Raw genomic sequence first — 112,586 nt, 5'->3', positions numbered from 1 at the left:
GATGGAGACTTTGACCGCTTCTTCGCAGGCCAGGTCAATGGCCTGGTCGGCGCATCCGACGCGGCTGGCGTGTATCTCAACCTCGCCCGCAGGTCAGGGGGCTCGTCGGTCCGCATCGTCCTGTCGGATGAGCCGCCCGCGGGTGAGGATGCCTCCTGGGAGGACGTCGTCGAGGTTTCCTTCTACCTTCCCGCAACCCGACATCATTGTGCGCACGGGGACCGAGGACGGCCGATACTGGCACAACGAGCTAGGTCGTCGTCGCTGAGGTCAGCCTTGACTGCCGGGCCGTAGTCCCGGCCGCAACGGCCACGGGCGCCAGCCGCCGGCCACTTCACGCAAACGGTTTTCCGCGTCCCGGAGGCGCACGGCGTCGACCGGACCGGGTTCACCGCTCCCGCTTTCAGATCCGGAGCCGTCCACCGCGGTCAGCGCGTATTCGCTCCATTTCCGGCTGCCAACCGGGTAGCGTTCGCGGTAGCCGCCCGCCGCCACGGCAAGCACCAGCATCTCCATCCGGTCAGCCGTGGTGCCGGCCGTTTCGTCGCAGGCATCGCAGCCGCAGACCGGAAACGGGAAGTCATGCAGCATACCGGCATGGATCAGAACCCCCGGATACCCCGTGAACACAAACGTCAGCGGCGCAGCTTCGGCGCTGCGCGGCGTGACCTTGACAGCCTGCAGCACCTCGCGGGCCTTCATGAGCACCTCCCCGGCATGGACCGGATCGCTGTCGACGTCGACGTCGTAGGCGGCAGCCAAGTGATCGATCAGGGCCGAGGCCATGGCGTGCAGTCCCGCGAAGCGCTCCGGATGGCTGTCGACGCTGTAGGACTCCGGTGCCGGACCGTCGGCGCCCCACTGCCGGCCGTAGGGAATCAGTACACCTTCCGGTGAGTAATACGCCGTCGTCGGCAGTAGCGGCCGGACATAGCGCGGCTGGCCTGCCAACGGCGCAACCGGCGGAATGTGCGCGGGCGGAACCGACGGTGATTCCACCTCTTCCTCAGCCCAGTCCGACAACGCCGTCACGAGGCCCGCTACGGACTCGACGTCGGCGCTGCGCAGCGCCACGAGCAGCCGACCGACGTCGAACTGCCTCTGCCGGTTTCCCACGAGGGGAGAGCTGCCTTGCGACGCAGTCCACCGGGCGTCCGGCCTGAGCCCCGCGATGGTGTTTCCGGCGAACACGGCTGCCGCGGCGCCCACGGCGCTGTCACGATCAATCTCGGCAGCCCATTGGTGCAGGCACCACAGGAGCCTCGCAGGGTCCACGGCAAGCTCCTCCGCCTTCACGCCATGGTCGGCACAGAACCCGATGAACGCGGAGTAACCTGCCAGATGCCGGACCTCGGCATCACGGCCCGGCCCCTGCGCATACAGTGCCCCGCTGCGTGAGACCGGTTCGGGCAAGCCGGTGGCCGCACCCTCGAACAAATCCTCTGTACGCCCCATATCGAGATCCTAGCCCCGGACCAGGCGACGAACGGAGGCGTGCCTGAGGAAGCCGGTCTACCATAGGCTCCTCGACGTCGTTCCGGCTCCGGGACAGCCACAGCCGGACGCGAGAACCTGAAGGGGAGGCGGCCATGCCGTACCGCATGGGCAGGCGTGTTTCGGCTTGCGCCGGCGTGGCTGCGGTCATTGTGTCCGCGTCGTTGTCTGCTTGTGGGGTTTCCCCGGGGAACGGAGAACCGCCCTGCCTTCCGCCCGCCTATTCGGTGGCCCCGCCCAGTGCCAGGGCGGGCGACCCGGTGACGGTCCAGGCGCCGGATGCTGACTGCAATCCCCGGTACGGCAAGGACGCCCGCATCCAGGTCACCCTCACGGATGCGGCCGGCATAAAGGTCATCAACACCACGGCCCCCATGACAGACGGAGGCGCCTTCACTTATACGTTTGTTGTCCCGGCGACTGCAGCTGCCGGACCTGCTGCGGTGGAGGCGGTGCCCTACGGCGTTGATTGGTGTGATGATACCGGCAGGAACAACCGCGCCGGCGGAACCGGGACTACCCTCGAACGAACGTCGTGTGCCGCACGAACAGAGCCCCTAACCATCGTCCGCTAACCACAACGGAAGGGCGCATCAATGACAGCCCGCAACACACGTTCCGCCGGTGCCCCGTGCCGGGTGGACACATTCCAGCCCGATCCCCGTGCTGCCATGGACTTTTACGGCCCGCTCTTCGGCTGGAGTTTCGACGATCCAGCGCCGATGCCGTCCGGGCTCGTCGGCGACTACTTCACTGCCCGTCTCGGCGGGCGGCCGGTGGCCGGAATCGGCCAGGCTCCGGCGTCGTCCCGGCCGTCGTGGAACACCCACATCCGCGTCGAAGACATCGGGCTGAGCCTCGTCCGCGCTGAGCAAGCCGGCGGCAGGCTCCTGGCCGGGCCGTTTGGCGCTGGCTCGGGAGCCGCCCTTGCCGTGGTGGCCGACTCCACCGGGGTTCCATTCATCCTTGAGGAAAGCGGCCGGGGCGACGAAGCCGTGCTGGCCGATGTCCCGGACTCCTGGGCGATGAGTTCGCTGCACACTACGGATATTGAAGCAGCAGCGTCGTTCTACGGCACCATGTTCGGCTGGGAACTCGATTCCGTGCCGGACGCCGGCTTCGCGCTCTGGCGCCTTTCAGGTGACGTCGTTGCCGCCGTGACGGCCACCGACGGCGTGACAGTCCCTCCGCACTGGAGCGTCAATTTCGCCGTCCGCGACGCGGACGCCCTGGCAGAGCACGCCGCCGCCCTGGGCGGCACCATCCTGCTGCCGCCGATGACCACGCCGGGGTTTCGCAACGCCGTGATCGGCGACCCGCAAGGCGCGTTCATTGCGGTCAGCGCACCGGCAGGCTGACGCTTCCTGTTTTCGATTGGAACAATCCCGGCCGCGAGAGTGGGCACAATGGAGGCGTGACTTCTCCGCTCCTCCCGCCAGCCGCCGGACCCAACCCGCCCTTCGCTGTGGACGCCATCGGCGCGGGCCTGGCCTTTGCCGCGTCGCTGGGGGAGCTGGCGGACGCCCTGCGTTCCGGAGGACCGGGCGGGACTGCCGTGGTCCAGGCACCTCCCGGAACGGGCAAGACCACCCTCGTTCCGCCATTGCTCGCCAACATCGCTTCCACCGGGTCCGTCCCCGCACCGGCCACCGCCGGACGGAATGCCCGGAGCCCGCGCGTGGTGGTGACCCAGCCGCGCCGTGTCGCAGCACGGTCGGCGGCACGACGGTTGGCGGCCCTGGATGGCAGCCGGCTCGGGGACCGCATCGGCTACACGGTACGCGGCGAACGGGTTTGCGGGGCGGGCACCCTGATCGAGTTCGTCACGCCCGGCATCCTGCTGCAGCGGTTGCTGTCAGACCCGGGACTGGAGACAGTGGACGCCGTGATCCTCGATGAGGTGCACGAGCGCGGGCTGGAGACCGACCTGCTCGTGGGCATGCTCGCCGAGGTCCGTGAGCTGCGCGGCGACCTCATGCTGGTGGCCATGTCCGCCACCCTGGATGCGCCGCGCTTCGCTGCCCTGCTCGGGGCGGGAAACGGCGGGAACGACGACGGCGGCCCGGCCCGCGTGGTCGACTGTCCTTCCGCGCTGTTTCCCCTGGAAACCAGCTGGGCCCCCGCTGCCGTCGCGCGGCTGGATACGCGTGGAGTGACCCGGGCGTTCCTGGACCACGTGGCGGACACCGCGGCGGCATCACATGCCGAGGCCCTCGCGGCGGACGCAGACGTGGACGCCCTGGTATTTGTGCCCGGCGCATGGGAAGTGTCGTATGTCGCGGCCCGCCTCCGCAGCCGGGCGGATGCCGAGGTGCTGGAGCTCCACGGCCAGGCAAGCCCGGCAGAACAGGACCGTGCAGTGTCGGGGCGGGAACCCGGCGGGCGGGCCAGGATCATCATCTCTACGGCGCTGGCCGAATCCTCCCTGACCGTCCCGGGAGTCCGGCTGGTCATTGATTCCGGACTGTCCCGCGAGCCCCGGCGCGACACGAACCGCGGCATGTCCGGGCTGGTAACCGTGTCCTGCTCCCGCGCCTCTGCCGTGCAGCGCGCCGGACGCGCAGCACGCCAGGGCCCCGGCCGGGTGGTCCGGTGCTATGACCAGAAGACGTTCGGAGCAGCCCCTGCCCACCAGGTCCCGGAGATCGCGGTGGCAGACCTGACCGGAGCAGCTCTGGTCCTGGCTTGCTGGGGATCACCCGGCGGGCGCGGCCTGGCCCTCCCTGACGCCCCGCCTGTGGCGGCCATGGAGGAGGCTGTCGAGGTCCTCCGCGAGCTGGGTGCCGTAGGTCCTGACGGTCTCGCGACGGAGCTGGGCAAGATTTTGGCGCGGGTTCCCGCCGACCCGCGCCTGGCCCGCGCCCTGTTCGAAGGCGCCGCAAGCGCCGGCCACCGTGCTGCGGCTGAGACCGTCGCCGTCGTGGCCGGAGACCAGCGCGCTCCGGGCGCTGACCTGACCCGGCTGCTGGCCATGCTGCGTTCGGGCAGCGATCCGGCGGCCCGGCGCTGGAAGGAGGACGTCCGGCGGATGGAAGCGATCGTCCGCACCGAAGGCGCCGCCGTCGGTAAATCCCAGGCCGTGCCTCAGGTGGCCGGCGCGGAGGCCGTCGGGTTCGTGGTCGGCCTCGCTTTCCCGGACCGCGTTGCGCGCCGCGTCCCGGGTGCGGGGGAGCGGTATCTGCTCTCGTCCGGAACCCGGGCCGGCCTTCCGGCAGGCAGCCCGCTGTCAGGACACGAGTGGCTGGCGGTCGCTGAGGTGTCACGTGCTGAAGGCCGCGATGCCGCGGGTACCGGCGCCGTCATCCGTTCCGCGGCTCCACTGTCGGCTGACACGGCGGAGGCTGCGGCCCGGCATCTGATGAGTGAAACCGTGGAGGCCGGATTCGACCAGGGCCGGGTCAAGGCCCGGCGCGAGCGCCGGTTGGGTGCGATCCCGCTTTCCTCGACGCCGGTTCGGCCGTCAGCCGCCGAGGGCCGCGCAGCCGTTGCCCGGGCGCTGGCGAAGGAAGGGCTGGGAACCATCGGATGGTCGACGGCGGCGGACGCCTTGCGCCGCCGCCTCGCGCTGCTGCACCGGGAATTGGGCGCACCCTGGCCGGACGTTTCCGAGCACGCGCTGCTGGCCCGCCTTGACGACTGGCTGGCGCCCGAACTCGAGGTGCTCGCCGGCGGGAAGGCCACAGCCGGCATCGACCTCACCGATCCGCTGCGGCGGCTCCTGCCGTGGCCCGATGCCGCCCGGCTGGGAGAACTGGCGCCGGAGACGCTGGAGGTGCCGAGCGGTTCGCGCGTGAGGATCGATTATCCGGACGCAGGGCACGACGACGGCAGGCCGGTGGTGGCGGTCAAGCTCCAGGAATGCTTCGGCTGGGCAGAAACACCGCGGTTGGCGGGCGGACGGGTCCCGGTCCTGTTTCACCTCCTGTCACCGGCGCGGAGGCCCCTTGCGGTGACGGATGACCTCGCGTCGTTCTGGTCCGGACCTTACGCGCAGGTGCGGGCTGAGATGCGCGGCCGCTACCCGAAGCATCCCTGGCCGGAGGACCCCTGGACGGCCCCGGCCACCGCCCGGACCAAGAACAGGATGTAGTGCTGACGCAGGCAGCCCGGCCTCAGTCGACCGTGATGCGTATCCCGGCCACAGCCCCGGTCCAGGGACCGCCGGGGTCCTGCCGCGTCAGATGGACTCCGACATATCCGGGCTGGAGTTCCACCACCTGGGACAGCACTCCTGAGCAGTCCAGAACGAGCGCCGGCAGCTCCGGACCGGTCCGCGGATCCTGGGAAAGTGAAATCTGGACGTCGTCGAGACCCACACAAGCCGCCGTGACCGTGTGCGCACCCGCAGCCTTGACCGTGGCGGTCTTGCTGAAGCCCACGCCTGGTCCGTCGGCCGGGCCGGACTCGTCAAGAAGCACAGACCCGGCCGCCAACGAGAGACGCTTCTTCAGCTCGGCGTAATTTCGCGTTTCGATGTCCAGAATCTCCGGGCCCTTCGCCGGGACGGACGGCGCAGGACGGCCGCTGAAAACGGAAGCGGCTGTTGGCGGGGGATTGGCGGCGTCCTCGTACGCACAGCCGGCCATCAACACACTCAGCACTGCCAGCCCCGCGGTACAGCGGCCCGGCCCCGTTCCCCCACGACGCGACATGGGCCGAGTCTACGGACAGTTCGCTCATCGGCAAGGCAGGCCGGTCCGGTTTCTTACGGATTCCTTAAGGGCAGGAGGCGAAGCTTGTCCTGGCGGCAACCGTCCGCCGTGCCCAGAAGGGAAGTGGCCCATTGACCGAAGTCCACCGAGTCCGAAACGAACCACGTCCGGTAAACACAACCGGCACAGGCCAGGCGGCAGCCCGTCGTGGTCTGCTGGAGCTTCCCCAGGTTCGGCATTGGATCATTTCAGCAGTCCTCCTGGCCGCCGCGGTTCTCGCGCTGGGTCTGACCGTGCAATCGCTTCCTGGGGAGAGCGCCGTTGAACTGGGCGTTGACCAGGACCTCAGCCGGCACCATGCCGCCGTCCTGACGGTTGCAGCGATGGTCCTGAACGTGGCCTTTGGTCCTGTTTTCGGTCTGGTTGCCATTGTTCTGATCGCCCTGGCGGTGCTCCTGGTCCGCAGGTCGTTGGTGGATGCGGCCACCTTCGGTGTGTTGGCGGCGTCGGGGTGGGTGGCGAGCGAATTCTTCAAGCTCCTTGTCCGGCGGGACCGGCCCAACCCCGGCATGTTGTTCGACCCACTGGCACCCGAAACCGGCTCCGACAGCCTCCCGAGCGGCCATGTCTCGTTCGCCATCACCCTTGCTTTCGCCCTGTATTCCCTGGCCCGCGGGACACGCTGGGCGCGTACGGTGGCCGCCCTGGGTGTGGCCCTGGCCCTGGTCGTTGCGTGGTCGCGGGTGTATATCGGGGTCCATTACCCGTCTGATGTGGCTGCATCGTTCCTCGCGGCCGGCGCCGTCCTGATACTGCTCACGGGGCTCTGGAACCGATTCGCTGGCCGGATGTTTCAGCTTTTGCGCATCAACACAGCAACCCCGCAGCAACTCTCCTGAGGAGGTCCCTGTGAATATTCTTCAGGCACTTACCGGCTCCCCGGCCTTCGACGCTTCAGCCGGCGTTCTTTCCCTTTTTGACCCGGCAAGCATGCTGCAAGGCATGGGACCGGCGGCCATTGGCGTGATCGCCGCGATGGTCTTCGTCGAATCCGGAGTCCTGTTCCCTTTCCTGCCCGGGGACTCGCTGCTGTTCACCGCCGGGCTGCTGCACCAACAGCTGCAACTCACCCTGCCGGTGCTGATCGGCGTCGTTACGGCGGCGGCAGTTGGCGGTGACCAAGTGGGCTACCTGCTGGGCCGCAGATTCGGCAGGCGGTGGTTCACAGATGATGCCAGGGTGCTGAAAACTGCACACCTGACCCGGACTGAGGAATTCTTCGACCGCCACGGTGGGCCGGCCATCGTGCTGGCCAGGTTCGTTCCGATCGTCCGCACGTACGCACCCCTGACCGCCGGCATCGCCCGCTACGGGTACAAGGCCTTCACTGCGTGGAACATCATAGGTGCGCTGGTCTGGGCCGCCTCCGTGACCCTGTTGGGCTCCTGGCTCGGCCACTTCGAAATCATTGCCCGGAACATCGATGTGATCGCCATTGCCATGGTGCTTCTGTCCGTGGTGCCGTGGGGAGTGGAACTTCTCAAACGGCGCCACAAGTCCCGGGCCACGGAAACGGACGCAGCCGGGGACGAAATGCCTGCGAGGGAACCGGCCACGGAAGAATAGCCATTATGAGTTCAACAGAGGATGTCCCTTCCCTGCTTCTGGTCGAAGACGACGCCGTCCTGGGACCGCTCGTGGCCGAGCTCCTTGGCATCGACTACCGGATCCGCCTTGTTGCCAATGGCAGGGACGGCCTTCACGCCGGTCTGACTGAAGTGTGGGATGTGATGATCATCGACCGCGGGCTGCCTGGCATGGACGGCGTCGAACTCATAAAGGCCCTGCGTTCGAAGGGCATCACCGTTCCGATCCTCATTTTGACGGCCCTCGGTTCCACGCAGGACAAAGTCGACGGGCTGGACGCCGGTGCCAACGACTACATGACCAAGCCGTTCGACGCCGCGGAACTGAACGCACGGCTCCGCGCATTGACCCGCAGCTTTACCCTGCCCCGGACATCACTCGGCATCGGGGATTGGGAGCTGGACACCGCTTCCAGGTCCATCCGCTCGGTGTACGGGCCACTGGTTTCGCTCACTGCGAAGGAGACCGAACTCCTGGCCGCGCTGGCCAGCGAGCCGGAACGGGTCTTTACCCGCGTCGAACTGATCACATCCCTGTTCCAGCCCACTGACCAGCCCGGCGTCATCGACACCTACGTCCATCACCTTCGCAGGAAGATCTCCAAAGCGGTGGTCCGCACCGTCCACGGTGTGGGCTACCAGATCGGCGACGCCCATGAATGAGGCGAACATGAATGAGACGACGCCCCCCGGCGACAGCCCCGACCATGCCACTCTCCGAACGGCCTCGCTCAAAGTGGCCCTCCGGATAAGCGCAGCATGTGCAGTGATGGTTCTGTGCCTGCTCTCCGGAGCCGCCCTGTACCTGATGAACCAGCTGGCCCACCCGGAACTGCCTGGTTCGGGAGCGCCCGCGGCGGACTATGCCTATCTCGACGCGAAGGACCTGCTCAAAGCCCTGATCATGGCGGGCGCCGCCGGGATAGTTCTTGCCGGGGGCATCGGCTGGGCAAGCGCACGCAGCGCCATCCGGCCATTGGCGGACGCGCTGGCATTGCAGCGGAGGTTTATCCAGGATGCCAGCCACGAACTGCGCACGCCCTTGGCAATCCTGGATGCCCGGATCCAGCTCGCCCAGCGCGACGCTGTCCCGGACTCGACGGAGGGCCGGGCACTGGACCGGATCCGTGGGGACACTGCCGCATTGACCAGCATTGTCAATGAACTCCTGCTGGCCGCGACCGGGGCTCCACCGGAACCATCGACCGAACCGGTTGACCTTACCGCCATCACTGCCTCCGTGGCCGAGAGCCTTCAGCAGCTGGCAGGACAGCGGGACATCAGCGTCGTGGTCCGCAGCGATGGCCGGCCCCTGGCCCGGATTGACGAGGGCAGCCTGCGCCGGGCCGTGCTTGCGCTCGGCGACAACGCCTTGGCCCATACGCCCGCCGGCGGCCGGATCACGCTCACGGCGTCAGCTGAGAAGCAACTCGCGGTAATAAAGGTGGCGGACACCGGCACCGGCGTAAGCGGGGTGGACCAGTCTCGGATCTTTGATCGATTTGTCAGGGCGCAGAGCCCGCAGGGCGCGCAGCGGAGCTTCGGCATCGGACTGGCTCTGGTCCGTGATATCGCTACCAGTGCCGGCGGCACCGTACAGATCGCACGGACCGGGCCGGACGGAACCACCATGCGTTTGGCGCTCCCATTGGCCGGAAAACCGAATTCGCCAATTCCGGGATCCTTCTGAAAACTCTTGACCGGCGATACTTACCGATATATCGTTAAGTATCGCCGATGGTCGGCGACCGTAATATACAAAGGGGGATGCCCTCATGAGAGGCATTCACGACAAATTTTCAGACAACGGCCCGGAACGTGGACGTTTCGAGCGCGGACGCAGCCGGCGCGGACCCCACGGGCACGGCGGTGGCGGCTTCGGGAAGGGATTCGGCGCGGGTTTCGGCGCCGGCTTTGGGCCGGGATTCGGGCCGGGTTTTGGACCGGGCGGCCCGCGCCGGGCGAACAGGGGCGATGTCCGCTCCGCGATTCTGTCGCTCCTGGCCGAGGCCCCGTCCAACGGGTACGGCCTCATCAAGACAATCACGGAGAAGACGTCCGGCGCGTGGCGTCCGAGTCCGGGTTCGGTGTACCCGACGCTGCAGCAGCTCGTCGACGAAGAGCTCATCACGCCCGTCGGTGAGGGCCGGCGCACCGAATTCACACTCACCGATGCCGGCACGGCGTACGTGGCCGAACATGCCGAGGAACTGGGGAACGCGTGGAACACCGATCCCGAGGGCACCGGACCCGCCTTTCACCAGAGCGTCGGCAAGCTCATGGGCGTCATCCACCAGTTCCGGGTCGCGGCCACCGACGAACAGCGTCTGGCCGCCGTCGAAAAGATTGATGAAGCCCGCCGGGCGCTGTACCTGATCCTTGCGGAGTGAACCCGGCAAGGACCCGGAGTGCCATGTGAGGTAACCGATACACACCGGAAACCTTGCGTCGTTGCCGCGAAACATTGCACCGTTAGGCTCATTCCTACTTGGACACAGCGGTCCACGCAGCGAACGGAAGGACACACCATGATGACTCTTTTGAGCACGTTGACACTCTCCCTTCATTCCGGCTGGAAGGACAAGGACCCGCATGCCGGCGGTGCGGGTTCCATGGGCGCTTTCCCGAGCGGGCAGCTCTCATCCACCCCCTGGGAAGGGTGGTGGCACGACGAACCCTAGCCCCGGAGGCCAGGCCCAGCATCTCCCTCTTGAAGTTCAGTCGCTTCAGGGTGTCGAATCGTCTTACAGAGGCCGCATGGCGGCTCACGACTAAGACGCCTGGAGTTGCTCATGTCGGTAAAAAGCTCAAATGGCCGGTCCAAGAGCCCGGCCCGCGGCACCTCTGATGCCCGGCGGGCGGACGCCTCCGCCGGGGCTCCCGCCGATTCGCCGGAGAAGGTCCGCAACGTTGTCCTCGTAGGCCACTCCGGTGCGGGCAAGACGATGCTGGTGGAAGCGCTGCTGGCAGCGACCGGCGTCATCTCCCGGATGGGATCGATCACGGACGGGAACACCATCAGCGACGCCGAACCCTCCGAGGTGCACCAACAGCGCTCCGTGGTGCTGTCCGTTGCCCCGCTGGTGGTGGACGGCATCAAGGTCAACCTGCTCGATACGCCGGGCTACGGTGATTTCACCGGCGAACTCCGCGCCGGGCTGCGCGGAGCGGACGCGGCTTTGTTCGTGGTCTCGGCCATCGACGGCATCGACGCTGCCACCACGGCGCTCTGGGCCGAGTGCGACCAGGTCGGGATGCCCCGGGCGGTGGTGATCAGCCGGCTGGACCACCCCCGGGCGAACTTCGAGGCCACGGTTGCCGCCTGCCAGCGCTCCTTCGGCGACTCGGTGGTGCCGGCCTACCTCCCAGTGCGCAGCGGCGACGCAACCACCGGGCTCCTGGGCCTCCTCACGCAGACAGTGTCAGACTATTCCGCCGGCTCCGCGGCTCCGCAGGTACGCGAAGCCACCGCGGAGGAGCTCACCGCGGCCGAAGGTGCCCGCGGCACGCTCATTGAGGGAATCATTTCGGAGAGCGAGGACGAGACCCTCATGGACCGCTATCTCGGCGGTGAGGAGATCGACGTCGGCGCGCTCGTCAGCGACCTGGAGACAGCCGTCGCCGGGGGAACTTTCTTTCCGGTGCTGGCAACGTCTGCCGAAACGGGCCTCGGTCTGACCGAACTGCTGGAAATGCTGACCCGTGCGTTCCCTTCCCCGCTGGAGCGCAGCGTGCCGCAGGTAACCGGCCTGGCCGGCGAACCGGCCGCGCCGCTGGAGTGCGATCCGGCGGGCCCCCTGGCCGGCGAGGTCGTTCGGACCACCATCGATCCGTTCCTTGGCCGCGTCTGCCTGGTGCGGGTCTTCTCCGGCACGCTGCGGGAGGATTCCGCGGTACACGTCAGCGGCCGGGGGCTGTCCGAGCGGGGCCATGAGGACCACGACAGCGACGAGCGGCTCACCCACCTTTACTCCCCGGTGGGGTCCAGCCTCCGGCCCGTGCCCTATTGCGTGGCGGGGGACATCTGCGCGATCGCCAAGCTGGCGAATGCAGAGACCGGCGACACCGTGTCCGCCAAGGAGGCCCCGCTGCTCGTTGTTTCGTGGGACATGCCGGAGCCGCTGATGCCCGTCGCGGTGGAAGCAGCAACCCGCAGCGACGAGGATGCCCTCGCCAAGAGCCTGGGGAAGGTGGCCGCCGGAGACCCCACGCTGCGGGTTGAGCGGAACCCCGAAACCCACCAGCTGATCCTCTGGTGCATGGGTGAAGCCCACGGCGAAGTGGTGCTGGACAGGCTGCGCGAGCAGGGGGTCAAGCTGCAGACCGTCGACGTGATTACGCCGCTGCGGGAAACGTTTGCGGCGCCGGCCATGGGCCATGGACGCCACGTCAAACAGTCCGGCGGCCACGGCCAGTACGCCATCTGCGACATCGACGTGGAGCCCCTCGACCGGGGCGCAGGCTTCGAGTTCGTCGACAAGACCGTGGGCGGGGTCATTCCGGGGCAATACATCGGTTCCGTGGAGAAGGGCGTCCGGGCCCAGATGCAGAAGGGCGTGTCAGCCGGGTTCCCGGTGGTGGACATCCGGGTGACGCTCACCGGCGGCAAGGCGCACAGCGTCGACTCCTCGGACGCGGCGTTCCAGGCAGCAGGTGCGCTGGCATTGCGGGAGGCGGCGGCTGCTGGGCGGATCCAGCTCCTCGAACCCGTCCTGGCCGTCACCATCAGCGTCGCTGACGACTATGTGGGGGCGGTGATGAGCGACCTCTCGTCCCGCCGCGGCCGGCTGACCGGAACCGCCGCGGCCGACGGCAGCGGTACCGAGATCAGCGCGGAGATCCCGGAGCAGGAACTGCTGCGCTACGCGGTGGAACTGCGGGCACTGACAGCCGGTACCGGCCGTTTCCGGCGCACGTATCTTCGCCACGAGCCCGTACCCCCGAACATGGTCCACACGGCCCCAAGGCAGTGAGTTTCCAGCTTCAGGAGCTGTGTGATCTCAGATAGGCCGCGACCGGGGCCGCCACGGAGGCGCCGATCTCCCCGGCGTCGCGCTTCTTGCCCGCAACCGCAAACGAATGGTCGCCGCCCTCGTACCAGTGGAGCGTGGCTGTGGGCCCGATCCGGGCCACCACCCCTTCCAGGAGTTCCGGGGTGGCAAAGGTGTCCCGCGTTCCCTGCATGAACAGCATCGGAAGGGTGAGCCCGTAGAGGTGCTCATCGCGCAGTTTCTCCGGTTTGCCCGGGGGATGCAGCGGATAGCCGAGGTAGACCAGGCCGGCCGCCGGCATTCCCTCGGCGACAGCCATGGACGCCATCCGTCCGCCGAACGACTTGCCGGCCGCCCATACCGGACCGGCGTCGGAGTGCGCAGCGGCCCTCGCGGCGGCATCCTCCATGACGGCCCGCCAGGTGGCTATTGCCAGGGGCGGGCGGTCCGGGAACTTCCGACCAGCCTCGCGGTAGGGGAAGTTGAAACGCAAGGTGGCGACGCCGTCGTCGTTCAACGCGTTGGTGAACCCGGCCATGAACGGGTGCTCCATCCCGGCGCCGGCCCCGTGCGCGAGGACCAGCGTGGCGAACGGGTTCTCGGGCCGGGCGTAGAGACCGGAGACCTGGAGATCGCCGACGCTGATGGTTACGGGGGACTCGGATACGGGCATGACTCCATCATGCCGGATCAGTGCCTCTCAACCACGGACCGGTGCCACCCGCAGCCAGCGGAATTCCTGAGGCCTGAGGCTGACGCCTCCATCGATCCGCACCGGATTGCCGGTCATTAGATCGACTGCGTTGCCCTCAAATCCGGACAGTGTCTGCGCCGTGATGCTCTGCGGTGAGTCGCTGAAGTTGGCGAGGGCCAGGACGAGGGATCCTTCGCCTGGCCGCTGGTAGCCCAGGACGCCCCGGTTGTTGGTATTGAAGGGAACCAGCCGGGTCCCGGCAAATTCGGGAGTGGAGCCCCGCACGGAGATCAGGGTGCGGAGTCCTTCGAACACGGCGCCTTCGGGCGTCGTCCGGTCGTGGCGCTTCGCGTACCTCCCGCCGGGGTAATGGGGACGGTGCACCCACCTGCTGTCCGTGCCGTGGCCTTCTTCGAGGGCGTAGCCGTAGTCATTGAGCTGCCCCACTTCATCGCCAAGGTACAGCAGGGGGATCCCGCCGGTGCTGAAGGCCACCGAGTGGGCGAGCAGGATCCGGTCAACCGCCTGGCCCGCGCCGTCTTCCAGGCCGCAGAGCGACGCCGTCGTGCCGGAGATGCGGCAGTCGCCTGTCCGCGGGTTGTCCTGGAAGGGAACGCCGCGGGCGAAGCTGCCCGGAAAGCGGTTGACGTAGAACGAGTTCAGGAAGCGCCGGTGGTCGAAACCGTTGATGCCCAGCTCCGCCGCGTCCTCGTCCGCGAACGTCCAGCCGATGTCATCGTGGCTCCGTACGTAGTTCACCCAGGACGTCCCGGCCGGGATGTTGTGGCGGCGCTCGAGCGCCTGCGCCAGCAGCGACACGTCGCGGGTGGCCATCGCTTCCCAGATCAGGGCCATCTGCAGGGGGTTGTAGGAAAGCTGGCACTCAGCGGGGTCGATGTACAGCGCCACTTCGTCGGGGTGGACGATCGCCTCGGACTTGAACAGCAGCGACGGCGCGGCGAGACGGCAGACGGCGTTGAAGGCCCGCAGCAGGGTGTGGGCCTCCGGCAGGTTTTCGCAGGGCGTGCCGAGCTGCTTCCAGATGAAGGCCACGGCGTCCATCCGCAGGATGTCCACCCCCTGGTTGGCCAGGAAGAGCATCTCGCCGGCCATGGCCCGGAAGACGTCCGGGTTGGAGTAGTTCAGGTCCCACTGGAAGGTGTGGAACGTGGCCCACACCCAGCGGCCGTCCGGCATCTCGATGAACGATCCGGGGTGGTCATCCGGGAAGATCTCGCGCACGTCCTGCTCGAAGGCGTCCGGCATGGTGCGGTCCGGGTAAATCCAGTAATAGTCGCTGAACTCCGGGTCGCCCGTGGCCGCGCGCCGCGCCCACTCGTGTTCGTCCGAGGTGTGGTTGAAAATGAAGTCAACCACCAGGCTGATGCCGTTGGACCGCAGTTCGGCGGCGAGGTCACGCAGCTGTTCCATGGTCCCGAGCTTCGGGTTGACGTCACGGTAACTGGAGACGGCGTAGCCGCCGTCGGAATGCGGTTCCGGCGCCTGGAACAGGGGCATCAGGTGCAGGTACGTGAGGCCGAGCTCTTTGAAGTAGGGGATCCGGGCGCGCACTCCGTCAAGGTCCCCGGCATAGCGGTCAACGTAGCAGACGCCGCCCAGCATGTTGTTCGAGAGGAACCACCCGCTGTCGTGCTCCCGTTCGGCATCAAGTGCCTTGAGTTCAGCCGGGCGGTCGTTCCAGGACCGGGCAGTCTGAAGCACGAGTGCCGTCAGCTGGTCCTGGAAGTCCGGCCGCGTCCCGTACAGGGCATGGAAGAGCCGGTACAGGTCAGGGAAATGGCGGTCGAAACGGCGGCGGAAATCGGAGCTGTCCTGCCCCTTCGGCAGAAGGTCCGCCTGCGCGCCCAGGGCGCTCAGTGCGTGCTGCCACAATGCCTGGTCCACACCTGCGGCTTCAACCATGGAACGGGTCTCCTTCGACGATTTCCCGGGCACCGGTGGCGGCAACCGGCCAGTTCACATCCTGACAGACCCGCAGGCGCGTGCCCAGTGAGCGGGCCCAACTTTCTTCCATTCGGACGCCAGCTACTGACGGAGCGGGGCGCGCGGGGTAGGTTGTCACCATGGCGAGCGAATCCACCACCCTCACCGTTGACGGGCCGAACGGTCCCCGCGAGATGCGGATCTCGAGTCCCGGCCGTGTCCTGTGGCCGGAGCTGGGCCTGACCAAGCTGGACCTTGCACGCTACCTGGCGGACGTGGGGGACGCCTTCATCGCGGCGAACGGCGGCCGGCCCGTCGCGCTGCAGCGTTTTTCGGACGGCGTGGAGGACGAGCAGTTCTTTTCCAAGAACCCGCCGAAGGGCACACCGGACTTCATCCGGTCGGTGAAGGTGGTGTTCCCGAGTGCGCGCTCGCATCCCATGCTGGTCCTGGACGAACCGGCCGCCGCCGTCTGGGCCGCCCAGATGAACACCGTGGTGTTCCACCCCTGGCCCTCACTCGCCGAAAACACGGACAACCCGGACCAGCTGCGGATCGACCTGGACCCCCAGCCGGGAACGGACTTCGACGACGCGATCCCGGCGGCGCTGGAGCTCAAGGACGTGCTCGCGGAAGCCGGACTCACCACATTCATCAAGACCTCGGGCAACCGCGGACTGCACGTCTACGCCCCGGTGGAGCCGACCCGTGAGTTCCTGGACGTCCGCCATGCCGTCATCGCCGCCGCCCGTGAACTGGAACGGCGGATGCCGGACAAGGTCACCACAGCATGGTGGAAGGAAGAACGCGGCGAACGGGTGTTCGTGGACTTCAATCAGGCCAACCGCGACCGCACCATAGCCGGCGCCTACAGCCCCCGTGCGCTGGGCCACGCCCCGGTGTCCTGCCCGATCAGCTGGGACGAACTGGAGAGCGCCGATCCGAAGAATTTCACCATCCTCACCGTCCCGGACCGGCTAAAGACCGTTGGAGACCCGTGGGCGGACATGAAGGATAAACCCGGGAAGATCGACGTGCTGCTCGAATGGTGGGAACGCGACGTCGGCTCCGGCCTCGGGGAGCTGCCGTTCCCGCCGGATTATCCGAAGATGCCGGGCGAACCTCCACGGGTTCAGCCCAGCAGGGCGCGCAAGAAGGACTGAGCCAGCCGGAGAGGGCGTCCGCGGCCGCCTGCCCAAAGAAGGCTGCCGCAGGCGCCCGCCCGGTTTTCAGGCGAGATGGCGGCTACTCGAACCGGGACGGGTCACCCATGCCCCGCCGCACCACTTCCGCCGATCCGCCGGAGAAGTCAATGACCGTCGTCGGCTCCGCCCCGCAGTCGCCGGAATCAACCACCGCGTCCACTACGTGGTCCAGCCGTTCCTTGATCTCCCAGCCCTGGGTGAGTGGTTCCTCCTCGTCGGGCAGCAGCAGCGTGCTGGAGAGCAGCGGCTCACCCAACTCGGCCAGCAGCGCCTGGACCACGGCGTTGTCCGGGATGCGGACACCAACGGTCTTCTTCTTCGGATGCAGCAGGCGCTTGGGCACTTCCTTGGTGGCCGGAAGGATGAACGTGTAGCTGCCCGGCGTGACAGCCTTGATGCTGCGGAACACGTCGTTGTCGATCTGGACGAACTGGCCCAGCTGGGCAAAATCCTTGCAGACCAAGGTGAAGTGGTGCTTGCTGTCGAGCTGCCGGATGGACCGGATGCGGTCCAGGGCGTCCCGGTTTCCCAGCTGTGCACCAAGGGCGTAACAGGAGTCGGTGGGGTAGGCGATCAGTCCGCCAGTCCTCACCAGCTCCACTATTTGTCCGATCGCACGGGGCTGGGGATCGTCGGGGTGCACGTCAAAGTATCTGGCCATGCCCTGAGCTTATGGCCCGGCGCTGATTTCTGCACGGAGGGCCGCGCCTCCGAGGTGTAGGCCGAACCGTCCCCTATGCAGTCACGCAGGACTCGGGCAACATATGAAGTGTTCCAAGCCCGGGCGGCCACCGGATCCACGGTTGGTCCGGGTATCGACCGGCACGAGAGGACACCCGACCATGACCACGACACTTAATCCTTACCTGGGCTTCAGGGACAACGCACGGGACGCCATGACCTTCTACCAGTCCGTATTTGGAGGCGAACTGGCACTGAGCACCTTTGGCGATTTCCATGCCAGCGAGGACGCGTCGGAGCAGGAGAAGATCATGCACGGCATGCTGACCACCGAATCCGGCCTGGTGCTCATGGGCGCCGATACGCCCAACGGCATGAGCTTCAACCCCGGCGACAACTTCTCCGTTTCCCTCAGCGGCGAGGACGACGCCGAACTGCGCGGGTACTGGGAGAAGTTGTCCGACGGCGGGACCGTGACGGTGCCCCTTGAGCAGGCGCCGTGGGGCGACACCTTTGGCATGTGCACGGACAAGTTCGGCGTCGCCTGGCTCGTGAACATCGCGGGTCCCAAGCAGTAGCCGGACCCAGGCAGCAGCGGGACCGGCTGCGGGAGGCGTTCGGCGCCTACTTCCTGGCGACGAAGTAGGCGTTGAACGGATCCTCGTCGAGCTCCTTCACCTCAACGGTGCCGAAGCCCGCAGCCCGCACCATGGACTCCGCCAGCTGCACGCCCCACACCGTGCCGAGCCCGTCCCCGTCCTGCGCCAGGGAGACGGACATGCAGTGGAACGTGGAGATCGCGTAGAGGAACGTTCCCCACGGCAGCCCAACATTGTCGGCAACGTTGCTGGAGGCCTTGATGTCCACCATGAGGAACGTGCCGTCCGGGCGCAGCGCCTGGTGGATGTTGTGTAGCACCTGCGCCGGCCGGGCCTGGTCGTGGACGGCATCGAAGACGGTGATGAGGTCGAAGCCTTCCACGACGTCCAGGGCGGCTGCGTCCAGGATCTCGAACCGGGCGTTTCCCAGTCCCAGCCGTCGGGCTTCCGCCCGTCCCGCCAGCACGGCATCCTCCGAGAAGTCGTAGCCCGTGAACCGGCTCGCGGGGAAGGCCCCGGCCATGAGGTTCACGGCGTGGCCCGCTCCGCAGCCGATATCTGCGACGTCGATGCCCGCCCGCAGCCGGTCAACGCAGCCGGCCAGCGGGAGGATGGCGGACACCAGGGAAGCGTCGTGGACTGAGCCGCTGTCACTGGCCTGGATGTGCATAAAATCCGGATAGTCCCCGTATCCCAGGCCGCCGCCCGTGCGGAACTTCTGCGCTATCCTGCCGGCCACCTCACCCATCAGCGTGACGTACTGCAGCATGCGGGCCAGGTTGTCGACTCCGGGCCCGGAGACGGACGGAACGAGCGCGGGGTCCAGCCGGTAGGTTCCGGCAGCGTGTGGGTACCGGGCTGGCCGGTACTCCACGAAGCGGGCCGTCACCATGCCGCCGAGCCATTCCCGGACGTAGCGTTCGTTGAGGCCCGCCGCATCCGCAATCTGCTCGCTCGTGGCCGCGGGCAGTCCGGCCATCACATCGAACAGCCCCGTCTGGTGGCCGACGCTGGCCAGGAGGGCTGCGGAGCTGTCGTTGAGGATGCCGAGCAACCGGGCTGCGCCGGCCTCAACGGCGTCCTCTGTCACTAACCCGTCGTCCCACGCGGTCTTCCCGGCGCCTGTGTGGAGGTTGGTATCGGTGGTGGTCATCGTTCTTTCCTTTCGGTCGGCGGACGTCCCTGTCCGGCTACTTCGAAAGTACTTTCGAGGCGGCAAGCCCCGCGTCGGGCGGATGATGCAACTTTCGCCGGGGGCATGGGGCGAATGATGCAGGGGTTCCCGCGCGCGGAGCGGTTAAGGCAACCAGCGCACGACGACGACGGCGCCCGCCCGCCGCCGTCGTCGTGCGTTGTCCAGTTGTTGTTGCCCTCAGTCAGGTGATGCCGTGCTCCCTGGCCCAGCCCGCCGCGGCGGTCCGGGTGGAGACTCCGATCTTGCCGAAGATGTTCGCGAGGTGCCGCCCCACTGTCTTTTCGCTGATGACCAGGGCTGCCGCCACCTGACGGTTGCTGGCCCCCGTGGTGATGAGGGCCAGCACCTCGCGTTCACGGGCGGTGAGGCCGTTCCTGTCCCTCCCGCCGGTGCCGGCTGCTGCGTCGCGCTCCAGCCGTTCGACGTCGGGGACAGCGCCGAGCTGCCGGTAGATGGCGAGTGCGGTGGCGACGTCGGCGTCGGCAGCACCGGCCTGGCCGAGGCTGCGGCGGGAGCTGGCGAGCAGCTCATGGATCCGGGCCGTGCGGTAGCGGGCCCGCTGCGCCCGGTACGTCCGGGCGGCGGCTTCCAGCAGGGGCAGTGCGTCGCTGCCACGGCCGGCCGCCAGCAGGACGTCGCCGCGGGCCTGGCATGCCCACGCACGGAGGCCCGCAGAGGCGAACCGGGCTGCCGTCCGCTCCAGCTCCGACGCGAACGCCTCGGCGAGCGCCGCCTCGCGCTGGTCCAGCGCCAGCTCCGTGGCGGGCAATAACAGCCTGGCCCGGTCCAGCAGCCGGCTCTCGCCCAGGGCGGCGCGCAACTGGTTGAGCGCCAGTGCGCTGTTGCCGGCAGCATAGTGGAGCAACGCCTCTCCCGGCTGCGGGTCGACTCCGACGCCGCGTGCCCGCCCGAAAGCGGCCAGGGCCCCGGCAGCGTTGCCGCGAAGCCGGCGCACCTCACCCAGCTCGTAGTAGCCGGCGCCGGCCATCCAGCCGTGCGCATCCACCAGGTTGTCGCTCGAAGCGCCTATTTCCCGTTCAACCTCATCCCAGCCGCCTTCGGCACTGACCAGCTGCAGCTCGTGGATGCGCGTCACGCCGGTGTACACAAAAGTGGCTGACTGGTCCGCGGTCCAATGCTCCAGTGCGCCGGTCCAGGCCCGCATCCTGGCCAGGTCCCCGAGCTGGTGGCACAGGTGGATGACCGTGCAATAGATGTCCCCGGCCCACACGGGGGCAACGTCCCCGGCAAGGACCGGCAACATGGCCTCGTCCAGTTCGTTGAACCCTTCCTCGGTCCGTCCGGCACGGACGCCAGCCAGGCCAGCCAGCACGCGGGCAAAGCATCCCAGGGTGGGATCCGACTGCCGGCCGGCCATGGCCTCGAGTTCGGTTGCAGCCGCCCTCGCCGGTCCGGGATCTTCTTCCAGGTCCAGTGACATTACGGATTGGAGATAAAGCAGGTAGCCCTGCTCGGGGCCTTCGGGCAGATCCTGGAGCAGGCGCCGCGCCCTGTTGAGCCAGCCGGAGGCAACCATCAGGTCCCCTCGGGTTCCCCACTGCAGTGACAGGATGATCGCCTTCATGGCCGCGGCCGGCCGGTCTCCTGCACCGGCAAGGCCCCTGTACAGTTCCTCGGCCACGGACAACGATTCGGGAACGCGGCCCAGCCACCACATGGCGTCGGCCAGGGCGTCCAGGTCCGGTAGCGCCAGGCCGGTGGTCGTCCTGGCGGCGAGCAGCCCGTTCCGTGCCGCGGGCCAGTCCCTGCGGGCGTACGCCGCGCGGGCGCTGGTTATTGGATCCTGTTCAGCCATACGACGTCTCCAAGGGGTGGGTCCAGCGTACTGCCGTGCCGGGACTGCCGGATAGGCGCGGGGAACACCGGGGCAGCTATGACTTTCGGCCCTACGTGGCCTCCGGGAAGAAGCGGAAGCTAGGAGATACTTCCCGGTTACGGGAACGCTGCCCGACGGGAACAGGGAGCACCATGAGAGACCGACACCCGCAACTCCGGTTCCTCGGAGCCACGGACAGCGTGACCGGTTCGAGATACCTGGTGGAAGCAGGCGGGAGGCGCATCCTGGTGGACTGCGGGCTCTTCCAGGGCTACAAGCTGCTCCGGGACCGGAACCGGGTTCCCTTCCCCGTCCAGCCGCGCTCCATAGACGCCGTGCTGCTGACCCATGCGCACCTTGACCACACCGGCTATGTCCCCGCCCTGGTCCGGGACGGCTTCGCGGGGCCGGTGTATGCCACCGAGGGCACCACTGAACTGTGCACGCTACTGCTGCCCGACAGCGGGTACCTGCAGGAAGAGGAAGCCAAATACGCCTACCAGCGGGGATCGTCCCGGCACAGCCCGCCGGTACCGCTCTACACCGCCGCGGACGCGGTCAAGTCGCTCGACAGTTTCCGCGAACAGGGATTCGATGCCCCGTTGGAACTGGGAGGGGGAATCTCGGCCACGTTCCTGCCGGCCGGCCATATTCTGGGTGCTGCCCAGATCCGGCTCGAGGCGGGCCAGCACTCCGTCCACTTCACCGGGGACCTCGGCCGCACCGATGACCCCCTGATGTTTCCTCCCCGCGGGCTGGGTGCCGCTGACATCCTGGTGACGGAGTCCACCTACGGAAACCGCAAGCACTCCAGCCTGGATCCGGAACTGCAACTGGGGGAGATCATCACCCGCGTGGCGAAGAAGAACGGCGTCATCATGATTGCCGCGTTCGCTGTGGGACGGGCGGAGACGCTGATGCTGCACCTGGCCCGGCTCCGCAGCAAGAACGCGATTCCGGACATCCCCGTGTACCTCAACAGTCCCATGGCCATCGACGCCTCCGGGATGTACCAGCGCCACCCGGATGAGCACCGGCTCAAGCAGCGGGAATACGAGGACATGTACAAAGTGGCCAAGATGACCCGCACCGTGGACGACTCGAAACTGCTCAATCTCCGCGGCGGCCCGATGGTGATCATCTCCGCCAGCGGCATGCTCACCGGTGGCAGGATCCTGCACCACATCGCCGAATACGGATCAGACCCGAAGAACGCCATCGTCCTCAGCGGCTACCAGGCGGGCGGAACCCGCGGTGCCGCGCTCGCCGCCGGTGAACGGCAGCTTCGGATCTACGGTGAGGACATCCGCATCCGGGCCGAGGTGATCCAGATGGAGAGCCTGTCAGCGCATGCGGATGCCGACGGGCTGATCGAGTGGATGAAGGCGGCCGAACGGGAACCACGGATGACCTACATCACCCACGGCGAGCCGGAGGCGTCCGACGCCCTCCGGGTCCGGATCAAGCGGGAACTCGGCTGGCGGGTACGCGTCCCGGAGTACCTCGAAGGCATCTCCCTCGAGGACCCGACGTGACCACCGGAAACCTGTCCGGCATGAGCATGCCGGACGAGATCCGGTCCCTTGCCCGTCCGCTTACCGGTCTCAGGGACCTCGACGGGCTGGTCCACAAAGCCGGCTCCGGCCGGTTTGTGGCCATCGGCGAAGCATCCCATGGCACCCATGAGTACTACACCGTCCGTGCCCGCCTGACCATGCGGCTGATCGAGGAGCAGGGGTACAGCTGGATCGGAGTCGAGGGTGACTGGCCGGACTGCTGGCGGATCAACCGCTGGGTTCGGGGACAAACCGGGCTGGACTCCGGGGTCCACGCGATGCTCGCCGGGTTCGAGCGCTGGCCCACCTGGATGTGGGCGAACGAGGAAGTGGCGGGTTTCCTTGACTGGCTGCGCGGCTGGAACCTGGAGCGCCCCCTGGCCGAACGCGTTGGCTTCTACGGCCTGGACGTCTACTCGCTGTGGGATTCCCTACGGGAAATCATCGGCTGGCTCCAGGGAAACGAGCCTGACGCCGTTCCTGCGGCCATGCGCGCATGGCAGTGCTTCCTTCCGCATCACGAAGACCCGCACCAGTACGCGTGGCGCACCAGGCTGGTCCCGGAATCCTGCGAGGCGGACGTCGTCGCCCTGCTCGCCGAGGTGCGGACCCGGGCCCTGTCGCTGCGGGACCATGAACCACGTGTCGAAAGTGACGAGGCCTTCGACGCCGTGCAGAACGCCGTGGTCGCCGCCAACGCCGAGCACTACTACCGCATCATGGTGCAGGGGAACCGCGAGTCCTGGAATGTCCGGGACCATCACATGGCGGACACTGTGGACCGGCTCAGTGCACATCTGGGCCCGGCATCCAAGGGCATCATCTGGGAGCACAACACCCACGTGGGGGATGCCCGGGCCACCGACATGGCGCGGGACGGGCTGGTGAACGTGGGCCAGCTGCTCCGCGAGCGCCATGGGACCGAAGGTGTGACCCTCGTGGGGCTGGCGTCGCATGCGGGAACAGTGATGGCTGCCGATGAATGGGGCTCCCCGGAACGGGTGCTGAAGGTACCGGAGGCGCGGGCAGGAAGCCACGAGGAACTGCTGCACAAGGCGCTGGGCGCACCGGCTTTGCTGGAATTCGGCAGGGACAGGTCCGGGCCATGGCTGTCGGCCTGGTTGGGGCACAGGGCCATCGGCGTTGTCTACCGGCCGGCCAGTGAACACGGGAATTACGTCCCCACCCGGATGGGAGGGCGCTACGACGCACTGATCTGGCTGGAGCAGACCTCGGCACTTCGGCCGCTCCATCACGAAGCTGCACCACACGAGCCGGAGTTCGAAACGGAACCCACCGGCTTCTGAAATTCCCGCACGCGGCGCATTGTTGGGCGGCGTCTTGCCGGGCAGCGTCTTGCCGGGCGGCGTCTTGCCGGGCGGCGTCTTGCCGGGCGGCGTCTTGCCGGGCGGCGTCTTGCCGGGCAGGACGTTGCGTCAAACAGGGCGCCGCATCAGCAGGACGGCCGCGGGAACGTACCAGAGCAGCGGCACCAGCCGGAGCAAGGTGGTCAGCCAGCCCATGGGGGCCAGCGGCCCGCTCTCCGGAATCAGAGACAGTGCGGACAGGAACGAGGCTGCCGCCGCACAGGCGGCGATCCAGCCCAGGACCACGGGGGATGCCTTCATCCGCAGCGACACCACAGCAATGGCGGTGAACATCACCCCGGCGGGCAGGTTCGCCAGCGCAAGCGTGACGAGGCACAGATCGGCGACGGCGGCTGCCACGCCCGGTGCCACCGCGGCCTGCGACGGCAGCGTCAGCGTGATCTGGGCAGCCTGGCCCAGGATGTTCAAGCCAGCGCCCAGCACGCCGGCGGTGAACGCGATGCCAGCCAGCGTCCCGGGGCCGCCTTCCTTGCGGTACAGGTACGAACGGACATAGCCCAGGAACCAGATGAGGGCCGCTGAACTGAACACAAAAAGCATGCTCTGGGCCAGCACCGGCGTCCGGTTGGCCAGCAGGAACGCCGCGTAGCCTGCGTCGGAGGCGGTTGGCCACGGCCCGGTGAGGAGGACTTCCATGGATCCGCCCGCTATGCCGAGCGCTGCCGACATCAATCCGGCCATGCCGCCCGAGATCCGCAAGCGCTCGCCGTCGGCAGCAAAAGCTGCCGGGTCCCGCCGGAGGCGGGTCATGTGTTTCCCCTGGCGGCCAGCAGCCGGTCCATTACCAGCCCGGTCACCAGCGCCATGCCGGCCGCCATCAGGATGGCGGCCGCGACACCAATGGCGATTACCGTCGTCGGCGGCTGTCCCTCCTGCCATAGCGGAGGTGCGACGGCGAAGAACAGTCCCAGCCCGACGCACCATGCGAGGGCGTTCCCGGCCACCCACCGTCCGCTGCGGGCGACGTGCCGGCGCAGTTCCGGCCACTGCGCCAGGCCGATCGAACAGAGGAGCAGCAAGGCTCCGGGCACGGCGACGGCGAGTTGCAGGACCGGCGGCCAGGCCTGCCATTGTGCTGCGAATGTACTGGGGGCAAGACCGATGAGCCAGGCCAGCGCCGCGCCGGCAGCGGTGCGGACGGTCCACGACCGCGTACGGAGCCCGGGCAGCTCCCGCTTCAGTACGTGTGCCTGGGCAAGTCCCAGGACTGTGCCTTCTGCGACGCCCGCCACGGCCAGCCACGCCAGGGCGCCGGCCGTGTCCGGAATGATCACAAAGACCGCGACGACGGCGGGAGCCAGGAAGCCTGCACTCTCACCGAGCGTGACCCACAGGAACCAGCGGCGAAGGAACGGCTTGGGCCGTGCGGGGGCGGCCGGGTCCGCCCGGGTGTCCTCCATGGGGCTGACGCTACGCGCGGGGCTCAGTGGCCGGTGAGGGGCTTAAGGCCCTAACCCGTGCCTCTGCCCCCGGAGCACACTGAAGGTGTCAGCGGCCATCGGCGTGCTGATCCGAAAACGCGATGGAGAAGAGCAGGATTCGAATGAGCAAACCAATCGTCGTCGGCATCAACGGCTCCGCGGGAAGTGAGGCCGCAATGTCGTGGTCGCTGCACCGGGCAGCGCAGCTGAAGCTCCCGGTCATTGCAGTCCATGCAGTGGACGACCGGTGGATGTCGCCGGACTTCCAGTATCACGAACTGATCCGGGAATCAGGCATGGAGCTGCTGAGGCAGGTCCAGGAGGATGCCGCCAAGAAGGAACCCGACGTCGCCGTCGACGTGCAGTTGCGGCATGGCAGCGCAGGCTCGGCCCTGAAGGACATGTCCAAAGAGGCCGCCATGGTGGTCATCGGCTCGCACCACCGCCACTGGGCCGACGGGGGTCCCATGACGGACCGGGCCCTTCAGGTTGTTACCGCGTCGGACAGCCCGGTGGCAGTCATACCGCAGGCCCAGGGGCCGCAGGGACGCGGCGTTGTTGTCGGCGTGGACGGTTCGGAGGAGTCCCTTCAGGCGGTGGCGTTTGCCGCGGCGGAGGCCGACCGTGAAGGGGATGAGCTGACGGCCCTGCTGGCATTCCGGCGCCCCGCCCGCTGGGTCCAGAGCGGGATGCCTGCGAGCGGCCTGGCTGAAGTCATTGAGGAAGAGGACAAAATCGTGCTCGCCGAATCAGTCGCCGGGCTGCGGGACAAGTACCCGGACCTCGTGGTGAACCAGGTGCTCGACAAGGACACCGATCCGGCCAAGGCCCTCGTGGAGGCCGCCGCGAACGCGCGGCTCCTGGTGATCGGCAGCCGCGGGCGCGGCGGGTTCAGCCGGCTGCTGCTCGGTTCCACCGCCCACGCGGTCCTGCTGCGGGTCCCGTGCCCCACGGTGGTCACCCGGGTGCACAAGATCAAGCACGAGGAATAGCAGGCACCCCCGGTACACAAAAGGTGGCCCCCTCCGCGGAGGGGGCCACCTTCATGTCCGGAACCGGCTGCCGGGGTACTAGATCCACTTGGGTGCTGGCGGTACCTCGGGCAGGCCAGTGCTTGTTGCTGTCACGCCGTGGGTGCCGCGGCCGGTGGCCCATTGGGTGATGGCAGCGAGCGGGCCGGAGACGACGAGCGGTGTTTCGGCGTTGGTGTCGCCGAAGGTCATGCCGCCGGGCTGGTCGGTGACTCTGATGAGCAGTCCGGTGTCGGTGCCGCGGGTGTGCCAGGCGCCGGTGATGTCCGCCAGTAGCCGGGCCAGGACCGGTGCGGGGATGTCGGTGAACGTGGCGCCGTTGTCCAGGTCCACGGCGTGGACCCAGACTTCGCGGGTGCGCATCCACACTGTCTCTTCGGCCGGGACGATCCGGCCCTGGGCTGTTTTGACTTTGTGGTGCCAGGCTTCTTCGGGGAGGTCCCGCCATTCGACGTTCAGGTGCACGGCGGAGTGGTCGAACAGGTGCCGCAGCGCGATCGGCGGCAGGGTCGCGCCGAAGTTGATTTCGTGGTCCCGCACGGACGTGGAGGCGTACATGGGCGTCTCCACGCCGGTGGCTGCCCACTCGATGAGCCGCGCGATGGCCCGCGCGTTGTAGCCGATGTGGGCTGTCACGTGCCGCCGGGTCCAGCCCGGCAGCAGCGAATCTCCGTCGAGTTCCGCGTCCGGGAGCTCGTTGAGCTTGCGGGCGAAGAACGCTGTGCCCCGGCGTGCCTGCAGCAAACCCTCGAGCAGGACCGGGTCCGTGGTCCGGTCGTGGCGGGCAACCATCAGGCTTCCTTGACCACGCGGTTGGTCAGCTGGCCCAGGCCCTCGATGGTGGTGACCAGGATCTGGCCTTCCTGCAGGTAGCGCTTGGGGTCCTGGGCGTGGCCCACACCTCCCGGGGTGCCGGTGGCGATCACGTCGCCGGGGTTCAGCGTGATGATCGTGGAGATGTAGGAGACCAGGAATTCCGGGGTGAACACGAGGTCACCGGTCGGGGTGGACTGCTGGATTTCGCCGTCCACGGCCGAGGTCATCAGCGGGCCGGCGGTGAATTCATCCTGCGTGACCAGGGCGGGCCCGAACGGGGTGGAGTTCTCCCAGGTCTTGCCTTGGAGCCACTGGATGGTGCGGAACTGGTAGTCGCGCATGGACACATCGTTCAGCACGGAGTACCCGGCGATGTGGTCCTTGGCGTCGGCTTCGCTGATTCGGCGGCCCTTCTTGCCGATGACGACGGCGAGTTCGGCTTCCCAGTCCACGGTGTCGGATTCCTGCGGCAGGGCCAGGTCGTCGTTGGGGCCGATCAGGGATTCCTGGTACTTGGCGAACAGGGTGGGGTACTCGGGGATTTCCCGCCCCATTTCCTTGATGTGGTTGCGGTAGTTGTGGCCCACGCAGATGATCTTGCCCGGGAACGGCACCACGGGGGCCAGGTCCGCGCCCTCGGCCGGGTGGGTCGCGCCGGTCGCGGCCTTCGCGGTCGCTTCCCAGCCTTGGGTGCGGAGCAGTGCCCCGACGTCGGCGAACCCGTCGATTTCGGTCAGGGTATCGCCGTCCTGGCGGACAGCTACGGTGTTTTGGCCGGTGCCGGTGCGGAGGGTGAGGAGTCTCATGCGTTCTTGCGTCCTTCGATGTAGGTGCGGTTGAAGTTCAGTCGTTCAAAGATGGGGGCGTCGCTGAAGCGGAACAGGTCAAAGGTTGCGTTCGAGTCAGCGCCGGCCTGCAGGGACCATTCGGCCCAGGACGGGACCACGAAGAGGTCGCCCTTCTCCAGGGTCCTGACCTCGCCGTTCAGGGTGGCGGTGCCGGAGCCCTCGAAGACCTGCCAGACGCTGGAGCCGACCTCGCGGACGACTTCGGTGGTGGCGCCGGCGCGGAGGCGGTGGAACTCGGCCCGGATGGTGGGCATCACGTCCCCGCCGGTGGTGGGGTTGGTGTAGCGGACCGCGGCGTGGCCCTGGGACACGGTGGCCGGGTGGCCCTCGTCCTCCAGCAGCAGCTGCTCGGTCAGCGCCCGGTCGGTGTATTCCCAGCGGTACGCGGCGATCGGGGAACTGGTGGTGTCATCCAGGCCCGAGAGCGGCCGCAGCCCGGGATGGGCCCAGAGCCGCTCGGAGCGGGAGATATCCGGGGTGGCCTCGTCGGTGACGCGTTCGGTGCCGAACTCGAAGAACCCGGCGTCGGCGTAGTGCACGAACGGGATGTCCAGGCCGTCGATCCACGCCATCGGCTCATCGGTGTCGTTGTGGTGGCCGTGGAAGTTCCAGCCCGGAGTCAGCAGGAAATCGCCACGCGACATCCGCACCGGATCCCCGTTCACCACCGTCCACACACCCTCGCCCTCAACGACGAAGCGGAAGGCATTCTGCGAGTGGCGGTGCTCCGGAGCGGTCTCGCGGGCACCGAGGTACTGGATCGCAGCCCACAGCGTCGGAGTCGCGTACGGCGTACCGGCCAGTCCCGGGTTCGCCAGCGCAATGGCCCTGCGTTCCCCGCCGCGGCCCACCGGCACCAGGTCACCGGCACGGGCCGCCAGCGGGTACAGGTCGCTCCAGCGCCAGACGTGGGGGACTGCCTTCGGGGAGGGGACCATCGGCATCAGGTCCGCGATCTCGGTCCACAACGGGATCAGGTTCTCCCGGTCGAAGTCCCGGTACAGCTGCTCAAGCTGCGCGGCCTCCTCCGGTGTCGGCTCCGGCAGGGCGTGGCTGGCGGCCACTGATTCATGAGTTGTGTTCTCGGCGCTGATGGACACAGGTGCCTCCTCGGTGAGTGCGGAACAGTTCGTTGGCGTGTCTCGACTCTACGGAGGGCTGCGCTGTGAGCTCCAACATATTCTGCTGGTCAGAATTACTAATCCGGGTCGGCCGGATTGGCCGCGATGTCTATCTCCAGCTGACGGCAGGTTTCCCGCATCGCGCGAACCAGCCCGGCGTCGAACACCCTGCGAAAACGAGTCGCCGGAGTGGCGACGCTGAGGGCGCCCACCACTTTTCCGTGACGGTTGTGCAGGGCGATCCCCAAAGCGCTCACGCCCTCCTCCGTGCCTTCGAAATTGGCGGCGAAGCCGTTGCTGCGGATGGACTCCAGCTCGCGCAGGAACCCCGGGTACTCGGCGTCCGGGATGGTATCGCCGCCGATCTCGGCGTTGTTGCTGCGGAAGAGCTGGTCGATCATGGCGGGTTCCAGTTCGGCGAGCATGGCCTTGCCCCCGGAGGTCTTGTTGGCGGGCATCACCGTCCCCTGCCGGTCGCCAACCCGCAACACATTGTTTCCTTCCACGGTGGCCAGGAAACGCACTTTCGTGCCCACCCGCACCATGAGGTTGACCGTCTCGTTCAGCTGCGCGGACAGCAGTTCCATGTGCGGCTGGGCCAGCGAGCGGAGCAGCCGGGTCCAGCTCAACCCGGCGGGGCCGACGCCCATGGCCGGGCCCGGCACGTACCGGCGGGTTTCATCCTGCACTGCGAACCCGCGGTAGACCAGCATCGCCAGGAGGCGGTGGGCGGTGGACGGAGCAACGGCCAGTTCCTCGGCTGCGTCCTTGAGCCGCAGCGCTCCTCCATCGCGGAGCAGTTGCAGGAGCTGCAGCGCATTGTCCACTGCCTCGATGGAATACGTGGGCCGCTTCTGCACGGGTTTCCGGACTGACCTGGAGGCTGGTTTGGCTGCTGGCTCTTTCTGCACATCAGAATTGTATTGTGGTTCACCTCCAACGGCCATGACAGTAGTGGCATGAATCACACACCCTCCGCTGCAGTGCCGCAACGGTCCTCGCAGGGGGCTTCCGCCCCCACAACCGCTGATGGGCCTGCATCACGGTTTTCGAAAGCTTCGGCCGCCGCCGTCCTCGTCTGCTGGCTACTGGTGGTCTTCGATGGCTATGACCTCATCGTCTACGGGACTGTCCAGTCCTCACTGATCACCGAGACGGGCTGGGGCCTGAACAAGGCCACCGCCGGGACCATCGGGTCCATGGCGTTCCTCGGCATGATGATCGGTGCGATCTTTGCCGGCCGGATGGCCGACTCGTGGGGCCGCCGCCGCACCATCCTGGGCTGCGCCGTCGTCTTCTCCATCTTCACCGTCCTCTGCGCCTTCGCTCCGAACGCCGCCGTTTTCGGCGCCCTGCGGCTCCTTGCCGGCATCGGGCTCGGCGGCCTGGTGCCGTCGGCGAACGCCCTGGTTGCCGAACTCGTTCCCACTAAATGGCGGTCCACCATCGCCACCTTGATGATGTCCGGTGTCCCGATCGGCGGATCAATCGCCGCGCTGGTCGGCATCCAGCTGATTCCGGCCTTCGGCTGGCAGTCGATGTTCCTCGCGGCAGTCCTGGCCCTGGTGATCGTGGTGCCGCTGGGACTGAAATACCTCCCGGAGACACTGACCCCGGTCAGTGCAGCAGAAAAGGCCGCACGGAAGAACGCGGGAAAGGGCTCCGCAGTCCGGGAACCGTCCGGTTTCTCTTCCCTGCTCCGGGCACCGTACCTGGGGGTCAGCCTGCTGTTCGCACTGGCGACGATCGCCACCCTGTTCGCCTGGTACGGACTCGGCACCTGGCTGCCCAACCTCATGCAGCTGGCCGGTTACAACCTGGGCTCCGCCCTGACTTTCGCCCTGGCCCTCAACCTGGGTGCGGTGGCCGGTTCGGTCATTACCGCCTGGGCCGGGACCCGGTTCGGTCCGATTCCGACGGCGATCGCTGCCGCCGCCGTCGCGGCGGGTGCGCTGGTGGTACTGGTTGCGGGACCGCCTGTCACCGTGGTCTACCTCATGCTGGTCCTGGCCGGCGTCGGCACCCACGGCACACAGTGCCTGATCATCGCCGCCGTCGCGAGCCACTATCCCGGACACCTGCGGGGCACCGCGCTGGGCTGGGCGCTCGGGACAGGCCGCATCGGCGCCGTCGTCGCACCCCAGGTGGGCGGCCTCCTGCTGGCCGCCGGAATGGGCGTCAATTCCAACTTCATCGCCTTCGCCGGGGCGGCCGCCATCGCAGCGGTACTGCTGGCCGCCGTCGGACTCAAACTCAAGTCAAAACTTTCCACCCCATCCTCACCTACAGGAGCTATCAATGTCTGAGCACGCCACGTCCACCGATGTCCTGTCCACTGACGTCCTGGTCATCGGAGGGGGAATGGCCGGACTGGCCGGAGCCCTCGCGCTGCGTGAAAACGGCGCCCACGTCACCCTCGTGGAACGTGCCCCCGAATTCGGCGAAGTGGGCGCGGGCCTGCAGATGGCCCCCAACGCTTCCCGTGTCCTCCGCCGCTGGGGCCTGCTGGAAAAGGCGCTGGAAATCGGTGTCCAGCCCAAGCACCTGGTGTTCCGCGACGCCGTGACCGGCGAGGAGCTGACCCGCCAGACGCTCGGCGCGGAGTTCGAGGAACGCTACGGCGCCCCGTACGTCGTCATCCACCGCAGCGACCTGCACCGCGTCCTTCTCGAAGGCTGTGAAGCCGCCGGCGTGACGCTGGTCAACGATGTCATGGTCGAGAGCGTCGAAACCGTCAACGGCCGCGGCGTGGCGCACACGGCCGCCGGCGTGGACTTCGAGGCCGACGTCGTGATCGGCGCCGACGGGCTCAAATCCACGCTGCGTCCCCTCGTGGCCAACGACGAGCCGGTCCCCTCCGCCTACGTGGCCTACCGCGGCACTGTGCCGATCACCGAAAACACCCCCAGGACCGACCTCGAGGACGTCATCGTCTACCTTGGCCCGGACTGCCACCTCGTGCAGTACCCGCTGCGCAAGGGCGAGCTGCTGAACACCGTAGCCGTCTTCAAATCCGCTTCCTTCGAACGCGGCGAAGAGCAGTACGGCGGCGTCGACGAGCTGGAGGCAGCCTACAAGGACTGCGTTCCGGCGGTTCAGGACGCACTCAAGAACCTGGCCACCGGCATCCGCTGGCCCATGTACGACCGCGACCCGATCGAAAACTGGGTCGCCGGCCGGATGGTGCTGATGGGCGATGCTGCGCACCCGATGCTCCAGTACCTCGCCCAGGGCGCCTGCCAGGCGCTTGAGGACGCTGCTGTGCTGCAGGACGCCACCGTAGGCACCGTCTTCACGGCCGACGGCGTCAATCCGGCAGCCTGGGACGGTGCGATCCAGGAGTTCAACACCATCCGCGCCGGCCGCACCGCCCGGGTCCAGCGCACCGCCCGCGTCTGGGGCGAATCCTGGCACGTCTCGGGGCTGGCCAGGACGCTGCGCAACCTGCTCTTCAAGAGCCGGAAGGACAACGACTACCAGTACAACGACTGGCTGTACGGCCAGTCCGGCGACGGAGTTCCCGCGGTCCGGGATGCGGCAGCGGCGGCGAAAGTCCCCGCCTAGTCTTATGCCCCGGCCCTAGCGCTGCACCCTGGGAAGTGCCGGACACGTGAGCGTGTCCGGCACTTTTCCGTTGGCACGGAAGCCGTTGCCCGCCCCGCCTGCCGTCGGTAACGTTTTTTGTGGAGCCCCCTTGGAGGACGTGGAGCTCCCGGAGGAAAGGACCCCGGCGTGAGGAATGTCTCCCTCTACCTGGACGTGGACGGCGTGATCTGCCCGTTCGGGGCGGCCGGCACCACGGACTGGGGGAGCCGGTGGCGAATTTCCGATGCCGGCCTGCTTGAAGTGGCATACGCCGGTGAGCTGGTGGAGTCCCTCAATGCCCTGTCCCGGACACCCGGCCTCCGATGCGTCTGGCTCACCAGCTGGGAGGAGATGGCACCGGACTATTTGTGCCCCGCGATCGGCCTTGCCGGGCAGGAATGGCCTGTACTGGCCAGTAATGGACTGGCCAGCGGCGAAGGATGGTGGAAATTGCGGGCACTGCAGCGGGACATCGAGGCGGTTGCTCCGGACCGCGCCGTCTGGATCGACGACCAGCTCGATTACGAGGCCGAGGCCCAGGCATGGGCTTCCGTCCTTGGCCGGCGGCTGCTGCTGGTTTCGCCGCAGCCCAGGCGCGGATTGTCCCGCGCTGAACTGGAGGCGGTGCGGGCATTCCTTTGACCGCCGGTTGTTTTGTCCTCACGGCGTTGACGCGTACGATCGATAGGGTTTCAAGCCCCTTCCGAACAACACCACCTGAACTTCCGGCAAACACCGGGGTAACGCTGCGTGCGGACGGGGCAAAGGGGAAGTGGAACTGCTGACCGTCGACTCTGCAGATTGGGCAACAGGTGGAAATCACCTTCATGGTGGCGCTGGTTATAGCGCTGGCACTTTTTTTCGACTTCACCAACGGGTTTCATGACACCGCAAACGCAATGGCCACGCCTATTGCCACCGGTGCCATCAAACCCAAGACGGCGGTTGCCCTCGCAGCGGTCCTGAACCTGGTCGGAGCCTTCCTTTCCACCGAAGTGGCCAAGACTGTTTCCGGCGGAATCATCAAGGAAGGGTCCGACGGTATCCAGATCACCCCGGACATCATCTTTGCCGGCTTGATGGGCGCCATCCTGTGGAACATGATCACGTGGCTTAAGGGACTCCCGTCGAGTTCGTCACACGCCCTTTTCGGCGGCCTCATTGGCGCGGCGATAGCCGGCATCGGCATTCATTCGGTGAACTTTGAATCCCTCATGCAAAAGGTCATCCTCCCCGCAATCTTCGCTCCGGTCATCGCCGGCGGCGTGGCGTACGTCTGCACCCGACTCGCGTACGCGCTGACGTCCCGGCATGACCCGGAGACCGGCAGCAAGCTCACCCAGAAGCGTGGTGGTTTCCGCACCGGCCAGATCTTCACCTCCAGCCTCGTAGCACTGGCGCATGGAACCAACGATGCGCAGAAGACCATGGGCATCATCACCCTGGTACTGATTGCCGCCGGAACGCAGCAGCCGGGCTCCGGTCCGCAGTTCTGGGTCATCGCAGCCTGTGCATTCGCCATTGCCATCGGTACGTACGCCGGCGGCTGGCGGATCATCCGCACCATGGGATCCGGGCTTACCGACGTCAAACCCGCCCAGGGTTTCGCCGCCGAAGCCAGCACGGCCTCGGCGATCCTCGCTTCCTCGCACCTGGGCTTCGCCCTGTCCACCACCCAGGTGGCGTCCGGATCCGTCATCGGCTCGGGGCTGGGCCGCAAGGGCACCTCGGTGCGCTGGGGCACCGCCGGCCGGATCGCCGTCGGCTGGCTCTTCACGCTGCCCGCCGCCGGGATCGTCGGCGCCCTGACCGCCCTGCTGGTGAAAACCGGCATCGTCGGTGTCATCATTGCCGCCGTCGCCGGAACCGGCGCAGTGCTGTTCATGTTCGTGCAGTCCCGGAAGTCCCATGTTGGCCACCACAATGCCGTGGAGGTCGAGGAAGCAGGGCAGGCCGTCCGCTTCCGCAAGAAGAAGGCACTGGCCGCCAGCCGCGCCCACAAGCTGAACGGTGGAGACAAATGAAATGGTTGGAACTGGTCCAAGTGGCGGGCGCCACGCTCCTGGCGGCCGTGACGGTGGTGGTCCTTTACTCCGTCGGAGTCCGGTTCACCGCGATCGCGGGTGACCCCGAGCAGGCCGCGCCGCGTTGGATGAAGTCGCTGGCGTACGTCTGCTTCGGACTGTGCGGGCTCGCGGTGCTGTTCGGCCTGTACCTGATCATCCCGTACTTCAGCAAGTAGCGGCGGCCCGGCCCCGCGGCTGGAACGCAAGGTGCTGCTCTGGCGGATATCGCCCATCGGGGGAATAGTTAACACTGTTTCAGCGTGTTTGGTCCGGCCCCGCAGCCGGCCGATGCCGGGAGTCATCCCGAAGGGTTCTATCCAGGCCGGTTCCCCCGCCGGGAACCGCGAGCAGGTGGGTCTGTCATGCACAGTCAAACCGTGGCAGCGGCCGGGCTGACAGCCGGTCAAGCCGGCCGGCTCCGAGGCCGACGACCACGCCGGCTTCAGGTCAGGCTGCCGGGAACAATGGCGGCCCTGGGCCTGCTCTTCCTTACCAGCGGATGTGTCATCCCGCCTTCCCCGCCTCCTGGCCCTGGAACAACAACGACGACGGCGCCGGCTTCCGCTGCCGCGTCCGGCACCACATCGACGGCCTCCAGCAACGCCCCGCCGACGGTTGCCCCGTTGCCCGGGCCCGGCGACGGGCCTCCGCCCGCTCCGGGCGCCGTCGTGATCCGCTGGGTGCCCATCGGACCGGCCGCGCCCTCCGACCCGCCGGAGGGGACTCTGTACGAACTCCTGCGGAACCGCGACTGCGCCGGCCTGCGCGAGTCGACCCTCAACACGGCATTTCCTGAAGTGTGGACAGCTGCGGAGGCCACCTGCCAGGCGCTGGCCACTGATCTGCCCGGGGACTGGGACCGGGCCAGGTCTGCGCTCTCCGGCGTGGCGGGCCTGCCGCCCGAAAGGTGCTGGGAAATCAAGGTCACGGAATCCCTGCGCCAGGCCGTGGACCTCCGGGCCGCCCACCCGGGAGTCCGGCTTCAAGTGGATTCAGCAGGAGTGGGCGATGACTGCCCCCGGCAGCTGACAGGATTGACTGTCCTTGACGGGCCATTCGCCGGCCAGCCCGTCCCCGCCGTTTCCGCCGCCGGCGGCACCCAGGTGCGGCTGGAAGGGTTCTTCGTGAACGTGGACAGAATCCTGGTGGACGGCACTCCGATCGACAACGGCGGCCAGCAGTTCGGCCCGCAGTTCGGTCCGTTCGTTTTTTCCGCCCCTCCGGCCACAGGAACGTCCGCTGTCCGAGTCACCGTAGAGGCCACTCCGCCGGTTTCCGGCGCGGCAGTGCTGGTGTATTCCGACCAGTCTCCGCCCGGTCCCGGCCCCACCCCGACTGCACCGCCCACGTCAGGCCCCGCCACGACCCCGCCGGCGTCCGCGCCGCAGTCCGCGCCGCAGTCCGGGTCGACAACACGGCTGACGGAACCGCAGCCATGAGCGGCGAACCGGAGGCGGACCCCCGCTGGAAGCGCGCCGTCGACATGCTGGCGGTCATCGGCCCGCCTCTAACCATTGCCACCGCCCTGCTGGTCTACTTCGGCTGGGCACGGACTGATGCCCAGGCGAAGGCGATGGGACTGGACGTCAGCCTCTTCGGCTACACGGTGCAGGATTTCGTGCTCCGCAGCATCCCGTCGTTGTTCATTCCGCTGGTCTGGCTGCTGCTTGTCGCTGTTGCGTGGTTATCCCTGGACCGGTTCCTGGCCGGACACCTCGCCGCCGGCAGGGTGGCGGGGATCCGGCGGCTCGCGGCGGTGATTCTGTTTGTCGGCCTGGCCTGTGCAGCTGCCATGTGGCTGGTGGTGATCGTCCAGCCGGAACGCACCGTGCTGTTCGTGCCCTACATCATGGCCGGCGGCGTGCTGCTCGCGGCCTGGGGCCTGAGTCTTTGGCGGCGGGCCGCGGAAGCGTCCGGACGCAGCCTGGCCGCACTGTCGCGGGGGTCCGAGAAGACGCTCGTGTTCTGCCTCGTGACCCTGCTGCTGTTCTGGGGCACCTCCGATTTTGCCCAGGCGCTGGGACGGGGGCTGGCGGTGAGCTATGAGGAACGGTCCGCGCTCCTGCCCACGGCCGTGGTGTACAGCAAGGACCGGCTGGGCATTAGCGCGCCCAACGTCCGCGAACAGTCCAGCGGAACAGCGGAACATCCCGTGTACCAGTACAGCGGCCTGCGGCTGTTGGTGGTCAGCGGCGGACGCATATTCCTGCTCAACGAGGGCTGGACGCTCCGCAGCGGCAAAGTGGTGGTGCTCCGCGATGATCCCGGCATGCGCGTGGAGTATGGGAACCCCGAGTCCAAATGACTAGGCTGGGCCCATGTCCAGTCTCCAATATTTTGTGGCCTCGTCACTCGACGGATTCATTGCCACGTCCGACGACGACCTGGCATGGCTCCTCCAGTTCGACGGGTTCGAGGGCGGCCGGGAAAGCTACGAAACGTTCATGGCCGACGTCGGCTGCATCGTGATGGGCGGCGAAACGTATGCCTGGCTCATGGAGCACGAGCCCGGCAACTGGCCCTACCCTGACACCCCGAGCTGGGTTTTCACGCACCACGAACATTCCGCGCCGCGGGGAGCGGACATCACGTTTATCCGCGGCGACGTCCGCGAGTTCATGGACGACTTCGCGGCGGAGGCGGCCGGCAAGAACATCTGGCTGGTGGGAGGGGGAGAGCTCGCGGCCCAATTCGCCGACGCCGGCCTGCTGGACGAAATCATCGTTTCCATCATCCCGGTGGTGCTGGGTTCGGGTAAGCCTGTGCTGCCGATCAAGACCGGCCCCACCCGGCCGTTGGAGCTGGTGGCGTCCAAGACCATGGGCAGGGGAATCGTGGAACTGCGGTACCGGCTCGGCTGAAACCTGCCCGGCTGACGGGCCCGGTTAAGGGAAGTCAGGGGGCGATGTCCCGGATCAGGTTGGTGATGCGGGCAGTGGAAAGCCGGCGGCCCTGCTCGTCCGTCATCACGACCTCGTGAGTGGTGAGCGTACGGCCCAGATGGATGGCCGTGCAGGTTCCTGTCACCGTGCCCGCGGCAATGGCCCGGTGATGGGTCGCTCCCACCTCGATCCCCATAGCCTGCCGTCCCGGACCGGCATGCATCCCGGCAGCGAACGAGCCAAGGGTCTCGGCCAGCACCACGTGGGCGCCCCCGTGCAGGATCCCGGCCACCTGGGTGTTGCCTTCAACCGGCATGGTGGCCACTGTGCGTTCGGGGCTCATTTCGAGGAAATGAATCCCCATCTTCACCACCAGCGCCCCGACGCCGTATTCGCCGAGCCACTCATGCATTTCTTCGGGGACGCCGGCGGCTGCCAGTTCGTCGGCGAACTGTCCGGGCGTGAAATTGTCCATCATGGGAACTAGGCTGGCACCTGTGAGTGAAACTACCAAACCGGCCCCTGCCCCTCTTGCTGCAGGCACTGCAGCAGACGTCCTACCCTCAACTGAGTCCGCCTCAGTGGCTGCGGCCAAGCCCGCCCGCAAAACCACACGTACCGCGGAGCCGGTTTCCGCCACCGTGGCCCCCGTGATTCCCATCACCGACCAGCCCCGCCTCCTGGTGCTGGACGGGCACTCCATGGCGTTCAGGGCGTTCTTCGCCCTGCCTGCGGACAAGTTCTCCACCGCTGCAGGGCAGCACACCAACGCGATCCACGGTTTCACCTCCATGCTGATCAACCTGATCAAGGAGCAGCAGCCCACCCACGTCGCCGTGGCGTTCGACGTCTCCGATGAGACCACCCACCGTAAGGCCGAGTACAGCGAGTACAAGGGCGGCCGCAACGAGACGCCCCGCGAGATGAGCGGCCAGATCGACCTCATCGACAAGGTCATGGGCGCGTGGGGTATCAAGACCATCAAGATGCCCGGCTACGAAGCGGACGACATCCTGGCAACCCTCGCCGCCATGGGCGAAAAGGCAGGCTACGAAGTGCTGCTGGTCACGGGCGACCGCGATGCCTTCCAGCTGATTACGGACAACGTGTTCGTGCTCTACCCCAGGAAGGGCGTGAGCGACATTCCCCGCCTGGATGCCCCTGCCATCCAGGAAAAGTACTTCGTCACCCCGGCCGAATACTCCGACCTCGCCGCCCTGGTAGGGGAGTCGGCGGACAACCTCCCGGGGGTGCCCGGCGTCGGCCCCAAGACGGCCGCCAAGTGGATCAACCTCTACGGCGGGCTGGAAGGCGTGCTGGAACACCTCGACTCGATCGGCGGCAAAGTTGGCGACGCCCTGCGCGAGAACGTGGAGTCCGTCAAGCGCAACCGCCGGCTGAACAGGCTCCACACCGACCTGGAGCTTCCCGTGACCCTGGACGACCTGGCCGAGCCGCGGCCGGACCAGGCCGCCCTGGAGCAGTTGTTCGACGAGCTGGAGTTCAAGACCATCCGCACCCGCCTCTTTGCCCTCTACGGGAGCGACGACGTGGACCTCGCCGAACGGGAAAGCCTGGACATCCCGGAGTACGCCACGCCGGCCGGAGCAGCCGAGCTGACCGCGTTCCTGGCGGCAGGCGCCGGGCACCGGTCCGCCCTCGCCGTCGACCTCGTTCCGGGACGGATCGGGGAGGACGCCGCCGCGCTGGCAATCGTCCGGGACGGAGCGGCCGCCTACATCGATCTGTCCACCCAGGACGCCGAGGCCGAAAACGTCCTGGCGGCGTGGCTGCGCGACCCGGAAGCGCCCAAGGTGATGCACGGTTTCAAGGCCGCCCTGAAGGCCCTGACGGCCCGCGGCCTGGAACTTGAAGGGGTCGTGGACGACACCTCGATTTCCGGCTACCTCATCCAGCCCGACCGCCGCACCTACGAGCTCGCGGAGCTGGCGCAGCACCACCTCAACATCGAAATCTCTCCCGCCGTTGCGAAGGCCGGACAGCTGGAGCTGGCGTTCGACGGCGATGACTCGGCCGCAGCCGGCGAACTCGTCCACGCCGCCGCCGTCGTCCAGACGCTCAGCCGCTACTTTGAAGCGGAGCTGAAGGAGCGCAAGGCGGAGGAACTGCTCTCCACCCTTGAGCTGCCGGTCAGCAGGGTGCTGGCTGACATGGAGCTCGCCGGCATCGCGATCGACATGCAGCGGATGGATGAACAGCTGGCTGACCTGGCCAAGGTGATCGACAACGCGCAGGAGCTTGCCTTCGCTGCCATCGGCCACGAGGTCAACCTGGGATCGCCCAAACAGCTGCAGACCGTGCTCTTCGAGGAGCTGCAGCTGCCGAAGACGAAGAAGATCAAGTCCGGCTACACCACCGACGCCGCCTCGCTGAAGAACCTGCTGGAAAAGACCGGGCACGAATTCCTGGTGCAGCTGATGGCGCACCGCGAGTCCTCGAAGCTGCGCCAGATGCTGGAGTCGCTCAAGAAGTCCGTGACCGAGGACGGCCGGATCCACACCACGTACGCGCAGAACGTCGCCGCCACCGGCCGGATCTCGTCCAACAATCCCAACCTGCAGAACATCCCCATCCGCAGCGAGGAGGGCCGCCGGGTCCGTGGCATCTTCGTGGTCAGCGACGGCTATGAATGCCTCCTGTCCGCGGACTATTCGCAGATCGAAATGCGGATCATGGCGCACCTCTCGGGCGATGAAGGCCTGATCCAGGCGTACCGGGACGGCGAGGACCTGCACCGGTTCGTCGGATCGAACATCTTCCACGTCCCCACCGACCAGGTCACCAGCGCGATGCGTTCCAAGGTCAAGGCAATGTCCTATGGCCTTGCCTACGGCCTGACGTCGTTCGGGCTCTCCAAGCAGCTGGAGATTTCCGTTGACGAGGCACGCACGCTGATGAAGGAATACTTCGACCGCTTCGGGGCCGTCCGCGACTACCTGCGCGGCGTGGTGGACCAGGCCAGGATCGACGGTTACACCGCCACCATCGAGGGCCGCCGGCGGTACCTGCCGGACCTCACCAGCACGGACCGGCAGCTGCGCGAAAATGCGGAACGTATCGCGCTGAACTCACCGATCCAGGGCTCGGCGGCAGACATCATCAAACGGGCCATGCTGGGCGTTCACGCGGAGCTGAAGGCCCAGGGCCTGAAATCGCGCATGCTGCTCCAGGTCCATGACGAACTGGTGCTTGAGGTTGCCCCCGGCGAACGGGAAACGGTGGAGAAGCTGGTCACCGAGCAGATGGGCTCCGCCGCGGACCTCAGCGTGCCCCTGGACGTCCAGATCGGCGTCGGCCCGAGCTGGTACGACGCCGGGCACTAACAGTTTCAGGACGCGCAGGACGCCGCCAACCCGGCGTCCTGCGCGGTGATTCATTCCGTTCAAGGGGGAGCAACACGTGGCAGACAAGTACGAGATCCGTCGTTTCAGGGCAGCCGAGAAAGGTGTGCCCGGATATGAGCAGGGAACCGAGTGGATCCAGGCCGTGGGCTTCGGATTCCACGACACCCGCCGGAACGACGACTACGTGGACAAGATCATGGCCATGTACCGCACGGACGGACGTGAGCTGACCGGCGTCTACCAGACGGGTGCAGTGGCCCAGCATGCCTTGGGTGCCAGTATCCCGGTGGCAACATTCGGCACACTCCGGCGCGACCTCAATGTGGGCTACGGCCGCCAGCTCCTCACACACATGGTGACGGCGGTGACCGTGCGCGGAACCCACCGGCGCCAGGGCCTCCTGCGCCGCATGATGACCGAAGACCTTACCGCGGCGAAGGCGGACGGCGTGGCCATTGCGGCGCTGACCGCTTCCGAGGGCTCCATCTACGGCAGGTTCGGCTACGGCGTGGCTACGTTTGAGCGCAGCATCAAGGTGGATACCGGTCCACGGTTCGACCTCCGCCACCGGCCTTCCGGCACAGTGGAGATCGCCGACCGGAAGGTGCTCCTCGAACTGGCCCCTGAAGTGTTCGACCGCGTGCACCGCCACACTCCCGGTTCCATCGTCCGGCAGGATGCCTACCGGCAGAACGTCTCGGGAACCGTGGGCCGCGACGGCAAGGAAGACGAGGCCATCAAGTGCGCGCTGCATTACAACGCTGCCGGTGCAGTGGATGGCTACGTTGCCTATAAATTCGCCGGCTGGGACACCAAGCCCTACACGGTGGAAGTCGTGGACCTTGTGGCAGCAACGGATGATGCCTACCTGGAGCTCTGGCAGTTCCTGGGCAGCATCGACCTCATCCAGCGTGTCAGCTGGGCCGACGCGCCGGTGGACGATCCCCTGGTGTGGGCGCTTGCGGACCCGCGCTGCGTCGAAGCCTCCGACCACCGGGACATGCTCTGGCTCCGGATCCTGGACAGCGTTCAGGCGCTCGGCGCCCGCCGATACTCCTCAGACGGGCGGCTGGTCCTGGCCGTCGAGGACGCCCTGGGATTCGCCGGCGGAACCTTCATCCTGGACGTCAGCGCCGGTGAGGCCAGTGTTTCGGCAGCACCGGCCGGGGTGCAACCCGACCTGTCGCTGGACGTGGCCGATCTCGCCTCCATTTACCTTGGCGCCGTGTGCCCGGTGACATTGAAGGCGGCGGGACGGATTCAGGAACACGCGTCCGGTGCCGCACTCCGGGCACGACTCATGTTCGCCGTCGAACGCGCACCGCACTGCCTGACGCATTTCTAAAGCGGTTTCAGGCCGCCATTCCAGCCCCTGCCGCTTTGACCGGCGTTGGAGGGTACGACTAGAATAAAGGGGCGTGTACTACGTGCGCGTATCTAGAATCCACAAATCAGGATGAACCTGGCAGAACCATGCGTTCTGCCATCATCCGCGCACTCGTCAATACGGGTGGGCGGCGGTCCGCCTGACCGACTAACTATCCACAACGGAGCCCCTACTACATGACCATCACCTCCACCGAGAAGCCCGGTACCCCCGTAGTCGCGATTAACGACATCGGTACCGCTGAGGACTTCCTCGCAGCAGTCGACGCCACCATCAAGTACTTCAACGACGGAGATCTCGTCGAAGGTACCGTCGTCAAGGTCGACCGCGACGAAGTTCTGCTCGACATCGGTTACAAGACCGAAGGTGTCATCCCCTCCCGCGAGCTGTCCATCAAGCACGACGTTGATCCCGGAGACGTCGTCTCCGTTGGCGATCAGGTCGAAGCCCTGGTGCTCACCAAGGAAGACAAAGAAGGCCGCCTGATCCTCTCCAAGAAGCGTGCTCAGTACGAGCGCGCCTGGGGCGACATCGAGAAGGTCAAGGAAGAAGACGGTGTCGTCACCGGTACCGTCATCGAGGTTGTCAAGGGTGGTCTTATCCTCGACATCGGTCTGCGCGGCTTCCTGCCCGCATCCCTCGTCGAGATGCGCCGTGTGCGCGACCTTGCTCCGTACATCGGTCAGCAGATCGAAGCCAAGATCATCGAGCTGGACAAGAACCGCAACAACGTTGTGCTGTCCCGCCGTGCATGGCTCGAGCAGACCCAGTCCGAGGTCCGCTCCACGTTCCTCAACAAGCTGGAAAAGGGCCAGGTCCGTCCCGGCGTCGTTTCCTCCATCGTCAACTTCGGTGCCTTCGTGGACCTGGGCGGCGTAGACGGCCTGGTTCACGTTTCCGAGCTGTCCTGGAAGCACATCGACCACCCGTCCGAGGTTGTCGAAGTTGGCCAGGAAGTCACCGTCGAGGTTCTCGAAGTCGACCTGGACCGCGAGCGTGTTTCCCTGTCGCTCAAGGCTACGCAGGAAGATCCGTGGCAGACCTTCGCCCGCACCCACGCCCTCGGCCAGGTTGTTCCGGGTAAGGTCACCAAGCTGGTTCCGTTCGGTGCGTTCGTTCGCGTCGAAGACGGCATCGAAGGCCTCGTTCACATCTCCGAGCTGGCAGTCCGCCACGTGGAGCTGGCTGAGCAGGTTGTCTCCGTTGGCGACGAGCTGTTCGTCAAGGTCATCGACATCGACCTCGAGCGCCGCCGCATCTCCCTCTCCCTCAAGCAGGCTAACGAGGGCGTTGACGCCGACAGCACCGAATTCGATCCGGCTCTCTACGGCATGGCCGCTGAGTACGACGAAGAGGGCAACTACAAGTACCCGGAGGGCTTCGACCCGGAGTCCAACGAGTGGCTTGAAGGCTACGAGAACCAGCGCGCGGCCTGGGAGCAGCAGTACGCTGACGCCCAGACCCGCTGGGAAGCACACAAGAAGCAGGTTGCCCAGCACGCTGCCGACGACGCTGCAGCTGCAACGTCCGGTGACAGCGACTCCGGCACCACCAGCTACTCCTCCGAGCCGGCTGCAGCCGAGACCGGTGCAGGCACGCTTGCTTCGGACGAGGCTCTTGCTGCTCTGCGCGAGAAGCTGACCGGCAACTAATTTCCCGGTTCGCCCCGGAGGTAATTCCGGTGGCACCAGGCAGTTAGCACGCTGAAGGTGGCCGTCCCCGAAAGGGGGCGGCCACCTTTTCGTTTACGCCGGCAGCGTTGCCTAGCCCAACAGCCGGTCGGTCGCAGGGTCCGGGTTTCCATCAAAGTACCTGTCGAGGACCTCCTGGAACACGGGCTGGTCCGGAGCGGCGCGCAGGAAAAGCGTCATGGAGGACTGTAGCTTCCGAGCGTCAATCCCCCCGAAAATCCGGACGGCGCTGAGTCCTGTGTGGCCGGCAACGGCCCGGGTGCAGTCGAACAGCCGCGGACCAAGCACGGGGTGGACCACGTAGGCCTTGGCCTCGGCCAGCGACGAGATGGCGTACTTCCGGGAGGTGGGGCTCTGCCCGAGGCCGGCGATCTGCGGGAAGATGAACCACATCCAATGGCTCTCCTTGGATCCCCTGGAAAGTTCGTCCAGGGCCCGCTGATAGGTTCCGCCGGCGTTCTGGGCCTGCATGAAGCGTTCAAGGTCGAAGGGATCTTCCACGCTGCCTCCTCTGCTCAGCTGGACGCTGTCCATCCATCCAACCACCGCCCAGGTCCCGTGGCGAGGCCTGGGTTGCGGCGTCAGCGAAGGTGGATTCGCGCCGTCACCGCTGGACTGACACCGTCCCCGGCCAGTTCTGCCCCGGCGGAGCGGAGGAGTGCCTGTGCAGCCGTGTTCCCGGCGGTGGTTTCGGCCTGCAGCACGGTGGCGCCGGCGCCCACGGCCACAGCGCGGACGAGCCTCAACGCCTCGCGGCCGATGCCCCGCCCCCGGAAGCTGCGGCCCAGCCACAGCCCGGTTTCCAGCGACGCCACCCCCGACGGCGTGGTTCCGGTGCGCTTAAGCCGGATCGAGCCGGCCACCCGGCCGCCAACACTGACGGCCCAGGATTTCTGGCCTGCCCGGCTGTTGAGGCCGGCCGCCGCGGCACGGTGGTAGTCGCGGAACCAGCTGATCCGCTCATCGTTCCAGCCGGAGGTGGCACCCAACGGGGGAGTGACCTCGTCGGCAATGGCGTCCGTGAGGGCGAGGTTCAGCAGCGCAGCCAAAACTTCCTCGTTGACGTCGAGCAGCTCCACATTGCCCGTTCGGCTGGGCGATTGTTCAGAAGGGGACATCGATCCATTCCGTTTCTTCCGGGCGGAGGACGGCGCTGCCGGCTGTCAGGGACGCAAGCCGTGCGGCGGCCCGGTCGAGTTCGTCAGGCTGGTCGGCCAGGGCCACCCTGAGAACAGTCGTGCTCGCCCCGTAGCTGGTCTCCGCCATGACATAGCCGGCCGCACGGAGGTCGTTTTCCAGCCTTCCGGCGGCGGAATGCCGGACCTCGACGGAGCAGATCCGCAGCCGGCTGCGCCGGACCAGCGGTGCCAGGTCCAGCGCGGAGGAAACCGACTCGGAGTAGGCGCGCACCAGCCCGCCCGCACCGAGGAGGATCCCGCCAAAATAGCGGACGACGACGGCGGTGACGTCGCTCAGGTCAGTGACCCCGGGCGCTGTTTCCCGCCGGAGGAGGGCCTCGAGCATGGGGATGCCGGCGGTTCCGGACGGTTCGCCGTCGTCGCTGGAGCGCTGGACGTCGCGGTCCGGTCCCAGAACGAATGCTGAGCAGTGGTGCCGGGCGTCGTGGAACTCCTTGCGCAGCCCTGCCACCAGGTCCCTTGCGCCTTCTTCCTCCCCGCTGCGCCGCATCACGGTGATGAACCGGGACCGTTTGATCTCGAGTTCATGGCGGAAATCCGGCCCGGCCGCGAGGGTGGTGTAGGCGGTAGCCCTGCTTTCTTGCTCATGCACCGCCCAAGTCTAGTCCGGGCGTGGTGCCGCGAGGTGGGTGAGCGGTGGCTGGGCCCACACCGCCAGGGTTCCCTGGGCGAGCGTAGCGAGGTCAGGGGAGCGGTGGGTGGGCCCACGCCGCCAGGGTTCCCTGGGCGAGCGTAGCGAGGTCAGGGGAGCGGTGGGTGGGCCCACGCCGCCAGGGTTCCCTGGGCGAGCGTAGCGAGGTCAGGGGAGCGGTGGGGACTACTCTGGTGGGGTGCTGAAGATCGGGTTGACGGGCGGCATCGCCTCGGGAAAGTCAGTGGTAGCCTCGCGTTTGCGCGAACTGGGGGCCGTCCTGGTCGACGCCGATGCCCTCGCCCGTGAGGTCGTCGAGCCGGGCACCCCCGGACTGGCCCGCGTGGTGGAAGCCTTCGGGGCGGACATGCTGGCTGCGGACGGCGGGCTGGACCGGGCCCGGCTCGGCGCGCTGGTATTCGGCGATCCGGACAGGCTCGCGGTGCTCAACGGCATCGTCCATCCCCTGGTCCGGGAGCGGGCCGCCGCGATGATTGACGCCGCCCCCGGCGGCGCCGTCGTCGTACAGGACATTCCCTTGCTCGTGGAAACGGGCCAGGGCAGCAATTTCCATCTCGTGCTGGTGGTGGATGCACCCGATGAGGTTCGGGTCCGGCGCATGGTGGAACAACGGAACATGACCGACGAGCAGGCGAGGTCGCGGATGGCTGCGCAGGCCGCCAGGGACGACCGCCTGGCCGCCGCGGACGTGGTGCTGGACAACTCCGGGAGCATTGATGAACTAAAAGCTGCCGTTGACGGGCTGTGGACCCGGCGGCTGGCCCCTTTTGCGGACAACATCAGCAAGCAGCGTCCGGCGCCGCGGACGGGCGGGCCGGTGCTTGCCCCGGCGGATCCAACGTGGGAAGCGCAGGCCGTTCGCCTCGCTGCCCGGCTGGAGGTCGCGGCTCCTGCGGACATCGTGGCCGTGGACCACATCGGCTCCACCGCCGTACCCGGACTTGACGCCAAAGACATCATTGACCTCCAGTTGACCGTTGCGGACCTTGCGACGGCGGACCGGATCGCGCCGCTCCTGGCCGCGGCGGGCTTTCCGCTGTGGCCGGGAGTGTTTGCCGACAGCCCCAAACCGTCGCACCCTGATCCGGCTGTCTGGGCCAAGCGCCTTCACGGCAACGCCGACCCCGGCAGGCCGGTCAACCTGCACGTCCGGCCCGCTGGTTCGCCCGGCTGGCGGTTCGCTCTGTGTTTCCGGGACTGGCTCCGTGACGACGCTGCGGCCAGGAGCGACTACGTGGCGGAGAAGCGGAGGGTTGCCGCCCTCCATAGCGTGGACAAGTCGACGGCGGGCTACGCTGCAGACAAGGAAGCATGGTTCACGGAGCATGCCGCCGGCCGGATGGACGCGTGGGTGCAGCGCACCGGCTGGCAACCGCCGTCGTACATAACGGCGCCGGCAACGGGTACGGCTGCCGGTGCGGCGACCGCTGCCGCTGCCGCTGCCCCTGCCGACGCAGTCAGCGGTACTGCCCAAAGCTGAATCGGGGCACGTTGTCAGAGCCCGGCGGTAGATTATATTCATGAGTCTTGCCCAGCAAATCAACCGTGTCGTGGCTCCGTTCGAGGTCATCAGTGAATTCAAGCCGGCGGGCGACCAGCCGGCCGCCATCGCGGAGCTGACTGAACGCATCAAGAACGGCGAAAAGGACGTGGTGCTGCTTGGCGCCACCGGTACCGGCAAAAGCGCGACGACGGCCTGGCTCATTGAGCAGGTCCAGCGCCCCACGCTGGTGATGGTGCAGAACAAGACCCTCGCCGCTCAGTTGGCCAACGAATTCCGGGAACTGCTCCCGAACAACGCCGTCGAGTATTTCGTCTCCTACTACGACTACTACCAGCCGGAAGCCTACGTGGCGCAGACGGACACCTTCATCGAGAAGGACTCCTCCATCAACGAGGAAGTGGAACGGCTCCGCCACTCCGCCACCAATGCCTTGCTGACCCGCCGCGACGTGATCGTGGTGGCCACTGTGTCCTGCATCTACGGCCTGGGCACGCCGGAAGAGTACATCGCCGGAATGGTCACGCTCCGCAAGGGGGCGGAGATGAACCGTGACGACCTCCTCCGGAAATTCGTCTCCATGCAGTACGCCCGCAACGACATGGACTTCCACCGCGGCACGTTCCGGGTCCGCGGCGATACCGTGGAAATCATCCCGATGTACGAGGAACTGGCCATCCGGATCGAGTTCTTCGGCGACGAGATCGAAAACATCCACACCCTGCACCCCCTCACCGGCGAGGTGATCCGGGACGAAGAAGAAATGTACGTCTTCCCGGCCTCGCATTACGTTGCCGGACCGGAACGCATGGCCCGCGCCATTAAGCGGATCGAGGACGAACTCGCCGAACGGCTGCAGGTCCTGGAAAGCCAGAACAAGCTCGTGGAAGCCCAGCGGCTCCGCATGCGCACCACCTACGACCTCGAAATGATGCAGCAGATGGGTTTCTGCAACGGCATCGAGAACTACTCCTCACACATTGACGGCCGGGCCCGCGGAACAGCGCCGCACTGCCTCCTGGACTACTTCCCGGACGACTTCCTGCTGGTCATCGACGAGTCCCACGTGACGGTGCCTCAGATCGGCGCCATGTACGAGGGCGACATGTCCCGCAAGCGGAACCTGGTGGACTTCGGCTTCCGCCTGCCTTCCGCCATGGACAACCGGCCGCTCAAATGGGACGAGTTCCAGGAGCGCATAGGCCAGACTGTGTACCTGTCCGCCACCCCGGGCAAGTACGAACTGGGCAAGTCCGACGGCTTTGTCCAGCAGATCATCCGGCCCACCGGCCTGATCGACCCCGAGGTGGTGGTCAAGCCCACGAAGGGCCAGATCGACGACCTGCTGGGGGAGATCAAGACCCGCACGGCGAAGAACGAACGTGTCCTCGTCACCACCCTCACCAAGCGGATGGCGGAAGACCTCACCGACTATCTGCTGGGCCACGGCGTGAAGGTGGAGTACCTGCACTCCGATGTGGACACGCTCCGCCGGGTGGAGCTGCTGCGCGAACTGCGGATGGGTGTTTTCGACGTCCTCGTGGGCATCAACCTGCTCCGGGAAGGCCTTGACCTCCCCGAAGTTTCGCTGGTGAGCATCCTGGACGCGGACAAGGAAGGCTTCCTACGGTCCTCAACCTCCCTGATCCAGACCATCGGCCGCGCCGCCCGTAACGTGTCGGGACAGGTCCACATGTACGCCGACCGGATCACCGATTCCATGGCGCACGCGATCGACGAGACCAACCGGCGCCGCGCGATCCAGGTGGCCTACAACACCGAAAACGGCATCGACCCGCAGCCGCTGCGGAAAAAGATCGCGGACATCACGGACCAGCTGGCCAAGGAGGATGCGGACACCCGCGAACTGCTCGCCACGGCAGGGAAGACCCGGGGCAAGGGCAAGGGCGCGTCCACCGTGCGCCAGGACGGCCTGGCGGCTGCCCCGGCGGAAGACCTCGTGGGCCTGATCGAGCAGCTGACGGAACAGATGCACGCCGCAGCCGGCGAACTGCAGTTCGAACTGGCCGCCCGGCTGCGCGACGAAGTGGGCGAATTGAAGAAGGAACTGCGGCAGATGCAGGCCGCCGGCCATGCCTAGGGTAAAGTTGTTGTCACGTAGGGGAGTATCCCAAGCGCTACGATCGTCAACACGCACGGCATAGATGCCCTGCCGGGCGTAGCGGGCTGCCGTTTCAGCACCAAGTGCGCAGGCAAGCCGGAGAGACTTACACCGCATCTCTGTACCCTGCGAAAGGCATCCCTGTGCTCGAACTACCCGTCTGGTTCGAGGTCGGCTCACTCGTCGTCCTCGGCCTCATCCTCCTCATTGACCTGCTGCTGGTTGTCCGGCGACCGCACGAACCTTCCATGAAGGAAGCCGGCCTCTGGGTGGCGTTCTACGTCTCCCTGGCCCTGGTCTTTGCGGGCGCCATGTTCGCCTTCACTGGCCCGGAGTACGGCGGGCAATTCGTTGCCGGCTGGGTGACGGAATACAGCCTCAGCATCGACAACCTCTTTGTCTTCATCATCATCATGGCCCGCTTCTCCGTGCCCCGTAAGTACCAGCAGGAAGTGCTGATGGTGGGCATCATCATCGCGCTGATCCTGCGTGGCATCTTCATCCTGCTGGGCGCCATCGTGATTGAGCAGTTCAGCTGGGTGTTCTACATCTTCGGCGCCTTCCTCCTCTGGACCGCCTGGAAGCAGGCCCAGGACGAAGGCGAGGACGAAGAGGACAAGGAAAACCCGCTGATCGCGAGGCTCCGCAAGGTGATCCCGATGTCGGAGAAGTTCGACGGCGGCAAGCTGCGCACCACGGTTGACGGCAAGAAGGTCTTCACCCCGATGCTGATCGTTTTCGTCACGATCGGCCTGACCGACCTGCTGTTCGCTGTCGACTCCATTCCGGCGATCTTCGGCCTGACGCAGAGCCCGTTCATTGTCTTCACGGCAAACCTCTTCGCCCTCATGGGCCTGCGCCAGCTGTACTTCCTGCTGGGCGGCCTGATGAACCGACTGATCTACCTGAAGCACGCTCTCTCCTTCATCCTGGCGTTCATCGGCGTCAAGCTGGTCCTCCACGCCATGCACGTCAACGAACTTCCGTTCATCAACGGCGGCCACCACATCGAGTGGGCCCCCGAGATCCCCACGTTCGTGTCCCTGGCTGTCATTGTGGGCACCATCATCGTCGCCGTGATCGCCAGCCTGGTGAGCTCCAAGGCTGCACAGGCAAAGGTGGACGCCCGCCTCGAAGAGGACGCCCGCAAGAGCATGAGCGACGCCGAGTAGCCTCCGCACCGTTCCACGTTTCTGCTAGCAACCCCGGTCACATCGCTGACCGGGGTTGCCTGCGTCTGACGGCCCTGTTTGTCCCGGCACGGGCGGGGCTATGCTCTAGTGATGGCAAACACTTCCGGGGCAAAGCCCGGGGTGCGCCACGATCAGCGGCGGCCCCTGCAACGCCAAACCGTCCAGCGGCGCACCGTCATCCTGCTGGGGTCGGCGCAGCTGCTCAGCGGAATCGGCACCGGGGCCACCGTTTCCATCGGCTCACTGCTCGCGGTGGACCTCTCCGGATCCAGTGCCTGGGCAGGCTCCGTTTCCACCGTGATGACCCTCGCCGCCGCCTTGTCGGCGCTGCCGCTGGCTTCGCTGGCAGACCGCCGCGGCCGCCTGGCGGGGCTGGTGACAGGTCTTGCGGCGGCCCTCGCCGGTGTCGGATGCATCGTGGTTTCCATCGTCTCCGGCAGCTTCCTGTTGCTGCTCCTGGGCACCGCCGGAGTGGGACTCGGCACGGCATCAAACCTGCAGGCGCGCTTCGCGGCCGTGGACCTCGCCGATGACGAGCATCGCGGGCGGTCCCTGTCCGCCGTCGTCTGGGCCATCACCATCGGCGCCGTGGCAGGACCCAACCTCATCCAGCCCGGCGCCGTAGTCGGCCAGGCAGTCGGGCTCCCGCCCATCGCCGGGCCCTTCATCATTTCCGCGGCCGGGCTTGTGCTGGCCTGCGCCCTGCTGCTCGCCGGGCTCAGGCCCGACCCGCTGCTGTTCGCCCGGGAGCTCGCCGCCGCCGGCCGGCAACCGGCAGACAACCAGCCCGCCAGCCAGCATCACACCGGCCAACATCAACCCGGCCAACAGCCCGCCAGCCGGCAACCCGCCGTCGCACGCCGGCGCGGCGCCCTTGCCCGGGGATGGCGTGCTGCCCGCGGCTCACCGTCCGCCATCCTGGCGTTGGCCGCCGTCGTGGGCGCCCACGCCGTCATGGTCGGGGTGATGTCCGTGACGCCCCTCCACCTGCAGGAACTGGTGGCCGGCCCCGGCGCGGCCGCCCACGCCGGCCACACGGCCTCCGGCGACGTCCTGGTGATCATTGGCTTCACCATCTCGCTGCACATTGCCGGGATGTTTGCGTTGTCGCCCGTGATGGGGTGGCTGACGGACAAGGCGGGACGAAAACAGACCGTCGTCATCGGGTTCGCCCTGCTGGTCGCAGCTGCAGCCGTGGCCGGGGCCGGCCAGCGGTCAACCACCGCCGTGGCTGTGGGACTGGTCCTCCTGGGACTCGGTTGGTCCGCCGCCACCGTCGCCGGCTCCACCCTCCTGGCGGAAAGCGTCCGCCAGGAGGAAGGCGTTATGGTCCAGGGCGTTTCGGACATGCTCATGGGAGCAGCAGGCGCCGTAGGGGGCGCGTCCTCCGGCCTCATCCTCAGCTGGGCGGGTTACTCCGGACTCAACGTGGCCGGAGGCGTCGTTGCCGGCGTCGTGCTTGCCGCGGCCGTGATGGCCCTCCTGCCCGGACGGGCAGGAGACCGGGTGGCCCCGACGGCCGGCGGCCGCTCAGCTGCGGACTGAACGCACCATTCCCAGCAGGCGCCCGAAGATGCCTTCGCCGTCGTCCGCAATGCCGTCATGGTGGAATTCCGCAGTCTCCCAGACCTGGAGTCCGCGCACGGCAGACGCCGTTTCGAGGGATAGGTCCCGGTCGACGTAGATGTCCTCGCTGTACACCGCGGCGGCAACGGGGACGGTGTTGGCGGCAAGCCGTTCCGGGTCGTACAGCGGTTTCCAGTCGGCCTTCTCAGCCAGCAGCCGTGCAACATTCCGCAGCGGACGGAGCGCCGCGTCCTGCTCGAAATACCAGGGATAGACCATTTCTCCGGTCAGCAGCGGCTCGGCGGCGTCGGGGCGGAACTCGGGAAAGTCCTGGAGCACCCGCAGCGCGGCCCAGTCCGTGGCTTCGCCCTGGCCGTAGATGGACTCGTGCATGAGGGCGTACAGCGGGTTCCCGGCGCGGGTGACAATGCCGCGGACCTGCTCCAGGAAGGAGTCAGAGAGGCGGTCGCCGTCGGGCGTGGCCACGAAGGCGTCCTCCAGCAGGTGGTGCAGGGTGTCCACCCTGGTGTTCCCGCCCAGGAAGGACCCCACCATCTGGAAACGCTCTACGGTGAGCCGCTGGCCGTCGGGCAGGTGCTCCTCTGTGTCGCGGAGGTGCCGGGCAATCCGGCTGACCGCGGCACGGTCCTCCGGGTAGGACTTGAAGTATTCGGCGTTGCGGGCGGCCACGCGGCGGTAGGTGGCCTGGTACACCCTGTCGGCAGGGCCTGCCAGCGGCCCCAGCCCGCCGGTGATGAGCGCCTCGCGAAGTCCCTCCGGTGCAAAGGAGAGGTAGGTCAGGGCGCAGAAACCGCCGTAGCTTTGCCCGTAGATGGTCCACGGGCCGGACCCGAGGGCATGCCTGATCGCCTCGGCGTCTGCCACAATCGAGTCCGCCCGGAAGTGGGTCAGGTACTCCAGCTGGTCGGCGTCGTTTCCGCGGAGCGGGAGCGTGTTGCGGTCGATCGGGGCGGACAGCCCGGTGCCGCGCTGGTCCAGCATGAGGATGCGGAAGTCCCTGGCGGCGGCTTTGCTCCAGCCGCCAAGGGAGGGAAACCGGTTGCCCCTGCCGCCGGGGCCGCCCTGCAGGTAAAGGAGCCACGGGAGGTCGGCGGCGGCCTCCTCACTGTGGTCCGCGGAGACGTACTCCCGCGCAAACACCGTGACCGTCTCCCCGGTGCCGCCGTTGAAGTGGTCCAGCGGCACCTCAAAGAAGTGCTCCGCCGTACGCATTCCGCGGTACTCGTGCCGCGCCTTAACCGTGTGCGGAACAGCCGGCACGTCGGCGGCGGCGGCAGCCTCCAGCATTCCCACGGCGGCCAGGCCGGTCATCGGAAGATCAGCCAAGGACGTGCGCCTCACGGGCGGTCCCGAACGAGTCGAGGGCTTCCCCGGTCAGCCGGAATGTTGACCATTCCTCCATGGGGAATGCGCCGAGTTTCTTGTAGAAGTTAATGGACGGTTCGTTCCAGTCCAGAACGCTCCATTCAACGCGGGCATAGCCGCGTTCGACGGCGGTGGCCGCCAGGTGCTGCAGCAGCGCCTTGCCGTGGCCCTCGCCGCGCGCCTCCGGAGTCACGTACAGGTCCTCGAGGTAGATGCCGTGGACGCCTTCCCAGGTGGAATAGTTCAGGAACCACAGCGCGAAACCCCGGATCTCGCCGGATTCGTTTTCAGCCATGGCGGCAAAAACCCTCGGGTTCTCGCCGAACAGGACGCCGGCGAGCATTTCCGGTGTGTTCCGGACGGCGTCGGGTTCCTTCTCGTAGACAGCCAGTTCGTGGATCATCTGCAGGATGACGGGGACATCTTCAACGGTGGCGGGCCGGATTACACTCATCATTCGAGTTTACTAGCGACTACAGCCGGTTCACGTCGGTCACCCGGACCACTGCCGTTCCGGTTTCGTCAGACGCCGCCAGGTCCACCTCCGCCGAGATCCCCCAGTCGTGGTTGCCTGCAGGATCATCAAAGATCTGCCGGACCTTCCACATCCCCGGCTCTTCGGTGATGATCAGCAGGCCCGGACCGCGGGCGTCCGGTCCGGTGCCGATGTCGTTGTGTTCGTCAAAGTAGTCGTCCAGGACGTCCTCCCAGCGGTCGGCGTCCCAGCCGGCGGCGGCGTCGAGTTCGCCGAGTTCCGTGGCCGCCTCGTCGGCGAAAAGCTCCACGCGCCGGAACATCTCGTTGCGGACCATCACGCGGAACGCCCGGATGTTGGACGTCAGCGACGGCGGCGGGGGCGGGGGAGCGTCGTGCGGGGTCGGTGCGGCGCCGGAGGTCAGCTCCTCCCATTCGTCCAGGAGGCTCGAATCGACCTGCCGGACCAGCTCGCCCAGCCAGGCAATCAGGTCCTCGAGGTCCTCCCGCAGGGCGTCCTGCGGAACAGTCTGGCGCAGCGCCTTGAAACCGTCGGCGAGGTACCGCAGCACAATGCCCTCGGAACGCGCCAGCCCGTAGAACTGGACGAATTCGCCGAAGTTCATGGCCCGCTCGTACATGTCCCGGACCACGGATTTGGGGGCTAGCTCGAAATCGCCGATCCAGGGCGCGGCCTTCCGATAGACGTCGAAGGCCTCGCCCAGGATTTCCGCGAGCGGCTGGGGGTAGGTGACGTCTTCGAGCATGGCCATCCGCTGGTCATACTCAATGCCGTCGGCCTTCATGGCGGCGATGGCTTCGCCGCGGGCCTTCTTCTGCTGCGCAGACAGGATCTGCCGGGGCTTTTCCAGCGTGGATTCGATCACGGAGACGACGTCCAGGGCGTACGACGGCGACTCCGGGTCCAGGAGCTCCAGCGCCGCCAGCGCGAACGGGGAGAGCGGCTGGTTCAGCGCGAAGTTGGCCTGCAGGTGGACGGTGAGCCTGACGGTCCTGCCATCGGGGCCCTGTTCCCCGGGCGGAATCCGCTCCACCACGCCGGCGGCCAGCAGTTCCCGGTAGATGCCCAGGGCCTTCTTCATCAGCTGCAGCTGGGAGCTGCGGGGTTCGTGGTTTTCCGTGAGCAGCCGCCGTGCGGCCTTGAAGGGGTCGCCGGGCCGTTCCATCAGGTTCATCAGCATGGCGTGCGTGACGGTGAAGCTGGAGGTGAGCGGGTCCGGGACGGAGTCCACCAGACGGTTGTAGGTGGGTTCGCCCCAGGACACGAAGCCCTCCGGCGGCTTCCGCTTGACCACCTGGCGGAGCTTCTTCTGGTCATCCCCGAATTTGGCAGTGGCCTTGGCCATTGCCTTGACGTTTTCGATCACGTGTTCGGGAGCCTGCACCACCACCGTGCCGGCGGTGTCGTAGCCGGCACGGCCTGCGCGCCCCGCGATCTGGTGGAACTCGCGCGAATTCAGCAGCCGGGTGCGGACGCCGTCGTACTTGCTGAGGGCAGTGAGCAGGACGGTGCGGATGGGCACGTTGATGCCCACACCGAGGGTGTCCGTCCCGCAGATGACCTTGAGCAGGCCGGCCTGCGCCAACTGCTCCACCAGCCGGCGGTACTTGGGCAGCATGCCGGCGTGGTGCACGCCGATGCCGTGCCGCACCAGCCGGTTCAGGGTCTTGCCGAAGCCGGCCGCAAAACGGAACCCTGCAATGAGTTCCGCGATCTTGTCCTTTTCCTCGCGGGTGCAGACGTTGATGCTCATCAGGTTCTGCGCGCGGTCGATCGCCTCGAGCTGGCTGAAGTGGACCACATAAACCGGGACCTGTTTGGTGGAGAGCAGCTCCTCCAAGGTCTCGTGGACCGGCGTCTGCTCGTAGTAGTAGTGCAGCGGAATCGGGCGTTCAGCAGAACTGACGGTCGTCGTCCGGCGCCCGGTCAGCTCGGTAAGGCCGGTTTCAAAACGGCTGACATCACCCAGCGTGGCGGACATCAGCAGGAACTGCGCCTGCGGAAGCTCCAGCAGCGGTACCTGCCAGGCCCAGCCTCGCTGGGGGTCGGAGTAGAAATGGAACTCGTCCATGATCACTGCGCCCAGGTCCGCCCCGGAGCCCTCGCGCAGGGCGATGTTGGCGAGGATTTCAGCGGTGCAGCAGATAATGGGGGCGTCCTGGTTGACCCCGGAGTCACCCGTGATCATGCCGACGTTTTCGGCCCCGAAGATCTCGCACAGGGCGAAGAACTTCTCCGAGACCAGGGCCTTGATGGGAGCCGTGTAGTAGCTGCGGTCGCCCCTCGCCATGGCCTGGAAGTGAGCGGCGATCGCCACCAGGGACTTGCCCGAACCCGTCGGAGTAGCCAGAATGACGTTGTCCCCGGACGCCAGCTCCATGATGGCTTCATCCTGGGCGGCGTAGAGGGACAGTCCGCGGCTTTCCGTCCATTCGACGAAGCGGGTGTAGAGCTCGTCCGGATCATGGTCCGTCCCGCTGGAGGTGCGTTTGGCCGGGACAGGGAGCTGCTCAACGAGTTTCATTGCTTTCAAGCTTAGTGCCCGCCGCCAATGGGTGGTTCTTCCTTGGTCGCGGGGCCGGGCCGGGCTAGGCTCGGCCTGACGGCAACAGCACGAGTCATTGGAGGGCGTCTTTGAAGTGGGATCCTGCGAAGTACGTGGAGTTCGGGAACCATCGCGACAGGCCGTATTTTGACCTCACCGCGCGGGTCCTTGCCGAGAAGCCCCGCCACGTGGTGGACCTCGGCTGCGGACCCGGAAACCTGACGGCCACCCTCGCAGAGCGCTGGCCCCAGGCCGACGTGGTGGGAATAGACTCCTCCGCCGAGATGCTGCGTCAGGCAGCGGCCCAGGCACGGTCCGCCAACCTTTCCTTCGCGCTGCAGGACATCACCGAATGGATGCCTTCGGACCAAACCGACGTGGTGGTGTCCAACGCCGCCCTCCAATGGGTCCCCGGCCACCCCGCCTTGCTGGCCGTCTGGCTCGAGGCGCTCAAGCCCGGCGCCTGGTTCGCCCTGCAGGTTCCCGGAAATTTCAGGTCGCCCTCGCACGTGCTGATGAGGCAGCTCGCCGAGTCCGTCCGCTGGAAGGATAGGCTCGGCGGCATCCTGCGCCACGACGACGCCGTGGCCGAACCCGCCGGGTACCTGAACATCATGCTCGACGCCGGCTGTGAGGCTGACGCCTGGGAGACCACCTACCAGCAGGTGCTCCACGGACCGGACCCGGTGCTGGAATGGGTCAGGGGTGCAGGGCTGCGGCCCGTACTGTCGGCGCTCGCTCCGGCCGAGGCGGCGGAATTCGAGGCCGAATACTCGGAGCTGCTCAGGGACGCCTATCCTGCCACCGCCCATGGCACCGTTTTTCCGTTCCGGAGGATCTTCGCAGTCGCGCGGAAACGGGGCTGATATGCCGTCCCGGCGGGGGGAGGTGCGGTGCTCCGAGGCATGATGCTGCGGCTGCTCGCCGAGCATAAGCCGGTGGTCCTGGCCATCGTGCTGCTGCAGCTTGTCCAGACCACGGCCAACCTGTTGCTGCCCACGCTCAATGCCGCCGTCATTGACGACGGAATCGTCAAGGGGAACACGGACGTTATCCTTCGGCTGGGCGGCTGGATGGCGGGAATAGCCGCCGTCCAGGTGGCGGCTGCCCTTGTCGCAGGGTACTTCAGCGCCAATGTGGCGATGAAGCTCGGCCACCGGCTCCGCCAGGAACTCTTCGCCAAGGTCCAGTCGCTCTCCTCCCAGGAGGTTGGCGCGTTCGGCGTGCCCAGCCTGGTCACCCGTGGCACCAATGATGTCCAGCAGATCCAGGCACTGGCCGTGCTGGTCTTCACCATGCTCGTGGCAGCTCCCGCCATGGGAATCGGCGGAATCGTGCTGGCCCTCAACCAGGACGTGGTGCTGTCCGGCATTGTGGTGGCCATCATTCCGGTGCTGGTGCTCATCATGTTCGTCATCGTGCGCCGGCTCGTGCCCCTGTACCGGGAGGGCCAGGTCCTGATCGACCGCATCGGCAGGGTGTTGCGGGAGCAGATCATCGGAGCCAACGTCATCCGTGCCTTCGTCCGCCAAGCACATGAGGCGCACCGCTTCGCCGTCGTCAACCGTGAACTGACCCGGAACAACCTGCAGTCTGCTTTGCTGGTGGCAGCGATGCTGCCGCTGATCATGATCGTGGTGAACCTGTCGTCGGTGGGCGTGGTGTGGTTCGGCGGCCACCGGATCCAGGCCGGGGACATGCAGATCGGTTCGCTGACGGCCTTCATTGCCTACATCCTGCAGATCCTCATTGCCATCATGATGGCAATGTACGTGCTGATGACGGCACCCCGCGCCGCGGTGTGCGCCGAACGGATCCAGGCCGTGCTGGACACCCGCCCCGCCATCGCGGATGCACCGATTTCCCGGGCCGGGCTGCCCCACGCGCGGCGGACTCCCGGTGGCACGGTGGAATTCCGCAACGTCACTTTTGCCTACCCCGGAGCGGAAGCACCCGTGCTGGACCGCATCAGTTTCACGGCCTCGCCGGGCACAGTCACCGCCATCATCGGTTCCACCGGCAGCGGCAAGACAACGCTGCTCAACCTGCTGCCCCGGTTCCTGGAAACCACTTCCGGAGAGGTCCTGATCGGCGGCCACAACGTCAAGTCACTTCCCGTCCATTTCCTCCGGGACAGCCTGTCACTGGTGCCCCAGCGTGCCTACCTCTTTTCCGGGACCGTGGCCGAGAACCTGAGGATAGCGGCCCCGGAGGCCAGCGACGCGGACCTCCTTCGTGCGCTCCGCACCGCCCAGGCGGAGGACTTTGTGCGCGACCTCCCGGACGGGATCCATAGCCCCGTGAGTCAGGGCGGAACGAACTTCTCCGGCGGGCAGCGCCAACGGCTGTGCATCGCCCGCGCACTGCTCCGGGACGCTCCCGTATACGTTTTCGATGACAGCCTCTCGGCGCTGGACTACGCCACGGACGCCCGCCTCCGCCAGGCCCTCGTCCCGCTCACGCACCGGTCCACCGTCATCATCGTCGCGGAACGCATCGCCACCATCCTTGACGCCGGACTCATCCTGGTGCTGGACCAGGGGAGGCTCGTTGCCCAGGGGACGCATGCCGAACTCATGCGCACCTCGACGGTCTACCAGGAAATCGCCGCCTCTCAGCTCGCGTTGGGAGGCCGGCTGTGAGGACTGCCGCCACAAAAACCACACCGACGACGACGGCGGTGGCCGGAGCGGGTGCCGGAGCCTGGGCCACCGGGAGGCGGCTGCTTGGACTGCTGCGGCCGGTTAAGTGGCGCATGCTCGCCGCTGTGGTGGCCACCTGCGCGTTTGTGGCGCTCAACGTGTCGGCCCCCAAGCTGCTGGGTGACGCCACCGACGTCGTGGTTGAAGGTGTTTTTGGAGGGACCTTCAACGAAGAGCAGCTGGCCGCACTGCTGCTGGTGGTCGCGGTGATGTATATCGGTGCGTCGGTGTTCAGCTGGGTCCAGGGAGCGGTCACCGCCATGGCGGTGCAACGGGTGAGCTACGGGTTGCGGGCCGCGGTGGAGGACAAACTGGCGAGGCTGCCGTCCGCGCATTTCGACGAGCAGCGGCGCGGCGATGTCCTCAGCCGCGCAACGAACGACGTCGACAACATCTCGCAGGCCATGAACCAGTTGCTGAACCAGCTGATCCTGTCGGTGCTGATGCTCCTCGGCGCGTTGTCCATGATGTTGTGGCTTTCGCCACTGCTGGCGGTCATTGCCCTTGTGACCGTGCCGTTTTCCACGGTGGTGACGGTATTGATAGCCCGCAAGTCCCAGGTTCACTTTTCCGAGCAGTGGACCACCACGGGTGAGCTCAACGCGCACCTGGAGGAGTACATCACGGGGCACGAGGTGCTCAAGGCTTTCGGCCGGCAGGGCATGGCCACCGAGATCTTCACCAACAGCAATGACCGGCTCTTCCGGACCAGTGCACGTGCCCAGTACGTTTCCGGCGCCGTGCAGCCGCTCCTGGTGTTTGTTTCAAACCTCAATTACATTGCGGTGGCCGTGGTGGGCGCGCTGCAGGTCACGGCAGGTGCCATGACCATCGGCGGGGTCCAGGCCTTCATCCAGTTCAGCAGGCTTTTCAGCCAGCCCATCGGCCAGATCGGCGGCATGCTGACCCTGATCCAGTCCTGCATGGCGTCGGCTGAACGCGTGTTCGCCCTGCTGGACGCGCCGGAGATTCCACGCGACGGAGCCGGGCAGGACCCGGCAGGACGGGCCGGGCCCGGCCAGCACAGGGCCGACCCGCCCGAAGCCGACCCGCCCGAAGCCGACCCGCCCGGGGCCGGTCCGGCCGAAGGCGCGCCAACGGACGGCGTCACCGTTGGCGCCACCGGCGGCCGGGTAGTGTTCGACGCTGTCACCTTCGGCTACAGCCGTGACGTTCCGGTGGTCGAGGAATTGTCCTTCACCGCCGAGCCGGGGCAGACCGTCGCGATCGTGGGCCATACCGGGGCGGGCAAAACCACCATGGTGAACCTGCTCATGAGGTTCTATGAGCTCGATTCCGGCCGGATCACCATTGACGGCGAGGACATCACCGGGCGCTCCCGCGATGAACTGCGCTCCCTGATCGGGATGGTGCTGCAGGACGCCTGGGTGTTCAGCGGCTCCATCAGGGAGAACATTGAATACGGCCGTCCCGGCGCGAGCGAGGCAGACATCCTCGAAGCCGCCGAAGCCACCCTGGTGGACCACTTCGTGCGGGCCCTTCCGGACGGCTACGCGACCGTGCTCGGCAACGACGGAGACACCCTGAGCCAAGGCCAGCGGCAGCTCATCACCATAGCCCGCGCCCACCTCGCCGGACGGAGCATCCTGATCCTGGACGAGGCGACGAGCTCCGTTGACACGCGCACGGAAGTGCAGATCCGGCAGGCCATGCAGCGGCTGCGGCGGGGACGGACCAGCTTCGTCATCGCCCACCGTTTGTCCACTGTGCGGGACGCTGATCTAATTCTGGTCATGGACCACGGACGAATCGTAGAGCAAGGGAACCACCAACAGCTGCTGGCAGCCAACGGCCATTACGGCAGGCTGTACGCCGCACAGTTTGCCGGCGGGGAAGAGACCCCGAGCGCACCGGAGTCCGGCCGGTGAGCGGCGCGCAGGAATTTCCGGGGACCTGGAAACCCAACCAGGGCAGTACAGTGCCCCTGTTCGAACAGCTGCGGCTGAACATCATCGAGCGGGCGGACAGCGGCACCCTGGCACCCGGGACGAGGCTGCCCGCCGTCCGCAACCTTGCCGCGGCACTGGGCGTCGCGCCGCACACAGTGGCCCGCGCCTATAAGGAGCTGGAGGCGGCAGGAGTTGTCGCCACCCGCGGCAGGCACGGAACCATCGTCTGCGCCAGGGACGAGGCCTGGACCTCCCTGACCGCGGCGGCGGCCGAATTCGCCACGGCGGCAAAGGCGCAGGGCGCCAGCTTCGCGGAGGCAGTGCAGCTGCTGGCGGCCGCGTACGACGCCGAATAGGCGCCCTCAATAGAAATTCGAAGAAGTTTTCGATTAGCATTAGTGGGTGCCTAAAGCCGTAGCTGAAGAACCAGCCGTTGATGCCCGCCCCGCCGTCGTCCCCCTGAACCAGGGAAAACCGGCGCGCCCTGACCTTTCCCGGCTCGTGGTTAAGGGGGCCCGGGAGCACAATCTGCGGAACGTGGACCTGGACCTTCCACGGGACTCAATGATCGTTTTCACCGGCCTGTCCGGCTCCGGAAAATCGTCCCTGGCGTTCGACACGATCTTCGCCGAGGGCCAGCGCCGCTACGTCGAATCCCTCTCCGCGTACGCCCGGCAGTTCCTGGGGCAGGTGGACAAACCGGACGTGGACTTCATCGAAGGGTTGTCCCCGGCGGTTTCCATCGACCAGAAATCGACCAGCAAGAACCCGCGGTCCACGGTGGGCACCATCACCGAGATCTACGACTACATGCGCCTGCTCTGGGCCCGCGTGGGCCGTCCGCACTGCCCCATCTGCGGGGAGCAGGTGGCCAAGCAGACGCCGCAGCAGATCGTGGACCAGCTGCTGGAACTGCCGGAAGGCACGCGCTTCCAGGTCCTTGCTCCCGTCGTCCGCGGGCGCAAGGGCGAATTCGTGGAGCTCTTCAAGGAACTCACGGCCAAGGGCTATTCACGGGCCAGGGTGGATGACAAGCTGATCCAGCTCAGCGACCCGCCCAAGCTCGGCAAGCAGTTCAAGCACACCATCGAAGTGGTGGTGGACCGTCTCGTGGTCAAGGCGGGCATCAGCCAGCGCCTGACCGACTCCGTCGAAACCGCACTCGGCTTGGCCGAGGGCCGCGTCCTTGCAGAGTTCGTGGACCTCGAAGCGGACGATCCGGAACGGGTCCGGGCATTCTCCGAGCACCTCGCGTGCCCCAACGAGCACCCCCTTGCCATCGACGAAATCGAACCCCGCTCGTTCTCCTTCAACAACCCCTTCGGCGCGTGCTCCGCCTGCAGCGGCATCGGCACCAAGCTGGAAGTTGACGAGGAACTCATCATTCCCAACGGCGAGCTCTCCCTGGGTGAGGGTGCCATCGCACCCTGGTCGCTGGGCACGGCCACCAGCGAGTACTGGAACAGGCTGCTGTCAGGGCTTGCCAAGGAGCTCGGCTTCTCGATGACCACGCCGTGGCAGAAGCTGCCCAAGGACATCCGGCAGACCGTCCTGCACGGCAAGGACCACAAGGTGGTGGTGCAGTACCGCAACCGCTTCGGCCGTGAGCGCAAGTACAGCACCGGCTTCGAAGGCGTCATCCAGTACGTGCACCGCAAGCACGTGGAAACCGACTCGGACTCGGCCCGGGACCGGTACGAAGAGTACATGCGGCAGATTCCGTGCCCGGCCTGCAACGGCGCCCGCCTCAACCCGGCGTCGCTCTCCGTGCTGATCAACGGCAAGTCCATTGCCGAGGTCGCCGCCATGCCCATGCGTGAATGCGCGCACTTCCTGGACACCCTGGTGCTGACCGGCCGTGAAGCCCAGATCGCCCACCAGGTCCTGAAGGAAATCCAGGCGCGCCTGACCTTCCTCCTCGACGTGGGGCTGGAGTACCTGAACCTGGAGCGTCCCTCCGGCACCCTGTCCGGCGGCGAAGCGCAGCGCATCCGGCTGGCCACCCAGATCGGTTCCGGCCTGGTGGGTGTCCTCTACGTCCTGGACGAACCGTCCATCGGCCTGCACCAGCGGGACAACCGGCGGCTGATTGAAACGCTTACCCGCCTGCGCGACCTCGGCAACACCCTCATCGTGGTGGAGCATGACGAAGACACCATCCAGGAAGCTGACTGGGTGGTCGACATCGGACCCGGTGCCGGCGAACACGGCGGCCAGGTGGTGCATTCCGGTTCGTACAAGGAACTCCTGGAAAACACGGAGTCCCTCACCGGCGACTACCTTTCCGGCCGGAAGAAGATCGAAATCCCCACGAAGCGGCGCAAGTACGACAAGAAGCGTGAGCTGAAGGTCATCGGGGCCAGGGAAAACAACCTGGTCAACGTGGATGCCGCCTTCCCGCTGGGCCTGCTGACGGCGGTGACCGGCGTCAGCGGTTCCGGCAAGTCCACGCTGGTCAACGAAATCCTTTACAAGGTGCTGGCCAACAAGCTCAACGGCGCCAAGCAGGTGGCCGGCCGGCACAAGGCCGTGCAGGGCCTGGAGCACCTGGACAAGGTGGTGCACGTCGATCAGAGCCCCATCGGCCGGACCCCGCGTTCCAACCCCGCCACGTACACCGGTGTGTTCGACAACATCCGGAAGCTCTTCGCGGAGACCACCGAAGCCAAGGTCCGCGGCTACCAGCCCGGGCGGTTCTCGTTCAACGTGAAGGGCGGCCGCTGCGAGGCCTGCTCCGGCGACGGCACGCTGAAAATCGAAATGAACTTCCTGCCGGACGTCTATGTGCCCTGCGAGGTCTGCCACGGCGCACGGTACAACCGGGAAACCCTGGAAGTCCACTACAAGGGCAAGACCATCGCAGATGTCCTGGACATGCCCATCGAGGAAGGTGCCGAGTTCTTCGCCGCATTCACCCCGATCGCCCGCCACCTCCGCACGCTGGTGGATGTCGGCCTGGGCTATGTGCGGCTGGGGCAGCCCGCCACCACGCTGTCCGGCGGTGAAGCCCAGCGCGTCAAGCTGGCCGCGGAACTCCAGAAGCGGTCCAACGGCCGCAGCATCTACGTCCTGGACGAGCCCACCACGGGCCTGCACTTCGAGGACATCCGCAAACTCCTCATGGTCCTCCAGGGCCTGGTGGACAAGGGCAACACCGTGATCACCATTGAGCACAACCTCGACGTCATCAAGAGCGCGGACTGGATCGTGGACCTTGGGCCCGACGGCGGTTCCGGCGGCGGACAGATCATCGCCACCGGCACCCCTGAACAGGTCGCGAAATCGACAAAGAGCTACACGGCCTCGTTCCTGGCGGAGATCCTCAGCTAGCAGGAGACCCTAAGTGCGCTGAATGGCTGGAGCTTGCTGATCCGGCGGGAAGAAGTATTCCCGCCGGGGCATGCGAGTTTCAGCCATTCGCGCACTTGTGGGAAACTAAGCCGGTGACCCTTTCAACAGTGCCCGTGATCTTCGACCTGGACGGCACTCTTGTCGATCCGGCGGGGGGAATAACGGGCGGAATCTCCGCGGCCCTTACCCAACTCGGCATCAGGGTCCCGGCCCAGGCCCAACTGGACGCGATGATCGGTCCGAAGCTCAGCGACTCCCTCCTTCATATCGCGGGAGTTCCGCAGGAGCAGCTGGCGGAGGTCATCCGCCTGTACCGGGCGCACTACCTCGAGACCGGCATCGCCCAGAGTCGCTTGTACCCCGGGATCCAGGAAGTCGTCGAAGGCTACGCCGCCGCGGGCCGTCCGATTGCCGTCGCCACGCAGAAGCCGGAAGGGCTGGCACGGATCGTGCTGGAACACCACGGCATCGCCGCTTCCTTCCGCTTCATCCGCGGTTCGGCGGCCGATGAGGCCGCCCACACCAACGCCCCGCGCGGAAAGACCGAAATTATCGCCGCCGCCATGTCGGATCTCCGCACGCAACACGCCGTCATGGTGGGGGACCGCGCCCAGGACGTAGCCGGCGCCATGGCGAACGGCCTGGACTGCATCGGCGTCAGCTGGGGATTCGCTCCCGACGGCGAGCTTCATGAGGCGGGCGCCGTGACTATCGTGCACTCCACAACAGACCTCGTCGCGGCGGTTGAAAGCATGGACGCCGTACGCGCCGCAGCCCTAAGCGAGGTGCGCAACGATGGCACTGTTTGATGCAATCCGCTGGACCACCCGCACCTTGATCTCCGGAACCTGCCGTCCCACTGTCATCGGGCTGGAGAACGTTCCCAAAGAGGGCCCGTTCATCGTGGCGCCAAACCACCTCTCCTTCCTGGACAGCGTGATCGTGCAGGCGCTCATGCCACGTCCGGTGGCCTTCTTCGCCAAGGCCGAATACTTCACCACGGGAGGCGTGAAGGGGAAGGTCATGAAGTCCTTCTTCGAATCCGTAGGCTCCATCCCGGTGGAGCGCGGGGAGCAGGCTGCGAGCGTGGCTGCGCTCAAGACGCTGCTGGACATCCTCGAGGCCGGGAAAGGCATCGGCATCTACCCGGAAGGCACGCGGTCCAGGGACGGCATCCTCTACCGCGGCCGCACGGGAGTCGGCTGGCTGGCCCTGACCACCGGGGCCCCCGTCATTCCGGTCGGCCTCATCGGTACCGAGAACCTCCAGCCCGCCGGGCAGAACGGCGTGAAGCCGCAGCACTTCACCATGAAAGTGGGCGAGCCGCTGTACTTCGAAAAGACCGGACCGGACCACTCACTGCCGGCCCGGCGCCAGGTCACGGACCGCATCATGGACGCCATTGCAGAGCTCAGCGGCCAGGAGCGTTCCACCAGCTACAACCAGAGCAAGGTCGCGGAGTAGCCCCTCGGACCGCGGGCCCTGGCCCGGCCTCCGGGCGTAAGCCTGACGGAGTAAGCCTGACGGCGGAAAGATCACTGCAGGGGAGTTCTCTTGTCCGGAAGACCCCTGCAGCGTCAGTAGACTTGAATCGTGGCAGATCCAGCTAGTTACCGACCCCAAACGGGTGAGATTCCAACCAACCCGGGCGTGTACCGCTTCCGGGATCCGCACGGCCGAGTCATCTATGTCGGCAAGGCCAAAAGCCTGCGGTCCCGCCTGAATTCGTACTTCGCCAATCCCGGAGGACTGCTGCCCAAGACGTACGCCATGGTCCACGCTGCCAGCAGCGTGGAGTGGACCGTCGTCGGAAGTGAGCTTGAGTCGCTCCAGCTGGAGTACACCTGGATCAAGGAATTCAAGCCCCGGTTTAATGTCGTCTTCCGCGATGACAAAACCTACCCGTACCTTGCCGTCACGATGGGGGAGAAGTTCCCCCGCGTGCAGGTGCTGCGCGGGGAACGCCGCAAGGGCACCCGCTACTTCGGCCCGTACACGGCCGGAGCCATCCGCGAAACCATGGATACGCTGCTGCGCGTCTTCCCGGTCCGCAGCTGCAGCCCCGGCGTCCTGAAGCGGGCGCAGGCGAGCGGGCGGCCCTGCCTGCTCGGCTACATCGACAAATGCTCCGCGCCGTGTGTCGGCCGGGTGACGCCGGAGGAACACCGGGCACTGGCGGAGGACTTCTGCTCGTTCATGGGCGGCGAAGCCAAGCGCTTCATCGGGCGGCTGGAAAAGGACATGGCTGCGGCTGTTGCCGAGCTTGACTACGAGCGTGCCGCACGGGTCCGGGACGACATCATCGCCCTCCGGAAGGTCTTCGAACGCAACGCCGTGGTTCTCGCGGAGGACACTGACGCCGACATCTTCGCGCTGCATGAGGATGAGCTGGAAGCGGCCGTTCAGGTGTTCCACGTCCGGGGCGGGCGCGTCCGCGGCCAGCGCGGCTGGGTGGTGGAGAAGGTCGAAGACTTCACGACGCCGGACCTCGTGGAGCACCTGCTCCAGCAGGTCTACGGCGAAGAAGGCGAAACGCAGGGGCGGATGCCCCGCGAAGTCCTGGTGCCCGAAGAGCCGAGCAACGCCGCTGAACTCGCCCAGTGGCTCGCCGGGCTGCGGGGCGCGAAGGTGGACATCCGGGTCCCGCGCCGCGGCGACAAGGCAGCGCTCATGTCCACAGTGCGGGAAAACGCCGAGCATGCTCTGAAGCTGCACAAGTCGCGCCGGGCCGGAGACCTGACCAACCGTTCCCTGGCCCTGCAGGAACTCCAGGAAGCCCTGGACCTTCCTGTGGCGCTGCTCCGCATCGAGTGCTTCGACATCTCGCACGTGCAGGGGACCAACGTGGTGGCCTCCATGGTGGTGGTGGAAGACGGCCTTCCCAAGAAGTCCGACTACCGCAAATTCTCCATCACCGGCGCCGCAGCCACGGACGACACCGCAGCCATGCACGATGTTCTCACCAGGCGATTCCGGAACTACCTCCAGGAGCAGGAGGCGCAGGCGGAAGCAGCGAAACTTCCCGGCCACCAGGCCGCGCCTGAGGCCCTGGCCGTCGCTTCCATGCAGGACACCACCACCCCCGCCCCGCGCGCAAAATTCGCCTATCCGCCCAACCTGGTGGTGGTGGACGGCGGCAAGCCCCAGGTCAATGCGGCAGCGCGTGCCCTGGCAGAGCTCGGGATCGAGGACGTCTACGTGGTTGGGCTGGCCAAGCGCCTTGAAGAGGTCTGGCTCCCGGACAGTGATTTCCCGGTGATCCTGCCCAGGACGTCCGAAGGCCTCTACCTGCTCCAGCGCATCCGCGATGAAGCCCACCGCTTCGCCATTACCTTCCACCGCCAGAAGCGCGGCAAGGCCATGACGGTTTCGGCCCTGGACAGCGTTCCCGGCCTGGGCGAGGCCAAGCGCAAAGCACTGCTGGCACAGTTCGGTTCCGTCAAGAGCATCCGCACAGCGAGTGCGGCGGAACTGGCCACGGTCAAGGGCATCGGACCCTCGCTGGCTGACGCCATCGTCAGCCATTTCAGCAGCGGTGCCGCGGCCTCGGGTACGGAAGTGCCGGCAATCAACATGACCACCGGCGAAATCATTGAAACTTAGCTAGGGTAAGGACCTGAAGCGGAACGCGCGGTTGCGTCGAATTACACAGCAGGAATGGGGCATTGCTCATGGCAGAGTCAACGGCAGGATCCGAAGCGGAACAGGACGGCATGACGCCCGTCAGGCCCGTTGAAGCGGAGCTGCTCGTGGTGACGGGTATGTCCGGGGCAGGCCGCAGTACCGCTGCGGACGCCCTTGAGGACCACGGCTGGTACGTGGTGGAAAATCTTCCGCCGCAGATGCTCGGCACCCTGGCTGAGCTCGTGTCCCACGCCCCGCAGTCCATTCCCAAGCTCGCTGTGGTGGTGGACGTCCGCAGCAAGGCGCTGTTCACTGATATCCGGACCGCGCTGAAGACCCTTGAGGCGAGCGGTGTCATGTTCCGCGTCCTGTTCCTGGACGCCAACGACGACGTCCTGGTCCGGCGCTTCGAGCAGGGCCGCCGTCCGCACCCGCTCCAGGAAGGCGGGCGGATCCTCGACGGCATCGCCGCGGAGCGGGAGCTGCTGCATGAACTCCGCGATTCCGCGGACATTGTGCTCGACACGTCCGAGTTCAACGTCCACGCACTGGCCACCGCCATCACCGAGCTCTTCAGCGAAACCGGCCCCGTGGCCCTTCGGCTCAACGTCATGAGCTTCGGCTTCAAGTACGGCCTGCCGGTGGATGCGAACTTCGTGGTGGACGCGCGCTTCATCCCGAACCCGCACTGGGTTCCGCAGCTCCGCCCGCACACCGGCCTGGACAAGGACGTCAGCGATTACGTCCTTGAGGCCGAGGGGGTCAAAAGCTTCGTGGACCGCTACGTCCTGGCGATCGAACCCGTCCTGGACGGCTACCGCCGGGAGAACAAGCACTACGCCACCATCGCCGTGGGCTGCACCGGCGGCAAGCACCGGTCGGTTGCGGTCGCCATGGAACTGTCAAAGAAGCTCGCACAGTACCCCCGGGTCACCGTGACCACCACGCACCGGGATCTGGGCCGGGAGTAATGGGACTGCTTACCGGGCCGCTGCCCCTGGTTCCGCCGGCCGGGGGGACCATCGGCGGGCAGTTGGACAAAGGGCCGTCCGTCGTCGCCCTCGGCGGGGGCCACGGGCTCTCCGCTTCGCTGTCCGCCCTTCGCCTGCTCACCTCCGACCTGACCGCCATCGTCACAGTAGCGGACGACGGCGGGTCCTCCGGCCGCCTGCGCGAGGAGTACGGCGTCCTCCCGCCCGGAGACCTCCGGATGGCACTGACGGCCCTGTGTGACGACACCGACTGGGGCCGGACCTGGCGGGATGTCATGCAGCACCGCTTCAAGCCGGGTGCAGGCCGCGGCGGTTCCCTCGACGACCACGCCATGGGCAACCTGCTTATCGTCACCCTCTGGGAGCTGCTCGGCGACACCGTCGGCGGCCTGAAGTGGGCCGGAGCGCTGCTCGGTGCCCGCGGACAGGTCCTGCCCATGTCCAGCGAGCCGCTGACGATCGAGGGCGAAGTCCGGGTTCCCGGTCCGGACGGGACGTCCACCCTGGAAACGGTCAGGGGCCAGGCCAAGTGCGCGGTGGCGGGTTCGCTGGAGAGCGTCCGGCTCCTGCCGGAATCGGCCCATGCCTGCGTCGAAGCCCTGACGGCCATCGAACTGGCTGACTGGGTCATCCTCGGCCCGGGGTCCTGGTACACGTCCGTGCTGCCGCACCTGCTGCTGCCCGAGATGCGCCAGGCGCTGTCCGATACGCCCGCGAGGCGGTGCCTCACCATGAACCTGGCCACGGACACCAAAGAGACCTCCGGCATGTCCGCCGCCGACCACCTGCATGTGCTGCGCAGCTATGCGCCCGACTTCAGCATCGACGTCGTGCTCGCGGACCCCGTGTCCGTGCCGGACGTCGAGGAGTTCAAGCGGGCCGCCGGGATGCTCGGTGCCGAGGTTGTGTTGGGTAAAGTAGGGGCGTCGAGCCGCCGTCCGATCCACGACCCCCTGCGTCTGGCAACGGCGTACCACGATATTTTCGGGAACAGTTAGGAAGGTGCCATGGCACTGACATCATCAGTCAAGGAAGAACTGTCCCGCCTGGACATTAAGAAGTCCTCGGTCCGCAAGGCTGAAGTCTCCGCAATGCTGCGATTCGCCGGCGGACTCCACATCATTTCGGGCCGGATCGTCATCGAAGCCGAGGTGGACCTCGCGTCCACGGCGCGCCGGCTCCGGGCTGCCATCGCGGAGGTCTACGGCCACCAGAGCGAGATCATCGTCGTCTCCGGCGGCGGGCTCCGCCGCGGCAACCGGTATGTGGTCCGCGTGGTGCGGGACGGCGAAGCACTCGCCCGCCAGACCGGGCTGCTGGACGCCCGCGGCCGTCCCGTGCGGGGGCTGCCCTCGGCAGTGGTCAACGGCTCCGCCGCCGACGCGGAAGCCGTGTGGCGCGGGGCGTTCCTTGCCCACGGCTCGCTGACGGAACCCGGACGCTCCTCCGCGATGGAAGTGACGTGTCCCGGACCCGAATCGGCGCTGGCGCTGGTTGGGGCGGCCCGCCGCCTGGGCATCCAGGCCAAGGCCCGCGAAGTCAGGGGAGTGGACCGCGTGGTGATCCGGGACGGCGACACCATCGCCGCCCTGCTCACCCGAATGGGCGCGCACGACGCCTTGATGGTCTGGGAAGAACGCCGCATGCGCAAAGAGGTGCGGGCCACGGCCAACAGGCTGGCCAACTTCGATGACGCGAACCTGCGCCGCTCGGCGCAGGCCGCTGTTGCCGCCGGGGCCAGGGTGGACCGCGCTTTGGAGATCCTCGGTGACGATGTTCCGGACCACCTGAAATACGCCGGTGAACTGCGTGTTGCGCACAAGCAGGCCAGCCTGGACGAACTCGGCCGGCTGGCGGACCCGCCCATGACCAAGGACGCCATTGCCGGCAGGATCCGCAGGCTCCTGGCGATGGCGGACAAGCGCGCCCTGGACCTGGGGATTCCCGGGACCGAGGCCAATGTGACGCCGGAAATGCTGGACGAGTAACGGCACCCCTAGAATCAAGACCGGGTAACGGAAACCCGCTAAATTTCCGGGTGACCAGTCATCCGGATGCACAATCCGAGAGTTAGCAAACCGGACAACCCGTCCACGACAATGGAGGATTTTGTGACCGAGTACGTACTGCCTGAACTTAGCTACGACTATGCAGCGCTGGAGCCCCACATCTCCGCCCGCATCATGGAGCTGCACCACAGCAAGCACCACGCTGCCTACGTGGCCGGCGCCAACAACGCGCTGGCACAGCTGGCTGAGGCACGCGAAAAGGGCGACTTCGCCAACATCAACCGCCTTTCGAAGGACCTGGCTTTCCACACCGGCGGCCACGTCAACCACTCCGTGTTCTGGAACAACCTGTCCCCGGACGGCGGCGACAAGCCCGAGGGTGAACTGGCCGCGGCCATCGACGATGCCTTCGGTTCCTTCGACGCCTTCCGTGCGCAGTTCAGCGCTGCCGCGCTCGGCCTGCAGGGTTCGGGCTGGGGCTTCCTCGCCTACGAGCCCATCGGCGGAAACCTCGTCATCGAGCAGCTGTACGACCAGCAGGGCAACGTTGCACTCGGCACCACGCCGCTGCTCATGCTCGACATGTGGGAGCACGCCTTCTACCTGGACTACGTCAACGTCAAGGCTGACTACGTCAAGGCATTCTGGAACATCGTGAACTGGGCCGACGTCGCCAAGCGCTTCGACGGTGCACGCAAGAACGCCACGGGCCTCATCACCCTCTAAGCGTGACAGGCACGACACCCACCTGTAACAAACTTCACATTCAGGCCGTTTAGGACCGAATCGTGGAAGGACGGCCCCCGCACTTGCGGGGGTCGACCTACTTAAACGTAAGATGGATCACGGAAGGCGGTTAGCCTTCAGCAATGTGGCTGGTCGCCCTCCGATCTGGTAATCATCTCTGCCCAATGGCGTGCGGGATCTGTTAGTTGGCTTGAACGCCCGCTCAACTAGTTGTGCTTCTACAAGCACCAAGGAGACTGAAAAAGTGACGACCCGTATTGGTATCAACGGCTTTGGCCGTATCGGCCGCAACTACTTCCGCGCAGCACTCGCACAGGGCGCTGACCTCGAGATCGTTGCAGTCAACGACCTCACCAGCCCCGAGGCGCTGGCCCACCTCTTCAAGTACGACTCCGTAGGCGGCCGCCTGAAGGAGACCATCGAGGTCAAGGACGGCAACATCGTCGTCAACGGCAACGTCGTCAAGGTCCTTGCCGAACGCGATCCCGCCAACCTCCCCTGGGGCGAGCTGGGTGTTGACATCGTCATCGAGTCCACCGGTTTCTTCACCAAGGCTGCTGCCGCGAAGAAGCACATCGACGCCGGCGCCAAGAAGGTCCTGATCTCCGCCCCGGCCTCTGACGAGGACATCACCATCGTGATGGGCGTGAACCACGAGCTGTACGACAACGCCAAGCACCACATCATCTCCAACGCTTCCTGCACCACCAACTGCCTCGGCCCGCTGGCCAAGGTGGTCAACGACGAGTTCGGCATCGAGCGTGGCCTGATGACCACCGTCCACGCCTACACCGCCGACCAGAACCTGCAGGACGGCCCGCACAACGACCTCCGCCGTGCCCGCGCCGCTGCCATCAACATGGTCCCCACCTCCACCGGCGCGGCCAAGGCAATCGGCCTGGTCCTTCCGGAACTCAAGGGCAAGCTGGACGGCTACGCCATCCGTGTTCCCGTCCCCACCGGTTCCGCGACGGACCTCACGGTCACCGTTTCCCGCGAGACCACCGTTGAGGAAGTCAACGCAGCGCTGAAGAAGGCGTCCGAGTCCGAGGCACTCCAGGGCTTCCTGACCTACACGGATGAGCCGATCGTCTCCTCCGACATCGTCGGCGACCCGGCGTCGTCGATCTTTGACTCCGGTTTGACCAAGGTCATCGGCAACCAGGTCAAGGTTGTTTCCTGGTATGACAACGAATGGGGCTACTCGAACCGCCTTGTCGACCTCACGGAGCTCGTCGCATCCAAGCTGGGCTAGGGTTAGACACATGACATTCCACACCCTCAACGAACTGATCGCTGATGGTGTCCGCGGGCGGTACATTCTGGTCAGAAGTGACCTGAATGTGCCGCTCGACGGCTCTGAAGTGACTGACGACGGCCGCATCAAGGCCTCCCTGCCAGTACTGACGAAGCTCACGGACGCCGGTGCCCGCGTGCTGGTCACAGCCCACCTCGGCCGCCCCAAGGGCGCCCCGGAAGAAAAATACTCCCTCAAGCCCGCCGTGACGCGGCTGGCTGAGCTGGCGTCCTTCAAGGTCGCCCTGGCCGGGGACACCGTTGGTGCTTCGGCCAAGGAGCTTGCCGCTTCGCTGCAGGACGGCGAAGCGCTGGTTCTTGAAAACGTCCGTTTCGATGCCCGTGAGACCAGCAAGGACGACGCCGAACGCGGCGCCTTCGCGGACGAACTGGTGGCATTGACCGGGGATAACGGCGCGTTTGTGGATGACGCCTTCGGCGCCGTCCACCGCAAGCACGCCAGCGTGTACGACGTCGCCACGCGGCTGCCGTCGTACCAGGGCGACCTCGTGCACACCGAGGTCGAGGTGCTGCGCAAGCTCACCACGGAGACCCAGCGGCCCTACGTCGTCGTGCTCGGCGGTTCAAAAGTCTCGGACAAGCTTGCCGTCATTGACAACCTGATCGGCAAAGCGGACACCATCCTGGTAGGCGGCGGAATGCTGTTCACCTTCCTCGCGGCCGAGGGTCACAAAGTGGCCGGCAGCCTGCTGGAAGAAGACCAGATCCCCGTGGTGCAGGACTACCTGAAACGGGCGGCGGACGCAGGCACCGAGTTCGTTGTGCCCACGGACGTTTTAGTCGCGGCCAAGTTCGCAGCGGACGCCGACCACGAGACGGTCAGCGCTGACGCTATCGAGAGCAGCAGCTTCGGCGCACAGGGCATCGGCCTGGACATCGGACCCGAATCGGCAGCAGCCTTCGCCAGCCGGATCAAGGGTGCCAAGACCGTGTTCTGGAACGGCCCCATGGGTGTCTTCGAATTCGAAGCATTTGCCGGCGGCACCCGTGCCATCGCGCAGGCGCTTACTGAAGCGGATGCCTTCACTGTGGTGGGCGGCGGCGATTCCGCAGCCGCCGTCCGTACGCTGGGCTTCGCTGACGACCAGTTCGGCCACATCTCCACGGGTGGCGGCGCCAGCCTGGAGTACCTCGAAGGCAAGGAACTGCCGGGACTCAGCGTCCTGGACCGCTAGATCCTCCAGCCGGCAGGGCGCCCCGCTGAAATAGCCGGGGCCCTGCCGGCTGTTTCCATCACCAGCCCCTTTTTTGGACAAGCACTTTTTGGAGAACACGTGACAACGTCAACGAACGGCAAGTTCGACCGCACGCCCCTCATCGCCGGCAACTGGAAGATGAACATGGACCACGTCCAGGGCATCACCCTGCTGCAGAAGCTGGCCTGGACCCTGTCCGATGCCAAGCATGACTACAGCCGCGCGGAAGTTGCCGTCTTCCCGCCCTTCACCGACCTCCGCGGCGTCCAGACCCTGGTTCAGGGTGACGAACTGGAGGTTGTCTACGGCGGCCAGGACCTGTCGCAGTTCGATTCGGGTGCCTACACCGGTGACATCAGCGGCCAGTTCCTCAACAAGCTGGGCTGCAAGTACGTCCTGGTGGGCCACAGCGAACGGCGCACCATCCACAACGAGTCCGACGAAGTCCTGAACGCCAAGGTGAAGGCCGCCTTCCGCCACGGCGTCACCCCGGTGCTCTGCGTCGGCGAGGGCCTCGAAATCCGACAGGCCGGAACGCATGTCCAGCACACCCTGGACCAGCTCCGTGCCGACGTTGAGGGCCTTGGCGCTGAAGAAGCTGCTGAACTCGTGGTCGCCTACGAACCCGTCTGGGCCATTGGCACCGGTGAGGTTGCCGGACCGCAGGACGCCCAGGAAATGTGCGCAGCCATCCGCGCCGAACTCGTCAGCCTCTTCGGTGACGAGGTAGCCGCCAAGGTCCGCCTGCTCTACGGCGGTTCGGTCAAGGCCAACAACGCCGCGGCCATCCTCAACGAACGCGACGTCGACGGCGTGTTGGTGGGCGGGGCCAGCCTCGATCCCGCGGAGTTTGCTAATATTGTCAGGTTCGAGAGTCACCTGCTGACGGATTAGTCCGGACACAGGCGTGACCCCCGCAATCATCAACTTCTGAAAGGCCGTCGTGGACGTTCTTCATGTCATTCTGCAGATCCTCCTGGGCATCACCAGCCTCCTGCTGACGCTGCTCATCCTGCTCCACAAGGGACGGGGCGGCGGTCTGTCGGACATGTTCGGCGGCGGCATGAGCTCTGGCCTGAGCTCGTCCGGCGTGGCCGAGCGCAACCTCAACAGGTTCACGATCATCCTCGGCGTCACCTGGGGCGTTGTTATTATCGCGCTCGGCCTGCTGATGCGCTTCTCCGGCGGCGGCGACTCCTAGCAGCCGCTTTTCCGGACGAAATCGGGACCGGGAATTTTCAAGGAATTTACACATTCCCGGTACTAACGGCCCTGCCGCCGTCGGGAACTCCGAATTACACTGTGGCTGTTGGTGTCCAAATACCGGTCAGTCGAGTAGCCAGGAGTTCCCGATGGTGCATGCTGCTTCAGGGTTCCGGGGAACCCGTGTGGGGGCGTCCGAGGGGTCGGCCCCCAAAATTCAGCCAAACGACGTCGTCGGTGAACGCTTGCCGCGTATTCGTGTTTCCTATTGGTGCGCCAAGGGACACGAGACGCGGCCAGTTTTCATTAAGCTCCCGGAAGACCAGATACCGGCGGTCTGGGACTGCCGCCGCTGCGGAGGCCTGGCATCGCGGGACGAGACCCGGGTCGAGCTCCCGCATCATGCGGAGGAGGGCTACAAGAGCCACCTCGAGTACGTTAAAGAGCGGCGCTCCAGCCAGGACGCCGAAGACGTGCTGGCTGGAGCGCTGGAGCGGCTAAGAGCCCGCGGGACCTTTACGGACTAGCTGCTCGGGAACCCTTGCGGCTGCATTCTCATCGATCAGCCACAGCGTCTGTGACCGTCCGGCCGGCCCTGCCGCCGGAACCTGAACCGGGTTGGCGCCGGCCAGGGCGAGCCCCACGGCGCCGGCCTTGTCCTCGCCCGCAACAACCATCCAGACTTCGCTGGCCGTGTTGATGGCACGGAGGGTCAAGGAAATCCGTTCGGGCGGCGGTTTCGGCGAATTCCGGACCCCCACAACCGTGAGCTCCTTTTCCCTGATGCCTGCCTGCTCAGGGAACAACGAAGCCACGTGGGCATCCGGACCCACACCAAGAAGGACCACGTCGAACCGGGGAAGTGCCCCCGGGTTCTCGGGACGGTCATCGGACATGTCCGCAGCATGCTCCGCCGCGGCTGCCTCGGCAAGGCGGCGCGCATAGTCAGCGGCAGCCTCCTCCGGCGTGGCGAAGTCGTCCGTTGAACCCGGTTCGTGCACCCGTTCCGGGTCAACCGCTATGCGGGACAGCAGGGCCTCACGGGCCTGGAGCGTGTTCCGGTCGTTGTCGGTGCCGCCGACGAATCGCTCGTCGCCCCACCAGAAATTCACCTTGGACCAGTTCACGGCCGGAGCCGCCGCGGAGTCGGCCACCGCCTTGAGCGTTCCGATCCCCACAGTGCCGCCTGTAAGCACCACCGTCGCCTCACCGTGTTTGTCCTGGACGTCCACGAGCTTGGTGATGAGCCGCGCTGCGATGGCCGCCATCAATACGGATGAGTCGGGGTGGATGCTTACTCTGGGATCAGCGCTCACTGGGACGGACACTCCTTAGATTTGTACGGGGCAGTCCAATAGTAATCACTTCACCGAACACTTCGTCGGGATCCAGGCGGCGGAGTTCTTCGGCGAGGCAGTCCCGCAGGCTGCGGCGCGGCAGCGAGATGCGCTGCGCCGGCTGGCCCGGCTGGGTCAGTTCCGCTACGGACAGGCCGGGTCGGAAGAGCTGGACGTCGCCGCTGGCGCGGCTGAGCCGGACGCGGCGGATCCCGGTTCCGGCGGGGTCGGCCACGATGGTCACGGGCGCGTCCAGGGCCAGTGTCAGCCAGGCTGCCAGCAGGAGGGTGCTGGGGGAGTCCGAGGCGCCCTCGACGGCGACGGCCGTCACGGGTGAGGAATCCACCTGGTCCAGCACTGCCGCGAGCTGGATCCGCCAGTTGGTCAGGCGGGTCCAGGCGAGGTCGGTGTCGCCGGCCTTGTAGGTGTTGCGGATGTTATCGAGCGCCTTTTGCGGGTCCTCCTCGTTGGCCGAGTCGGTGATCCGGCGGTGCGCTATCCGGCCGATGGAGGTCTCACATGCGCTCTTCGGCGCACCGTGCGGCCACCAGGCCACGATCGGGGCGTCCGGGAGCAGCAGCGCCGCGACGAGGGATTCGCTTTCCTCGGCGAGCTCGCCGTATCCCCGCAGCACGATCACTTCGGAGGCACCGGCGTCGCCGCCCACCCGGATCTGCGCGTCCAGGCGTGTCGGGGCCTGGGCTCCGGCGTCGGCCAGGACGATGATCCGGCAGGGGTGTTCCCGGCTGGCTTCGTTGGCCGCTTCGATGGCCTCCTCTTCGAGCCCGGACTTGGTGACGACCACGAGGGTCAGCACCCGTCCGAGCGCGATCACGCCGCCCTGCTCGCGCAGGGACATGATCTTCTTGGAGATGGCTGAGGTTGTTGTATCGGGAAGATCTACGATCATGGCCTTCTCCAGGTTCGTCCGTCACGGGCCAGCAGCTCATCGGCCGAGGCGGGCCCCCAGCTTCCGGGGGCGTAGGGCTCGGGCTGTTCGCCCAGGCTGGCCCAGTACTCTTCAAAGGGATCCAGGATCTTCCAGGACAGTTCCACTTCCTGGTGCCGCGGGAACAGCGGCGGCTCACCGAGGAGCACGTCCAGGATCAGCCGCTCATAGGCTTCCGGGGACGATTCGGTGAACGAGTGGCCGTAGCCGAAGTCCATCGTCACGTCGCGGACTTCCATCTGCGTGCCCGGGACCTTGGACCCGAACCGGATCGTTGCGCCCTCATCGGGCTGGACCCGGATCACCACGGCGTTCTGGCCGAAGTCATCCTCCCCGTGGTCGCGGAAGAGCAGGTTGGGGGCGCGCTTGAATACGACGGCGATTTCCGTCACCCTGCGTCCAAGGCGTTTGCCGGCACGCAGGTAGAACGGCACCCCGGCCCAGCGCCGGGTGTGGATGTCCACCCGGACCGCGGCATAGGTTTCCGTCGTGGAGTCGGCGGGAATGCCTTCCTCCTCCAGGTACCCGAGCACCTGCTCCCCGCCCTGCCAGCCGCCGGCGAACTGCCCGCGCGCCGAGTGCGTGGACAGGTCGTCCGGGAGCTTGACCGCGGCCAGGACCTTTTCCTTCTCGGCCCGCAGGTCATCGGCGTTGAAGGAAATGGGTTCCTCCATCGCCGTGAGCGCCAGGAGCTGGAGCAGGTGGTTCTGGATGACGTCGCGGGCCGCGCCCACACCGTCGTAGTACCCGGCCCGGCCGCCGGTGCCGATGTCCTCGGCCATGGTGATCTGGACATGGTCCACGTAGTTCGCGTTCCACAACGGTTCGAACAGCTGGTTCGCGAACCGCAGCGCCAGGATGTTCTGGACCGTTTCCTTGCCCAGGTAATGATCGATCCGGAACACCGCATCCGGCGGGAACACGGACTCCACGATGTCGTTCAGCTGCCGGGCCGACTCGAGGTCGTGCCCGAACGGCTTTTCGATCACCACCCGCCGCCACTTATCACCCTCGGCCTGCGCCAGGCCATGCTTGGACAGCTGCCGGCAAACCTGCTCGAACGCCTTCGGCGGGATCGAGAGGTAGAACGCGTGGTTCCCCCGCGTTCCGCGCTGCTCGTCCAGTTCATCGATCGTGTCGCCGAGCCGCTCAAAGGCGTCATCGTCGTCGAACTCGCCCTGGACAAACCGGATGCCCTCCGACAGCTGGTTCCAGACCGCTTCGTCAAACGGGGTCCTGGCGTAGGCCATCACGGCCGCCTTGACCTCGGCGGCGAAGTCCTCGTTCTCCCACTGCCGCCGGGCGAAGCCCACCAGGGCAAAACTCGGCGGCAACAGCCCCCGGTTCGCCAGGTCATACACGGCAGGCATGAGCTTCTTGCGGGCGAGGTCGCCGGTCACTCCGAAGAGGACCAGCGAGGAGGGCCCGGCAATGCGGTTAAGCCGGCGGTCCCGCGGGTCCCTCAGCGGGTTGCGGCCCCGCCCAGCAGATTTCCTGCTGCCGATTTCAGTTTCTGGCATGGTTGCTTCGGTGCCTTAGCTTTCAGTGTGGGATGCTGCCTGGCCGGCGAGCTCTGAAACAATGTCCTGCAGCTGCTTGACGCCGGCAGCGCGGTCCGTGAGGTGCAGGCGGAGGACGGGACGGCCGTGTTCGGTGAGAACCTGCGCGTCGCCGGCTGCCTGCGCCGAGATCAGTTCACCGAACGTGAACGGCCGCTCCGGGATGGACAGGTCCGTGGGGGAGTCGGCAGTTACCTGCAGGAACACGCCGATGGCGGGTCCGCCCTTGTGGAACTGGCCGGTGGAGTGGAGGAAGCGCGGGCCCCAGCCGAACGTCACCGGACGCCCGGTGGCTGCCGCGAGCTGGTCGCGGACCCCTTCGAACGGGGCGTATGCGAGCCGGTCGAAGTACGCCTGGACGCTGAGGTAGCTGTCGTCGGCAAGCTGCGAGAGCAGAGCGGAGACGGCCGCGGACGCCGTGGAGGCGTCACCCAGCCAGTCGCCGCCGCGGACCTCGATGGCGCCGTCGACGAAATTGGCGGGGGTCGGCTCGGGCTGTGCGTCCAGCAGGCCGCGGGCCGCAATCTTGGCGGCCTCCACGTCCGGCTGGTCGTACGGGTTGATGCCCAGAAGCCGGCCGGCCACCGCCGTGGCGAATTCCCATACCATCATCTGCGTGGCCAGGCCGCCGGCAATGGCAACCTCGTTTTCGCCGAGCTGCACGTCGTCGGCGTCGGCCGCGACCAGGCGCACCACCAGGATGTCAGCGGCACCCGAAGTGACCTCCGGTGCCGACGGACCGGCCACGACGGGCAGGACGCCGGTGCCGAGCTTGCCGGTGGATTCGGCGATGAGCTGTTCTGCCCAGTCGGCGAAGCCGACGATGCCGGATCCGTCTTCCGCAATGACGATCTTGTTGCGCAGCGGGCTGGTGCCGCCAAGGGCCGCTCCCAGGGCGAGGCCGATGTTCTCGGGTGCGTCCTCGTTGAGGATTTCGGCTGCCTCTTCGGCTTCATCCAGGAACGCCTGGATGTCCACTCCGGCCAGGCCGCAGGGGACCAGTCCGAAGGCGGTCAGTGCCGAGAAGCGGCCGCCGACGTTGGGGTCGGCGTTGAAGACGGCGCGGTAGCCCGCCTCCCGTGAGGCCTTGTCCAACGGTGAGCCGGGATCGGTGACGATCACGATGCGGCTCTTGGCATCGATGCCGGCGTCGGTGAAGGCCTGCTCGAAGATCCGACGCTGGGAATCGGTCTCCACGGTGGATCCTGACTTGGACGAAACCACAATCGCGGTTTCGGCAAGGCGGTCCACCAATGCAGCACTGACCTGCTCCGGGTCGGTGCTGTCAAGCACAGTCAGCTCGACGCCAGCGGTGCCCGCGATGACCTCAGGTGCCAGCGAGGAGCCGCCCATGCCGCAAAGGACAATACGCGTTACGCCTTCGGCCTTCAGTGCATCGCGGAGTTCCAGGATGCCGCTGACCAGCGGCTGGGAGACGGTGGCCGCCTCCACCCAGCCCAGCCGGATAGCGGATTCCTGTTCGGCGTCCGGACCCCACAGGGTATGGTCCTTCGCGAAAATCCGGGTGGCAATGCGGTCTTCCAGCAGTGCTGGGAGGTGCTGCTCAAGTGCCTCGCGGGCTGCGCCGGTGGCGTCGTAGCTGAGTGTGCTCATGATGGGTTAGGAAGCCTTCCGTGCAGAGGCCAGGGCGCCTTCGACGTCACCCAGCAGTTCCTTCCAGCTGGCCACGAACTTGTCCAGGCCTTCCGACTCAAGCAGCGCCACGACCTCGTTGTAGGAGATTCCCAGTGCGTCGAGGGCGTTCAGCGTCGCATTTGCGTCGTCGTAGCCGCGGGTGACGGTGTCGCCGGTGACGACGCCGTGGTCAAAGGTGGCATCGAGGGTCTTCTCCGGCATGGTGTTGACCACGCCGGGTGCGACGAGCTCCGTGACGTAGAGGGTGTCCGGGTAGGCCGGGTCCTTGACGCCGGTGGAGGCCCACAGCGGACGCTGCGGCAGGGCGCCGGCTTCGGCCAGCAAGCCCCAGCGTTCGGTGGAGAAGAGCTCTTCGTAGACCTGGTAGGCCAGGCGGGCGTTGGCCAGTCCGGCCTTGCCCTTGAGTGCCTTGGCCTCGTCGGTGCCGACGGCGTCGAGGCGCTTGTCGATTTCGGCGTCCACGCGGGAGACGAAGAAGGACGCGACCGAGTGGATCTTGGAGAGGTCGTGGCCGTTGCCCTTGGCCTGCTCCAGGCCGGACTGGAAGGCGTTGATGACGGCGCGGTAGCGCTCCAGCGAGAAGATCAGGGTGACGTTGACGCTGATGCCCTCAGCCAGGGTGGCCGTGATGGCTTCGAGGCCTTCGAGGGTTGCCGGGATCTTGATCAGGACGTTGTCCTTGTTGACCTTCTTGTAGAGGTGCTTCGCTTCGGCGATGGTGCCGGCGGTGTCCCAGGCGAGGCGGGGGTCCACTTCGATGGACACGCGGCCGTCAACACCCTTGGTTGCGGCGGCGACGGGCGCGAACAGGTCGCAGGCGTCGGCAACGTCGGTGGTGGTGATTTCGAAGACGGTCTCTTCAACAGTGGCGCCGGCCGCTGCCTGGGCTGCGATCACGGTGTCGTAGTCGTGGCCGGTGGTGATGGCGGCGTGGAAGATCGACGGGTTGGTGGTGACGCCAACGACGTTCTTCTCTTCGATGAGCTTGCGCAGGGTGCCGGTCTGCAGGCGGCCGCGGGAGAGGTCGTCAAGCCAGATCGAGACGCCGGCGTCCGAGAGCTGCTGGGTGGGGGTAGTCATGTCATTAACTCCTGGAAATCATGGGTTCCGGGGGACCTGGGTCCCCCGGAACCGTGGTGTTGGATCAGTTGGCGAGACCTGCGAGGGATTCCTTCGCGGCGGCGGTGACTGCTTCGGCGGTGATGCCGAATTCCTGGAAGAGGCGCTTGTAGTCGGCGGAGGCGCCGAAGTGCTCGAGGCTGATGGAACGGCCGGCGTCGCCAACGAATTCCTTCCAGCCCAGGGCCAGCCCGGCTTCCACGGACACGCGTGCCTTGACGCCGGCCGGGAGGACGGCCTCGCGGTAGGCGGCGTCCTGCTTGTTGAACCACTCGACGCACGGCATCGACACCACGCGGGTGGGGATGCCTTCGGCCTGGAGGGCTTCGCGGGCGTTCACGGCCAGCTGGACCTCGGACCCGGTGCCGATCAGGATGACCTGGGCGTCCGCGGTCTTGCCGTCCTTGGACGCTTCGGCCAGGACGTAGCCGCCCTTGGCCACGCCGGTGACAGCACCGAAGGTGTCGCCTTCGGCGTCGCCTTCGCCGCGGGCGTAGGTGGGGATGTTCTGGCGGGTCAGGACGATGCCGGCCGGGTTCTCGTGGTTTTCGAGCATGACCTTCCAGGCTGCGGCGACCTCGTTGGCGTCACCGGGGCGGACAACGTCCAGGCCCGGAATGGCGCGCAGGGAGGCCAGCTGCTCCACCGGCTGGTGGGTGGGGCCGTCTTCGCCCAGGCCGATGGAGTCGTGCGTCCAGACGTACAGGGACGGGACACCCATCAGCGCACCGAGGCGGATGGCCGGGCGCTGGTAGTCGGAGAAGATCAGGAATGTGCCGGAGAACGCGCGGGTCTTCCCGTGGAGGGCGATGCCGTTCACGATCGAGGCCGCGGCGTGCTCACGGATGCCGAAGTGCAGGACCCTGCCGTAAGGGTTGCCCTTCCACGCATCCGTGGAGCGGGAGACCGGGATAAATGACGCCGAACCCTCGATGGTGGTGTTGTTGGACTCCGCGAGGTCGGCTGAACCGCCCCACAGTTCCGGCATGACCGGGCCGATCGCGTTCAGGACCTTGCCCGACGCGGCGCGGGTGGAGACATCCTTGCCGGCTTCGAACACCGGCAGGGCGCCGTCGAGCTCGACGGGCAGCTTGCGGGCCTCGACCCGTTCCAGAAGGGCTGCACCCTCCGGGTTCCCGGCCTGCCATGCTTCGAAGGAGTCCTGCCATTCGGCGCGGGCGGCTGCACCGCGGTCCACAACAGCGCGGGCGTGGGCCAGCACGTCCTGGTCAACCTCGAACGTCTTTGCGGGGTCAAAGCCCAGCACGTTCTTCAGTGCCGCGACTTCCTCGGCACCCAGGGCCGAGCCGTGGATCTTGCCGGTGTTCTGTTTCTTCGGGGCCGGGTAGCCGATGATGGTGCGCAGCGACACGATCGAGGGCTTGGAGGTCTCCGCCTTCGCGGCGATCAGGGCGGCGTACAGTTCCTGCACGTCTTCCTTGTATTCGCCGGTCTTGGTCCAGTCCACACGCTGGACGTGCCAGCCGTAGGACTCGTAGCGCTTGAGGACGTCCTCGGTGAAGGCGACGTCGGTGTCGTCTTCGATGGAGATGTGGTTCTCGTCGTAAACAACAACAAGGTTGCCGAGTTCCTGGTGGCCGGCCAGCGAGGAAGCCTCGGAGGTCACGCCTTCCTGGAGGTCGCCGTCGGACGCAATGACCCAGATGGTGTGGTCGAACGGGGACTCGCCGGCGGGAGCGTCGGCGTCGAACAGGCCGCGTTGGCGGCGCTGGGAGTATGCGAACCCGACCGAGGAGGCCAGGCCCTGGCCCAGCGGGCCGGTGGTGATCTCCACACCGGCGGTGTGCTTGTACTCCGGGTGCCCCGGTGTCAGCGAACCCCAGGTGCGCAGCGCCTTCAGGTCATCGAGTTCCAGGCCGTAGCCGGAGAGGAACAGCTGGATGTACAGAGTCAGTGACGTGTGGCCGGGAGAGAGGATGAACCGGTCGCGGCCGATCCAGTCCGGGTTCTTCGGGTCATGGCGCATCAGCTTCTGGAAGAGAAGGTACGCGGCCGGTGCAAGGCTCATCGCGGTGCCGGGGTGGCCGTTCCCTACTTTTTCGACCGCATCCGCGGCCAGAATGCGGACCGTATCAACGGCTCGCTGGTCCAAACTGGTCCATGACAGTTCTTGCTCTTCCAAATGTGGCACGAAAACCGGGCCCCTCTCTGTGCTGACGGCAGGTGGTACGAACAGGCCGGAGCGGGGGCACGCATGTTGGTGCCCGCTGCGGTTAGTACCAGCCGTTCACCATTGAAACGTTGATCTTCATTCAGTCGCGTTCGAGATTCCGGGAATGCGCATTCCATTGGCATTCCTTGCGTGCTGATCTGCAGACAGCTTAGCCCCATTCCAAGGGCTGGTCAGCGTGTATCTCACTAAGTGGACTGATTTTCCTTATATGAATCACCGAGGGCGGCGGGCGCCGTGAGGATCGGTTAACCTGGCGGAATCATGGGGGCTTTGGACGCCCGGGAGCCACGGTATGATATTCGGAGGCCACCGCCGGAGGGAGCGGGCCCGTTTTGGGCCGCCGCCGCTGCGAGAACCAGCCGGACTGAACAGCCAGACAGAACAGAGTGACTGCCACCGTGAGCACAACAGATACGCCGCTGAACGCCTCCCGGCTCCCCGGAAAGATCGGGATAGCCCGCAAAGCCAAGGCGTACCTGGCCCTCACGAAACCGCGGGTCATTGAACTGCTCCTCGTGAGCACGCTGCCTACCATGATCTACGCCGAGCGCGGATTCCCTTCCATCGGCCTGATCCTGGCCACGCTTGTCGGCGGTGCTTTCGCGGCAGGCAGTGCGGGCGCCTTCAACTGCTACCTCGACCGTGACATCGACAAGCTCATGCACCGGACCGAGAACCGCCCCCTCGTCACCGGAGAAGTGACTCCCCGCGAGGCGCTGGTGTTCTCCTGGCTGCTGGGGGCCGCCGCAATCGCGATCCTCTGGTTTGGCGCCAACCCGCTGTCGGCCTGGCTCGGCCTCGGGGCCATCGTCTTTTACGTGGTCATCTACACCATGATCCTTAAGCGCCGCACGCCCCAGAACATTGTCTGGGGCGGAGCAGCCGGATGCTTCCCGGTGCTGATCGCCTGGGCCGCCGTGACCAACACGGTCGAGTGGCCTGCCATCGTCCTGTTCATGGTGATCTTCCTCTGGACCCCGCCGCACTACTGGCCGCTGTCCATGCGCTACGGCGAGGACTACCGCAACGCCAATGTGCCGATGCTCGGAGCAATCGCCGGTGCAAAGGTCGTCTCGGTCCAGGTGGTCCTGTACGCGTGGGCCATGGTTGCCTGCTCGCTGCTGCTGGTTCCTGCAGGCGGGGCGGGCTGGGTCTATACCGTCACCGCCGTCGTCGCCGGCGCCTGGTTCCTGTACGAATCGCACGCCCTGTACAACCGGGCCCAGGGTGGCGACGTCTCCAACAAGGGAGCCATGAAGGTGTTCCACGGTTCCATCAGCTACCTGACCCTGCTCTTCATTGCACTGGCCGTGGACCCCTTCGTGGGTTCAGCCATCATGGGCTAGGTTTCTCTCCCACTTCCACTTCCCGCCGGTCAACCCCGGACCCTCTCTCACTACCTGCCGCTTTCTCCCGGACCCTCTCTCACCCCAAGGTGAGGGAGGGTTCTGTCGTCCGGCCATGAGTGCGAGAGGGTCGTCGAAAGACCGCAGGAAGTGAGAGAGCGTCGCCGAAAAGACCCCAGGAAGTGAGAGAGCGTCGCCAGGTGCGGCGGGGCAAAGAGAAGCACCCCGGTCCTTACGGTCCGGGGTGCTTCTCGGGGCTGAACTGCTTAGGGGGAGGCGTCTTATGTGACGGCCTCGTGCCACAGCACCGCCAGTTCTTACTTGGCCGGGCTGAACCGTGCGATGTCCGCGGCGTTCGTGGCGGCGCTCATGAGCAGCGCGGCGCCCAGCATGTGGGCGCCCACCAGCAGGGCGGGAATGCCGTTGTAATACTGCGTGAAGCCGATGGCCGCCTGCAGCACAGTGACTCCGAGCAGCAGCAGCACTGCGGTGCGGAAGGGGCCTTGGATCCGGTCCCGGAACACAAGGAACACGCCGAACAGTGCTCCGGCGGTGACGAGATAGGCCGGCACGGCGTGGATGTGGGAGAAGAGGTCCCAGTCAAGGCCGTTCCTGGGGGCGTCCGCATCGCCCGCGTGCGGTCCGGCGCCCGTCACCACCACGCCAAGGGTCACGGCGACGGCGGAGAACAGGGCGACGGCGGCCATCACCGGACGTGCGGCTCCCGGGAGGGCGGGAAGTCCGACGGCGGGGAACCGTCCCGTACGGCCGTACACCCTGTTGACCAGCAGGGTGGCGATAACAACGAGGGCCATCGAGACCAGGAAGTGCAGACCCACAACCCAGGGGTTGAGCTGGGTGAGAACCGTAATGCCGCCGATGACTGCCTGTGCCGGGATGCTGGCCAGCAGGCCCAGGGCCAGCAGGAACAGGTCCCGGCGCTCTTTGCGCAGGTTCCACAGGTACACCAGCATCAGGACTGCGATTGCGGCCAGGGCGAACGTCAGGAGCCGGTTTCCGAATTCGATGAAGCCGTGGATGCCCATCTCCGGCGTGTTGACCAGTGACACGTCAGTGCAGCGGGGCCAGGTGGGGCAGCCGAGTCCGGACGCGGTGAGGCGGACCGCGCCGCCGGTCACCACAAGCACCGTCTGCCCGATCAGTGACAGGACGGCCAGCCGTCGGACGGTCGAGTCGACCGTAACGGGGAGCTTGGACGTCATGCGTCCGAGGATTTGGGGGAGGCGCGATGCCGTACTCACGGTTTTCTCAATTCCACTTGAACCAACGAATGGCCGCTGCGCCGGCGATAGCCGTCCAAAGCAGCAGGATTAGGGTGGCGCCTCCATTGAAGGTGCCGGCGAGGAAAGCGTCCCTCAGGGCCTCGCCCAAGGCGCCGGAGGGCAGGAAGTGCACCAGTTCCCGGGCCGGGCCGGGCAACCGTTCGGCCGGCAGGACGATGCCGCCCAGGGCTCCGAGCAGGATCCACAGGAGGTTGGTGATGGCCAGCGTCGCCTCAGGCCGGACCGTACCCGCCACCAGCAGCCCCAGGGCTGTGAAGGCTGCCGCCCCCAGAACCAGGAGCACCAGCGCCGGGAGCCAGCCCGCCGTCGTCGGCTTCCAGCCGAGCACAAACGCCACCGCGCCCACCACCACCACCTGGAGGACCAGGACTGCCAGGACTGCCAGGATCTTGCCGGCGATCAGGCCCGTCCGGCCCAGGGGAGTGGTGGACAGGAAACGCAGCACCCCGTAGCGCCGGTCAAAGCCGGTGGAGATGCCCTGGCCGGTGAAGGCGGTGGACATGGCGCACAAAGCGAGGATGCCCGGCACCGCAACATCAACCCGGGTGCCGCCCAGGCCGTCCAGCAACGGGGTGACGGTCAGGCCCACCAGGGCAAGCAGCGGCAGGACGACTGCAAGGATGAGTTGCTCGCCGTTCCGCAGCATCGTCAGCGCCTCGTACCTGCCCTGCAGCAGAATGCGGCGAACAAGCGGGGCAGGAGCGCTGCCGAGGACCCGGCTCATCGGATCTCCCTTCCCGAAATATCCAAAAATACGTCTTCCAGGCTCCGTGCCTCCAGGCTCATGGACCCGGGCATGATGCCGTGCGCGGCCCACCAGGCTGTCAGCGCTGCCAGGTCTTCCGGTGTCAGCGCGCCGGTAGCGGCGTAGCTTCCCGCCCTGGTTTCGCGGACGTCGACGGCGGCAGGCAGCACGCCCGTGAAGTCCAGTCCGGGCCGGGCCTCGAAAAGCAGTGTGCGGACATGTTCCTGCGCGGCATCCGTGCTCAGGTTCCGCATCAGCAGCTGGGCCACTGTTCCTTCGGCCACGTTCCTGCCGGCGTCGATGATGTACACGTAATCAGCCAGGCGCTGGGCGTCGTCCATGAGGTGGGTCGTCAGGATGATTCCCATGCCGGCGTCCCGCAGCTCCGAAATCAGTTCGAAAACGAGCTGGCGGGACTGCGGATCCAGTCCTGCGCTTGGTTCGTCCAGGAAGAGGACTTCGGGGTTTCCCACCAGGGCCGCAGCCAGGGCAAGCCGCTGGCGCTGCCCGCCCGAAAGGCGCCGGACGGTGGTCCGGCTAAAGGTGTCAATGCCCAGCCGTCCGATCAGCTCATCGACAGGCCATGGATTCCGGTACATCCCGGCGATATGCTTCAGGAGCGGGATGGGACGGGCCGACGGCGGCAGCCCGCCGTCCTGCAGCATGACACCCACCCGGGAACGGAGTGACGCCCCTGCGGTGTCCGGGTCCTGGCCCAGCAGGGTGACCGTCCCGCCGGACCGCCGCTGCAGGCCCTGCGCACATTCGATGGTGGTGGTCTTGCCGGCACCGTTGGCCCCCAGCAGGGCAGTGACCTGTCCGGGTTCGGCGGCGAGGGAAACGCCGCTGACCACCCGGAGCATCTTGCCGTCAAGGGAGGCCAGCGGGCCAACGTCCTTAATGAGTCCCTTAATGGACAGGACGGGAGAATCGGGAGATCGCACCAAAGCATTCTACGGGATGTAGTAGGCGCACCACCCGACGGGATGTGACCGAAGGTCAGCCTCGCCTTACTAGTACGGGGGAGTAAATTACGACATGATTGTGTTGTGTATTCCATGAGCACTCGACTTTCTGCGCCCCGAACCGGGTCCGCCGCGCCAGGTGGCGCCGCCGGCCCGTTCCGGCCCGGGAGTTCTTCGCCCGCAGGCCGGCAGCCCGCCACGCCGCACACGCTGCCGGCGGACTCGGACGAACGCACCCGCGACCGCGTCCTGAATGCGGTGCTGGAGCACGGTCCGGTCAGCGCAGCTGAACTCGGCGACCTGCTCGGCTTCACTCCCGCGGCCGTCCGCCGCCACCTGGACCACCTCTCCCGCAGCGGTGTCATTGAAGTCAAGCGTGTGGCGAAGGCAGGGGCCGGCGCTGGACGCCCGGCGAGGCGCTACGTCCTGAGCACGCAGGGCCAGTCCACCCTCGGCGACGACTACCTCGACATTGCCGGCCTGGCCCTCCAGCGCCTGGGGGAAATCGCCGGACCCGACGCCGTTCGCGAGTTCGCCGTCGAGCGTTTTTCCGACATGGAGCGCCGCTACGCGCCGGAGATCGAGGCCGCCGGACCGGATATCACCGCACGGGCGCAAGCTCTTTCCGCCGCGTTGAGCCGCGACGGCTTCGTGGCCTCCGCGGCCTCCATCGAGGCCAAGGCGCCGCTCCCCGCTGCGCTCTCCAGCGTCCAGCTGTGCCAGGGGCATTGCCCCATCCAGCAGCTTGCCACCAAGTTCCCCGTGTTCTGCGACGTCGAAACCGAAGTGTTTTCCCGGCTCGTCGGCGTTGACGTACGGCGGCTGTCCACACTGGCACGTGGCGGACACGTCTGCACCACCCACATACCTACAGGCCGTCCGGCCAAGGGGCCTGCCGGCTCCGGACACACCACGGACAGCCTGGGCGAAGTATCCAACCATCTGCAAGAAAGGCCGTGATGACGGACCAACTATCAGAGAACAAGGTTGCTGAAACTACTGTGATTTCGGAGATTCTGGAGAAGAACCCCGAGCTCCACGGTATTGGCACCTATGAGTACGGCTGGGCCGACAAGAACGATGTCGGAGCCAACGCACGTCGTGGCATCAACGACGAAGTTGTCCGGGACATTTCGGCCAAGAAGAACGAGCCGGAGTGGATGCTGGATCTGCGTCTGAAGGGCCTGAAGTACTTCGACCGCAAGCCCATGCCCACCTGGGGTGCAGACCTCTCGGGCATCGACTTCGACAACATCAAGTACTTCGTGCGCTCCACCGAGAAGCAGGCCGCCACGTGGGAGGACCTCCCCGAGGACATCCGCAATACCTACGAGAAGCTGGGCATTCCGGAAGCCGAGCGCAGCCGCCTGGTTTCAGGCGTCGCAGCACAGTACGAGTCCGAAGTTGTGTACCACCAGATCCGCGAGGACCTGGAACAGCAGGGCGTCATCTTCCTGGACACGGACACCGCGCTGCGCGAGCACCCGGAGATCTTCCAGGAGTACTTCGGCACCATCATCCCGGTGGGCGACAACAAGTTCGCTTCGCTGAACACGGCTGTCTGGTCCGGCGGTTCCTTCGTGTACGTCCCCAAGGGCGTCCACGTGGACATCCCGCTGCAGGCTTACTTCCGCATCAACACGGAAAACATGGGCCAGTTCGAGCGCACCCTGATCATTGCCGACGAGGACTCCTACGTCCACTACATCGAAGGCTGCACCGCGCCGATCTACACCTCGGACTCGCTGCACTCCGCCGTGGTGGAAATCATCGTGAAGAAGGGCGCCCGCGTCCGCTACACCACCATCCAGAACTGGTCCACGAACGTGTACAACCTGGTCACCAAGCGCGCCATCTGCGAAGAGGGCGCCACCATGGAATGGATCGATGGCAACATCGGCTCCAAGGTGACCATGAAGTACCCGGCCGTCTACCTTGTGGGCGAGCACGCCAAGGGCGAAACCCTGTCCATCGCGTTCGCCGGCGAAGGCCAGCACCAGGACACGGGCTCGAAGATGGTGCACATCGCACCGAACACCAAGAGCTCCATCATCTCCAAGTCCGTGGCCCGCGGCGGCGGCCGTGCCGCTTACCGCGGCCTGGTCCAGGTCCGCGAAGGCGCCAAGCACTCGGCCAACACGGTCCGCTGCGACGCCCTCCTCGTGGACACGATCAGCCGGTCGGACACGTACCCGTACATCGACATCCGCGAAGATGACGTCCAGCTGGGCCACGAGGCAACTGTCTCGCGCGTTTCCGAAGAGCAGCTCTTCTACCTCATGTCCCGCGGCATGCGCGAAGACGAAGCCATGGCGATGATCGTGCGCGGCTTCATCGAGCCGATCGCCCGCGAGCTGCCGATGGAATACGCCCTCGAGCTGAACCGCCTCATTGAACTCCAGATGGAAGGATCCGTCGGTTAATGACTGCCGAAACTGTTACTGAAAAGGCCCGCATCGGGGCGCCTTCCATCGCAGGCTTCACCGAGGAAGGCGAGGGACTGGTCGCCGCCAAGGTGGACCACGGCCACAATCACGGCGTGACGGTGATGTCCTCCCGCGCCGAACGCCTCACGAGCTTCAATGTCGCCGACTTCCCGCTGCCCACGGGCCGCGAAGAAGAATGGCGCTTCAGCCCGGTCCGCGGGCTTGCCAACCTGCTCTCCGACACCGCGACGGATCTTGATCCCGCACCGGCCGCCGACTTCACGGTCGACGCGCCGGAAGGGTATGTCCGCACCCCGCTGGCTGCCGGGTCGGCACCGCGCGGAACCGTCCTGGTCCCCGCGGACCGTGCCGCCGCCGTCGCCTCCGCCAACACGGAGGAGGCGCTGCACGTCGTCATCCCCGCGGACGCCGAACCGGCCGAGCCGCTCCGCATCCTGGTCCACGGCCGGGGCGCCGGCCACCGCTCCAACGCACACTACGTGCTTGAAGCGGGCGCCAACTCCCGCAGCGTCGTGATCCTGGAGCACACCGGTGCCGCCGACCACAACGGCAACCTGGAAGTCATCGTCGGTGAAGGCGCCAAGCTCACCGTGATCTCGGTCCAGCTCTGGGAAGACGACGCCAAGCACCTCGCGCAGCACGACGCGCAGGTTGGCAAGGACGCTGTGTACAAGCACATCGCCGTGTCCCTGGGCGGATCCATCGTGCGCCTGAACTCCAACGTCCGATTCTCGGGCGAGGGCGCCGAGGCCGAGCTGCTGGGCCTCTACTTCGCCGACGCCGGACAGCACCTGGAGCACCGCTCGTTCGTGGACCACAACGTGGCCAACTGCAAGTCGAATGTGCTCTACAAGGGCGCCCTGCAGGGCAAGGACGCGCACACCGTATGGGTGGGCGATGTCCTGATCCAGAAGCAGGCCCTGGGCACCGACTCGTACGAGAAGAACCAGAACCTGATCCTGACGGACGGTTGCCGCGCGGACTCGGTTCCGAACCTGGAAATCGAGACGGGCCTTATCGAAGGTGCCGGGCACGCAAGCTCCACCGGGCGTTTCGACGATGAGCACCTGTTCTACCTCATGGCCCGCGGCATCCCCGAGGATGTTGCCCGCCGCCTGGTGGTCCGCGGGTTCCTCAACGAAATCATCCAGAAGATCAACGTTCCGGCACTCGAAGAGCGCCTGACCGAAGCTGTCGAGCGCGAGCTCGCCGCGAGCGAAAACTGAAACGGGCAGGCCGGAACGCATGAGTGAACAGCCCAAGGGTGAACTGGTATGCAATGCCAACGACATCCAGGTGAAACAGGCGCTGCGCATCCTGATCGACGACTACCCCGTAGCGGTCGTCAAGGATTCGATGGGCGACATCCACGCCATCGGCGACACCTGCTCGCACGCGGACATCTCGCTGTCTGAAGGCGAGGTTGAAGGCTGCGCGATCGAGTGCTGGGGCCACGGCTCACAGTTCGACCTGCGGAACGGCCAGCCGCTTCAGCTTCCTGCCTACGATCCCGTGCCGGTCTTCGCCGTCGAGCTTCACGGTGACGACGTCTACGTGGACGTGACCAATGTTCTGAACGGCGCCACGGTCAACAACTACTGAGCGCCCGGCTTCACAAGACTTACGAACGAAAAGAAAGAAGAGCATGTCAACTCTTGAGATCAAGGACCTGCACGTCAGCATTGAGACCGAGCAGGGCACCAAGGAGATCCTGAAAGGCGTCAGCCTGACCATCAGGACCGGTGAGACGCACGCCATCATGGGCCCCAACGGTTCGGGCAAGTCCACCCTGGCGTCAACCATCGCCGGCCACCCGCGCTACAACGTCACCAGCGGTTCCATCACGCTGGACGGCGAAGACGTCCTGGCCATGTCCGTGGACGAGCGCGCCCGCGCCGGCGTCTTCCTGGCCATGCAGTACCCGGTGGAGGTTCCCGGTGTGAGCATGACCAACTTCCTCCGCACTGCCAAGACCGCCATCGACGGCGAAGCGCCCAAGCTGCGTACCTGGACCAAGGACGTCAAGGCCGCCATGCAGAAGCTGCGCATCGACGCCGACTTCACCCAGCGCAACGTCAACGAAGGCTTCTCCGGCGGCGAAAAGAAGCGAGTGGAGATCCTCCAGCTTGAGCTTTTCAAGCCGAAGTTCGCCGTGCTGGACGAGACCGACTCCGGCCTGGACGTCGACGCGCTGAAGGTCGTCTCCGAGGGCGTCAACCGCGCCCACGCAGAAGGCAACATGGGCACGCTGCTCATCACGCACTACACGCGGATCCTGCGCTACATCAAGCCTGAGTTCGTCCACGTTTTCGTCGACGGCCAGGTAGTCGAAGAAGGCGGCCCGGAACTTGCCGACCGCCTCGAAGAAGAGGGCTACGACCGTTACGCCAAGGGTGCCGGCGCAGCCACCATCTCTGCAGCCGACGCTGCAGTCCAGGGCTAGTTAGGACAACGCCATGACCGAAATCAAAGCGGCCCGTACGGGCCTCGAAGATGTCGAAGAGGCACTGAAGGACGTCATCGACCCCGAGCTCGGCGTCAACATTGTTGACCTGGGGCTGCTGTACGGCCTCAAGTACTCGGACGACGACGGCGCCCTGCTGATCGACATGACGCTCACCACGGCGGCGTGCCCGCTCACGGACGTCATCGAGGAGCAGGTCGGCAAGGCCCTCGACGGCGTCGTGGACGAATGGCGGCTGAACTGGGTGTGGATGCCGCCATGGGGTCCCGAGCGGATCACCGAAGACGGACGAGACCAGATGCGGGCCTTGGGCTTCAACATCTAACAACGGTTAAACCCCCCGTTAAATAACGACGGCGGCCGGTTACCTTCCCGGGGAAGGTAACCGGCCGCCGTCGTACTTTTCTGTTCAGCTAGAGCGCGGCGGCACTGAACGTATCGCACTGGTTGATGTCGCCGGTCTTGTAGCCCTGGTAGAACCATCTCTGCCGCTGTTCGCTGGAACCATGGGTCCAGGCCTCCGGTGAAACGCGGCCGGTAGCTGCCTTTTGGATGCGGTCATCACCAACGGCGGAAGCCGCGGAGAGCGCATCATTCAGGTCCTGCTGGGTCAGCGGCTCAAGGAACGGCTGCCCGGTTTTGGGATCCTGCTGGGTGGTGGCGTGCCGGACCCAGAGTCCGGCGTAGCAGTCCGCCTGCAGTTCGACACGGACGGCACCCGATTCGGGACCCTGCGGATCCTGCTGGGCGCGGTCAAGGTTGCCCAGGATGTTCTGGACGTGGTGGCCGAACTCGTGCGCCACCACATACTCCTGGGCCAGCGGGCCGCCGGACGATCCGAAGCGGTCCACCAGGTCCTGGAAGAAGCCGGGATCGAAGTAGGCGGTGGTGTCAGCCGGGCAGTAGAACGGACCCACCTCGGAGGTTGCACCGCCGCAGCCGGTATCCGTGGCCTGGCTGAAGATCACCGTGGTGGGACGCGGGTACTCCGTCTTGTACTGCGCAAGGTACGCCGGCCAAAAAGCGTTGAGGCTGTTCACCGTGCCGGTGATGCGGCAGTCCAGCCGCGCGTCGGCGTCGGCGCCGGACTCGCAGGCCGGTGCACTTCCCGTGCTCTGCGGCTCCTGAACCGTCCCGGTCAGGCCTTCCAGCAGCTGGGGATTGATGCCCAGCAGTGCGGCCAGCAGCAGGATGATTCCGCCCCCGATGCCGCCGCCGATCTTGGTTCCGCGGCCCATGCCGCGGCGGTCCTGGACCTGCGACGGATCCAGCTGGACATTGTCGTTGAAACTCATATTGTCACAATAGCCGGAGCGGCCCGTTCCGGACCCGTGGACGCCGGTAAAGTTGATCCGATGCCTTTCCTCAACAGACTCCAACGCTGGGCCGACGACCGCCCCGACGACACCGCCGTCGTCGTGGCCGGCCGGCACCTCAGCTGGGCCGCCCTCCGGGACGCCGCCGCGGCGCGGGCAGCGGACACCGGCAAGGTGACCGTGCTTGCCGAGGCGAACTCGGTCGACTTCGCCGTGTCCTTCGCCGCCGCGGTGGCCGGCGACCGGCAATGTGCCGTCCTCGACCCCACCTGGCCGGCGCAGCTGCAGGCCGAGATCGTTGCCCGGCTGCACGCAGAACCCGGCACACCTTCGTCGGCAGAGCTCCGGGACGGCAGCCCGGATTCCGTGTTCCTCATTGGCCTGACGTCCGGCACCACGTCGGTTCCCAAGGCGTTCACCCGGTCAAGGCGATCGTGGCAGCTCTCGTTCGACGCCTCCATCGAATTCTTCGGACTCACTCCACAGGACAAGACGCTCGCCCCGGGTCCGCTGGCGGCCAGCCTCAACCTGTATGCCCTGTCCGAGTGCCTCTACGCGGGCTCGGAATTCCACACGCTGGAATCCTTCGACGTCGGCGATGTGCACGCCGCCATCACCCATGACGGCATCACCCGGCTGGTCCTGGTGCCCACCATGCTCCGGCTGCTCAGTGAACGCGGGCTGGCCGGCTGCGTCGATGCTTCCGGCATCACGTCCATCATCTGCGCGGGGTCCAAGCTGGATGCCCGGACCCTGGAGGCCGCGCGGCGCTGGGCACCCAGGGCCACCATCTTCGAGTACTACGGCGCCTCAGAACTGAGCTTCGTTTCCGGGGTTGCGCTGCGCTCCGGCGCCCCGCTGGACGCGGGAGGAACGGGCATCGGGAAGCCCTTCCCCGGCGTCGAAGTCCGGATCATGGACGACGGCGGCGCCCCGCTTCCCGACGGCACGGACGGCAACATCTGCGTGCACAGCGGAATGGTCAGCAACGGCTACCTCTGGGGCGACGACGGGCAGGCGCTGCGCTGTTTCGACGGCTGGTACACGGTGGGGGACCAGGGGTACCTGCAGGACGGCGAGCTTCACATCCTGGGTCGCCGGGCGGACATGATCATCACGGCGGGAAAGAACGTCTACCCGCATGAGGTGGAACTGGCCCTCGCGTCCGTCCCCGGAGTGGCTGCCGCCGTCGCCTCGGGCATGCAGGACGATGTCCGCGGCCAACGCGTCGTGGCAGGCGTGGTCCCCTCCCATGGGGGCATCACGGAAACCCAGCTGAAGGCCGGCCTTGACGATGTCCTGCCCCGGGACAAACGGCCGTTGCAGTATTTCGCACTGACCGAACTGCCTGTGACGGACCGGGGGAAAGTCAGCAGGCAACTGCTGCTGGACTGGATTGAACGCGGAGACACAAGGGTCCGCCGCCTTGGCTGAGCCTGCTGCTGCGCAGATGCCCGCCGACGGCTTGCCGCCCGGACAGTTGCCGCCCGACCGCCAGCCGGTAGTCATCGCCGCCCTGCGGACTCCCATCCGCAGGGTCAACGGAGCGTTCAAGGATCTCAGGGCCCATGAGCTGCTGGCGCCCGTGCTTCGTGGCCTCCTCGACCGGACAGGCCTGCCGGCAGGCGCAGTGACGGACGTCGTGACCGGCAACGCGGTGGGAGGCGGCGGCAACGTTGCGCGCCTGGCTTCCCTGGAGGCGGGCCTGCCCGTCAGCGTACCGGGCGTCACCGTGGACCGGCAGTGCGGTTCCGGGCTCGACGCCATTGTCCTTGCAGCGCGGCTGGTGGCAGCCGGAGGCGGCGGCGCCTACCTGGCGGGCGGGGTCGAAAGCATCAGCACCGCTCCGCTCCGCGCGAACAGGGCCGCCGACGGCAGCCCCGAGTTCTTCCGCCGGGCGCAGTTCGTGCCCCTTAGTTACGGTGATCCGGACATGGGCGCCGCAGCGGACAATGTGGCTGCCGCTTTCGGCATCAGCCGCGACCGCCAGGACCGGTTTTCCCTGGAAAGCCACCGGCGCGCGCTGGCCGCAGCAGCGGCCGGCAGCTTCACCGGCGAGACGGTTCCGGTGCAGGCCGTGTCCGGAACCGTGGCGTCCGACGACGGCCCGCGGGCACGCCTGACGGCCGCCCTGATGTCCCGGTTCCCACCCGTTTTCGCCGAGGGCGGCACCGTCACCGCCGGTAACTCCTGTTTCGACGCGGACGCCGCCGCCGCCGTCGTTATTACTTCCGTGGAGCGCGCACGGGAACTCGGGGCAGCGGACGGACTCCTGGTGCTGGGCACAGATACCGCGGGCGTGGACCCCCGCGTTCTGGGCATGGGTGCAGCCGCGGCGGCCGGCCGCCTGCTGGCGCAGCAGGGTGTTACGGCCGCGGATATTGACCTGGTGGAATTCAATGAGGCTTTCGCGTCTCAGACCCTCGCGTGCCTGGCTGCCCTTGGTATCGACCCGGAGCGGGCCAACCTCGACGGCGGTGCGCTGGCCCTGGGCCATGCGTACGGAGCGTCGGGCGCCGTTCTGGTCACCAGGCTCCTGGCCCAGGCCCGGGAACCATCGCCCGCCGGCAGCCGGGCCGGCTCCCTGGCTCTGGCCATGATCAGCATTGCCGGGGGAATGGGCACCGCCGCCCTGTTCCGGTATGAACGGCTGGACGAGACCCGCCGCGAGTAACACGCCGCCTGTAAGACAGGCCGCCGGCCGGCGGGCCGGCGGCTAGCGTCGCCCGTCGTCGCCCGGCGTGCCGTTATCCTGCGTGCCCTCGTCTTCTTCGTGGTCGTCCTCCGGGCCGGGTTCGCCGAGGCCCCGGGCCGCAAGGGCGTCGCCCGTCTGGCGCGCATAGGCCACCGTGGTGATGAAGACCGGCAGCACCAGTGCCCGGGGGTTGCGTTCAAGTCCGCGGGCACGGGCTGAATCCCTGACGTCCGAGTAGGCTCCGGCGATGAACGGAATGCTGCGGAGCATAATCGCAATCGTCAGCGCGAACCGTTCGGGGTCCGCACCAAAACGCCGGAACGGGACCGCCAGGGAGACGACGCCGTCGAGCAGGCGCTGCATCGGCGTGGTGGCGGTAAGTATCGACGCGGCCACCACGCAGACCAGGACGTTCAGGACGATCCGCGCCGCAACCGGACCACCCAGTTGCCACCACTGGAACAACCCGATGGCCGCCAGCACCGGCAGGATGGGCCTGACTGCCCTGAACAGGCGTGCCGGACCTGCACCGCTGGCGAGGAACGCCAGGCACATCAGGGCCAGCGCCCCCGCGGCAACCACCCAGTCCACCACCAGGAACGACGCCATGCCGCAACCCACCACCAGGAGGAACTTCAGCCAGAGGGGCGCCCGGTGGACCAGCGACGTACCCGGAACGTAATTGACCAGCAGGAATCCGTGGCCGCTCACGCGGACTCCGTAGTGTGTGGCCAGGACGCGGCGCCCACCGGCGGCAGGCCGGCGGCGGACAGTGCCCGGTAGTGTTCGACGGCGGCGTCAGCACCGCCGTCGAACACCACCTGTCCTGATTCCACCACCAGGACACGGTCCATGTCCCTGGCCAGCTCGAGGTCGTGGGTGGACATCACGATCTGCTGGCTGAGGCCCGCGATGGTCCGGCGGAGGAGTTCGCGGTTCCGGAGGTCCAGGAGGGTGGACGGCTCGTCCAGCACCAGGACCGACGGCTCCACTGCCAGCACGGCAGCGAGGGCCATCAGCTGCCGTTCGCCGCCCGAAAGCTCGTAGATGCTCTGGTCCGCCAGGGCCAGCAGCCCGAAGCGGTTGAGGATCGCCGTGGCGGCGTCCCGGCGTTCCTTCGGGTTCCGGACGGAACGCCGCAGGGAGAGTTCCACGTCCTCCCGGCCGGTGGGCATCACCAGCTGGGAGAGCGGGTCCGTGAACACAAACCCGACCTTCCGGCGCACGGCGCGGACCGATCTGACGGTATCGTCGCCGTCAACCGTCACCGTTCCATGGCTCGGCGCGACCAGTCCGTTCAGGAGCCGCAGGAGGGTGGACTTCCCTGACCCGTTCGCGCCGATCACGCCGATCCGCTGTTCGGTGAGGTTCAGCGAGATTCCGTCCAGCAGCGTTTTCGGCTCAGGATGTCCGTCCACCGCCACCCGAACGTCGACTCCGTCCAGAAGAATGCTGCCCATGCTAGTTGCCGGCCTTGCCCTTCCGTGCCGAAACCGCCCCGTTGTTCCGGACACCGGCACGGCGGATCAGGAGATCGGGGAACGCTTTGTGCAGGGCGAGTGCAATAGTGACGGCGAGGACATTCTTGATGATGTCGCCGGGATAGTACGCAAGGTCAAGGAGGAAGGCTTTGGAAAGGTCCAGCTTGCCGTTGACCATCATGCCCAGCACGCCCAGGCTGTGGACCAGCACGATGCTGCTGGCCATGGCCGCGGCGAAGAGGAACAGGCCACGGTACTTCACGGTGCGGCGGAGGACGATGGTGGTCAGCCAGCCGACGGCCAGGGCGGCCAGCGGGAAGGCGATGATGTAGCCGGCAGAGGGGCCGGCGAGGATCCCCAGGCCGCTCCGGCCGCCGCTGAAGATCGGCAGTCCGGCGAGCCCAAGCAGCGTGTACAGGCCGACGGCGGCGAACGCCCGTCCCGGGCCAAGCGCCATGCCCGTCAGCATCACCGCGAGGGTCTGCAAGGTGATGGGCACGCCGAGGCCGCCCACGGGGATGGCCGCAATGAGCGCGGAGCCGGCCACGAGGGCGGCAAAAACGGCGATGAGGCCCAGGTCGGTGGCGTTCCAGCGGTTCCGGGCTGATGTGGCGTCGGGTTCATGGCCTGGATTAGTGCCGGAAGCAGCCTGGTTGGTGACGGCCTTGTCAGTGTGGGTCATGGGGAAGTCCTGTCGGTCAGTGCAAGTGCGATGCAACGGGGAGGGGAAACTGCCCGCGGGCAGCCTTTTCCCCTCAATTCCGACGATACGTCTCCGGCCGCAGCCCTTTTTTGTAGGGGATCCACTAATGGAAGGCGCCGGCTCTGGACGGGGTGGCCAACGCAGCGGTGCGGCGGGCGCCGGGCGGGCTATGCGCTGCAGGTCTTCCGGGACGTGCGGTGCCGGTAGACTGGTAGAGGCCGTTCTCTCGGCCACACTGCCCCGGCCCCGCCCAGACTCCATCCGCTGTGCCGTGGCGTTCCCTGTTGTGAAAGGCCTTAGCTGCATTGATTACCGTCCAGGATCTCGAATTGCGCGCCGGCGCCCGCCTCCTCATGGATCAGGTGAGCTTCCGGATCGACAAGGGAGACAAGATCGGCCTCGTGGGCCGTAACGGTGCAGGCAAGACCACGCTCACCCGCGTGCTGGCCGGTGAGGGACTGCCCGCCGGCGGCAAGGTCACCCGCAGCGGTGAGATCGGCTACCTTCCGCAGGACCCCCGCACGCCGGACATGGAGCAGCTCGCCCGCGACCGGATCCTGTCCGTCCGCGGCCTGGACGTTGCCGTCGGCAAACTCCGCCTGGCCCATGAAGAAATGGCCAGCGATGACGCCGCCGTCCAGCGCAAGGCGATGAACCGTTACGACCGGCTGGAATCGGAATTCCTGGCCGCCGGCGGTTATGCCGCCGAAGCCGAGGCGGCAGCGATCTGCTCGAACCTGGCACTTCCGGACCGCCTGCTGAACCAGCCCCTGAAGACACTCTCCGGTGGACAGCGTCGCCGCGTCGAGCTCGCCCGCATCCTCTATTCGGATGCCGAGACCATGCTCCTCGATGAGCCCACCAACCACCTCGATGCGGACTCCATCGCCTGGCTGCGCGACTTCCTGAAGAACCACCAGGGCGGCCTGATCGTGATCAGCCACGACACGGAACTGCTCGAAGCAACCGTCAACAAGGTCTTCCTGCTGGACGCCAACCGCGCCCAGATCGACTTCTACAACATGGACTGGAAGCGCTACCTCCAGCAGCGCGAAACGGACGAACGCGCCCGCAAGCGGGAACGCGCCAACGCCGAAAAGAAGGCCCAGGTCCTCTTCGACCAGGCCAACAAGATGCGGGCAAAGGCCACCAAGGCCGTGGCCGCGCAGAACATGGCCAAGCGCGCCGAACGCCTGCTCAGCGGGCTGGAGGCCGTTCGCGAAAACGACCGCGTGGCAGCCCTGCGCTTCCCGGATCCGTCTCCCTGCGGCAAGACCCCGCTCACTGCGGACGGCCTCAGCAAGTCCTACGGATCGCTGGAAATCTTCACCGATGTGGACCTGGCGATCGACCGCGGCTCCAAGGTGGTCATCCTTGGCCTCAACGGCGCCGGCAAGACCACCCTGCTGCGGATGCTGGCCGGAGTCGACAAGCCCGACACCGGCGAAGTGATTGCCGGGCACGGGCTGAAGGTGGGTTACTACGCCCAGGAACACGAGACGCTCGACGTCGACCGCACCGTCCTGCAGAACATGCGCTCCTCCGCGCCGGACATGAATGACGCCGAGGTGCGCGGCATCCTTGGTTCGTTCCTGTTCTCCGGTGACGACGTCGATAAGCCTGCCGGCGTGCTCTCGGGCGGCGAGAAGACCCGTCTGGCCCTGGCAACCATCGTCGCGTCAAGCGCGAATGTGCTGCTCCTCGATGAGCCCACCAACAACCTGGACCCCGCCAGCCGCTCCGAGATCCTGGGCGCGTTGCGCAACTACACCGGCGCCGTCGTCTTGGTAAGCCACGATGAAGGTGCCGTCGAAGCGCTGAATCCCGAACGGGTTGTCCTGCTGCCCGACGGCGTCGAGGACCACTGGAACGAAGACTACCTGGACCTCATTACGCTGGCTTAGGCCGGTGGGTGCGTCCGCTCTGCTGCGCCTGGTGACCCCGGGCCTCAGCGGACCGGCATCTCTTCCGCGCCGGTGATCCTGCGCAGGTCCTGGTAGGTGATGGAGAACATCGAGTTGTGGTCTCCCGCACCTGCCCAAAGCAGCTCGTGCGTTTTGAGCGACTCGTCCAGCAGGGTTTTGATCTTCTCCGGGTGGCCAACCGGGGCCACTCCACCGACTTCCTGCCCTGTGTGCTGCAGGACGAACTCGGGGGAGGCCCGGCGGATCCTGCCGGTGCCCAGTTGCTCGGCGACCTTGCGGACGTCCACCCTGGCGGCGCCGCTGGCCAGAATGAGCAGCGGGGCGCCGTCGACGTCGAACACCAGGCTGTTGGTGATCGCCGCGACGTCGCAGCCCAGTGTGGCGGCGGCAGCTGCCGCCGTCGGGACCTTCGAGTCGAACACCGTCACGGTGTCGTCGGCGCCCAGCGCGGTGAGGGTGCGCTTGACGTTGGCCACCGGTTCGGGAATCGTGTCGAAACTCATCGGTTAGTACCCCTGGGCGTCCAGGATCGCGTCTTCCTCTTCCTCCGCCGTCGGGTTCTTCCGCTTGCGGGGTGCCGGGCGACGCCGGTTCGCGGCCATGGCGTACTCGGGCGTCCCGTCCTCGGCAGCGTCCTGCGCGTCAATCTCCGCATTGCGTGCCTGCTGACGGGCCGCGTACCCGAAGCCAATAAACATCAGCACGCCGAAAGCGAACCACTGCAGCGAATAGGACAGGTGTGTTCCTTCTTCCACGGAGGGCTTCGGGAAGGGGTACGGCATGGTGGCAACGGCCGGCGTTTCGGAGGCCAGCTGCCCGTACGCGCCCGTTAGCACCGGGTAGCCCAGCTGCACGGAGTAGGCCGGAAGATCGATGGAGGCCAGCTGCCCGTCGGGAGCGCCGCGCTGCAGCTCCGGCTCACCGGGTTTCAGGCGGACCACCACGGTGACATCGCCCGACGGCGGTTCCGGAATCGAATCAGGACGTCCTGGAGTGTTGTTCCCGATCGGGAGCCAACCGCGGTCCACAACAACCGTCTGTCCGGTGGTGAGCCTGAAAGGGACCACCACTTCGTAGCCGGGCTGGCCGTTCAGCGGGCGGTTCCGCACCACTCGCTGGCCGCCCACGTCGTAGCGGCCCTTCAGCTCCACCTGCGTCCACTCCTTGTCGGCGTCCAGCCGGGAGAACTGTGTTTCGGCAGCTGCGAAGGGCAGGGGAGTGGCCGAGTAGTTCGACGTGACCCGGTTGATCTCCGCAAGGGTCTCCGCCCGGCGGTCCATCTGCCAGCGGCCCAGGAACACGCAGGCAGTGGCAAAGATCGCAGCCAGCAGGAGGTAACCCAGCCATTTGCTGGAGAAGAGGAAACGGTACATTCAGCTGTCCTTGCCGGGCACAGCGGCAAGATCGAGCGGCAGGGTCTCTTTCCAGAGGCCGCGGGTCTGCAGGTAATCTTCCAGCCACAGCCGGTGCTCCTCGCAGGCCAGCCAGACCTTGCGGCGTTCGGGCGTGTGGATCTTCGGATTGTTCCACAGCAACTGCCAGGCGGCGCCGGTCCGGCAGGCCTTCCTCGAGCACATAGGTGCAGCCGAGTCCGCAGGCCCGGCATCGCCGCCGGCAAGGTCAAAAATGTTCATGAAGCTGCCCGTTCCTGGCCGTCGTTATCGTCTTCATCCTCGTCCTCGATGAGTTCGCCCTGCAGCACCGTGGGCCCTTCGTCCGCGTCAACGGCCGGGAATTCCGGTGCTTCGAGCTCCGCCAGCGGGGCGGCGTCAAGCAGGTGGTCGCTGTGAACCTCGGCTTTGTCGCTCCCGTTGGCGATGACCACGGCAATCCACGGCAGGAACACGGCGCCGGCAATCGGGAGGACTTTGAACCAGCCATCGACAACAAACACCAGGATCAGGCACACCATGCGGATGCCCATCGCCACGGCGTACTTGATCATCCGCACGCGCATCTCTTCCGAGTGGGCACTGGCGGCATCCGTGATGCTGTGAACCTCGGCGTCACCGGAGACGGCGTCCGGTTCACCGGACGTCGAAGGTCCGGGTCGTTTTGCAAGTGTCACGGCTGTTTCTTCACGCTCCCAAGGCTTAACCCAATTCTCTCACCCTCACCAGTGCCGCCCAAACGGAGGCTAAGATCGGAGGCAGTAAAAATCCCGCCCCTCACCGCGGTGCCCCATGCCGCAGAATCCCGGAGCAAACTATGACTGAAGTAGCATCGACCGGCCGCAGCGTCCTGATTACCGGTGGAAACCGCGGCATCGGACTGGCCATTGCCGAGGCCTTCCTCGCCAACGGTGACAAGGTTGCCGTGACCTATCGCAGCGAGTCGGCACTCCCGGAGGGCATCCTGGGCGTCAAGGCCGATGTCACGGATGAGGCATCCGTGGACGCCGCCTTCGCAACGGTGGAGGCTGCACACGGTCCGGTCGAGGTGCTGGTGGCCAACGCTGGAATCACCAAGGACACCCTGCTGATGCGCATGAGCGAAGACGACTTCACATCGGTCATCGACACCAACCTGACCGGCGCCTTCCGCGTCATCAAGCGGGCTTCCAAGGGCATGATCCGCATGCGCAAAGGCCGGGTTGTGCTGATTTCCTCAGTTTCAGGGCTATACGGCGCCCCGGGCCAGATCAACTACTCCGCCTCCAAGGCCGGCCTGGTGGGAATCGCCCGCTCGCTGACCCGCGAACTCGGCGGCCGCGGCATTACGGCCAACGTCGTGGCCCCGGGATTCATCAACACCGATATGACGGCGGAACTCCCGGAAGCCACCCAGAAGGACTACCTGTCCAAGGTGCCGGCGGGACGTTTCGCCGAAGCCGCTGAAGTGGCGAACGTGGTGCGATGGATTTCAAGTGATGAGGCGTCCTACATCTCCGGTGCCGTTATTCCCGTTGACGGCGGACTGGGCATGGGCCACTGACCCTTCGCACCCTTCCGGCGCTGCTCCGAGCCCTGGCCATGAGGGGACCTTCTGCCCATTACACCCCGCTCCCGCGGGTGTGTAATGGGCATACCGGCCGCGGCCTTTCCCGGCCGGCCAGAATCTGCAGCGAACAACACTAGGGAGCTATCATGGCCGATCTCAACAAGTGGGCGCCGTCGGACGTTCTGGAGCCGATCCGGCGGTTCCTTGAAGGAGACCTGACGATGCCGTCAATGCGCGTGGAACAGTTCATGGACGGAAACGCGCTCGTGGTGAGGGCGGAGCTGCCCGGCATTGATCCCGAGAAAGACGTGGACGTCTCGGTGGCCGACGGCATGCTCCACATCAAAGCGGAGCGCGAAGAAAAATCCGAACACAAGGGCAAGAGCGGCTACCGCTCGGAGTTTCGCTACGGCTCACTCTCGCGCAGCGTCTCGCTGCCGCCCGGAGCCCGGGAGGAAGACGTGACGGCCTCCTACAAGGACGGCGTCCTGGAAGTCCGCGCGCCGGCGGCCGAACAGGCTCCGGCAACCGGGACGCGCAAGATCCAGATCGACCGCAGCTGAGCAGCCGCGCGGCTTCCGTTGCCGGTCGGCCTATCGGGTACGGTCGGGCCGACGGCGACGGAAGCCGAGCGCACCTGTCAGCAGCCGGGGCAGGTGGCCGCATGCAGCCCAGTAGGCCACACCTGCGCAGAGCGAGGCGGCCACTGCCAGGGCCTGGCTAATGTCTGAAAATGCCGGGTAGACCAGCCAGTGGACCAGGTAGATGTGCAGCGACGAGCTTGCCAGCAGACCGGTGAGGCGTTGAACTCCGCGCGGTACGGGGATGCTCGGCAGCCAGATCAGCACGAGGATTCCGGCGAGGAGGGTCATTTCGCGGGCCGGATTTTCGAAGAATCCGGGAATGCTGAGTGCCGCGATGACCGATGCCGTGCAGCGGTGGGCCCAGGTCCTGGATCGGGCAACGGCCCATCCCAGGGCGAACAGCCACAATGCCGGTGCCGTGTTGGGGACTCCGGGATCGACCAGGTCGTAGCGCGTCGTGAGTCCTGCCGCCAGGAGGGCCAGCGGAAAGAGGATCGGGAAGCGCCGTTCCGCCTTGTCCACCCAGGGGAGCGCGAGCAATGCGGTCATCCCCAGCAGCAGGTATACGAGGACTTCAACAAACCAAAAATGCCACTGGGTGGTTACTTCTTCGGGCCCGATGACGGCGTTGAGCAGGACGATATTCGCCAGGCTATAGCGGTCTGTGAGCAGGTAGGCCACTGTGATGAAGGCAACGCTCGGGACCACCACGCGGGATAGGCTGCAGAGCTGCCGCTTGATGCGCGGAACGCGATCTCCCGTCAACTGGAAGCGGGCAAAATTGAATCCCGCGACCGCCATCAGCACGTGCGCCATCCCGGGCCAGCTGAACAGTCCGACATGCGTACCGGTGATCAGGATGATCGCCACCGCACGCAGCACGATGCTCGTATCGGTGGGGGCGAACCAGCGCCTTCGTGCGGGCTGATCCGGAGTGCGGGCCTGCGGTTCCAAGTCCCGGACCGGGGTCACATGCCAGTTAGGCGGAAGGTGTCCGAGCAACTGCTCGAGTCGCACGGACGCCGCCACATAGGACAGTGAGTCTCCACCGAGTGAGACGAACGTATCGCCGCCGGTCACGTCTGTCCGCTCGAGCGTGGCTTCGAAAATCTTCCTGACGCTGTCCCGGCCGGTCTCCTCCACCGGAGCGACGGACGGCTCCGCCGGGACGCGCTCCTGGTGCGGGATGGCCAGGATTCCCTGATAGTCCACCTTGCCCGAAGCGAAGCGGGGAATCTCCGGTACGCCGCAGACCTCCAGCGATGCCCGCGGCAGGCCGATGCCCTGTGCCAGGACTTTGGCCACTAGCTGCAGGTCGTTGGAGCCTTTAACAGCGACGACGAGTCCTTCGTCCGTGCCGGCACAGGCAGCTTCCATACCGAGGTCCGCGAGGATGCGTTCGACCTGCCCCAGGTCGACGCGGAGCCCGACGATTTTCACGAACCGGCTGCGCCGGCCGACAACCTCGTACAGGCCCGAGGAATCCAGTCTGGCCAGATCGCCCGTGCGGAGCTCGTGCACGGTCCGGCCCAGCGCGAGATCCTCAGGACTCTCCGCGTACCCGAGCATCACGTTCGGGCCGGTGTAGACAAGTTCGCCCTCCTCCAGCCCGGGAACAGGGTCGATGCGGAAGCTGCCGCCCGGGACGGGAATTCCGATTGCGCCGGGGCGGCTGGCCGCCAGGCCTGGAGGAAGGTATGCCATCCGGGCGGTGGCCTCCGTCTGTCCGTACATTACGAAGAGCTCCCAGCCGCGCCGCCGGCCCTGCTCGGCATAGCGTTCCACTGTGGCGGGCGCCAGCCTGCCGCCTGCCTGCGTGATGTAGCGGAGGCTGGGCAGTTCCATGTCGGCGAACCCCACGCGGTCAAGCAGTTCGAAGGTGTAAGGGACCGCCGCGAACGATGTGACGCGATGGCGGCGGAACAGCTCCCAGAAACAGGTGTCCACGACAGACAGGCCCGTCAGGACAAGGCTGGCTCCGCGCAGCAGGTAGCTGTTGATCACGGACAGCCCGTAGCAGTAGGACATGGGGAGTGTCGTTATGGCGCGGTCGTCCTCGCCGATGCCGAGGTAGCCGGCGATGGACTCAGCGTTGGATTGGAGGTTGGCGTGGGAAAGCCGGACAAGTTTGGGGGAGCCCGTGGAGCCTGACGTACTCAACAGCAGCGCCAGGTCGGGGTGCAGCTGGTGCCGGGTTCCTTCCCGCCGCTCGTCCAGCACGTTCTGTCCGTCGGCACCGGATCTGAGGATGACATCGGGGTCGTAGGCGGCCACGAGGGAGTCGAGGGCAGCAGGTTTGTCCTCCGGGAGAAGGATCAGAGGATGGCCACCGGCTAGCGCCGCAAGGTACCCGACGACGGAGGCGACGTCGTTGCTGGCAGTCAGGGCCACGAGCCGCCGCGTGGTTCCCAGCCGAAGCAGCAAAGCCTCAACGCGTTCGGCAAGCTCCCGGTAGGTGATGACGGACTCTGCCGTAACGATCGCCGGCCGTTCACCTCGGCGGGCCAGTTCAGCAGCGAAGGGCACCCGCGCAACGTCGGCCCGAAGACTCAGGGAGGCAAGAACGTCGGCGTCGGCCGGATATGCGTCAGCGCGCCGACTATGGATGAGGGCCATGGATTTCCTAGGTGATTTAGGCTTACCTAACTCCGGAACTGTACAGCCTTGAAGCGGTAATTAAGAAACTAAAACATGCCCTATTTCTCCAGACCCTTGGCTAATGCTGGCCGCGCAACATCGGAGGAGGCAGTCAGCCCGCTTCCCGGCGGGCTTCGCCAAGCCACTCGGCCACCTCGTCGTCGAGGTCGGAAAGGAAGCGCAGCTCCAGATGGTGCATCCACACGCCGGGGGCCGGGCTGACCACTTCCTTGAACCGGGCCGAATCTATGCGTCGCGGCAACGCTATCGACAGAACGGCGGGCACGTCGGACCTGATGTACCTGGCCGGCCACCACAGGTAGGCAAAACCGCGCCGTCCGCGGAACGCCACCTGGCTTTTTGTAGCGGTCATGGTCGACGGCGGGTACGCCGCCAGGATGCCCTCCACCCGCCGCAGCATCTCCAGGCCCAGCGGGGAACCGCGGAAGACCTCCTCCGGGGTGGACTTACCGGCAGCGCCCCGGGTCATGGCGCGGCACCGGACGGGAGGCCCTTGGCTGTCATGGCGGCGAGCCTACGCCGGCCCGCGCGGCCCGGCAACGGCATGCGCCTCACCGCAACTATCCCGGATCCGCTTCTTTGTTGACGTTGAACAACTGGATTCTTCCCATCCGCTGGCATGATGGATGGCAGACCGACAGATTTTGGACGTTTGGAACAAAGGAGCTCGAATGGGATTGCTGGACAACAAGACTGCCATTGTGACCGGTTCATCGAGGGGGATCGGCGCTGATGTTGCCAAGCTCCTCGCTGCCGAGGGTGCCGCCGTCGTGGTGAACTACCGTCAGAAGGCGCCGCGCGCCAATAAGGTTGTGGCCGAGATCGAGGCCGCCGGAGGCCGTGCCGCAGCGGTCGGCGCCGACCTCACCACGCAGGAAGGTGTCCAGGCGCTGGCCAGCGCGGCCATGGAGAACTTCGGCTCACTCGATGTCCTCGTCCTCAACGCCTCCGGCGGCATGGAGTCGGGCATGGAAGAGGGCTACGCCCTGAAGCTGAACCGGGATGCCCAGGTCAACATGCTCAACGCTGCCGTGCCGCTGATGCGTGAAGGCTCCCGCGTGGTGTTTGTCACCAGCCACCAGGCCCACTTCATCGATTCAGTCCCCACGATGCCGGAATACGAGCCGGTGGCACGCAGCAAGCGCGCCGGAGAGGATGCCCTGCGCGCCCTCATCCCGAACCTTGCAGAAAAGGGCATTTCCTTCGTGGTGGTTTCCGGCGACATGATCGAAGGAACCGTTACGGCCACGCTGCTTGACCGCTCCAACCCGGGCGCCATCGAGGCCCGCCGGGCCGAGGCCGGCAAGCTGTACTCCGTGGCCGAGTTTGCCGCGGAAATCGCCAAGATGGTGACTGCCGACGTCGAAACCGGCCACACCGAGTACGCCGGCGGCGCCGACTACTTCGGCAAGAGCACCGGCCAGGCAGGCTAGGACCCTCAGCGCCAGTCCGCCGAGATGGCACGTCGCCGCAATTGTTCCCAGGAACATTGCGCGACGTGCCATCTCGCGGTTAATGCCTCAACCGGTTAATGCCTCAGACCCCGGCGATGTGCCGCACGGCGTCCAGGTAGGGCATGTTGACCACTGCGTCCGCGACTGCGCGCACCGCCGGTTTGGCGTTGAAGGCCACCCCGATCCCGGCGGCTCCAAGCATGTCCAGGTCGTTGGCGCCGTCGCCCACGGCGATGGTGTGCTCCAGGGGGATGCCCTCGGCCGCAGCCCACTCGCGGAGGTACTTCTCCTTCGCCGCACGGTCGATGACCGCGCCCAGCACTTTGCCCGTCAGCGCGCCGTCGACAATTTCCAGCTCGTTGGCGATCCAGTGATCCATCCCAAGATCTTCCGCGATGGGGCGGAGGATCTGGTTGAAACCGCCCGAAACGACTGCCACGGCGTGACCTGCCGCCTTGAACGCCGCCACCAGTTCCGCTGCACCCTCGCTGAGTTTCACCTCGGCCCGTACGGAATCGACGACGGCGGCGGGCAGGCCCGCGAGCACGGCCACCCGGGCGTGCAGGCTCTGGGCGAAGTCCAGCTCGCCGCGCATGGCAGCTTCCGTGACCGCTGTGACCTCTTCCTTCTTCCCGGCGTAGGCGGCCAGCAGTTCGATGACCTCCTGCTGGATGAGCGTGGAATCAACATCCATGATGAGGAACTTGCGGGGCGCCTCCCGGAGGGCTGCCGGGACGATCGCCGTGTCCATCCCGGTGAAGCCGGCAGACGCCACGTCGCGGCGCAGCGCGGCGATCTCGGCAGCGGTGCCGGATTCCACGGAGAAATCCACCGTGTACACCTCGAAGCGGTGGTCGCCGCTGCGGGATTCTGCGGCGAAGGAAGCGCCTGCTCCGGTCAGCAGGGAACGGAGGTGTTCCAGTTCCGGAGGGGACATTTTGACGCCGTAGCTGACCGCAGTCACGTTCGAACTCATGGCTGCAATCTTAGCCAGCGCACTCCCGGCACCCGAATTCGTTTCGTTCCGCCCTGGTGCAGGCTCCGCGCGTGGTGTATCAGTTATCAGTCGCGCCGTGTTTTGTCCTAGTGTCTACTCCTATGAGTGATGTTCTTGAAATGGCTGCCGTCAGCGTTGTCCGCGGAGCCAAAACGCTCCTCAACAAAGTGGACTGGCAGGTCAAAGAAGGCGAACGCTGGGTAATCCTCGGACCCAACGGCGCGGGCAAGACCACTCTGCTCCAGATTGCGGCGGCACGGCTCCACCCCACCAGCGGGATGGCTGGCATCCTGGAAGAGATGCTGGGGGCTGTTGACGTCTTTGAACTCCGGCCCCGCATCGGCCTGTCCTCGGCGGCCCTGGCCAACCAGATTCCCGAGCAGGAGAAAGTCCTCAACGTTGTGGTCACGGCCGCGTACGGGGTGACCGGACGCTGGCGCGAAGGCTATGAGAAGGACGACGAACGCCGTGCATTCCGGCTCCTGAACGAGTGGGGGATGGGTCCGCTCCTCAACCGTGCGTTCGCGTCCCTGTCCGAAGGCGAACGGAAGCGGGTCCAGATTGCCCGCGCCCTGATGACAGACCCGGAACTGCTTCTCCTGGACGAGCCTGCGGCAGGGCTGGACCTCGGCGGCCGCGAGGACCTGGTGCACCGCCTCAGTGAGCTGGCACGCGACGAAACTGCCCCGGCCATTGTCCTGGTGACCCATCACCTCGAGGAAGTTCCGCCGGGCTTCACCCACGCGATGCTGATGCGCGATGCCGGCGTTGTGGCGGCCGGCCCCATTGCCGACGTCCTGACTTCCGAGCACCTCAGCGAGACCTTCGGCCTGCCGCTCGACGTCACGGTCAACGCGGGACGCTACGCCGCCACCGCACGCCGCTGACCCGGCTGGCCTTCCGAGCGTGGAGTTACTCAACGGCGTCTTCATCTTCTTCGCGGGGCTGTGGGCCGGAACCATCAACAGTGTTGTGGGTTCGGGCACCCTGGTCACGTTCCCCGTGCTGATTGCCCTGGGCATCGCCCCGGTGACAGCATCCATCAGCAATGCCATGGGGCTGGTGGCGGGGAATGCCGCGGGCGCCTGGGGGTACCGGAAAGAACTTGCGGGGCGCGGCAGGCAGTTGCTTCGGCTGTTGCCGGCATCCCTGCTGGGCGGCATCAGCGGCGCCTGGCTGCTGCTGCACCTGCCGGAGAAGGTGTTCCACTACGCCGCACCTGCCCTGATTGTGCTCGCCCTGCTGATGGTGGTCTTCCAGCCCCGGCTCCAGCAGTGGGTGCGGAACCGGGAGGCGAACCCCGAGCACGCGATCAACGACAAACGCCACGGCGTGCTCCTGATCGTCCTGGTGTACCTGGCCGGCGTCTACGGCGGCTACTTCGTCGCCGCGCAGGGCATCCTCCTGGTGGGCATCCTGGGCGTGTTCATGACGGGAACCATCCAGAACGCCAACGCCATGAAGAACATCCTGGTCCTCGGGGTGAACATCGTGGCGGCGGCGTCTTATCTGCTGTTCGCATTCGGGCGCATCAACTGGCCGGTTGTGGGCATTATCGCGGTGAGTTCCCTCATCGGCGGCATCATCGGTTCCAAGGTGGGCCGGCGGCTTTCCCCACCGGTCCTGCGCGGCGTCATCTTCGCATTGGGCCTCGTGGCCCTGGGGTTCATGATCGCGAACCTGTTCAAATGACCGGCACTTGCCCCGGTGCATCACCCGTCCCGATGAAATGACTTCCAGTGACTTTCCACTACCTCGAATCCGCTGATGATCCCCGGGTGTCCGACTACACCCGGCTCACGGACGTGCACTTGCGCAAGGTCCGGGAACCCGCCGAGGGGATGTACATCGCGGAATCCTCGCGCGTGCTCCGGCGCGCCCTCGCTGCCGGCCACCGGCCGCGTTCCTTTTTCCTTGCCGAGAAGTGGCTGGAGGACCTGAC

The 112,586-nt window shown here is 66.4% G+C and carries 105 protein-coding genes (2 of these 105 running past the window's edge); 64 read left to right on the top strand and 41 right to left on the bottom strand.

Annotation, left to right across the window (positions count from 1 at the left end; all coding sequences use genetic code 11):
• Nucleotides 1-294, top strand: the 3' portion of a protein-coding gene (locus tag AC6JAC_RS12060; RefSeq protein ID WP_028269355.1) for a hypothetical protein. Its footprint begins 81 nt before the window's first position; the window shows 294 of its 375 coding nt (coding positions 82-375); its start codon lies off the left edge, out of view; it ends in the stop codon at nt 292-294.
• Here AC6JAC_RS12060 and AC6JAC_RS12055 read toward each other — a convergent pair.
• Entirely contained in the window at nt 271-1,455 is a 1,185-nt protein-coding gene (locus AC6JAC_RS12055) for a DUF6226 family protein (protein ID WP_156037041.1), read from the bottom strand. The two genes, AC6JAC_RS12060 and AC6JAC_RS12055, sit on opposite strands and share 24 nt — an antisense overlap.
• 266 nt (nt 1,456-1,721) lie before the next feature.
• On the opposite strand from AC6JAC_RS12055, the gene AC6JAC_RS12050 reads away from it, so the two are divergent.
• From AC6JAC_RS12050 to hrpB, 3 genes are read left to right on the top strand one after another with little or no spacing between them, the layout of a single operon-like run.
• The gene (locus AC6JAC_RS12050; RefSeq protein WP_231510985.1) at nt 1,722-2,069 is read left to right on the top strand and encodes a hypothetical protein; all 348 of its coding nucleotides are present in this window, start codon (nt 1,722-1,724) and stop codon (nt 2,067-2,069) included.
• 21 nt (nt 2,070-2,090) lie between these two features.
• Nucleotides 2,091-2,852 (top strand): VOC family protein, encoded by a 762-nt coding sequence (locus tag AC6JAC_RS12045; RefSeq protein ID WP_028269353.1) that lies wholly within the window; start codon nt 2,091-2,093, stop codon nt 2,850-2,852.
• A 56-nt stretch (nt 2,853-2,908) separates the two neighbouring features.
• Nucleotides 2,909-5,584 (top strand): ATP-dependent helicase HrpB, encoded by a 2,676-nt coding sequence (gene hrpB / locus AC6JAC_RS12040; protein WP_028269352.1) that lies wholly within the window; start codon nt 2,909-2,911, stop codon nt 5,582-5,584.
• Between the two features lie 22 nt (nt 5,585-5,606).
• Here the strand turns inward: hrpB and AC6JAC_RS12035 are convergent, their stop codons facing one another.
• Nucleotides 5,607-6,146 carry a hypothetical protein gene (locus tag AC6JAC_RS12035; protein WP_028269351.1) on the bottom strand — a complete coding sequence of 180 codons (540 nt, stop codon included), beginning with the start codon at nt 6,144-6,146 and terminating at the stop codon, nt 5,607-5,609.
• Between the two features lie 293 nt (nt 6,147-6,439).
• On the opposite strand from AC6JAC_RS12035, the gene AC6JAC_RS12030 reads away from it, so the two are divergent.
• The 7 genes from AC6JAC_RS12030 to AC6JAC_RS12000 all read left to right on the top strand — a co-directional run bounded on the left by AC6JAC_RS12030 (nt 6,440) and on the right by AC6JAC_RS12000 (nt 12,765).
• A complete protein-coding gene (locus tag AC6JAC_RS12030) occupies nt 6,440-7,045 on the top strand; it encodes a phosphatase PAP2 family protein (RefSeq protein WP_269319482.1) in 606 nt (201 codons plus the stop codon).
• 10 nt (nt 7,046-7,055) lie between these two features.
• Nucleotides 7,056-7,772: a DedA family protein gene (locus AC6JAC_RS12025; RefSeq protein ID WP_231510984.1), complete on the top strand. Its 717-nt coding sequence runs from the start codon at nt 7,056-7,058 to the stop codon at nt 7,770-7,772.
• 5 nt (nt 7,773-7,777) lie between these two features.
• Nucleotides 7,778-8,455 carry a response regulator transcription factor gene (locus AC6JAC_RS12020; protein WP_028269349.1) on the top strand — a complete coding sequence of 226 codons (678 nt, stop codon included), beginning with the start codon at nt 7,778-7,780 and terminating at the stop codon, nt 8,453-8,455.
• A gap of 7 nt (nt 8,456-8,462) precedes the next feature.
• Nucleotides 8,463-9,482 carry a sensor histidine kinase gene (locus tag AC6JAC_RS12015; protein WP_051628667.1) on the top strand — a complete coding sequence of 340 codons (1,020 nt, stop codon included), beginning with the start codon at nt 8,463-8,465 and terminating at the stop codon, nt 9,480-9,482.
• An 85-nt stretch (nt 9,483-9,567) separates the two neighbouring features.
• The gene (locus AC6JAC_RS12010) at nt 9,568-10,182 is read left to right on the top strand and encodes a PadR family transcriptional regulator (protein WP_028269348.1); all 615 of its coding nucleotides are present in this window, start codon (nt 9,568-9,570) and stop codon (nt 10,180-10,182) included.
• Nucleotides 10,183-10,320: 138 nt separating this feature from the next.
• Nucleotides 10,321-10,473: a hypothetical protein gene (locus AC6JAC_RS12005; protein WP_156037040.1), complete on the top strand. Its 153-nt coding sequence runs from the start codon at nt 10,321-10,323 to the stop codon at nt 10,471-10,473.
• A 111-nt stretch (nt 10,474-10,584) separates the two neighbouring features.
• On the top strand, nt 10,585-12,765 hold the full coding sequence (locus AC6JAC_RS12000) for an elongation factor G-like protein EF-G2 (RefSeq protein ID WP_028269347.1): 2,181 nt from the start codon (nt 10,585-10,587) through the stop codon (nt 12,763-12,765).
• Between the two features lie 10 nt (nt 12,766-12,775).
• Here AC6JAC_RS12000 and AC6JAC_RS11995 read toward each other — a convergent pair whose 3' ends face one another.
• Nucleotides 12,776-13,456, bottom strand: a complete 681-nt coding sequence (locus AC6JAC_RS11995; RefSeq protein WP_028269346.1) for an alpha/beta hydrolase family protein — start codon at nt 13,454-13,456, stop codon at nt 12,776-12,778.
• A gap of 27 nt (nt 13,457-13,483) precedes the next feature.
• Nucleotides 13,484-15,400, bottom strand: coding sequence for an alpha-amylase family glycosyl hydrolase (locus AC6JAC_RS11990; RefSeq protein ID WP_028269345.1), 1,917 nt, complete (start codon nt 15,398-15,400; stop codon nt 13,484-13,486).
• 161 nt (nt 15,401-15,561) lie between these two features.
• Here AC6JAC_RS11990 and ligD point away from each other — a divergent pair, with 161 nt between their 5' ends.
• Nucleotides 15,562-16,584 carry a non-homologous end-joining DNA ligase gene (gene ligD / locus AC6JAC_RS11985; RefSeq protein WP_028269344.1) on the top strand — a complete coding sequence of 341 codons (1,023 nt, stop codon included), beginning with the start codon at nt 15,562-15,564 and terminating at the stop codon, nt 16,582-16,584.
• 82 nt (nt 16,585-16,666) lie between these two features.
• Here ligD and AC6JAC_RS11980 read toward each other — a convergent pair whose 3' ends face one another.
• Complete coding sequence (locus AC6JAC_RS11980; protein ID WP_028269343.1) at nt 16,667-17,287, bottom strand: L-threonylcarbamoyladenylate synthase; 621 nt, start codon at nt 17,285-17,287, stop codon at nt 16,667-16,669.
• Nucleotides 17,288-17,468: 181 nt separating this feature from the next.
• Here AC6JAC_RS11980 and AC6JAC_RS11975 point away from each other — a divergent pair, with 181 nt between their 5' ends.
• Entirely contained in the window at nt 17,469-17,885 is a 417-nt protein-coding gene (locus AC6JAC_RS11975; RefSeq protein ID WP_028269342.1) for a VOC family protein, read from the top strand.
• A 46-nt stretch (nt 17,886-17,931) separates the two neighbouring features.
• Here the strand turns inward: AC6JAC_RS11975 and AC6JAC_RS11970 are convergent, their stop codons facing one another.
• Together AC6JAC_RS11970 and AC6JAC_RS11965 are read right to left on the bottom strand one after the other, a co-directional pair.
• Nucleotides 17,932-19,059, bottom strand: coding sequence for a class I SAM-dependent methyltransferase (locus AC6JAC_RS11970; RefSeq protein ID WP_081818781.1), 1,128 nt, complete (start codon nt 19,057-19,059; stop codon nt 17,932-17,934).
• A gap of 223 nt (nt 19,060-19,282) precedes the next feature.
• The gene (locus AC6JAC_RS11965) at nt 19,283-20,917 is read right to left on the bottom strand and encodes a helix-turn-helix transcriptional regulator (RefSeq protein ID WP_028269340.1); all 1,635 of its coding nucleotides are present in this window, start codon (nt 20,915-20,917) and stop codon (nt 19,283-19,285) included.
• A gap of 173 nt (nt 20,918-21,090) precedes the next feature.
• Between AC6JAC_RS11965 and AC6JAC_RS11960 the strand changes: the two genes are divergently transcribed.
• Together AC6JAC_RS11960 and AC6JAC_RS11955 are read left to right on the top strand one after the other, a co-directional pair.
• Complete coding sequence (locus tag AC6JAC_RS11960; protein WP_028269339.1) at nt 21,091-22,473, top strand: MBL fold metallo-hydrolase RNA specificity domain-containing protein; 1,383 nt, start codon at nt 21,091-21,093, stop codon at nt 22,471-22,473.
• On the top strand, nt 22,470-23,801 hold the full coding sequence (locus tag AC6JAC_RS11955; protein ID WP_156037039.1) for an erythromycin esterase family protein: 1,332 nt from the start codon (nt 22,470-22,472) through the stop codon (nt 23,799-23,801). The genes AC6JAC_RS11960 and AC6JAC_RS11955 overlap by 4 nt, the downstream gene beginning before the upstream one ends.
• A gap of 129 nt (nt 23,802-23,930) precedes the next feature.
• Here the strand turns inward: AC6JAC_RS11955 and AC6JAC_RS11950 are convergent, their stop codons facing one another.
• Nucleotides 23,931-24,632 (bottom strand): hypothetical protein, encoded by a 702-nt coding sequence (locus tag AC6JAC_RS11950; protein WP_347896579.1) that lies wholly within the window; start codon nt 24,630-24,632, stop codon nt 23,931-23,933.
• A complete protein-coding gene (locus AC6JAC_RS11945) occupies nt 24,629-25,282 on the bottom strand; it encodes a hypothetical protein (RefSeq protein WP_347896581.1) in 654 nt (217 codons plus the stop codon). Before AC6JAC_RS11945 ends, AC6JAC_RS11950 begins: the two co-directional genes overlap by 4 nt.
• Nucleotides 25,283-25,425: 143 nt before the next feature.
• On the opposite strand from AC6JAC_RS11945, the gene AC6JAC_RS11940 reads away from it, so the two are divergent.
• The gene (locus AC6JAC_RS11940; RefSeq protein WP_347896583.1) at nt 25,426-26,295 is read left to right on the top strand and encodes a universal stress protein; all 870 of its coding nucleotides are present in this window, start codon (nt 25,426-25,428) and stop codon (nt 26,293-26,295) included.
• A 78-nt stretch (nt 26,296-26,373) separates the two neighbouring features.
• Here the strand turns inward: AC6JAC_RS11940 and AC6JAC_RS11935 are convergent, their stop codons facing one another.
• From AC6JAC_RS11935 to AC6JAC_RS11920, 4 genes are all read right to left on the bottom strand, one after another.
• A complete protein-coding gene (locus tag AC6JAC_RS11935) occupies nt 26,374-27,126 on the bottom strand; it encodes a maleylpyruvate isomerase family mycothiol-dependent enzyme (RefSeq protein ID WP_497964824.1) in 753 nt (250 codons plus the stop codon).
• Nucleotides 27,126-27,956: a fumarylacetoacetate hydrolase family protein gene (locus AC6JAC_RS11930; protein WP_497964822.1), complete on the bottom strand. Its 831-nt coding sequence runs from the start codon at nt 27,954-27,956 to the stop codon at nt 27,126-27,128. The genes AC6JAC_RS11935 and AC6JAC_RS11930 overlap by 1 nt, the downstream gene beginning before the upstream one ends.
• Nucleotides 27,953-29,098, bottom strand: a complete 1,146-nt coding sequence (locus tag AC6JAC_RS11925) for a cupin domain-containing protein (RefSeq protein ID WP_497964820.1) — start codon at nt 29,096-29,098, stop codon at nt 27,953-27,955. The genes AC6JAC_RS11930 and AC6JAC_RS11925 overlap by 4 nt, the downstream gene beginning before the upstream one ends.
• Nucleotides 29,099-29,196: 98 nt before the next feature.
• Nucleotides 29,197-30,030 carry an IclR family transcriptional regulator gene (locus tag AC6JAC_RS11920; protein WP_347896590.1) on the bottom strand — a complete coding sequence of 278 codons (834 nt, stop codon included), beginning with the start codon at nt 30,028-30,030 and terminating at the stop codon, nt 29,197-29,199.
• 48 nt (nt 30,031-30,078) lie between these two features.
• Between AC6JAC_RS11920 and AC6JAC_RS11915 the strand changes: the two genes are divergently transcribed.
• The 5 genes from AC6JAC_RS11915 to AC6JAC_RS11895 all read left to right on the top strand — a co-directional run bounded on the left by AC6JAC_RS11915 (nt 30,079) and on the right by AC6JAC_RS11895 (nt 34,946).
• Nucleotides 30,079-31,425, top strand: coding sequence for an MFS transporter (locus AC6JAC_RS11915; RefSeq protein ID WP_497964818.1), 1,347 nt, complete (start codon nt 30,079-30,081; stop codon nt 31,423-31,425).
• Entirely contained in the window at nt 31,418-32,683 is a 1,266-nt protein-coding gene (locus AC6JAC_RS11910) for an FAD-dependent oxidoreductase (RefSeq protein ID WP_497964816.1), read from the top strand. The genes AC6JAC_RS11915 and AC6JAC_RS11910 overlap by 8 nt, the downstream gene beginning before the upstream one ends.
• 168 nt (nt 32,684-32,851) lie before the next feature.
• Entirely contained in the window at nt 32,852-33,346 is a 495-nt protein-coding gene (locus AC6JAC_RS11905; RefSeq protein WP_028269329.1) for an HAD domain-containing protein, read from the top strand.
• A 170-nt stretch (nt 33,347-33,516) separates the two neighbouring features.
• A complete protein-coding gene (locus AC6JAC_RS11900; RefSeq protein WP_043437366.1) occupies nt 33,517-34,728 on the top strand; it encodes an inorganic phosphate transporter in 1,212 nt (403 codons plus the stop codon).
• Nucleotides 34,725-34,946 (top strand): hypothetical protein, encoded by a 222-nt coding sequence (locus AC6JAC_RS11895; RefSeq protein WP_028269327.1) that lies wholly within the window; start codon nt 34,725-34,727, stop codon nt 34,944-34,946. The genes AC6JAC_RS11900 and AC6JAC_RS11895 overlap by 4 nt, the downstream gene beginning before the upstream one ends.
• A gap of 266 nt (nt 34,947-35,212) precedes the next feature.
• On the opposite strand, the gene AC6JAC_RS11890 is transcribed toward AC6JAC_RS11895, so the two are convergent.
• A complete protein-coding gene (locus AC6JAC_RS11890; RefSeq protein WP_028269326.1) occupies nt 35,213-35,458 on the bottom strand; it encodes a hypothetical protein in 246 nt (81 codons plus the stop codon).
• Here AC6JAC_RS11890 and AC6JAC_RS11885 point away from each other — a divergent pair.
• The 3 genes from AC6JAC_RS11885 to AC6JAC_RS11875 are packed head-to-tail and all read left to right on the top strand — an operon-like array spanning nt 35,451 to nt 37,631.
• Entirely contained in the window at nt 35,451-36,209 is a 759-nt protein-coding gene (locus AC6JAC_RS11885; RefSeq protein WP_497964813.1) for a hypothetical protein, read from the top strand. The two genes, AC6JAC_RS11890 and AC6JAC_RS11885, sit on opposite strands and share 8 nt — an antisense overlap.
• Nucleotides 36,206-37,075 carry a hypothetical protein gene (locus AC6JAC_RS11880; RefSeq protein WP_497964811.1) on the top strand — a complete coding sequence of 290 codons (870 nt, stop codon included), beginning with the start codon at nt 36,206-36,208 and terminating at the stop codon, nt 37,073-37,075. Before AC6JAC_RS11885 ends, AC6JAC_RS11880 begins: the two co-directional genes overlap by 4 nt.
• Nucleotides 37,076-37,088: 13 nt before the next feature.
• The gene (locus AC6JAC_RS11875; RefSeq protein WP_347896605.1) at nt 37,089-37,631 is read left to right on the top strand and encodes a dihydrofolate reductase family protein; all 543 of its coding nucleotides are present in this window, start codon (nt 37,089-37,091) and stop codon (nt 37,629-37,631) included.
• A 34-nt stretch (nt 37,632-37,665) separates the two neighbouring features.
• Here the strand turns inward: AC6JAC_RS11875 and AC6JAC_RS11870 are convergent, their stop codons facing one another.
• The gene (locus AC6JAC_RS11870) at nt 37,666-38,130 is read right to left on the bottom strand and encodes a hotdog fold thioesterase (RefSeq protein ID WP_028269322.1); all 465 of its coding nucleotides are present in this window, start codon (nt 38,128-38,130) and stop codon (nt 37,666-37,668) included.
• On the opposite strand from AC6JAC_RS11870, the gene polA reads away from it, so the two are divergent.
• The 3 genes from polA to rpsA all read left to right on the top strand — a co-directional run bounded on the left by polA (nt 38,129) and on the right by rpsA (nt 44,056).
• A complete protein-coding gene (gene polA, locus AC6JAC_RS11865) occupies nt 38,129-40,996 on the top strand; it encodes a DNA polymerase I (RefSeq protein ID WP_497964808.1) in 2,868 nt (955 codons plus the stop codon). The two genes, AC6JAC_RS11870 and polA, sit on opposite strands and share 2 nt — an antisense overlap.
• A gap of 76 nt (nt 40,997-41,072) precedes the next feature.
• Nucleotides 41,073-42,362 carry a GNAT family N-acetyltransferase gene (locus tag AC6JAC_RS11860; RefSeq protein WP_497964806.1) on the top strand — a complete coding sequence of 430 codons (1,290 nt, stop codon included), beginning with the start codon at nt 41,073-41,075 and terminating at the stop codon, nt 42,360-42,362.
• 218 nt (nt 42,363-42,580) lie between these two features.
• Nucleotides 42,581-44,056 (top strand): 30S ribosomal protein S1, encoded by a 1,476-nt coding sequence (rpsA, locus tag AC6JAC_RS11855; protein ID WP_011691911.1) that lies wholly within the window; start codon nt 42,581-42,583, stop codon nt 44,054-44,056.
• A 111-nt stretch (nt 44,057-44,167) separates the two neighbouring features.
• Here rpsA and AC6JAC_RS11850 read toward each other — a convergent pair whose 3' ends face one another.
• The 3 genes from AC6JAC_RS11850 to AC6JAC_RS11840 all read right to left on the bottom strand — a co-directional run bounded on the left by AC6JAC_RS11850 (nt 44,168) and on the right by AC6JAC_RS11840 (nt 45,886).
• Nucleotides 44,168-44,596 carry a DUF1810 domain-containing protein gene (locus AC6JAC_RS11850; RefSeq protein WP_497964804.1) on the bottom strand — a complete coding sequence of 143 codons (429 nt, stop codon included), beginning with the start codon at nt 44,594-44,596 and terminating at the stop codon, nt 44,168-44,170.
• A gap of 80 nt (nt 44,597-44,676) precedes the next feature.
• The gene (locus tag AC6JAC_RS11845) at nt 44,677-45,213 is read right to left on the bottom strand and encodes a GNAT family N-acetyltransferase (protein WP_497964802.1); all 537 of its coding nucleotides are present in this window, start codon (nt 45,211-45,213) and stop codon (nt 44,677-44,679) included.
• Nucleotides 45,200-45,886 carry an IMPACT family protein gene (locus AC6JAC_RS11840; RefSeq protein ID WP_347898467.1) on the bottom strand — a complete coding sequence of 229 codons (687 nt, stop codon included), beginning with the start codon at nt 45,884-45,886 and terminating at the stop codon, nt 45,200-45,202. The genes AC6JAC_RS11845 and AC6JAC_RS11840 overlap by 14 nt, the downstream gene beginning before the upstream one ends.
• 238 nt (nt 45,887-46,124) lie before the next feature.
• Here AC6JAC_RS11840 and coaE point away from each other — a divergent pair, with 238 nt between their 5' ends.
• The 4 genes from coaE to AC6JAC_RS11820 all read left to right on the top strand — a co-directional run bounded on the left by coaE (nt 46,125) and on the right by AC6JAC_RS11820 (nt 52,307).
• Nucleotides 46,125-47,426 carry a dephospho-CoA kinase gene (coaE, locus tag AC6JAC_RS11835; RefSeq protein WP_497964800.1) on the top strand — a complete coding sequence of 434 codons (1,302 nt, stop codon included), beginning with the start codon at nt 46,125-46,127 and terminating at the stop codon, nt 47,424-47,426.
• Between the two features lie 40 nt (nt 47,427-47,466).
• The gene (uvrB, locus tag AC6JAC_RS11830) at nt 47,467-49,548 is read left to right on the top strand and encodes an excinuclease ABC subunit UvrB (RefSeq protein WP_028269316.1); all 2,082 of its coding nucleotides are present in this window, start codon (nt 47,467-47,469) and stop codon (nt 49,546-49,548) included.
• Between the two features lie 164 nt (nt 49,549-49,712).
• Nucleotides 49,713-50,741 carry a TerC family protein gene (locus AC6JAC_RS11825; protein WP_347898471.1) on the top strand — a complete coding sequence of 343 codons (1,029 nt, stop codon included), beginning with the start codon at nt 49,713-49,715 and terminating at the stop codon, nt 50,739-50,741.
• Nucleotides 50,742-50,852: 111 nt separating this feature from the next.
• On the top strand, nt 50,853-52,307 hold the full coding sequence (locus AC6JAC_RS11820) for an MFS transporter (RefSeq protein WP_497964797.1): 1,455 nt from the start codon (nt 50,853-50,855) through the stop codon (nt 52,305-52,307).
• Here the strand turns inward: AC6JAC_RS11820 and AC6JAC_RS11815 are convergent.
• Genes AC6JAC_RS11815 through AC6JAC_RS11805 form a run of 3 tightly spaced genes read right to left on the bottom strand, consistent with a single transcriptional unit; the run spans nt 52,293 to nt 56,734 of the window.
• Nucleotides 52,293-53,636 carry an alpha/beta fold hydrolase gene (locus tag AC6JAC_RS11815; protein ID WP_028269314.1) on the bottom strand — a complete coding sequence of 448 codons (1,344 nt, stop codon included), beginning with the start codon at nt 53,634-53,636 and terminating at the stop codon, nt 52,293-52,295. The genes AC6JAC_RS11820 and AC6JAC_RS11815 overlap by 15 nt on opposite strands.
• Before the next feature lie 31 nt (nt 53,637-53,667).
• The gene (locus AC6JAC_RS11810) at nt 53,668-54,168 is read right to left on the bottom strand and encodes a GNAT family N-acetyltransferase (protein ID WP_347898475.1); all 501 of its coding nucleotides are present in this window, start codon (nt 54,166-54,168) and stop codon (nt 53,668-53,670) included.
• Between the two features lie 19 nt (nt 54,169-54,187).
• Nucleotides 54,188-56,734, bottom strand: a complete 2,547-nt coding sequence (locus AC6JAC_RS11805; RefSeq protein WP_028269312.1) for a DEAD/DEAH box helicase — start codon at nt 56,732-56,734, stop codon at nt 54,188-54,190.
• A 110-nt stretch (nt 56,735-56,844) separates the two neighbouring features.
• On the opposite strand from AC6JAC_RS11805, the gene AC6JAC_RS11800 reads away from it, so the two are divergent.
• From AC6JAC_RS11800 to AC6JAC_RS11720, 17 genes are all read left to right on the top strand, one after another.
• Complete coding sequence (locus tag AC6JAC_RS11800; protein ID WP_497964794.1) at nt 56,845-57,621, top strand: trans-aconitate 2-methyltransferase; 777 nt, start codon at nt 56,845-56,847, stop codon at nt 57,619-57,621.
• Nucleotides 57,622-57,660: 39 nt separating this feature from the next.
• Nucleotides 57,661-59,397 carry an ABC transporter ATP-binding protein gene (locus tag AC6JAC_RS11795; RefSeq protein ID WP_497966812.1) on the top strand — a complete coding sequence of 579 codons (1,737 nt, stop codon included), beginning with the start codon at nt 57,661-57,663 and terminating at the stop codon, nt 59,395-59,397.
• Nucleotides 59,398-59,510: 113 nt separating this feature from the next.
• Nucleotides 59,511-61,346, top strand: a complete 1,836-nt coding sequence (locus AC6JAC_RS11790; protein WP_497966810.1) for an ABC transporter ATP-binding protein — start codon at nt 59,511-59,513, stop codon at nt 61,344-61,346.
• The gene (locus AC6JAC_RS11785) at nt 61,343-61,723 is read left to right on the top strand and encodes a GntR family transcriptional regulator (RefSeq protein WP_028269309.1); all 381 of its coding nucleotides are present in this window, start codon (nt 61,343-61,345) and stop codon (nt 61,721-61,723) included. The genes AC6JAC_RS11790 and AC6JAC_RS11785 overlap by 4 nt, the downstream gene beginning before the upstream one ends.
• Nucleotides 61,724-61,769: 46 nt before the next feature.
• The gene (gene uvrA, locus AC6JAC_RS11780; RefSeq protein WP_497964792.1) at nt 61,770-64,697 is read left to right on the top strand and encodes an excinuclease ABC subunit UvrA; all 2,928 of its coding nucleotides are present in this window, start codon (nt 61,770-61,772) and stop codon (nt 64,695-64,697) included.
• A 113-nt stretch (nt 64,698-64,810) separates the two neighbouring features.
• Entirely contained in the window at nt 64,811-65,527 is a 717-nt protein-coding gene (locus AC6JAC_RS11775; protein ID WP_028269307.1) for an HAD hydrolase-like protein, read from the top strand.
• A complete protein-coding gene (locus tag AC6JAC_RS11770; protein ID WP_347898483.1) occupies nt 65,514-66,182 on the top strand; it encodes a lysophospholipid acyltransferase family protein in 669 nt (222 codons plus the stop codon). Before AC6JAC_RS11775 ends, AC6JAC_RS11770 begins: the two co-directional genes overlap by 14 nt.
• A gap of 129 nt (nt 66,183-66,311) precedes the next feature.
• On the top strand, nt 66,312-68,321 hold the full coding sequence (uvrC, locus tag AC6JAC_RS11765) for an excinuclease ABC subunit UvrC (protein WP_497964790.1): 2,010 nt from the start codon (nt 66,312-66,314) through the stop codon (nt 68,319-68,321).
• Nucleotides 68,322-68,389: 68 nt separating this feature from the next.
• A complete protein-coding gene (rapZ, locus tag AC6JAC_RS11760) occupies nt 68,390-69,313 on the top strand; it encodes an RNase adapter RapZ (RefSeq protein WP_028269304.1) in 924 nt (307 codons plus the stop codon).
• Complete coding sequence (locus AC6JAC_RS11755) at nt 69,313-70,332, top strand: gluconeogenesis factor YvcK family protein (RefSeq protein ID WP_028269303.1); 1,020 nt, start codon at nt 69,313-69,315, stop codon at nt 70,330-70,332. Before rapZ ends, AC6JAC_RS11755 begins: the two co-directional genes overlap by 1 nt.
• Nucleotides 70,333-70,341: 9 nt before the next feature.
• Nucleotides 70,342-71,322 (top strand): DNA-binding protein WhiA, encoded by a 981-nt coding sequence (whiA, locus tag AC6JAC_RS11750; protein ID WP_011691931.1) that lies wholly within the window; start codon nt 70,342-70,344, stop codon nt 71,320-71,322.
• A gap of 123 nt (nt 71,323-71,445) precedes the next feature.
• Nucleotides 71,446-72,069: a superoxide dismutase gene (locus AC6JAC_RS11745; RefSeq protein WP_028269302.1), complete on the top strand. Its 624-nt coding sequence runs from the start codon at nt 71,446-71,448 to the stop codon at nt 72,067-72,069.
• A 265-nt stretch (nt 72,070-72,334) separates the two neighbouring features.
• Entirely contained in the window at nt 72,335-73,345 is a 1,011-nt protein-coding gene (gene gap, locus AC6JAC_RS11740) for a type I glyceraldehyde-3-phosphate dehydrogenase (protein ID WP_028269301.1), read from the top strand.
• A gap of 10 nt (nt 73,346-73,355) precedes the next feature.
• Nucleotides 73,356-74,582 carry a phosphoglycerate kinase gene (locus AC6JAC_RS11735; protein WP_497964787.1) on the top strand — a complete coding sequence of 409 codons (1,227 nt, stop codon included), beginning with the start codon at nt 73,356-73,358 and terminating at the stop codon, nt 74,580-74,582.
• A 99-nt stretch (nt 74,583-74,681) separates the two neighbouring features.
• Entirely contained in the window at nt 74,682-75,497 is an 816-nt protein-coding gene (tpiA, locus tag AC6JAC_RS11730) for a triose-phosphate isomerase (protein ID WP_028269299.1), read from the top strand.
• A gap of 49 nt (nt 75,498-75,546) precedes the next feature.
• Complete coding sequence (secG, locus tag AC6JAC_RS11725) at nt 75,547-75,804, top strand: preprotein translocase subunit SecG (RefSeq protein WP_028269298.1); 258 nt, start codon at nt 75,547-75,549, stop codon at nt 75,802-75,804.
• A gap of 151 nt (nt 75,805-75,955) precedes the next feature.
• Nucleotides 75,956-76,333 (top strand): RNA polymerase-binding protein RbpA, encoded by a 378-nt coding sequence (locus tag AC6JAC_RS11720; RefSeq protein WP_028269297.1) that lies wholly within the window; start codon nt 75,956-75,958, stop codon nt 76,331-76,333.
• On the opposite strand, the gene pgl is transcribed toward AC6JAC_RS11720, so the two are convergent.
• The 6 genes from pgl to tkt form a co-directional block, all read right to left on the bottom strand.
• The gene (gene pgl, locus AC6JAC_RS11715; RefSeq protein ID WP_028269296.1) at nt 76,304-77,122 is read right to left on the bottom strand and encodes a 6-phosphogluconolactonase; all 819 of its coding nucleotides are present in this window, start codon (nt 77,120-77,122) and stop codon (nt 76,304-76,306) included. The genes AC6JAC_RS11720 and pgl overlap by 30 nt on opposite strands.
• Entirely contained in the window at nt 77,112-78,053 is a 942-nt protein-coding gene (locus tag AC6JAC_RS11710) for a glucose-6-phosphate dehydrogenase assembly protein OpcA (protein ID WP_028269295.1), read from the bottom strand. Before AC6JAC_RS11710 ends, pgl begins: the two co-directional genes overlap by 11 nt.
• Nucleotides 78,050-79,612, bottom strand: coding sequence for a glucose-6-phosphate dehydrogenase (gene zwf / locus AC6JAC_RS11705; protein ID WP_028269294.1), 1,563 nt, complete (start codon nt 79,610-79,612; stop codon nt 78,050-78,052). Before zwf ends, AC6JAC_RS11710 begins: the two co-directional genes overlap by 4 nt.
• Before the next feature lie 15 nt (nt 79,613-79,627).
• A complete protein-coding gene (locus AC6JAC_RS11700) occupies nt 79,628-81,265 on the bottom strand; it encodes a glucose-6-phosphate isomerase (RefSeq protein WP_028269293.1) in 1,638 nt (545 codons plus the stop codon).
• A 6-nt stretch (nt 81,266-81,271) separates the two neighbouring features.
• Complete coding sequence (gene tal / locus AC6JAC_RS11695) at nt 81,272-82,387, bottom strand: transaldolase (RefSeq protein WP_347898493.1); 1,116 nt, start codon at nt 82,385-82,387, stop codon at nt 81,272-81,274.
• Between the two features lie 64 nt (nt 82,388-82,451).
• Nucleotides 82,452-84,569 (bottom strand): transketolase, encoded by a 2,118-nt coding sequence (gene tkt, locus AC6JAC_RS11690; protein WP_497964783.1) that lies wholly within the window; start codon nt 84,567-84,569, stop codon nt 82,452-82,454.
• 437 nt (nt 84,570-85,006) lie between these two features.
• Between tkt and AC6JAC_RS11685 the strand changes: the two genes are divergently transcribed.
• Complete coding sequence (locus AC6JAC_RS11685; RefSeq protein WP_497964782.1) at nt 85,007-85,966, top strand: heme o synthase; 960 nt, start codon at nt 85,007-85,009, stop codon at nt 85,964-85,966.
• Nucleotides 85,967-86,283: 317 nt separating this feature from the next.
• Here the strand turns inward: AC6JAC_RS11685 and AC6JAC_RS11680 are convergent, their stop codons facing one another.
• The 3 genes from AC6JAC_RS11680 to AC6JAC_RS11670 are packed head-to-tail and all read right to left on the bottom strand — an operon-like array spanning nt 86,284 to nt 88,959.
• The gene (locus tag AC6JAC_RS11680) at nt 86,284-87,228 is read right to left on the bottom strand and encodes a COX15/CtaA family protein (protein ID WP_028269289.1); all 945 of its coding nucleotides are present in this window, start codon (nt 87,226-87,228) and stop codon (nt 86,284-86,286) included.
• Between the two features lie 7 nt (nt 87,229-87,235).
• Nucleotides 87,236-87,994 carry an ABC transporter permease gene (locus tag AC6JAC_RS11675; RefSeq protein WP_497964780.1) on the bottom strand — a complete coding sequence of 253 codons (759 nt, stop codon included), beginning with the start codon at nt 87,992-87,994 and terminating at the stop codon, nt 87,236-87,238.
• Nucleotides 87,991-88,959 (bottom strand): ABC transporter ATP-binding protein, encoded by a 969-nt coding sequence (locus AC6JAC_RS11670; RefSeq protein WP_454698621.1) that lies wholly within the window; start codon nt 88,957-88,959, stop codon nt 87,991-87,993. The genes AC6JAC_RS11675 and AC6JAC_RS11670 overlap by 4 nt, the downstream gene beginning before the upstream one ends.
• Nucleotides 88,960-89,073: 114 nt before the next feature.
• Here AC6JAC_RS11670 and AC6JAC_RS11665 point away from each other — a divergent pair, with 114 nt between their 5' ends.
• The 6 genes from AC6JAC_RS11665 to AC6JAC_RS11640 are packed head-to-tail and all read left to right on the top strand — an operon-like array spanning nt 89,074 to nt 94,216.
• Complete coding sequence (locus AC6JAC_RS11665; protein WP_347898498.1) at nt 89,074-89,940, top strand: helix-turn-helix transcriptional regulator; 867 nt, start codon at nt 89,074-89,076, stop codon at nt 89,938-89,940.
• A complete protein-coding gene (gene sufB / locus AC6JAC_RS11660) occupies nt 89,940-91,403 on the top strand; it encodes a Fe-S cluster assembly protein SufB (RefSeq protein WP_028269285.1) in 1,464 nt (487 codons plus the stop codon). The genes AC6JAC_RS11665 and sufB overlap by 1 nt, the downstream gene beginning before the upstream one ends.
• The gene (gene sufD / locus AC6JAC_RS11655; RefSeq protein WP_028269284.1) at nt 91,403-92,653 is read left to right on the top strand and encodes a Fe-S cluster assembly protein SufD; all 1,251 of its coding nucleotides are present in this window, start codon (nt 91,403-91,405) and stop codon (nt 92,651-92,653) included. Before sufB ends, sufD begins: the two co-directional genes overlap by 1 nt.
• A 19-nt stretch (nt 92,654-92,672) precedes the next feature.
• A complete protein-coding gene (locus AC6JAC_RS11650) occupies nt 92,673-93,029 on the top strand; it encodes a non-heme iron oxygenase ferredoxin subunit (RefSeq protein ID WP_028269283.1) in 357 nt (118 codons plus the stop codon).
• Between the two features lie 43 nt (nt 93,030-93,072).
• On the top strand, nt 93,073-93,870 hold the full coding sequence (gene sufC / locus AC6JAC_RS11645; RefSeq protein ID WP_028269282.1) for a Fe-S cluster assembly ATPase SufC: 798 nt from the start codon (nt 93,073-93,075) through the stop codon (nt 93,868-93,870).
• Between the two features lie 13 nt (nt 93,871-93,883).
• Nucleotides 93,884-94,216: a metal-sulfur cluster assembly factor gene (locus tag AC6JAC_RS11640; RefSeq protein ID WP_028269281.1), complete on the top strand. Its 333-nt coding sequence runs from the start codon at nt 93,884-93,886 to the stop codon at nt 94,214-94,216.
• Between the two features lie 88 nt (nt 94,217-94,304).
• Here the strand turns inward: AC6JAC_RS11640 and ypfJ are convergent, their stop codons facing one another.
• Nucleotides 94,305-95,186, bottom strand: a complete 882-nt coding sequence (ypfJ, locus tag AC6JAC_RS11635) for a KPN_02809 family neutral zinc metallopeptidase (protein WP_028269280.1) — start codon at nt 95,184-95,186, stop codon at nt 94,305-94,307.
• Between the two features lie 60 nt (nt 95,187-95,246).
• Here ypfJ and AC6JAC_RS11630 point away from each other — a divergent pair, with 60 nt between their 5' ends.
• On the top strand, nt 95,247-96,641 hold the full coding sequence (locus AC6JAC_RS11630; RefSeq protein ID WP_497964776.1) for a class I adenylate-forming enzyme family protein: 1,395 nt from the start codon (nt 95,247-95,249) through the stop codon (nt 96,639-96,641).
• A gap of 16 nt (nt 96,642-96,657) precedes the next feature.
• Complete coding sequence (locus AC6JAC_RS11625) at nt 96,658-97,881, top strand: thiolase family protein (RefSeq protein ID WP_497966808.1); 1,224 nt, start codon at nt 96,658-96,660, stop codon at nt 97,879-97,881.
• A 42-nt stretch (nt 97,882-97,923) separates the two neighbouring features.
• Here AC6JAC_RS11625 and AC6JAC_RS11620 read toward each other — a convergent pair whose 3' ends face one another.
• Genes AC6JAC_RS11620 through AC6JAC_RS11610 form a run of 3 tightly spaced genes read right to left on the bottom strand, consistent with a single transcriptional unit; the run spans nt 97,924 to nt 100,065 of the window.
• Complete coding sequence (locus tag AC6JAC_RS11620) at nt 97,924-98,613, bottom strand: energy-coupling factor transporter transmembrane component T family protein (protein ID WP_497964774.1); 690 nt, start codon at nt 98,611-98,613, stop codon at nt 97,924-97,926.
• Nucleotides 98,610-99,362 (bottom strand): energy-coupling factor ABC transporter ATP-binding protein, encoded by a 753-nt coding sequence (locus AC6JAC_RS11615; RefSeq protein WP_454698625.1) that lies wholly within the window; start codon nt 99,360-99,362, stop codon nt 98,610-98,612. The genes AC6JAC_RS11620 and AC6JAC_RS11615 overlap by 4 nt, the downstream gene beginning before the upstream one ends.
• A 1-nt stretch (nt 99,363) precedes the next feature.
• Nucleotides 99,364-100,065, bottom strand: coding sequence for a biotin transporter BioY (locus AC6JAC_RS11610; protein WP_028269276.1), 702 nt, complete (start codon nt 100,063-100,065; stop codon nt 99,364-99,366).
• 326 nt (nt 100,066-100,391) lie between these two features.
• Here AC6JAC_RS11610 and AC6JAC_RS11605 point away from each other — a divergent pair, with 326 nt between their 5' ends.
• A complete protein-coding gene (locus tag AC6JAC_RS11605) occupies nt 100,392-101,990 on the top strand; it encodes an ABC-F family ATP-binding cassette domain-containing protein (protein WP_028269275.1) in 1,599 nt (532 codons plus the stop codon).
• 44 nt (nt 101,991-102,034) lie between these two features.
• Here the strand turns inward: AC6JAC_RS11605 and AC6JAC_RS11600 are convergent, their stop codons facing one another.
• Genes AC6JAC_RS11600 through AC6JAC_RS11585 form a run of 4 tightly spaced genes read right to left on the bottom strand, consistent with a single transcriptional unit; the run spans nt 102,035 to nt 104,079 of the window.
• Nucleotides 102,035-102,514, bottom strand: a complete 480-nt coding sequence (locus AC6JAC_RS11600) for a YbaK/EbsC family protein (RefSeq protein WP_028269274.1) — start codon at nt 102,512-102,514, stop codon at nt 102,035-102,037.
• A 3-nt stretch (nt 102,515-102,517) separates the two neighbouring features.
• Nucleotides 102,518-103,384 (bottom strand): SURF1 family cytochrome oxidase biogenesis protein, encoded by an 867-nt coding sequence (locus AC6JAC_RS11595; RefSeq protein WP_497964771.1) that lies wholly within the window; start codon nt 103,382-103,384, stop codon nt 102,518-102,520.
• Nucleotides 103,385-103,645 (bottom strand): hypothetical protein, encoded by a 261-nt coding sequence (locus tag AC6JAC_RS11590; RefSeq protein ID WP_497964769.1) that lies wholly within the window; start codon nt 103,643-103,645, stop codon nt 103,385-103,387. It lies immediately after the preceding gene.
• Nucleotides 103,642-104,079 (bottom strand): DUF3099 domain-containing protein, encoded by a 438-nt coding sequence (locus AC6JAC_RS11585; RefSeq protein ID WP_028269271.1) that lies wholly within the window; start codon nt 104,077-104,079, stop codon nt 103,642-103,644. Before AC6JAC_RS11585 ends, AC6JAC_RS11590 begins: the two co-directional genes overlap by 4 nt.
• A gap of 140 nt (nt 104,080-104,219) precedes the next feature.
• Here AC6JAC_RS11585 and fabG point away from each other — a divergent pair, with 140 nt between their 5' ends.
• On the top strand, nt 104,220-104,945 hold the full coding sequence (fabG, locus tag AC6JAC_RS11580) for a 3-oxoacyl-ACP reductase FabG (RefSeq protein WP_028269270.1): 726 nt from the start codon (nt 104,220-104,222) through the stop codon (nt 104,943-104,945).
• Between the two features lie 152 nt (nt 104,946-105,097).
• A complete protein-coding gene (locus AC6JAC_RS11575; RefSeq protein ID WP_347898518.1) occupies nt 105,098-105,514 on the top strand; it encodes an Hsp20/alpha crystallin family protein in 417 nt (138 codons plus the stop codon).
• A gap of 30 nt (nt 105,515-105,544) precedes the next feature.
• Here the strand turns inward: AC6JAC_RS11575 and AC6JAC_RS11570 are convergent, their stop codons facing one another.
• Both AC6JAC_RS11570 and AC6JAC_RS11565 read right to left on the bottom strand, forming a co-directional pair.
• Nucleotides 105,545-108,151: an AMP-binding protein gene (locus AC6JAC_RS11570; protein WP_497964766.1), complete on the bottom strand. Its 2,607-nt coding sequence runs from the start codon at nt 108,149-108,151 to the stop codon at nt 105,545-105,547.
• A gap of 133 nt (nt 108,152-108,284) precedes the next feature.
• Complete coding sequence (locus AC6JAC_RS11565; RefSeq protein WP_497964764.1) at nt 108,285-108,662, bottom strand: DUF5655 domain-containing protein; 378 nt, start codon at nt 108,660-108,662, stop codon at nt 108,285-108,287.
• Nucleotides 108,663-108,864: 202 nt separating this feature from the next.
• Between AC6JAC_RS11565 and AC6JAC_RS11560 the strand changes: the two genes are divergently transcribed.
• Entirely contained in the window at nt 108,865-109,626 is a 762-nt protein-coding gene (locus tag AC6JAC_RS11560) for an SDR family oxidoreductase (protein ID WP_347899921.1), read from the top strand.
• 103 nt (nt 109,627-109,729) lie between these two features.
• Here the strand turns inward: AC6JAC_RS11560 and serB are convergent, their stop codons facing one another.
• The gene (gene serB / locus AC6JAC_RS11555; RefSeq protein WP_497964762.1) at nt 109,730-110,623 is read right to left on the bottom strand and encodes a phosphoserine phosphatase SerB; all 894 of its coding nucleotides are present in this window, start codon (nt 110,621-110,623) and stop codon (nt 109,730-109,732) included.
• Between the two features lie 122 nt (nt 110,624-110,745).
• On the opposite strand from serB, the gene AC6JAC_RS11550 reads away from it, so the two are divergent.
• The 3 genes in view from AC6JAC_RS11550 to AC6JAC_RS11540 are tightly spaced (at most 47 nt apart) and all read left to right on the top strand, a layout consistent with a single transcriptional unit that may run on beyond the window.
• Complete coding sequence (locus AC6JAC_RS11550; RefSeq protein WP_347899923.1) at nt 110,746-111,531, top strand: ABC transporter ATP-binding protein; 786 nt, start codon at nt 110,746-110,748, stop codon at nt 111,529-111,531.
• 19 nt (nt 111,532-111,550) lie between these two features.
• Entirely contained in the window at nt 111,551-112,336 is a 786-nt protein-coding gene (locus tag AC6JAC_RS11545; protein WP_028269263.1) for a sulfite exporter TauE/SafE family protein, read from the top strand.
• A 47-nt stretch (nt 112,337-112,383) separates the two neighbouring features.
• Nucleotides 112,384-112,586: the 5' portion of a TrmH family RNA methyltransferase gene (locus tag AC6JAC_RS11540; protein ID WP_497964759.1), read on the top strand. 607 nt of this gene lie beyond the right edge of the window; 203 of the gene's 810 nt are visible here — the first part of the coding sequence; the start codon lies at nt 112,384-112,386; its stop codon lies off the right edge, out of view.

This window comes from Arthrobacter sp. KUASC02 (assembly GCF_059739395.1).
Note: the sequence above shows the minus strand (reverse complement) of the source record. Positions and strands in the feature narration are given on the sequence as shown.

What these genes read in the sequence shown, in the direction of transcription:
- AC6JAC_RS12055 (WP_156037041.1), bottom strand. Translation starts at nt 1,455, where the DNA reads ATGGGGCGTACAGAGGATTTGTTCGAGGGTGCGGCCACCGGCTTGCCC.
- AC6JAC_RS12045 (WP_028269353.1), top strand. Translation starts at nt 2,091, where the DNA reads ATGACAGCCCGCAACACACGTTCCGCCGGTGCCCCGTGCCGGGTGGAC.
- AC6JAC_RS12035 (WP_028269351.1), bottom strand. Translation starts at nt 6,146, where the DNA reads ATGTCGCGTCGTGGGGGAACGGGGCCGGGCCGCTGTACCGCGGGGCTG.
- AC6JAC_RS12020 (WP_028269349.1), top strand. Translation starts at nt 7,778, where the DNA reads ATGAGTTCAACAGAGGATGTCCCTTCCCTGCTTCTGGTCGAAGACGAC.
- AC6JAC_RS12015 (WP_051628667.1), top strand. Translation starts at nt 8,463, where the DNA reads ATGAATGAGACGACGCCCCCCGGCGACAGCCCCGACCATGCCACTCTC.
- AC6JAC_RS12010 (WP_028269348.1), top strand. Translation starts at nt 9,568, where the DNA reads ATGAGAGGCATTCACGACAAATTTTCAGACAACGGCCCGGAACGTGGA.
- AC6JAC_RS12005 (WP_156037040.1), top strand. Translation starts at nt 10,321, where the DNA reads ATGATGACTCTTTTGAGCACGTTGACACTCTCCCTTCATTCCGGCTGG.
- AC6JAC_RS12000 (WP_028269347.1), top strand. Translation starts at nt 10,585, where the DNA reads ATGTCGGTAAAAAGCTCAAATGGCCGGTCCAAGAGCCCGGCCCGCGGC.
- AC6JAC_RS11995 (WP_028269346.1), bottom strand. Translation starts at nt 13,456, where the DNA reads ATGCCCGTATCCGAGTCCCCCGTAACCATCAGCGTCGGCGATCTCCAG.
- AC6JAC_RS11990 (WP_028269345.1), bottom strand. Translation starts at nt 15,400, where the DNA reads ATGGTTGAAGCCGCAGGTGTGGACCAGGCATTGTGGCAGCACGCACTG.
- ligD (WP_028269344.1), top strand. Translation starts at nt 15,562, where the DNA reads ATGGCGAGCGAATCCACCACCCTCACCGTTGACGGGCCGAACGGTCCC.
- AC6JAC_RS11980 (WP_028269343.1), bottom strand. Translation starts at nt 17,287, where the DNA reads ATGGCCAGATACTTTGACGTGCACCCCGACGATCCCCAGCCCCGTGCG.
- AC6JAC_RS11975 (WP_028269342.1), top strand. Translation starts at nt 17,469, where the DNA reads ATGACCACGACACTTAATCCTTACCTGGGCTTCAGGGACAACGCACGG.
- AC6JAC_RS11970 (WP_081818781.1), bottom strand. Translation starts at nt 19,059, where the DNA reads ATGACCACCACCGATACCAACCTCCACACAGGCGCCGGGAAGACCGCG.
- AC6JAC_RS11965 (WP_028269340.1), bottom strand. Translation starts at nt 20,917, where the DNA reads ATGGCTGAACAGGATCCAATAACCAGCGCCCGCGCGGCGTACGCCCGC.
- AC6JAC_RS11960 (WP_028269339.1), top strand. Translation starts at nt 21,091, where the DNA reads ATGAGAGACCGACACCCGCAACTCCGGTTCCTCGGAGCCACGGACAGC.
- AC6JAC_RS11950 (WP_347896579.1), bottom strand. Translation starts at nt 24,632, where the DNA reads ATGACCCGCCTCCGGCGGGACCCGGCAGCTTTTGCTGCCGACGGCGAG.
- AC6JAC_RS11945 (WP_347896581.1), bottom strand. Translation starts at nt 25,282, where the DNA reads ATGGAGGACACCCGGGCGGACCCGGCCGCCCCCGCACGGCCCAAGCCG.
- AC6JAC_RS11940 (WP_347896583.1), top strand. Translation starts at nt 25,426, where the DNA reads ATGAGCAAACCAATCGTCGTCGGCATCAACGGCTCCGCGGGAAGTGAG.
- AC6JAC_RS11935 (WP_497964824.1), bottom strand. Translation starts at nt 27,126, where the DNA reads ATGGTTGCCCGCCACGACCGGACCACGGACCCGGTCCTGCTCGAGGGT.
- AC6JAC_RS11930 (WP_497964822.1), bottom strand. Translation starts at nt 27,956, where the DNA reads ATGAGACTCCTCACCCTCCGCACCGGCACCGGCCAAAACACCGTAGCT.
- AC6JAC_RS11915 (WP_497964818.1), top strand. Translation starts at nt 30,079, where the DNA reads ATGAATCACACACCCTCCGCTGCAGTGCCGCAACGGTCCTCGCAGGGG.
- AC6JAC_RS11910 (WP_497964816.1), top strand. Translation starts at nt 31,418, where the DNA reads ATGTCTGAGCACGCCACGTCCACCGATGTCCTGTCCACTGACGTCCTG.
- AC6JAC_RS11895 (WP_028269327.1), top strand. Translation starts at nt 34,725, where the DNA reads ATGAAATGGTTGGAACTGGTCCAAGTGGCGGGCGCCACGCTCCTGGCG.
- AC6JAC_RS11890 (WP_028269326.1), bottom strand. Translation starts at nt 35,458, where the DNA reads ATGGGCACCCAGCGGATCACGACGGCGCCCGGAGCGGGCGGAGGCCCG.
- AC6JAC_RS11880 (WP_497964811.1), top strand. Translation starts at nt 36,206, where the DNA reads ATGAGCGGCGAACCGGAGGCGGACCCCCGCTGGAAGCGCGCCGTCGAC.
- AC6JAC_RS11875 (WP_347896605.1), top strand. Translation starts at nt 37,089, where the DNA reads ATGTCCAGTCTCCAATATTTTGTGGCCTCGTCACTCGACGGATTCATT.
- polA (WP_497964808.1), top strand. Translation starts at nt 38,129, where the DNA reads ATGGGAACTAGGCTGGCACCTGTGAGTGAAACTACCAAACCGGCCCCT.
- AC6JAC_RS11870 (WP_028269322.1), bottom strand. Translation starts at nt 38,130, where the DNA reads ATGATGGACAATTTCACGCCCGGACAGTTCGCCGACGAACTGGCAGCC.
- rpsA (WP_011691911.1), top strand. Translation starts at nt 42,581, where the DNA reads ATGACCATCACCTCCACCGAGAAGCCCGGTACCCCCGTAGTCGCGATT.
- AC6JAC_RS11845 (WP_497964802.1), bottom strand. Translation starts at nt 45,213, where the DNA reads ATGTCCCCTTCTGAACAATCGCCCAGCCGAACGGGCAATGTGGAGCTG.
- uvrB (WP_028269316.1), top strand. Translation starts at nt 47,467, where the DNA reads ATGAGTCTTGCCCAGCAAATCAACCGTGTCGTGGCTCCGTTCGAGGTC.
- AC6JAC_RS11820 (WP_497964797.1), top strand. Translation starts at nt 50,853, where the DNA reads ATGGCAAACACTTCCGGGGCAAAGCCCGGGGTGCGCCACGATCAGCGG.
- AC6JAC_RS11815 (WP_028269314.1), bottom strand. Translation starts at nt 53,636, where the DNA reads ATGCTGGAGGCTGCCGCCGCCGCCGACGTGCCGGCTGTTCCGCACACG.
- AC6JAC_RS11810 (WP_347898475.1), bottom strand. Translation starts at nt 54,168, where the DNA reads ATGAGTGTAATCCGGCCCGCCACCGTTGAAGATGTCCCCGTCATCCTG.
- AC6JAC_RS11805 (WP_028269312.1), bottom strand. Translation starts at nt 56,734, where the DNA reads ATGAAACTCGTTGAGCAGCTCCCTGTCCCGGCCAAACGCACCTCCAGC.
- AC6JAC_RS11795 (WP_497966812.1), top strand. Translation starts at nt 57,661, where the DNA reads ATGATGCTGCGGCTGCTCGCCGAGCATAAGCCGGTGGTCCTGGCCATC.
- AC6JAC_RS11790 (WP_497966810.1), top strand. Translation starts at nt 59,511, where the DNA reads ATGCTCGCCGCTGTGGTGGCCACCTGCGCGTTTGTGGCGCTCAACGTG.
- AC6JAC_RS11770 (WP_347898483.1), top strand. Translation starts at nt 65,514, where the DNA reads ATGGCACTGTTTGATGCAATCCGCTGGACCACCCGCACCTTGATCTCC.
- rapZ (WP_028269304.1), top strand. Translation starts at nt 68,390, where the DNA reads ATGGCAGAGTCAACGGCAGGATCCGAAGCGGAACAGGACGGCATGACG.
- AC6JAC_RS11755 (WP_028269303.1), top strand. Translation starts at nt 69,313, where the DNA reads ATGGGACTGCTTACCGGGCCGCTGCCCCTGGTTCCGCCGGCCGGGGGG.
- whiA (WP_011691931.1), top strand. Translation starts at nt 70,342, where the DNA reads ATGGCACTGACATCATCAGTCAAGGAAGAACTGTCCCGCCTGGACATT.
- AC6JAC_RS11735 (WP_497964787.1), top strand. Translation starts at nt 73,356, where the DNA reads ATGACATTCCACACCCTCAACGAACTGATCGCTGATGGTGTCCGCGGG.
- AC6JAC_RS11720 (WP_028269297.1), top strand. Translation starts at nt 75,956, where the DNA reads ATGGTGCATGCTGCTTCAGGGTTCCGGGGAACCCGTGTGGGGGCGTCC.
- AC6JAC_RS11710 (WP_028269295.1), bottom strand. Translation starts at nt 78,053, where the DNA reads ATGATCGTAGATCTTCCCGATACAACAACCTCAGCCATCTCCAAGAAG.
- zwf (WP_028269294.1), bottom strand. Translation starts at nt 79,612, where the DNA reads ATGCCAGAAACTGAAATCGGCAGCAGGAAATCTGCTGGGCGGGGCCGC.
- AC6JAC_RS11700 (WP_028269293.1), bottom strand. Translation starts at nt 81,265, where the DNA reads ATGAGCACACTCAGCTACGACGCCACCGGCGCAGCCCGCGAGGCACTT.
- tal (WP_347898493.1), bottom strand. Translation starts at nt 82,387, where the DNA reads ATGACTACCCCCACCCAGCAGCTCTCGGACGCCGGCGTCTCGATCTGG.
- AC6JAC_RS11675 (WP_497964780.1), bottom strand. Translation starts at nt 87,994, where the DNA reads ATGAGCCGGGTCCTCGGCAGCGCTCCTGCCCCGCTTGTTCGCCGCATT.
- AC6JAC_RS11665 (WP_347898498.1), top strand. Translation starts at nt 89,074, where the DNA reads ATGAGCACTCGACTTTCTGCGCCCCGAACCGGGTCCGCCGCGCCAGGT.
- sufB (WP_028269285.1), top strand. Translation starts at nt 89,940, where the DNA reads ATGACGGACCAACTATCAGAGAACAAGGTTGCTGAAACTACTGTGATT.
- sufD (WP_028269284.1), top strand. Translation starts at nt 91,403, where the DNA reads ATGACTGCCGAAACTGTTACTGAAAAGGCCCGCATCGGGGCGCCTTCC.
- AC6JAC_RS11650 (WP_028269283.1), top strand. Translation starts at nt 92,673, where the DNA reads ATGAGTGAACAGCCCAAGGGTGAACTGGTATGCAATGCCAACGACATC.
- sufC (WP_028269282.1), top strand. Translation starts at nt 93,073, where the DNA reads ATGTCAACTCTTGAGATCAAGGACCTGCACGTCAGCATTGAGACCGAG.
- AC6JAC_RS11640 (WP_028269281.1), top strand. Translation starts at nt 93,884, where the DNA reads ATGACCGAAATCAAAGCGGCCCGTACGGGCCTCGAAGATGTCGAAGAG.
- ypfJ (WP_028269280.1), bottom strand. Translation starts at nt 95,186, where the DNA reads ATGAGTTTCAACGACAATGTCCAGCTGGATCCGTCGCAGGTCCAGGAC.
- AC6JAC_RS11630 (WP_497964776.1), top strand. Translation starts at nt 95,247, where the DNA reads ATGCCTTTCCTCAACAGACTCCAACGCTGGGCCGACGACCGCCCCGAC.
- AC6JAC_RS11625 (WP_497966808.1), top strand. Translation starts at nt 96,658, where the DNA reads ATGCCCGCCGACGGCTTGCCGCCCGGACAGTTGCCGCCCGACCGCCAG.
- AC6JAC_RS11615 (WP_454698625.1), bottom strand. Translation starts at nt 99,362, where the DNA reads ATGGGCAGCATTCTTCTGGACGGAGTCGACGTTCGGGTGGCGGTGGAC.
- AC6JAC_RS11610 (WP_028269276.1), bottom strand. Translation starts at nt 100,065, where the DNA reads ATGACCCACACTGACAAGGCCGTCACCAACCAGGCTGCTTCCGGCACT.
- AC6JAC_RS11600 (WP_028269274.1), bottom strand. Translation starts at nt 102,514, where the DNA reads ATGAGTTTCGACACGATTCCCGAACCGGTGGCCAACGTCAAGCGCACC.
- AC6JAC_RS11595 (WP_497964771.1), bottom strand. Translation starts at nt 103,384, where the DNA reads ATGTACCGTTTCCTCTTCTCCAGCAAATGGCTGGGTTACCTCCTGCTG.
- AC6JAC_RS11590 (WP_497964769.1), bottom strand. Translation starts at nt 103,645, where the DNA reads ATGAACATTTTTGACCTTGCCGGCGGCGATGCCGGGCCTGCGGACTCG.
- fabG (WP_028269270.1), top strand. Translation starts at nt 104,220, where the DNA reads ATGACTGAAGTAGCATCGACCGGCCGCAGCGTCCTGATTACCGGTGGA.
- AC6JAC_RS11575 (WP_347898518.1), top strand. Translation starts at nt 105,098, where the DNA reads ATGGCCGATCTCAACAAGTGGGCGCCGTCGGACGTTCTGGAGCCGATC.
- AC6JAC_RS11570 (WP_497964766.1), bottom strand. Translation starts at nt 108,151, where the DNA reads ATGGCCCTCATCCATAGTCGGCGCGCTGACGCATATCCGGCCGACGCC.
- AC6JAC_RS11565 (WP_497964764.1), bottom strand. Translation starts at nt 108,662, where the DNA reads ATGACCCGGGGCGCTGCCGGTAAGTCCACCCCGGAGGAGGTCTTCCGC.
- AC6JAC_RS11560 (WP_347899921.1), top strand. Translation starts at nt 108,865, where the DNA reads ATGGGATTGCTGGACAACAAGACTGCCATTGTGACCGGTTCATCGAGG.
- serB (WP_497964762.1), bottom strand. Translation starts at nt 110,623, where the DNA reads ATGAGTTCGAACGTGACTGCGGTCAGCTACGGCGTCAAAATGTCCCCT.
- AC6JAC_RS11550 (WP_347899923.1), top strand. Translation starts at nt 110,746, where the DNA reads ATGAGTGATGTTCTTGAAATGGCTGCCGTCAGCGTTGTCCGCGGAGCC.